We start from the raw sequence: 115343 nt of genomic DNA, 5'->3' as shown, positions 1-115343 counted from the left end.
CCCATGACAAGTCGATTGAGGAAGACCGAATGGAATTCGTTGTCGTCGCAGCGGTTGTCGCCGTCAGCTTTGGTGCCGCTGCGACCTGGCTGATCGCAACCCGGCTGCCCGAGCACTGGCTCGACAAGAGCGCGAGCGACGGCCGCTATGCCCATCTCGGGCTCGAAAACGAGCGGGCCGCCGAAACGGACCCGCGTCGTGATCAGGCCCGCATCGATACGCGGCGCGTTCGTCGCTCGCGCGTGCGCGCAAGACTACAGAGCGCGGCGCGGATGATGCGGGCGTTGCGCCCCGCAACCGCCCATAGCGATCACGACCGCACCGCCCGCCCGTAACGCCTCTGGAGCGTGCATCAAGCGCGCTCACTCATGTGAGCCGAGCGGCGAAGGGACGAACGCCGAATCGGCAATCCTCGCCTCCTCTCCCGACTGAAAGATCCAGCGCCGGCGCATGGGCTGCAAGATCACCTTTGCGCTCACCCCCGCCATCATCGCCACGCAGGCGACCATGTCGAACACCATGTTCCAGCCGCCTTGGATCGCCAGCAGCGTGGCGACAGGCACGAGCATCGCCGCGGTCCCCTTCGCGGTATAGAGCGTGCCCGCATTGCCGGCCGCATATTTCGCTCCGAACGTATCGGCGCAGGTTGCGGGAAAGTTCGAAAAGATATCGCCGTAGAACAGGAACACGAGCCCCGAGAACAGCATGAAGAGATACGGGTCGTGGCCGAATGCGCGCAAGCCTAGCAGCGCGAGCCCCTCGCCGAGAAACGTGATGAACATCGTATTCTCGCGGCCGATGCGATCCGAAATGAGTCCGCACAGCGGCCGCGTAAAGCCGTTGCAAAGATTGTTGATCGAGAGCGTCATGGTGAGCAGCGGCAGCGTCGCCGCGACGAGCGTGACCGGCATCGAAGCGAAGCCGTAGCTCTTCGCGATCGGGCCAATCTGCGCCGTGGCGATAATGCCGCCCGCCGCCACGCAGACAAACATCGCATACATCACCCAGAATACGGGCGCGCGAACCATTTGCCTCGTCGTGTAGTCGGTCTTCGTCGCCACGATGCGCTTCATGCCCGCCGCGTAAGCGGGAGGCTTCGGCCGAACCATCACCAGCGCGAGCAACATGATGCAGGCACCCTGCAGGAGTCCGAAGAATACGAATGCGCGCTCATAACCCGACTGCTGGATCATGTTCGAGATCGGGATGACCGTGAGCGCCGCCCCCGCGCCAAAGCCTGCCGCCGTCATGCCGGCGGCGAGACCGCGCCGGTCCGGAAACCATTTGAGCGCGGTGCCGACGCACGTGCCGTACACGCACCCCGCGCCGATACCCGAGATGACTGCCGCGACGTAAAGCACCGGCAGCGCGGGCGCCCACGCGTCGAGCACCCAGCCGAGCGCCACGCAGCACGCTCCGCCCATCACCACGGGGCGCGGGCCGAAGCGGTCTACGAGCCAGCCCTCTACGGGCACGAGCCAGGTTTCCGTCACGATGAAAATCGAAAAGGCGAGCTGGATCGCAGCCTGCCCCCAGTGATGCCGTGCGTCCATCGGCACGACGAAGAGCGTCCACGCGTACTGCAGGTTCGCGACGAGCCCCATGCAGAGAATGCCGGCAACGAGTTGCACCCAGCGGTTGTGCCGCCGGGCCGTGTAGCCGCCATCGATACGATCGGTATATGCCACGTTGTCTGTCTCCATCTGTTGTGATTGCGCGCGGGCTTGTCTTGCATCGCTTCGACGCCGGTGCGTCCGCCGTTTCCCGCGTTACAGCCAGCGCGGCAGACGTGAGCCCGCCGCGCCTTGCTCCAAACGTCAAGCCGCTTCGAGTTGCCGCAGCAGCGCATCGACGCTGCCCTTCGCATCGCCAAACAGCATTCGTGTGTTGTCCTTATAGAAAAGCGGATTGTCCACGCCCGCATAGCCCGTCGCCATGCTGCGCTTGGAGACGACCACGGTGCGCGCCTTCCACACCTCCAGCACCGGCATGCCGGCGATCGGGCTGCCCGCATCCTCCTGCGCACCCGGATTGACGATATCGTTCGCGCCGATCACGAGCACGACGTCGGTGCTCGTGAAGTCTTCGTTGATTTCATCCATTTCAAGCACGATGTCGTAGGGCACCTTCGCTTCCGCGAGCAGCACGTTCATGTGGCCAGGCAAGCGCCCCGCAACGGGGTGAATGCCGAACCGCACGCGAATGCCGAGCGCACGCAGCCGCCGCGTGATCTCGCTGATGGTGCCTTGCGCCTGCGCGACAGCCATGCCATAGCCCGGCACGATCACGACCTCCTGCGCATCGCGCAGCAGCGACCCCACTTCGTCCACGCTGGTCGCCACGACTTCGCCTTGCGGGGACGCGCTTGCCGTAGCACTCACCGCGCCGAAGCCGCCGAGGATCACCGAAACGAAGCTGCGATTCATCGCGCGGCACATGATGTAGCTGAGAATCGCGCCGCTCGATCCAACCAGCGCCCCTGTCGTAACGAGCAGATCGTTATCGAGCATGAAGCCCGTTGCCGCCGCAGCCCAGCCCGAATAGCTGTTGAGCATCGAGACCACCACGGGCATGTCCGCGCCGCCGATCGCCATCACGAGGTGCACGCCGAGCGCCGCCGCCAGCACGCACATCACGATGAGCGCGTAGAGCGCGTCGCCGCCATCAGGAGCACTGACGAAGCGATAGCCGAGCACGATACAGGCCCCCAGCACGACCGCGTTGAGCAGATGCCGCGCGGGCAGCACGAGCGGCTTGCCGCTCACCGTGCCCTGCAGCTTCAGGAACGCGACAATCGAACCGCTGAACGTGACGGTGCCGATAAAGGCGCCGACATAGATCTCGGTGTCGTGAATCGCTCGCTCGACGCCGCTCATTGCGACCTTTGGCGAGAGAAAGTTCGCAAAGGCGATGAGCGTGGCCGCAAGGCCGACGAAGCTGTGCAGCACCGCGACGAGCTGAGGCATCTGCGTCATTTCCACGCGGCGCGCGAGGATTGCGCCAAGGCCGCCGCCCACCAGCGCGGCGATGAGCGCGATCTGCAGGCCCTCACCGCCCGTGACGAGCAGCGTGGCGAGCACAGCGATCACCATGCCGGTCACGCCATACAGGTTGCCGCGCCGCGCACTGGCGGGATGACTCAGCCCGCGCAGGCTGAGGATGAAGAGCGTCGCCGCGCCGAGCCACGCCATGTTGCCGATTCCGTTGAGCATGACGTCTCCTCAGGTCCGTTGGAACATCTTCAACATGCGCTGGGTGACGAGAAAGCCGCCCGCGATGTTGATGGTCGCGACGACCAGGGCAATGCCCGCCAGCACGGTCACGATCGTGCTGGCGTTGCCCGGATGCAGCAACGCGCCGATCACGATGATCCCGCTGATCGCATTCGTCACGCTCATGAGCGGCGTATGCAACGAGGGCGTGACGTTCCAGACCACCTGATAGCCGACGAACACGGCCAGCACGAACACGGTGAAGTGCGCGACGAACGCCGGCGGCGCGACCGCGCCGAGCGCGAGCAGCAGCAACGCGGCAACGACGAGCACCGCGAGCGACCAGACGCCGTTGCGGCGAGCCGCTTGCGCGGTTTCCTCTTTCGCGTTGGCGTTCGCGACGGCAACGGGCTTCGCCGGTGCAGCCGCTCGCGGCGTTGCCGAGACCTGCACGGGCGGCGGCGGCCAGCAGACCTGGCCGCGCTGCATGACGGTGGTGCCGCGCTGCACGACGTCGTCCATGTCGAGCTTCAACTCGCCGTCTTTCGCGGGCGTGAGATCGGTCAACAGATGGCGGACGTTGGTCGCGTAGAGCTGGCTCGACTGGTTCGCCATGCGGCTCGGCAGATCCGTGTAACCAATGACGGTCACGCCGTTCGCATTCGCGACTTCACCCGGGCGTGTGAGTTCGCAGTTGCCGCCCTGCTCGGCCGCCATGTCGACGATCACGCTACCGGCTCGCATGCACGCCACCGTCTTCGCGTCGATGAGGCGCGGTGCCGGTTTGCCAGGAATGAGCGCCGTCGTGATGATGATGTCGACCTCGCGCGCCTGGGCCTCGAAAAGTGCCATCTCCGCTTCGATGAACTTCGCGCTCATCTGTTTGGCGTACCCGCCCGTGCCGCCCCCCTCCTCCTCGATGTCGATGCTCAAGAACTCCGCGCCCATGCTTTCGACCTGCTGGCCGACTTCGGGGCGCGTATCGAATGCGCGCACGATGGCGCCAAGACCGCGCGCGGCGCCGATCGCCGCGAGCCCGGCCACGCCCGCGCCGATCACGAGCACTTTGGCGGGCGGCATCTTGCCGGCCGCCGTGATCTGCCCCGTGAAAACGCGGCCAAAATGCTGGGCCGCCTCGACGACCGCGCGATAGCCGGCCATGTTCGCCATCGAACTCAATGCGTCGAGCTTCTGCGCGCGCGAGATGCGCGGTACGCAGTCCATCGCGAGCACCGTGACCTCGCGCGCCGCGAGTTGTTCGAGCAGCGCGGCGTTTTGCGCGGGCCAGATGAAACCGATTAGCGTCGCGCCGGGCTTGAGACGCTGCACTTCTTCGCTCGAAGGCGGACGCACCTTGATGACGATATCCGCGCCGCTCAAGAGCGCCTGCGCATCGTCCACGACGCGCGCGCCTGCCGCACGGTAAGCGTCGTCCGGGTAGGAGGCACTGGCGCCGGCCGTCGTTCCGACCTCGACGGCATAGCCCAGTTTGATTAGTTGTGCCACACTTTCTGGCGTCGCCGCAACGCGTCGTTCGCCTTCGTGTATCTCACGGGGGACCGCAATCGTCATCGCCATGATGCGCCTCCCTGCTGCACAAAAGTGCGCGCTGCGGCGAGAACAAACGGAATCGGCGGCGCGCCAATGCATCTGGCGCGCCGAAAGCGTAGCCACGACTTCATGAAACGTCTCCTGTGTCGGCCGGAGTTGGCGCTTTCGCGCCTTAGTCCGGCCCCATGTTGGAATTCTGTGTGCCGCGGCTCGATGAGGGCTGTGCCCTATGACGTGCCCAGGCTGGGCGAATTGCCGCTCTTGAGAAAAGCGAGCGCCGCCTGCCGTGCACCGGCAATCGCAGCCGCCTCGCTTTCGAATACGGTTTCATCGACCACCCATTGACGGGGCAATACGGCGGCCGCCGGTTCGTCGGCAGCGGGCTCGACCGCGTGGATCGCGGCGAACGCGGCCCAGCCGCCGTTGTGAATCATTTGCCGGGCCGAGAGTTCGACCTCGAAATGTCCGAGTCTTTCGGTGTGCATCGAAGTGCTCCCGAGGTTTCAGGATTGCTGTGCCTGTGCTTCGAGTTCGGTGATGCGTTTCTTGAGCGCGCGCTCCTCCTGGAAGCGCACCGTCTCGTCGCGAATCACGGCGACGATGCCGTCGAGTTCGCCCTGCGGCGAGTGCAGCAGCGCCACGGTGAAGGCAATGGAAAGTGCCTTACCCGCCTTGTCCACGGCCGGCACGCGCAGCACGTCGTTGCCATAGCGCGTCTGGCCGGTCGCCATCGTCTTGTGATAGCCCTCCCAGTGGCGGCCGCGCAGCCGCTCGGGAATGATCAGATCGAGCGTCTTGCCGAGCGCTTCTTCTTGGGTATAGCCAAACATGCGCGTGGCCGCCGGATTCCAGAATGTGATGTCGCCGGCTGCGTCCGAGATGACGATGGCGTCCCCGATGGCGTTTGCGAGCTGCTCGAAATCGATGGCGGATTGCATGGCGATGACTATGTGGGGGGATGTCGTTTATCGTCGCCGCGCGGCACGCATTGCACATGCCGCGCGGCGTCCTGCCTGCCAGTCTGGTATTGCGGTGCTGCGCGGGCGCGGCGTTGGCCGCGCCCGCTTCCTGCATTCAGCTCGTGGAACTCGATGCGGAACTCAAACCGCGCGCACCTCGTGCAGCGCCGCGATCTGTTGCGCCGTGTAGCCGAGGTCGGCCAGCACCTGGTCGGTGTGCTCGCCGAGCAGCGGCGAACCCGTGATCTCCGGCTGCAGGTCCGAGAACTTGATCGGGCTGCCCACCGTGAGGTACGAGCCGCGCTCCTTGTGCGGCACTTCGACGATAGTACCGCTAGCGCGCAGCGACGGGTCATTAGCAATTTCCTTCATGCTGAGCACCGGTGCGCACGGAATATCGAACTTGCGCAGGATGTCGACCGCTTCGAACTTGGTCTTGTCGGCGAGCCACGCTTCGATCGTTGCGAAGATGTCGAAGATATGCGGCTGACGCGCCTGCGCAGTAGCGTAGTTCGGGTCGTCGATCCATTCGGGTTTGCCCAGAGCACGGCAGATCGGCTCCCACGCGTGGCCCTGCACCGTGAAGTAGATGTACGCATTCGGGTCCGTTTCCCAGCCCTTGCACTTCAGAACCCAGCCCGGCTGGCCGCCACCGCCTGCGTTGCCACCGCGCGGCACCACGTCGCTGAACGTGCCGTGCGGGTACTGCGGGTATTCCTCGAGGAAGCCCACGCGGTCGAGACGCTGCTGGTCGCGCAGTTTCACACGGCACAAGTTGACCACGCTGTCCTGCATCGACACGGCCACCTTCTGGCCCTTGCCCGTCTTGTCCCGGCCGATCAGCGCCGTGAGAATGCCGATGGCGAGGTGCATGCCCGTATTGCTGTCGCCGAGCGCAGCGGCGCTCACCGTGGGCGGGCCGTCCCAGAAGCCCGTGGTCGAAGCCGCGCCACCCGCGCACTGTGCGACGTTCTCATAGACCTTGAGGTCGTCGTAGTGATGGCCTTCGCTGAAACCCTTCACCGAAGCAACGATCATCTTCGGGTTGAGTTCCTTGATGCGCTCCCACGTGAAGCCCATGCGGTCCAGCGCACCGGGGCCGAAGTTTTCGACCATCACGTCCGATTCGCGAATCAGCTTTTCCAGCACTTCCTTGCCTTCGGGCTTCTTCGTGTCGAGCGTGAGCGAGCGCTTGTTGCTGTTGAGCATGGTGAAGTACAGCGCATCGACTTCGGGAATGTCGCGCAGTTGCGAGCGCGTCACGTCGCCGGCGCCGGGGCGCTCCACCTTGATCACGTCCGCACCGAACCACGCGAGCATCTGCGTGCAGGCGGGACCGGCCTGTACGTGCGTGAAGTCGATGATCTTGATACCGTCGAGGGGTTTGCTCATTTCTCGTATCTCCTGGTCTACCTGATCGATCTGATCTACCTGATTTATGGGGGCTTATTTCTTCATGGCCGCGCTTTGCGGATTCAGATTCGTGAGCCGGCCGCTTTCGGTCCCGGCCGATTCGTCGATGACTGCGTTGATCAACGTGGGCTTGCCCGACGCGATCGCTTCGAGCAGCGCGCTCGTCAGTTCTTCTGGCGTCGTCGCCTGATGGCCGATGCCGCCGAAGGCCTCGATCATCTTGTCGTAGCGCGCGTTCTTCACGAACACCGTCGGCGCGACGTCACAGCCCCCGCTCGGGTTGACGTCCGTGCCGCGATACACGCCGTTGTTGTTGAACACGATGGTGCAGACCGGCAGGTTGTAGCGGCAGATCGTTTCGAGTTCCATTCCCGAGAAGCCGAACGCGCTGTCACCTTCGATCGCCACGACCTGCGTGCCGCTCGTCACCGCTGCGCCGATCGCGAAGCCCATGCCGATGCCCATGATCCCCCACGTGCCCGAGTCGAAACGCTTGCGCGGCTGGTACATGTCGATGATGCTGCGCGCGTAGTCGAGCGTGTTCGCGCCTTCGTTGACCACGTTGATGTCGGGGCGTGTCTTGAGCACGTCGCGGATGGCGCGCAGCGCGCTGTGGAAGTTCATCGGCGACGGGTTCTTCGCGAGCGTCGCGGCCATCTTTTCGAGGTTCTTGTTCTTGCGATCGGCCACGGCGTCGAGCCACTCTGCCGGTGGCTTCGGGAAGTCATTGCCGAGGGCTGCAACGAGCGCTTCCACGCATGAACCGATGTCGCCGATCACCGGTGCTTCGATGGCGACGTTGCTGTCGATTTCCGTCGGGGCGATGTCGACCTGTACGAACTTCTTCGGTCCGGCGGCCGCGCCCCAGGTCTTGCCCTTGCCATGCGAGAGCAGCCAGTTCAGGCGCGCACCGATCAGCACCACGGCGTCCGACTCGGCCAGCACGAACGAGCGCGCGGCCGATGCCGACTGCTCGTGCGTGTCGGGCAAGAGACCCTTGGCCATCGACATCGGCAGATACGGAATACCGCTCTTCTCGACCAGTTCGCGGATTTGCGCATCGGCCTGCGCGTAGGCCGCGCCCTTGCCGAGCAGGATCAGCGGACGCTTCGCATTCCTGAGCACGTCGATAGCGCGCTGCACCGCATCCGGTGCGGGAATCTGGCGCGGCGCCGCGTCGACGACCTTGATGAGCGACTGCTGAGCCTTCACCGCGTCGATGGTCTGTGCAAGCAGCTTGGCCGGCAAGTCGAGATACACGCCACCGGGGCGGCCGGAGACGGCCGCGCGAATCGCACGTGCCACGCCGACGCCGATGTCCTCGGCGTGCAGCACGCGATACGCCGCCTTGGCATAAGGCTTCGCGGCGTTGAGCTGGTCCATCTCTTCGTAGTCGCCCTGCTGCAAGTCGACGATCTCGCGCTCGCTCGAACCGCTGATGAGGATCATCGGGAAGCAGTTCGTGGTCGCGTTCGCCAGTGCCGTGAGGCCGTTGAGGAAGCCCGGCGCGGAAACGGTCAGGCAGATGCCCGGCTTCTTCGTCATGTAGCCCGCCACGGCCGCGGCGTTGCCGGCGTTCTGCTCATGCCGGAAGCCGATGAAGCGCATGCCCTCGGCCTGCGCGAGACGGGCGAGATCGGTAATCGGAATACCGACGAGACCGAAGATCGTGTCGATATCGTTGAGTTTCAGCGCGTCGATGACGAGATGAAAGCCATCGGTCGTTTGCTGCGCTTCCGGCACAGGGTTCTGCTGTGCCTCGTTGATGCCTGCTTCTGCCATGACGTCTCCTCTTTGGCGGGGCGTTGTGCGATTCGTGATATACAATATTCCACACACAATATTAGTCAAGACGTTTTTTTACCCATGCCGCGTTTGCTGCACTGCATCGCGCCGCGCTGCACCGCCGTTGTCTCATGCGATCGCTCACAAAGCGGCAAACTTTGGTGCAGCACACCATGGGCAAGTACCTACAATCGGCCCAAACGCCCCAACGAATTTGTTACGGACTCCATACTTATCTTTCAACATCGCGGCGCTTATTCAGACGATCCGCGCATCGATGCTGCTTACTCATGCGTCGAGCCGATATGAACCAGCGGATCGACGCGGCGCGCTCAGCGCTTCAGTCCAGGAAATCGCAGTTGGCTTCCACGAACAGCGCGAGTTCGATCGAGTGCTGCCGTACGAGCAGCTCGACGCGCTCGGTGTCGCGCGCCTCGAGCGCTTCGATAATGCGCATGTGCTCCACGATCGAGCGCGACGCGCGATCGCTCTGCGCGATCGTCATGCGCCGGATCGCGCGCACATGCATGAAGATGTTCTTGATGGTGTCGACGATGATGGGCGACTTCGAAAGCTCCACCAGCGACTGGTGAAACATGATGTTCGCTTCCGAGTACTCCTCTATATGGTCCGAGGGCGTCGAATCGCCGAAGGTCGCGAACATGCGCCGCAGGCCCGCGATGTCATCGTCCGAGGCGCGCTGCGTGGCGAGGCGCGCGGCGATGCTTTCGAGCGCGGCCCACATATAGATCATCTCGACGATTTCCTTGCGCGTCTTGCGCAAGATGTAAACACCGCGTCGCGGCACCGTACGCAGAAAACCTTCCTGTTCCAGCAGCGTCATTGCTTCGCGAACAGGCGTTCGGCTCACGCCGAGCTTCTCGGTCAATTCCTTCTCGTCTAGCCGGATCTCGTCTCGCGACCGGTAGATGTCGGTTTCGGCAATGGCCTGCTTGAGCTTCGCGTAAGCCTGATCGCGCAGCGAAGCGGTTGCGTTGATCGGCTCCAGCGTCAAGGTAACCGGGGGCATCCCGGTGACGAATTCTCTTTCGGCGGACATCGGTCGTTTGTCTCCAACGTTCTGTTTAGCCGGCGCTGCTGGGGAATTTCATATTTCCAATACAATATATCAGCAACGCGCTCGTGGCTAAGCGGGGTTTACGCGTACCGGGTGCATGTCTCACACGATTTGGTGGTCTACCCGCAATCCATTCATCTTTACTTATATTTTTCGAAAAAAACTTTAACTATCGTTTATTCATTGGCGCTTCTACTCTTGCTTCACGCCACTCGACATGAGGAGACAGCCATGAGCCACCTGGACACCCGCCACGATCATCAACTGGAATCGCAGCTGTGCGCATTCAATACGGCATTTGCCGAACTGGGTCTGCGTTTTCGCTGGGATGCGCGCACGCTCTACTCGCTCGCATCGATCGCCGGCGAACATGAACGCGTCGCTGCCTATATCGAGACGAATCACCCGCATCTGCTGAAGGCGTACAGCATGGAGTTCCTGTGCGAGGCGATCCTTGCCCGCAAGAACGCACAGGCGCCGGGCGAATGGCCGATGACCACGCCCGCTCAACGCGGTTCACAGGAATGGGGGATGGCAGCCGCCATGGAGCAGGATTGGCGCGAAGGCGGTTTACCCGCACTTGCAGGCGCCTGAGGCGTTCGCACGACAGTGCGGCCCAATAAAGACGCAACCCGTCTGGATTGGCGCGCACTAGCGCGCTATCCAGACGGGTTCGATATTGAAGGAAAACGAAGGAGTACTGTGTAAGCCTGCGCGCTCAGGCGTTGCCGCGCGCCTCGGCCTCTTCTTCCTGGAGCTTGCGCCACAGAATTTTGCCGCTGCCCGACTTCGGCAGCGCGTCGACGAACTGCACGATGCGCGGCGCCTTGTACGCGGCCATGTTGTCGTGCGCCCACGCGATGATGTCGTCTTCGTTCACACTGCCGACCTGTTTCGGATCGAGCACGACCACGGCCTTCACAGTCTCGCCGCGACGCGCGTCCTGAGTACCGATGATGCACACCTCGTTGATCGCCGGATGCCGGTACATCAGCGCTTCGACCTCGGCGGGCCAGACCTTGTAGCCCGACGCGTTGATCATGCGCTTGAGGCGATCGGTCATGAAGTAGTAGCCTTCTTCGTCGCGCCTCACGAGGTCGCCCGTCCGCAGGAAACGCTTGCCGTCGCGTTCGATGAACGCTTCGCTCGTTGCCTTGGGGTTGCGCCAGTAGCCCTGCATCACTTGCGGCGCATGCATGATCAGCTCGCCCGATTCGCCGGGCGTCACCTCCTCCAGTGTGATCGGATCGATCACACGCGAGTCGACGTCGAATACCGGAATGCCGAGACACTGTGGCTTGGGACGCTGCGGCGGATTGATATGCGTGCCCGCCATGGTTTCCGACATGCCGTAGCCCTCGACGAAGTCGAGCCCGGTGAGATCCTTGAGTTTCTTCACCACCGCGTCGGGCATCGTCGCGCCGCCGCCGCGCATCCAGGCGAGGCTCGACAGGTCGTACTCGTGAATGCGCGGGTTCGAGATGAAGTCCACCACCATCGTCGAAATCGCCTGCCAGCCGTTGATGCGGTAATGCTCGATCGCACGCGCCGCGGCGTCGCGATCCCAGCGCGGCAGCAGCACCACCGTCGAGCCGTTGTAGATCGGGCTGTTCATGCCGCCCTGCATGCCGGTTACGTGAAAAAGCGGCAGCACGGAAAGTTGTACGGCATCCTGATTACTTCCGAACCAGTTGCAGCCGCCCACGGCCGTCGCCATCACACTGCGATGCGTGTGCATGCAGCCTTTGGGCTTACCCGTCGTGCCCGAGGTGTACGGCATCACGCAGAGGTCGTCGGGGCCGGCGGTTAGCGCACCGGGTACGCGGCGCGCCTCGAGCACGTCGATCCAGTGCGCAACGCCCGGGCCGCTCACTGAGCGCGGCGCGCTCACGAACTCGGGCGGCGGCGCAAACGGCTCGCACTTCAGATAATCGCTATACGTCGCGACGAGCAGATGCTGCAGGCCCTCGCCTTCCTGCACGAGCGGCGCAATACGCGGGTAGAGGTCCTGCGCGACGAAGGCCGTGGTTGCGCCGCTGTCTTCCACGTAGTGCGCGAGTTCCTCGGTGAGGTTCATCGGATTGACCGGCACGACCACGGCGTTGGCGCGCAGGATGCCGTAGTAAGCGATGACCCACTGCGGGCTGTTCTGCATGTAGAGCAGCACGCGGTCGCCGGCCTTCACGCCACATTCCTGCTGCAGATAGCCGGCTACGCGCTCGGCCTCGTCCTTGAACTGCGCGAACGTGACGGGCGTGTCGTAAAAGACGATGAACGGCTTGTCGGGATAGCGTGCCGCCGAGACCTCTGCGTTATAGAAGAGGTTCGTTTGCGGAATGCTCAGATGCGGGGAAAGATGCGAGGGCCAATGCGGCGAGGCCGGCTGCGGCGATGACGGCGAATGGGCGGAAAGCGTCGGGGCGGACGTGGACATGGCAGGCTCCGTCGGGCAAGACTTGTGAAGAACGCAGGCACCAGCCGCTCGCTGAGGGCTGGCTGGCGCCGCGTACCGTGCGTAATCAGACGATGCTCGCGCCGCCATCCACGGCGAGATACTGGCCCGTCATATGCCGCGAGGCCTGACTCGCGAGAAACACCACGGCGCCCTTGAGATCGTCGTCGTCGCCGAGACGCTGCAGCGGCGTATGGTCGATCACCACCTGCCCCAGCTTGTCGAGCAGGCCCGCCGACATCTTCGAGGGAAAGAAGCCCGGGCAGATCGCATTCACGTTGATGTTGTACTTGCCCCATTCGGCAGCCAGCGCACGCGTGAAGTTGATGGCCGCCGCCTTCGAGGTGTTGTACGCGATGGTCTGCATGGGCCCGAGCGACCCCTTCAGGCCGGCAATGGAAGCCACGTTGATGATCTTGCCGCGCTGGCGCGGGATCATGCTGCGCTTGCCCACTTCGCGCGCGAGGAAGAACGGCGCGGTCACGTTCAGGTTCATGACCTTGTGCCACGCCTCGTCAGGATAGTCCTCCGCGGGGGCGCCCCATGTGGCGCCCGCATTGTTCACGAGAATGTCGATCTGACCGCCGGCCGCGAGCGTCTCGTCCACGAGCGGCTTCACGGCCTCGGCGCGCTGCAGGTCGCTCACGATCGTGGTCGCCTTGATGCCGAGCGCCTGCAAATGTGCCGCCGCCTCGGCCAGCTCGTCGGCCTTGCGCGCCGTGATCACCACGTGGCAGCCCATCTCACCGAGCGCCTGCGCCATCTGCAGACCCAGCCCGCGCGAGCCGCCGGTGATGAGTGCGACCTGACCGCCCAGCTCGAACATTTCCCTGACCCGCATGCTTTCGTCTCCTTGATGTCTGTCGACCGGCCGTCGTTCCGTATTACGGAACGCGATGAGATGCCAACGATTCTAGCGAGGTCCGTCACGCAGGCAAATAGGGAAAAGCACGACCGTTCATTAAACGGCATTTGTGCTTTTGCCGCCGGGCGTATGCGGGCTGGGTAGCCTGAAAAAGAATCACGCGAGGAGTTAATTGCGCGCGCAACCGTTGCAATCGCGCGACAGCAAGCGTTTTCACCCCTTCACCGAGCGTCTATCATCGGCCCCCCCGACCGGCATCCACCGGCTCGGCATAGAAAAATTCGGGCCCCGGCACCCCGGCGGCCCGACGCACTGATAACACGCAGCAGAAGAAAGGATTCCACCGTGAGACACACCCAGATCGCATCCGCCGTCGGCGGCCTCGCCCTTGCATTGGTTTGCCAGCACAGCTTCGCGCAAAGCTCGGTCACGCTGTACGGCATCGTCGACACCAGCATCCGCTACCTCACGAACGCCAACTCGCACAACGACAACGAGCTGCAGATGACGCAAGGTCCGATCACCGGCAGCCGCTGGGGCCTGAAGGGCTCCGAGGATCTGGGCGGCGGCCTCTCGGCCGTCTTCCGCCTCGAGAACGGGTTCAACCTCTGGAACGGCCAACTGGCCAGCTCGAATACGCTGTTCAACCGGATGGCGTACGTGGGGCTGTCGAGCAACAAGTACGGCACGGTCACGATGGGCCGTCAGAACACGCCCCTGTTCGATCAACTGGGTAACACCTTCGACCCGCTGACCGTAGGCAACTTCGACCAGGACGGCTGGCTGCCGGGCGCACTCGGTTACGGTCTGCGTGAGAACAACTCGGTCAAGTACGACGGCAAGTTCGGCGGCCTCGAAGTCGAAGGCATGTACAGCTTCGGCGGCGTGGCGGGCAGCGTCGGCGCGAGCAACATGTACGGCTTCACGGCCACCTACGCAGCCGGTCCGGTCTCGCTGCTCGCGGGCTACCAGCAAAATAGCGACGCACACAACAACAAGTACCGCGTGGCCAACCTCGGCGCAGTCTATGCGCTCGGTCCGGTCCACCTGTACGGCGGCTGGCTGTGGGGGCAGGACAATACGGGCGTGGTTGACCAGTACATGGCAGCCGCGAACTCGCCCGCGGCGATCAACTTCGTGACGCCCGTGACGAAAACCAACCGTATCGACAACGGTCTCTATGCCGGCGCGACGTGGCAGGTTAGCTCGCCGCTGCTGCTGACCGCAGCGTACTACTACGACCACGCAAAGAACGGCCTGAATGAAGATGGCGCGACGCTCAGCACCGGCGTGCGCTACTCGGCAGTCCTGCTGGCCGAGTACTCGCTGTCCAAGCGCACCGAAGTGTATGGCACGGTCGACTTCATGCGCGGCACCGGCTCGGCAACGGCCGATTTCCCGGGCCGCAACAACCAGACCGGCGTCGCTGTCGGCTTCCGCAACATCTTCTAATAGCGGATTGCATCGCCGGGTCTGATGACCGGCACAGCGGCGGCGCAGCGCTTCGAGCGCGGCGCCGCCGTTTTTCTTTGCGCCGCGACGACAGCGCCCGTCCACGCGATATCTCAGATGTGTCCGATTTGACGAGCACGGCGGTCGGCTTGCCCACACGATTGTCAACGCGTGAATTCTCAAAGCAAACGAGCGGACATATGCCCGCTCGTTTGCATTCGTTCGCGCACGTCGACTAACTCATGCGCCATTGAGTGACCTTCATTTTAATTACATTTAAATTACGAATAAAACAAAAAGCTTTCGCCTATAGCTTAATTCCCCAGGGATTACTACGGGTTCCAGTCGTGATGCATGCAAATGTTTAATGCCGGGCGTACACTGCTGGCGCGTGGCCCATTGCGGGGGGGCCGCTCGAAGTCACACAACCAAGCCACACAAGGCAATGCCGACACATGCATGCGATCGCGCGGGGCACACAAGCGCCCAATGCGATTGACAGGAGACATGGCATTGACCCAGTTTCACAGGAGAACAATCAACATGAGCTGGACGCGTGAACAGAAGAACGTCACGATCGCGGCGTACCTGGGATGGACGCTCGATGCATTCGATTTCTTTCTGATGGTTTTCGTTCTGAAAGACATCGCCACCGAATTCAACACCAAAATCCCGGCAGTGGCTTTTGCCATTACGCTGACACTCGCCATGCGCCCGCTCGGCGCGCTGATATTCGGCCGACTCGCCGACAAATACGGCCGCCGACCCACGCTGATGGTCAACATCGCGTGCTACTCGATACTCGAACTGCTCACGGGCTTCTCGCCCAACCTCGCAACCTTCATCGTCCTGCGTGCGCTCTTCGGCGTGGCGATGGGCGGCGAATGGGGCGTGGGCTCCGCGCTCACGATGGAAACCATTCCGCCCAAGTCGCGCGGCATCGTTTCCGGGCTGCTGCAGGCGGGCTATCCGAGCGGCTTCCTGCTCGCCTCGATCGTGTTCGGCGTGCTGTATCAGTACATCGGCTGGCGCGGCATGTTCTTCGTCGGCGTGCTGCCCGCGCTGCTCGTGGTCTATGTGCGTATGCACGTGCCTGAGTCGCCGGCCTTCAAGGAGATGGAAAAGCGTCCGCGTCCGAGCCTGCTCACCACGCTCAAGCACAACTGGAAGCTTTCCCTGTACGCCATCGTGCTGATGACGGCGTTCAACTTCTTTTCGCACGGCACGCAGGATCTCTATCCGACCTTCCTGCGCGAACAGCATCACTTCGACCCGCACACGGTTTCGATCATCACCATCGTGCTTAATATCGGCGCGATCGTGGGTGGCCTCTTCTTCGGTCGGGTTTCAGAAAGTATCGGCCGTCGCAAGGCAATCTTCATCGCCGCGCTGATCGCGCTGCCCGTGCTGCCGCTGTGGGCATTCTCGCAAGGGCCGGTGCTGCTCGCGCTCGGCGCGTTCCTCATGCAGATTTCGGTGCAGGGCGCCTGGGGCGTGATCCCGGTTCACCTCAACGAGATTTCGCCTGACGAAGTGCGTGCGACTTTCCCGGGCCTCGTTTATCAGCTCGGTAACCTGTTCGCTTCGGTGAACGCCACGCTGCAGGCGTCGCTTGCCGAAACGCACAACCAGGACTACTCGATGGCCATGGCGATCGTCGCCGGCACGGTCGCCATCGTGATCGCTGTGCTGATCCCGTTCAGCCGCGAACGTCGAGGCATCGACATGACGCAGACCGCGAAAGAGGTGTCGGGCGTCTGACGTGCCGCACGCGGCGGCCCCGTAACGCCGCGCCGCAGCAACACAATAAAAGGCCGTGCCGGGTTCGCCCGCACGGCCTTTTTGCTGGTTTTGACGATGGTCGAGCGCCCGCGCCCGTACACCGGGTAAGACCTCCTGGCTCCACGGCGCGCGGCGTTGCATGATGAAAGCGCACACGCGTTTGCAATCGGTTGCCCTACCGTCCGGAGACCCACTATGAGCGAAACGCCCCAGCCTGATCCGGCGAGTCCCGTGGCAGCTTCCGCACCTCAGGCGGTTCCACCTGAGGCGGCCCCACCTCAGGCAGCCCCACCGAACACCGACGGCATCTGGTACGCCTCGTACCCTCCCGGCGTGCCGCACGAAATCGAAGCCAGCCAGTACGCGTCGCTTACCCATTTCTTCGACGACTGCACGGCGCGCTTTGGCGAGCGCGTCGCCTACGTGAGCGCCGGCTCACCCATGACCTACGCCGCACTCGCCCGCAAGGCCACGGCGTTCGCGTCCTGGCTGCAAGGCGCGGGCGTGCAGCCAGGCGAGCGCGTCGCGATCATGCTGCCCAACACTCTGCAGTATCCGGTTGCCCTCTTCGGCACGCTCAAGGCCGGTGCCGTGGTCGTCAACGTCAACCCGCTCTATACCGTGCGCGAGCTTGCGCATCAGTTGCAGGACAGCGGCGCACAGACCATCGTCGTATTCGAGAATTTCGCGGCCACGCTCGAAGCGGCGCTGCCCGGCACGCAGGTGCAACGCATCGTCGTGACGGCGCTCGGCGATTTGCTGGGCGAAGGACTGAACCTCAAGGGCCGCTTCATCAACCTCATGCTGCGCCACGTGAAGAAGATGGTGCCGCCCTACCACCTCCCGCAGGCGGTGCGCCTTCTCGATGCACTCGCACAAGGCGCGCGCGCCCCGCACGCGCCGGTCGCGACCCACGCTGATGATCTCGCGTTCCTCCAGTACACGGGCGGCACCACGGGTGTCGCGAAGGGCGCGATGCTCACTCACGGCAATGTGCTCGCGAACGTGCATCAAGCGAAAGCCTGGGTCGGCAACCAGCTCGACGGCCGGGCCGAGACGGTGCTCACGCCCTTGCCGCTCTATCACATCTATTCGCTCACCATCAATGCGCTGATCTTCCTTGCGCTCGGCGGACGCAACATCCTGATCGCCAATCCGCGCGACATCAAACGTGTGATGAAGGTGCTGCAACACGAGACGTTCAGTTGCATGAGCGCGGTCAACACGCTCTATAGCGCGTTGCTCGATAACGCGGCGTTTCGCCAGCGTGACTTCTCGGGCCTCAAGCTCGCGATGGCGGGCGGCATGGCCATGCAGAAGGCCATCGCCGACCGGTTCCGGGCCGTAACGGGCAAGCCCATCGTGGAAGGCTACGGCCTCACCGAATGCTCGCCGATCGTTTCGATGAATCCGGTCGATCTCGCGCGCGCGGACGCGGGCCAGGCGCATCCGGAAGGCTCGATCGGGCTGCCCGCGCCTTCCACGCAGGTGCGCTTTCGCAAGGACGACGGCACGTGGGCCGGCATCGGCGAAGCCGGCGAACTCTGTGTCAAGGGCCCGCAAGTGATGAAGGGCTACTGGAGGCGCCCGGACGAAACGGCAAAGGTGTTTGCCGATGGATGGCTCACGACCGGCGACATCGGCGTGATGGATGCGCGCGGGTATATCCGCCTCGTCGATCGCAAGAAGGACATGATTCTCGTGTCGGGATTCAACGTGTATCCGAACGAGATCGAGGACGTGGTGGCGATGCACCCCGGCGTGCGCGAGGTGGCGGCGATCGGCGTGCCCGATCCGGTGCAGGGCGAGCGCGTGAAGGTATTCATCGTGAAGCGCGATCCCGCGCTCACGGAAGCCGCGCTGATCCAGTTCTGCCGCCAGCAGCTCACGGGCTACAAGGTGCCGCGCATCGTGGAGTTCCGTGAGTCGCTGCCGCAATCGACCATCGGCAAGATCCTGCGCCGCCAGCTGCGCGACGAAGAAATCGCAAAAGCGGCGAAGAAGTGACAGACGTGAGATGTCGATGCGATATTGCTAAGGTTGCCTAAGCGAAGTCGTGCAGCGTCACCCCGCGCGCGCTGGCGAGCCGCGTGAGCACGAAACGGTCCGAGGGACGCAACGCGCCAATCAAGGCCGCGCCGGGCTCGAGACGCCGCGCGATCCGCGCGTGCCACAGGGTGCCGATGTCGTTATCGGGCATGTCGGCATCACCATCACCGAGCGCCCACGCAACGCATCCCGCGCTCGCTGCTGCACGCGCGAGCACGCGGCCCTGTGCGAGCGCCGGGTCGTAAACCGCGGCGCCGCGCGCCTTCAACGCTGCACTCGCATGAGGCGCCCGTTCGCCAAACGCAATGCCGGGCGCATGCGCCTGCCATGCCACGCCTAGCACCACGGCACCGGCATCCCAGAGAAAAGCCCGCCTGTCCATCGAGTCCTCCGTACGCTTTGCTGCGATCGCTACGCCGCCTTAAGTCAATCGATCACGAATCGATCATGTATAGCCGCGCTCCGAACGCCACGCCTCGGGCCAGATGCCCTGCTTGCCCGGAGAGAGCACGCCCTGCGGATCGAGTGCGTCTTTCACGGTTTGCGCGAGACGCAACAGCGCGCCGTCGTTGAACGCGTATTGCGCCGCCGCGTAATCCATGTAGAGCAGATGCGAGCGGTAGACGCCGTAGCCGGCCGCGCCCGCATCGCTCATCAGCGCGCGTAGCAAGTCCCCCGCGCGCGCTGCATCGTCGCGGCGCTCACGCGCGAAAATCGCCGCGAATACGTGATGCAGATAGCGCCCCGCCGCGGTGAAACCGCCGTAGTAATCGAAACCGTACTCGGCCGCGCGCGCCTTGACGAGCGCGTACTGGCGCAGCGCGTCGCGGCCGTCGGCGGGACAAAGCGGCGAGAAGTCCACATGCGCGCCGTCGCCGCCGCGCCAGTCGAGCATGCGAAACGCGCTCATCGCCGGAATGCCGGCGAGATTGCGGTCAGCGCCGCCCTGCGGTTCGTCGCCTTCGGCATAGCGTCGCGCCGAGAAGCGCACACCCGGCACACCGGCAAACGCACGCTCGACGATTTGCCGCTCCAAGTCGATCACCTCTGGCGCGCCGTAGAGCGCGTAGTGCAAATTCCAGCGGCCCACGCCCAGATCGCGCTGCATCGCGGCGACGGCGGCCTCGGGCATTGCGCCCTCGCCTTCGTACCAGCGAGCGCGCGGCGCGAGGCTCGCGGCGCGGCGGATCGCACCTTCGATCGCCGCGTGCTGGCGTATCGTGCCGCCGAGCTGCAGCGCTCGAAGCGTATCGACGAGCACGCCGAGGTCGTCCTCGCGCGCGAACTGGATCTCGCCGATCACGAACGCCTGCGGCGCGGGCATGAGCCAAAGTCCCATCTTCGTGACGACGCCGTAGTTCGACTGTGTAAAGAGCGCATCGAACGAAGGCCCGTAGCCTGGCCGGTAGAGTTGCCACGCCGTGCCGTTTTCGATCGCGCCCATGCCGGTGCGCAGCACGTCGCCGTTCGCGAGCACGACCTCCATGCCGCACTGCGACGCGGCATGATCGCCGTAGGCGGTCGTACCGAAGCCGCGCTCGAGCGTATTACCGACCACGCTGCCCCAGCCCGCCGCGGGTGGATCGACCCAGAGGCGCAGATGCTGCTCGCGCAGATGCGCGTGCAAATCGAAGTAGCTCACGCCTGGCTCGACGCGCGCCCATGCGAGGCGCTCGTCCACCTCGAGGATGCGGTTCAGGCGCTGCAGGTCGAGCACGACCGAGCCTGCCAGACGCGGCGCGGCGCCGCCGTAGGCGAAATTGCGTCCCGTCGAAACGGTCCAGAGCGGCACGCGCGTTTCGTTCGCGACGCGCAGGATCGCGCGGATCTCTTCGACACTCGCCGGGAGGATCGCCGCCGAAGGCGCGAAAGCATGCGCATCCGCAAGCGGCACGAACGGATCGAAATACGGATCGAGCGATGCGCCGCCACGGCAGACGTTCGGCGCGCCCACGATGCCTTCGAACGCGGCGAGCGCACGCGCGAAACGGGCCTCGTCGATGCCGGGAGGCAAGGTGGGCCTGGCAGGGCGTGCGGCGTCGCTCATGGGTACGCTCTGCTGGCGTCGCGCATCACCACTGCCCAGGCTTGCCGCCCAGCGCGCCGCATACGTCGAGCGCGATCTCGCGCAGTTTCGGTTCGGTCTGCGGACCGGAGAGCGCGTAGCCCGTGCGCTCAGTGCTCCAGTAGAACGTGCGGCGGTTGCCGTCGCGCAAGAGGCGCACGGGGTCCCTATCCCTGGCCGAACTGCCCACGTAGAGCGTGAGGCGCTCGCCCGCATCGTTCTCATACATGAATTGCGCGGCCGGCCCCGTGTTGCCGGGCAAGAGACGCCCGCCCACGAGCGTATAGCCGTACTCGGCAAGCGACGGCACGGAGAGCGGCTTGCCCAGCCGCTTGGAGAGCCACGCGACGAGATGCGCCTCGTCGGCCGCGCCCACTTCCACAGGATGCCGCTGTTCCGGCGAATACACCGCGTAGGCGATGTCGGCACGGCGCGCGAACGCTTCGGGCGTTTCACCGCGCCCGGCCGCCGGCGCCGAACCGACCGTCAGTTCTGGGGCGAGGCGTGGCGCGAGCCGCGGCACGAGCGCCGTAGCTGCCACCGCGAGCCCTGCACCCACGGCCACCCACGCCGCCGCGATGCCCGCACGCCACCACCACGGCGCGCCCGGACGCAGGACGAGCACGGCGGGCGCGGCGCCTGCTGCTTCGACGGCGCCCGGTGCTGCCCCCTCGCCCGGCACGCGCGCGCCTTCGCACAACGCCCGTAGCGCGGCCTTCTGCGCGCGATACGCCGCGACGCGCGCCGCCGCGCGCGGATCGTCCGCGAGGTGCGCCTCCAGCGCCTCGCATTCGCCCGCAGGCAATTCGCCGTCGACGAAAGCGCCCAGCATCGCAAGATCCTCCTCATGGGAAGCAGGCGGCGCGTCTTCGCCTTCGCGTTCGTGGCCGAGATCGTTGTCGTTCATCGTATCGTCCCTACCACCCTGAGCGGCGCAGTGCGTTGCGCTGGATCGCGCCCCGGATCCTGCACCGGCCCCGTGTCGAGCAACGCTCGCAGATGCTCGCGCGCCCGCGAGAGGCGCGACATCACCGTGCCAGCCGGCACTCCGAGCACCGCCGACGCCTCGCTGTAGCTCAACTCCTCCACGCACACGAGCAGCAGCACCTCGCGCTGCGCCGCTGGCAACGCATAGAGCGCGCGCTGCAGATCGCGCAACACGAGCCCATCCACGTCGCCCTGCGGCGCTTCGAGCGTGCGCCACGGCGCGGCTTCGTCGTCGACCGCGATCTCGCGCCGGCCCCGCAACTGATCGATGTAGAGATGGCGCAGGATCGTGAGCAGCCACGCACGCAGATTGCTCTGCGGACGAAACGAAGCCCAGCGCGAGAGCGCACGCTCCGCGGCGTCCTGCACGAGATCGTCAGCCCAGGCGGCATCGCCGGTCAAGGCGCGCGCATAGCGGCGCATAGGCCCGAGCTGCGCCACGACCTGCGCTTCGAACTCCGGCGACGGATGACGCAACACGCCGCACGCCGCTTAGTAGCCGCCGCCCGACGAACCGCCCGAACTGGTCGACGAAGCCCCGCCTGTATTCATGTCGCTGCAAGCCGTGAGGCCTGCACCCGCAACGCCGGCCAACGCCACACAAACGAGACACGCGAGAACTTTGCGAAACCGCTCCATGATCACCTCCATTGAGGTTCGTCACCGATATCGCGTAAAACGTTGTAACCGGGGCGCTTATTCCGCGCAGGCGGCGATTTCGCCTTTCGTACGCCGCCGCACGGAACGAAGGCCGCGGGCGCCGCGAGAATCGTCGCAAGCGGATCGAAATACATCGTGTAAGCCGGCGATTCGGCTCGGTGCAGGCCTTACGCGGCCTCGAATCGGTCGAGCATGGCCCGCCGTCATGGACTACGCTATGTGTGAGCGCATGCGCGTCGAAAGGTCACGGGTCTGAGCACTCGCAGGCGTATCGTCAGCAGGCCGTTTTCCGAATACCGCTGTCGCTGCCCGTCACAACCTGTCCTCCGGACGCGCCCGCCTCCCGGCAGCCGACGACAAGGGACGCAGCGATGCATTTTTCGTCAATCTGCGGTTGCGGCCGCGAGCCGGTATAGTTCTGCAGTAAGCTTACTTCCCCGCACGCGCGCTTCGCCGACACAAGGTAGAATCGCGGCGAGCAAACGTTTCCAACTGATTGCGGCATTGCGCCGCCTGGTCAAATCTAGTCCATGCCTTCCGCAGAATCGCACCCGCAAAACGACTTCATGAACGCCGCGCGTAAGGAAAGAAAGCGCGTCGAAATCTATCTGGTCAACGGCATTCGCCTGACCGGATGCATCGAGTCGTTCGATCAGTACCTGGTGATGCTGCGCACGCCCGTCGGCCTGCAAGGCATCTACAAGCGCGCCATTTCGACCATCCAGCTCGACACCGGCACGCGTCCGGGTCCGCGCCCGGGCGGTGCTCGCAGCTCGCACGGCGAGCATACGAGCCGTGGCCCGCACGGCAGTCACGGCGGTCATGGCCCGCGTGAGCAACGAGAACCGCGTGAACCGCGTGAGCCGCGCGAGAGCTGGTCGGCGCCGTCCGGCGCGCCCTCGGGCGCATCGAGCGCCCCCGGCAACGACCGTGGCGCCCAGGACGGCCCAGTCGTCGTGACGCGTCGCCGTCGCCTCTACGGCGCGGTGAACAACGGCGGCAACGGCGGCGACGGCTCGGGCAACAGCTAAGCCGCTGTTGGCTGGCACACTCGCTGCACGGTAAGCCAGTCACGCCGATCTTAAGCAATTAGTACGGGCGCGCCTTGGCGCGCCCGCTCGTTTGCGCGCGCGTTTTTACAGTCGCGTTGAGTTTCGTTCCACGGTCTTCCGAGGCGGTCAGTCAGCCGTGGCTCGCAGTCATGATTCTGGCTTTGCGTTATTCTGAGCGTGATGCATATCGCCACGGAGACCGCCATGAGCGCATCCAAGCCGAAAGCCCCGCAACCCTCGCAGGAAGATCCGCTCGACGAAGCGCTCGACGAAACCTTCCCCGCGAGCGACCCGATCGCCGTGCCCCCCTCGCCCACCGGCTCTCAACCGAAGCACCATTCCGCAGATGAAACCCACAAGGGCCGCGACACGCATCGCCACGGCAAGCACTGAGCGCGGAACGATCGCGCCATGAAGAAAGGCGGAGCGTCCATGACGTTCCGCCTTTTGCGTGCCGCTTCTGCGTGTTCTGCAAAACCCGTTGCACAACCCGTGGCAAAACGGGTCGCACGGCCAGACGCCGGGTGAACGTTCTGGCCACACGGCGTGCCGGCGATTAGCGGATCGGCAGACCGCCTTCGACTTGTTGCTGCAGTTCGCGCACCTGACGCTGAACCGTGCGCAGTTGCGCCTGGGCAGCCGTCTTCTGCGCCTGCAATGCGTTCGCCTGATCGCGGCCCTGCTTCTGCTGGTCCGCAACGAGCGCCTGCTGCTCACGTGCGACGGCCAGGTCCGCCTGGAGCCGGTTCGCATGGTCCTGCGTGAGCGCGATCATGCGATCCGTGAACGCCTTCTGCGCTTCGAGGCGCGTGCGGCGGATTTCCACTTCGGCGAGCTGTCCCGACTTCATTGCGAAGTCGCGATAGATGGCCTCGGCACGCGTCTCGTCACTCGTCTTGATCACGCGCCAGAACGTCTTGTTCTGGAACAGCGTGACGTAGTACGTCATTTCCTTGCCGTAGAACAGCAGGCTCGCGCCATACGAGCCGTTGTAGGTTGTGCGCAGCTCGGCGAGATCCGAGCCTCGCAGCATCTGCTGCAGCTCGGCGACGTTGCCTGCGGCGTTCTGCTTCGCTTCATCCGGCGTGAGTACGCTCGGCTGGCTCGCTGCCAAAGGCAACGCAGGGGTTGCGGCCTGCTCGTCCTGCACTGCGGGTGCGGCGGTGGTCTGTGCTACGGGCGCCGCTGCTGCATTCGCTGCTGCTGAATTGTCAGGCGGCGTCTGTGCGCAGCCCGTACCGATTCCCCCGATTAATACCAGCGCCGCCAAGGCGGTGCGACGAACTCTCCACTTGTAGTCCATGTAGTACCTGCTTTGAACAGTTCTAATTTTTACAAATCGGCACAATTATTACTCACTTTCACGTGTTGCGGGCCCCTCGTAGAAAATTTGCCGATTACGTATCTTTTCCCACAACACTTGGCAAAAAATTCCTCGCAATTGCGCGGTGTCCTTGCATCGCCAGCCGTTTTGGTTCAGCGCGGCGAGGAGGCCCGATCAAACTAGAGTTCCTTCTCTCAAACGCGCGCGGTGCTTTCCAGTATCCTGCCCTGACCTTGCGGCGTGCCAGGCGCGACGCACGGTCAGCATCGACACGACAAACAACATCAGTGGAGGAACACATGAACCGAGTCATGGGACGCGCGGCGCGCCATGTCGCGCTTGCGAGTGCACTGCTGTGCGGCGCCCTCGCGGCGCACGCTCAAACCGAAACGCCAGTCGGCGTCTGGCAAACCATCGACGACCACACCGGCCAGCCGAAGGCGCTCGTGCAGATCAGCGCCGATGCGAACGGCGACCTGAGCGGTAAGGTCATCAAGGGACTCGGCGCGAATGACCAGCCCGACCGGCGCTGCTCGGCCTGCACCGACTCACGCAAGGACCAGCCGATCCTCGGCATGACGATCATCGACAGCATGAAGAAAACCGGCGACGGTTATGACGGCGGCCACATTCTCGACCCCGAGAACGGCAAGGTGTACCGCTGCAAGATGCATACGGAAGACGGCGGCCAGAAACTCGTCGTGCGCGGCTATATGGGCATTTCGCTGCTGGGCCGCTCGCAGACGTGGGTGCGTCAGCAGTAAGTGGACGTGTGAGCGGATCGACCTGAGGACCGGTGCGCAAACCGGCAAGGGAGCCTGAGAGACGACACCGGCCGACGCGGACGCATGAGCCGCTTCGGCCGGACTTCGCAAGCGCGATTACGCCGTGTGACGATACACGGAGCGATAGTTGAAAGGCTGCGACGGCGCGGATGCGGGCGCCACCGGTACGAACGGCGAATTGCGCCCCGTGTTGCGCGCCGTTTCCTGCCTGCGCGCCGCTTTTTCTGCACGACTTACGTGCCTGCGCATGCGCGATTCGATGGAGTCGCACAACCGCACGCCCGCTTCGCCGAACAACTCGCCCATCACGCGCTTGAGCGCGCCGTTGTAGTGCCAGGTCTTGAAGCGCCGATGGCACGTTTGATACGAAGGGTAGCGGCGCGGCATGGCCGACCAGTTCGCTCCGCTATACATGACCCACAGCACGCCGTTGAGCACCGAGCGCGTATTGGCGAGCGGCCGGCCGCGCAACTCGGTGCGCGGGCGCAGTTCGGGCAGGAGCAGCATCACGCGCTGCCATTCTTCGTCGGTAATATCGCGATGCGGGGTCATGGAGGGTCCTTTGTCAGAAGCTGTACTGACAAACGATATCCACTCGCCCCCGCCGCCCATATCAGACGAGTCCGAATCCTGAAAAAGGCGTCGTCGCGCTATTTTGAGACTGGGTTGACGCCCCGCTTGGCGCCCCAGGCCCGCACTCGCGATGCGAGCGCCATATGATCAAGTCAGAGCCGTATCGACGATGCGGCGCGGCGTTTCGAGATATTCCTTCGACTGCATCTCGACGATACGCGACACCGTGCGCGTGAACTCGTTGGCCATCGGGCCTTCCACATAGAGTTCTTCGGGCGGCACCGCGGCCGACATCAGCAGCTTGACCTTGTGGTCGTAGAACACGTCGATGAGCCAGGTGAAGCGGCGTGCTTCGGACTGCATACGAGGCGTCATCTGCGGCACGCCGGAGAGGATCACGGCGTGAAAGCGGCTCGCCAGCTCCAGATAGTCGTTCTGCGAGCGCGGACCGCCGCACAGCGTCGCGAAATCGAACCACACCACGCCGTCGGCCTTGCGCAGTGCCTTCAGTTCGCGCTTTTCGATGCGCAGCAGCGGGCTTTCGTCGGGAACGGCGGCAAGCTCCGCGAACGAGTGGCGCAACGCCTTGTCGGCGGCTGCGCCAAGCGGCGTGTGGTAGACCTCGACCTGCGCAAGCGTGCGCTGGCGATAGTCGACACCCGCATCGACGTTGAGCACGTCGAGTTTGCTCTTGATCAGCTCGATCGCAGGCAGCATGCGGTCGCGATGCAGACCGTCGGGATAGAGCAGATCGGGATCGTAGTTGGACGTCATCACGAACTGCACGCCGTTCTCGAAGAGACGGTCGAGCAGACGGTAGAGGATCATCGCGTCGGCGATGTCCGAGACGTGGAATTCGTCGAAGCAGATCAAGCGATAACGCTTCGCAATGCGGCGCGCGAGTTCGTCGAGCGGATCCGCCGTGCCCTTGAGCTCTTCGAGCTCGCGGTGCACCTCGCGCATGAATTCGTGAAAGTGCAGACGCGTCTTGCGCTGCAGCGGTACGACAGCATAGAAGCTGTCCATCAGGAAGCTCTTGCCGCGCCCGACACCACCCCACATGTACACGCCGCGCGGCAGGTCGGGGTGAATGAGAAACTTCTTGAGCGCGTTCGAGCGCCGCGACTTGTACGCGACCCACTCGTCGTAGCACCGCTGCAGCCGGTCGATCGCGGCGCGTTGCGCCGTATCGGGCTTGTAACCCCGCTTCTGCAGTTCGTTTTCGTAGTATTCGGTGACGTTCATTTTCTGGGCCGCAAATGAGGAAAGGCGGGAGAGCAAAAGCCCACCCGCCTCCGTACGTGATGCTGGGTACTGCGGGGCTGAGCGGCCAAAAAAGTCGGCCGCTCGGCCCTTGGCGCTTACATGTTGAGCGCGCGCTTGTCAGTGGCGAGTGCAGCTTCGCGCATGACTTCAGACAGCGACGGGTGCGGATGGCAGATGCGGCCGATATCTTCGGCGGCGGCCTTGAATTCCATCGCCACCACGGCTTCCGCGATCAGGTCCGATGCGTTGGCCGAGATGATGTGCACGCCGAGCAGTTCGTCGGTCTTGGCGTCGGCGATCATCTTCACAAAGCCGTCGGCCTTGTTGATGCCGAGCGCGCGGCCGTTCGCCATGAACGGGAACTGGCCCGTCTTGATGTCGCGGCCTTCTGCCTTGAGCTGCTGCTCCGTCTTGCCGACCCATGCGATTTCCGGCTCGGTGTAGATAACCCACGGAATGCAGTTGTAGTCGATGTGCGGCTTCTGGCCGTCAATGATTTCGGCCACCAGCACGCCTTCGTCTTCGGCCTTGTGCGCGAGCATCGGGCCACGCACCACGTCGCCGATCGCGTACACGTTCGGCACCGACGTTGCGCAGTGGTCGTTCACGTCGATGAAGCCGCGTTCGTTGGCCTTCAGGCCGATCGCTTCGAGACCGAGGTTGTCGGTGTTCGGCACACGGCCAACCGACACGATCAGGCGGTCGGCTTCGAGCTTCTGCGCGTTGCCATCCTTGTCCGTGTAGTTGATCGTGACGCTCTTGTCGGTCGTCGTCACTTCGCCGACCTTCACGCCAACGTGAATGTCGAGACCCTGCTTCTTGAAGAGCTTCGCTGCTTCCTTCGCGAGCGCCTGGTCAGTCGCGCCGAGGAATTCCGGCAGCGCTTCGAGGATCGTGACGTCGGCACCGAGACGGCGCCACACCGAGCCGAGCTCCAGACCGATCACGCCTGCGCCGATCACAGCGAGCTTCTTCGGCACGCTGTCGAACGTGAGCGCGCCTTCGTTGTCGGAGATGATCTTGTTGTCGACCGGAATGCCCGGCAGATGGCGTGCCTTCGAGCCCGTCGCGATGATCACGTTCTTCGCCGTGACGACTTCGGTTTCGCCCTCGCCGCTCACTTCGATCTGCACGCCGGCTTCGTTCTTGCCGGTGAACTTGCCGTGGCCCTTGAGCCACGTGATCTTGTTCTTGCGGAACAGGAACTCGATACCCTTCGTCATCTTCTCGACGATGCCTTCCTTGCGGGCGATCATCTTCGCGACGTCGATCTTCACGTCGCCCACGCTGATGCCGTGGTCGACGAGGTGATGCTGGGCGTTTTCGAACTCTTCCGACGAGGCGAGCAGCGCCTTCGACGGAATGCAGCCGACGTTCAGGCAGGTGCCGCCGAGCTTCAGCGCACCGGCCGGGTTCTTCCACTTTTCGATACACGCAACCGACTTGCCGAGCTGCGCGGCGCGGATCGCCGCGATATAGCCGCCGGGGCCGGCGCCGATCACGACGACGTCAAATTCTTTGGACATGACTATCCTTTGGATGGCGAGCCAGCGCGGCCGCGTTTCGCGGCGCGCGTGGCTTCAGTACTGCGGAAATGCGAGAGACTTGCTACGTATATCGCGACGGCGGCACCGGGTTTCAAGCCGCACGCAGCCGTCGCGCGTCATGCAATTACAGGTCGAGCAGCAGACGAGCCGGATCTTCCAGCGCATCCTTCATCGCGACCAGCGACAGGACGGCTTCGCGGCCGTCGATGATGCGGTGGTCGTACGACATCGCGAGGTAGTTCATCGGGCGGATCACGATCTGGCCGTTCTCCACCACAGCGCGCTCCTTCGTGGCGTGCACGCCGAGGATCGCCGACTGCGGCGGGTTGATGATCGGGGTCGAGAGCATCGAGCCGAACACACCGCCGTTCGAGATCGAGAACGTACCACCCGTCATTTCTTCGATCGAAAGCTTGCCGTCCTTGGCCTTCTGGCCGAATTCGGCGATCTTCTTCTCGATGTCGGCGAGGCTCATCTGGTCTGCGTTACGCAGGATGGGCACCACCAGACCGCGCGGCGAGCCGACAGCGATACCGATGTCGAAGTAGCCGTGGTAGACGATGTCGTTGCCGTCGATCGACGCGTTGACGAGCGGGAACTTCTTGAGGGCGTGAACCGCGGCCTTCACGAAGAACGACATGAAGCCGAGCTTCACGCCGTGTTCCTTCTCGAACTTGTCCTTGTACTTGTTGCGCAGATCCATGACCGGCGCCATGTTCACTTCGTTGAACGTCGTGAGGATGGCGTTGGTTTGCTGCGACTCGAGCAGACGCTCGGCGATACGCGCACGCAGACGCGACATCGGCACGCGCTGTTCCGGACGGTCGTTGAGCCAGTTCGCAGCCGATGCCGGTGCGCTGACTTGCGGCAGCGACGGCTTGGCGGCAGCCGTCTTCGCGGCCGGTGCGGCAGCCGGAGCGGCCTTCGGTGCGCCGGCGCCGAGCACGTCCTGCTTCGTGATGCGGCCGTCGCGGCCCGTGCCGGCGACGTCGCCGCCTGCGAGACCCTTCTCTGCCATCAGCTTCGTAGCTGCGGGCGAGGCAATCGTGCTGCTTGCCGTCGTTGCGGCGGCGGCAGCAGCCGGTGCAGCTGCGGGAGCAGCGGCAGCAGCCGGAGCGGCAGCGGCTGCGGGAGCCGCAACGGCGCCAGCCTTGGCTTCCGTGTCGATCTTTGCGATCACTTGTTCGCTCGTGACGGTTGCGCCGTCGCCCACGATGATCTCGGCCAGCACGCCGGCAGCCGGCGCGGGCACTTCGAGCACGACCTTATCGGTTTCGATCTCGATGACAACTTCGTCCTGGGCGATAGCTTCGCCCGGCTTCTTCTTCCACTGCAGCATCGTGCCTTCCGACACCGACTCCGAAAACTGCGGGACTTTGACTTCTACGATAGCCATGTGATTTTCCTGAATACGTATCTGGGTACGAACCGGGTCGCGCACGTGAGCGCGGGAAAGCGCGCGTAGTTCAGCGCGCCTTCCCGGTTCGATTTGCTCTAGTGCTTACTTCGCGACCTGCGCGCCCTTCAGGCGGCCGAATGCACCTTCGATCAGCGCCTTCTGCTGCTCGTAGTGCTTCGCGTAGTAGCCAACAGCCGGCGATGCGGAAGCAGGACGGCCGCTGTACGCGAGCTTCATGCCTTCCTTCATGCCTTCCTTCAGGTGGTGCTCGATGTAGAACCACGGGCCTTGATTCTGCGGCTCGTCCTGCACCCAGACCACTTCGGTCGCGTTGTCGTACTTCTTGAGCTCAGCTTCGAATTGCTTGTGAGCAAACGGATAGAGCTGTTCGATACGGATGATCGCGACGTCGTTCGCCTTCGCTTCGCGGCGATGCGCGACGAGGTCGAAGTACACGCGGCCCGAGCAGGCGACCACGCGCTTGACCTTCTTCGCGTCGATGGCTTCGTCCACTTCGCCGATAACCGGCTGGAACGTGCCCTTCGCGAGTTCGGACAGATCCGACACGGCTTCCTTGTGACGCAGCAGCGACTTCGGCGTGAAGATGATGAGCGGCTTGCGGAACAGGCGGATCATCTGACGGCGCAGCACGTGGAAGATCTGAGCCGGCGTGGTCGGCTGAACGACCTGCATGTTGTGCTCGGCGCACAGCTGCAGGAAGCGCTCGATACGCGCCGACGAGTGCTCCGGACCCTGGCCTTCGTAGCCGTGCGGCAGCAGCATCGTGAGACCCGAAACGCGGCCCCACTTCACTTCGCCCGACGAGATGAACTGGTCGATCACGACCTGCGCACCGTTGACGAAGTCGCCGAACTGGCCTTCCCACGCGACGAGCGTGTTCGGCTCGGCGGTCGAGTAGCCGTATTCGAAGCCCAGCACTGCCTCTTCCGAGAGCACCGAGTCGATCACCGTGAACTGCGCCTGGTTCTCGCCGATGTTCTGCAGCGGCACGTACGTGCCGTCGTCCCAACGCTCGCGGTTCTGGTCGTGCAGAACGGCGTGGCGGTGCGTGAACGTGCCGCGGCCCGAGTCCTGGCCCGTCAGGCGAACTGCGTAGCCCGAAGCGACCAGCGACGCGAACGCGAGGTGCTCACCCATACCCCAGTCGAGCTTCGCTTCGCCCTTGCCCATCGCGCGGCGGTCGTTGATGACGCGCTCGACCAGCGGGTGAACCTTGAAGTTCTCGGGGACCGTGGTGATGCGCTCAGCCAGACGCTTGAGTTCGGCGAGCGGCACGGCCGTGTCGGCAGCGTCGGTCCACTTGCGGTTCAGGAACGGCACCCAGTCCACCGCGTACTTGCTCTTGTAGTTCGAGAGCACGGGGTCGACCGTGTGGTGGCCTTCGTCCATCGCGGCGCGGTAGGCCTTGACGTAGTTGTCTGCGTCTTCGGCCGTGATCACGCCTTGCTGCACGAGCTTCTCGGCGTACAGCGCACGGGTGCCCGGGTGCTTCGCGATCGTCTTGTACATCAGCGGCTGCGTGACCGCCGGGGTGTCCTGCTCGTTGTGGCCGAGCTTACGGAAGCAGATGATGTCGACCACGACATCCTTGTGGAACTGCGTGCGGAAATCGACCGCGAGCTGGATCGCCAGCACGACCGCTTCCGGGTCGTCGCCGTTCACGTGCAGCACCGGCGCTTCGATCATCTTGACCACGTCGGTACAGTAGAGCGTCGAACGCGCGTCGCGCGGGTCCGAGGTCGTGAAGCCGATCTGGTTGTTGATGACGATGTGCAGCGTGCCGTGCGTGCCGTAGCCGCGCGTTTGCGCGAGGTTCAGCGTTTCCATCACGACGCCCTGGCCTGCGAAGGCCGCGTCGCCGTGGATCTGCACCGGCAGCACCTGCAGGCCGTCTGCATCGCCGCGGCGATCCATACGGGCCTTCGCCGAACCCTCGACCACCGGGTTGACGATTTCGAGGTGCGATGGGTTGAACGCGAGCGAGAGGTGGACCGGACCGCCTTCCGTTGCGACGTCCGACGAGAAGCCCTTGTGGTACTTCACGTCGCCTGCCGGCAGGTCGTCGACGTGCTTGCCTTCGAATTCGGCGAAGAGGTCAGCCGGCATCTTGCCGAGCGTATTGACCAGCACGTTCAGACGGCCGCGGTGAGCCATGCCGATGACGATTTCCTGCACGCCCTTCGCGCCCGCGTGACGAACGACTTCGTCCATCGCGGCGATGAAGGACTCGCCGCCTTCGAGCGAGAAGCGCTTCTGGCCGACGTACTTGGTGTGCAGGAAGCGCTCGAGGCCTTCGGAGGCCGTCAGGCGCTGCAGGATGTGCTTCTTCTTGTCGTTCGAGAAGTTGGGCGTCGAGCGGATCGACTCGAGACGCTCCTTCCACCAGCGCTTCTGTTCAGGATCGCTGATGTACATGTACTCGGCGCCGATCGTACCGCAGTACGTATCGCGCAGTGCCTTGACGATCTCGCGCAGCGTCGCGCGCTCGAAACCGAAGTACAGGTTCGTGGCGCTGAACGTCTGGTCCATGTCGGCTTCGGTGAAGTCGTAGAACGCAGGCTCGAGTTCGGGGATGTTCGGACGTTCGCGTCGCTTGAGCGGATCGAGGTTGGCCCATTGCGAGCCGAGGAATCGATAAGCGCCAATCAGGGACTGAACGTAGACTTGCTTGCGTGCCGTGGCGAGATCTTCGCCGCCGCCGCGCGGAACAAATGCATTGGCCTTCGCGCGTTGAGCGAAGGATTCGACGATCGGCCCGTGGGCGATGTCGTTGTCTGCCGTGCCACTCGACGACGGCACGTTTTGCAGTGCGTCGAAGTATTCACGCCAGGTGTCCGGAACGGACGCAGGGTTATCAAGATATGCTTCGTATAGCTCTTCGACATACGGAGCATTGCCGCCGAACAAATAGGAGTTCAGCTGGAACTGCTTCATCGTTTCCGACATTTACGCTCACCTTTCTTCGAGTTTCTCGAGAAATAGCGGGTTACTCAACCTTCCGCGCCACGGCCTGACCGTTTAGCGGATTGCGAATCAAGTCTGCTTGGAAGGACCTAAATCATGCATCCGCGGAGTATAGCGCATATGCGCATCTCGCCACAGGATGCAATGCGACCGAACACCACGCGGGAACCCTTTTTCCATGGGCCCTTGCGGCATTCGCAACGCTCTCTTCCTGCACCGCAATGCAATCCCCGCCAGACGCAAAAAAGCCGCCCGTAAAGCGGCGGCTTTTCTGTATTTCTGTTTGCATTGCAGTGCGGAAAAAAAGCGATAAGACTGCTTTTACTCGGCTTCGCGGCTTGCGCGGCGACGCTCGTGTTCCTTCAGATGACGCTTGCGCAGACGGATCGACTGCGGCGTGACTTCCACGAGTTCGTCGTCGTCGATGAATTCGACTGCGTATTCGAGCGACATCTGGATCGGCGGCACGAGGCGCACGGCTTCGTCGGTGCCCGAGGCGCGCACGTTGGTGAGCTGCTTGCCCTTGATCGGGTTCACGACGAGGTCGTTGTCGCGGCTGTGAATGCCGATGATCATGCCTTCGTACAGCGCGTCGCCCGGCTTCACGAACATGCGGCCGCGGTCCTGCAGCTTCCACAGTGCGTAGGCGACAGCGGCGCCGTCGTCCTGCGAGATCAGCACGCCGTTGCGGCGCTCGCCGAGTGTGCCTTCCTTGATCGGGCCATAGGCGTCGAACACGTGGCTCATGAGACCCGTGCCGCGCGTGAGCGTCATGAACTCGCCCTGGAAGCCGATCAGGCCACGGGCGGGAATGCGGTACTCAAGACGCGTGCGGCCGCGGCCGTCCGAAGCCATGTCGAGCATTTCGCCCTTGCGGCGGCCCAGTTCTTCCATCACGCCGCCCTGGTGGCCGTCTTCGACGTCCACGGTCAGCATTTCGTACGGCTCCTGCTTCACGCCGTCGACTTCGTGCAGCACCACGCGCGGACGCGACACGGCCAGCTCGTAGCCCTCGCGGCGCATGTTTTCGATCAGGATCGTGAGGTGCAGTTCGCCACGGCCCGACACTTCGAACGTGGTTTCGTCGCCGGTGTCCTTCACGCGCAGCGCCACGTTGTGGTTCAGTTCCTTCGTGAGACGGTCGCGGATCTGGCGGCTCGTCACGAACTTGCCTTCGCGGCCTGCGAGCGGCGACGAGTTCACGAGGAAGTTCATCGTCAGAGTGGGCTCGTCCACCGTGATCATCGGCAGCGCTTCGGGCGTGTCGACCGCGCAGATCGTCGCGCCGATGCCGATGTCTTCAATACCGTTGATCAGCACGATGTCGCCGGCTTCAGCCGATTCGACCTGCACGCGCTCGAGGCCGCTGAACGACAGCACCTGGTTGATCTTGCGGTTCATCACGTCGCCTTCCGGACCGAAGCGCAGCGCCACCGGTTGACCCGGCTTGATGCGGCCGCGCTTGATACGGCCCACGCCGATACGGCCGACGTAGGTCGAGTAGTCGAGCGACGTGATCTGCAGCTGGAGCGGACCTTCCGGATCGGCGTCACGCACCGGCACGTGTTCGAGGATCGCCTCGAACAGGGGACGCATGTCGCCTTCGCGCGCGTCGGCGGAGAGCGACGCGTAGCCGTTCAGGCCCGAGGCGTACACCACCGGGAAGTCGAGCTGCTCTTCGGTCGCGCCGAGCTTGTCGAACAGATCGAAGGTCTGGTTGATCACCCAGTCGATACGGGCGCCCGGACGGTCGATCTTGTTGACGACGACGATCGGCTTCAGGCCGAGCGCGAGCGCCTTCTTCGTGACGAAGCGCGTTTGCGGCATCGGGCCTTCCACGGCGTCGACGAGCAGCAGCACCGAGTCGACCATCGAGAGCACGCGCTCCACTTCGCCGCCGAAGTCGGCGTGGCCCGGGGTGTCGACGATGTTGATGTGGGTGCCTTCGTACTCGACCGCGCAGTTCTTCGCGAGAATCGTGATCCCGCGCTCTTTTTCGATGTCGTTCGAGTCCATGACGCGTTCGGCGACTTGCTGGTTGTCGCGGAAGGTGCCGGACTGGCGCAGCAGTTGGTCGACGAGCGTGGTCTTGCCGTGGTCGACGTGGGCAATGATGGCAATGTTGCGAAGAGCGCGGGACATAGGAACCTGGGTACAGTTGAGTGCGCCGCGCATGCCCTGCTGGCAGGCCCGGCGAGGGCACGCGGCAGCCGCTTCGATCCGCCCCTGACTACTGCCGGCGGGTCAATTCAGCATCGCTGCGATGACGCACTTTGGGAACCTGAAATTATAGCATGCGCGGATGAATTGATCTTGCGCATATAAGGGAGCACCCTGGATCGGGTGGCAGGCGTCGTAACCGCGCAACGCGGGCAAGGTGCGATAGCCGTCACGGCGCGCCGTTCACGCCGCATTCTCCCATGCCTGCGGGGCCGGATTAAGCCCCTACTCTGCAAAGGTTTCTCGGCAAAGGCAGAATAAACCTTGCCGCGTCAACTAACCGCCCCTATAATCCCTGCCTGGTCAACCATTGCAGTCGCAGCAGAATCATGACGGATCCGACTCCCACGCCCCCGCCCGAAGTCCGCGACTACGACCTCGGAGAGAGCGTCGGCTACCTGATCTCGCGGGTGAAATCGACGATGTCGAACATGGTCACCCAGCGCGCCGTTGCCGAACTCGGCGTGACGAGCCAGCAGGCCAGCATCCTCTTCATGGTGGCGACCGGCAAATGCACGCTCGCGGCCGAACTCGCGCGCGAGTACGGCATCGACGCAAGCGCCGTCACACGTCTCGTCGACCGGCTCGAGAAGCGCGGGCTCCTGAAACGCGTGCGCAGCTCCGAAGACCGCCGTGCCGTACGCCTCGCGCTCACGCCCGAGGGCCTTGCCATCGCGGCGCGCATGCCGGCGATTTTCCGCAGCGTCACGGAGCATCTTTCCGCCGGATTCACGCCTGAGGAAGTCGGCTTTCTGAAGAGCATGTTGCGGCGGATTCTTTCGAATAGCTGCGAAGCTAGCCAGAGTTCGAACCCGAATCCGCCCGAGAATTGATGACGGGGCAAGCAAATTTGAAATCGCCGAACAAGAAAATAGCTGCATCGTCCAGTATCACCACACACTCTCACGCATCGAGACGAGCAATGAAATCCCAAACCGAGTTTGCGCCAGTTCCGGCCGTGCGGGCATTGTCCTGCCGGGCGGCGGTCGCCGCCGCGGTCGCGGCGCTCGCCCTTTCGGGTTGCGCGAACTACATCGGCATCAAGAGCGACAAGACCATCGATCAGCCGCAGCAGTTCGAAAGCTCGCAGAGCATTCCGTCGCAAGGCGGCCAGTGGCCCACGCTCGACTGGGCGAACCAGTTCGGCGATCCGCAGCTGCCCAAGCTGATCGATGAGGCGCTCGAAGGCAGCCCGACCATCGCTCAGGCGCAGGCGCGCCTCGCGAAGGCCTCGTCGTATATCGAAACCTCGCGCTCGGCGCTCTTCCCGAAGGCCAACCTGAGCTATTCGTGGACCCGCGAACTGTACTCGGCCAACGCCCTGTTCCCGCCCCCGTACGGCGGCACCTGGTATAGCGAGAACAACGTACTCGCGAGCGCCTCGTGGGATCTGGACCTCTGGGGCAAGAACCGTCAGCGCCTCGCACAAGCCGTGTCCTCGCAGCGTGCCGCCGAGGCGGACATGCAGCAGGCGCGCATCACGCTCGCCTCTTCGGTTGCGCGCACGTATAACCAGCTCGCCCAGCTTTACGAGCTGCGCGACATCGCCGTGCACGAGATCGACAACCGCAAGACGATCGGCACGATCACGAACGGCCGCGTGGTGGCGGGCCTCGACACCAACGTCGAGAAACAGACCGCGAACGGCAACATCGCGACGAGCCAGGCGAACCTCTCGCAGATCGACGGCCAGATCGAATCCGTGCGCTATCAGCTCGGCGCGCTGCTCGGCAAGGGCCCCGACCGCGGCCTGCAGATCGCGAAACCGGTGCTCAACCCCGTCGCCAATGTCGCCCTGCCCGACAATCTGCCCGCCGACCTGCTCGCGCGCCGCCCCGACATCGTCGCCGCGCGCTGGCAGGTGGAAGCCGCGATGCACGACGTGAAGGAAGCCAAGGCCGAGTTCTATCCCGACGTGAACCTCGCGGCCGGCTTCGGCTTCGACGCGTTCGGCTGGGGCAAATTCCTGAACTTCACGAGCCGCCAGGCGAACATCGGCCCAGCCGTGCATTTGCCGCTCTTCGACGCGGGCGCGCTGCGCGCGCAACTGAAGGGCCGCTACGCCGACTTCGAGCTCGATGTGGCGAACTACAACCAGACGCTGATCGGCGCGTTCCAGGACGTGGCGACCAACGTGTCGACGATCCGCTCGGCCGACCGGCAACTGGTGGATGCCGATCGCGCGCTCGACGCATCGACGAAGGCCTGGCAGCTCGCCGTGATCCGCTACAAGGCGGGGCTCTCCGAGCAGCTCCAGGTGCTCACCGCCGACCAGAACCGCCTCGCCGCGGAGCAGACGGTGTCGAACCTGAAGGCGCAGCGCCGCGACCAGCAGATGGCGCTCATCAAGTCGCTTGGCGGCGGCTTCGAAGCGCAAGGCGCGGGGCTCACGCCGCCCGCCGAAGTCGGCAGCGAAGCGCGCGGCCAGAGCGACGTGAACGGCGCACCGTGGCGCGGTACGCGCTCGCCGCAGAACGCGGCAGCGGCGGCGAACGCGGCCAACGCAGCGCCCGTGTCGAACTGAGTGTCGAACCGAGCGCCGAGCAGCACACGAACATCAAAAACTGAACGAACAGCACGCAAGCATCCGGAGATCCTTCCATGAGCACCCCCCAGCAGCCGGCAGCCAATCCGCAGCCGAACGCGAACAGCGGCAAGCGCAAGCGCATGATGACGCTGCTTGTCCTCGTGATCGTGATTGCAGCCGTTGCCTACGGCCTCTACTACTTCCTCGTCGCGCGCTTCACCGAAAGCACGGACGACGCCTACGTGAACGGCAACGTCGTGCAGATCACGCCGCAGGTCACCGGCACGGTGATCGCACTGAAGGCGGACGACACGCAAACCGTGAACGTCGGTGACCCGCTCGTGCTGCTCGACCCGGCCGACGCGCGCGTCACGCTCGAGCAAACTGAAGCGCAACTCGCACAGACGGTGCGCCAGGTGCGCGGCCTCTTCGCCGACGACAGCCAGTACGAAGCGCAAGTCGCGCAGCGCCAGTCCGACCTCTCGCGCGCGCAAGACGACCTGCGCCGCCGCATGCAGGTCGCGCAGACGGGCGCGGTCTCGCAGGAAGAGATCTCGCACGCCCGCGACGCCGTGCGCAGTGCCGAAGCCGCGCTTGAAGCCGCACAGCAGCAGCTCGCCGCGAACCGCGCGCTGACCGCGAACACGACCATCGCCAATCACCCGAACGTGGAAGCCGCCGCGGCCAAGGTGCGCGACGCCTATCTCGCGAATGCGCGCAACACGCTGCCCGCGCCGGTTACCGGCTACGTGGCCAAGCGCTCGGTGCAGGTGGGCCAGCGCGTCTCGCCGGGCAATCCGCTCATGTCGGTGGTGCCGCTGAACTCGCTGTGGGTCGACGCCAACTTCAAGGAAGTGCAGCTCAAGCACATGCGTATCGGCCAGCCGGTCGAAATGACGGCCGACGTGTATGGCTCGTCGGTCGTCTATCACGGCAAGGTGGTGGGCTTCTCGGCGGGCACGGGTTCGGCCTTCTCGCTGCTGCCCGCGCAGAACGCGACGGGTAACTGGATCAAGGTGGTGCAGCGCCTGCCGGTGCGTATCTCGCTCGATCCGGAAGACCTGTTGAAACACCCGCTGCGTATCGGCCTCTCGATGCAGGTGGACGTGAACATCCGCAACGATTCGGGCACGCAGCTCGGCAATGCGCAGAACACTGTCTACGAGACCGATGTGTTCGCCAAGTACGGCGCGGAAGCCGACGCGGAAATCGCGCGCATCATCGCCGAAAACGCCGGTCCGAACGCGCACAAGGCGGCTAGCGCCGGCAACAACGCCAGCAGCGCGACCGGCAACGCAGCCGCGAAGGCGCAGGTCTCGTCCGCTCACGCGGCAAAGCCGGGCGCAAAAGGCTGATTGAAGCCCTGATAAAAGCACTCGCAAACGCCGGCGCGGGCTGATCCTCAGCCCGCGCCGCTTTGTTTCGCGCGGCCTCCAACAGGTCAACAAGAAAGGACGCAATGGCAGCAGCACAACAACCCGCCGCGCATCCGCCGCTACAGGGCGCGCAACTCGTGATCGGCACCATCGCGGTGTCGCTCGCGGTGTTCATGAACGTGCTCGACACCTCGATCGCGAACGTGTCGATCCCGTCGATCTCGGGCGACCTCGGCGTGTCGTCGGACCAGGGCACGTGGGTCATCACCTCGTTCGCGGTGGCGAATGCGATCTCCGTGCCGCTCACCGGCTGGCTCACGCAGCGTTTCGGCCAGGTGCGCCTGTTCATGGCGTCGATCATCCTGTTCGTGATCTCGTCGTGGATGTGCGGCCTTGCGCCCACGCTGCCCTTCCTGCTCGCCTCGCGCGTGCTGCAAGGCGCCGTGGCCGGCCCGATGATCCCCCTTTCGCAAACACTGCTGCTCGCGAGCTACCCGCGGGCGAAAGCGCCCATGGCGCTCTCGATGTGGTCGATGACCACGCTGATCGCGCCGGTGGCCGGCCCGATTCTCGGCGGCTGGATCTCCGACAACATCTCCTGGCCCTGGATCTTCTACGTGAACATTCCGGTGGGCATCGTCGCGGCGCTCGCCACGTGGGCGATCTTCCGCAATCGCGATTCGGAGGTCAGGAAGGCGCCGATCGACGGCGTGGGCCTCGCGCTCCTCATCATCTGGGTGGGCTCGCTGCAAGTGATGCTCGACAAGGGCAAGGACCTCGACTGGTTCTCGTCCACCACGGTCGTCGTGCTCGCGCTTACCGCCGTGATCGCATTCGCGTTCTTCGTGGTGTGGGAGCTGACCGCGGATCACCCTGTGGTGGACCTGTCGCTGTTCGCGCGCCGCAATTTCACGGGCGGCACGATCGCGCTTTCGGTGGGCTACGGGCTGTACTTCGGCAATCTCGTGCTGCTGCCGCTGTGGCTGCAAACCACGCTCGGCTACACCGCAACGGACGCGGGCCTCGTGATGGCGCCCGTGGGCTTCTTCGCCATCCTGCTGTCGCCGATCACGGGCAAGATCTTGCCGCGCACCGACCCGCGTTATATCGCGACGACAGCCTTCATCGTGTTCGCGCTGTGCTTCTGGATGCGCTCGCAATACACGACGGGCGTGGACACGTGGGCGCTTACGCTGCCTACGCTCATCCAGGGCATCGGCATGGCGGGTCTGTTCATTCCACTCGTGTCGATCACGCTGTCGGGGCTGCCGGGCCATCGCATTCCCGCGGCCTCGGGCCTGTCGAACTTCGTGCGGATCATGTGCGGCGGTATCGGCACCTCGATCTTCGAAACGGCGTGGGATCACCGGACGACGTTTCACCACGCGCGCCTGAACGAAGTGGCTACGCCGACCAACCCGGTCTTCAACCAGTCGATGCAGCAGTTCCAGGGCGCGGGTCTCGATCCTTCCCAGGCGCACGGGCTCTTCGACCGGATGCTCTCGCAGCAGGCCGCGCAACTCGGCGTGAACGACCTGTTCTGGATTTCCTCGATGATCTTCATCGTGCTGATCGCGCTCATCTGGATCACGCGGCCCGAACGTGCCGGCGGTGCGGACGCGGGTGCAGCGGCTTCGGCAGCGCATTGACGTCGATGCGCTAGCGCTTGCGGCTGTCCATAGCAAAACGGCACGTCCGGTTGTTCACCGGCGTGCCGTTTTTGTTTGTGCGCTCCAGGCGCGACGCAAGCGTACTCAGGCTGCGCCGCTGACCACCAGCCGCTCCGGCGCAAGCACGCCGTTCGCGGCCTTCGCGACGCCAAGCAGGCGCCCATCTTCTGCATAGACGCGCACGCGTTCAGCCGCTTCGCAAACCGCGCGATCGAGCACCAGTTCGTTGAGCGGCAAGCGCTGGCCATGCGTGAAGCGGCGCGCCGCTTCCGCGTTGAGCGTCACGGCGGGGAAGGTAGAGAGCAACGCATCGACGGGGCGCAGCCAGGTGTCGCGCTCGGGCTCGTCGGCCGCCGTGAGCGCATCGAGCGTCACTGCATGCTCGAGCGTGAGCGCGCCCACACCCGTACGCCGCAGCATCACGAGATGCGCGCCGCAGCCAAGCGCCTCGCCGATATCTTCGGCAAGCGTGCGGACGTACGTGCCCTTGCTGCACGTCACGCAAAACGTCACTTCGGGAACCTCGGGAAGTGCGCAGGCGATCATCTCCAGCGCAAGGATTTTCACCTCGCGCCCTTCGCGCTCGACCGTCTGCCCCGCACGTGCATACTCATAGAGCGGCTTGCCGTCGCGCTTGAGCGCCGAATACATCGGCGGCACCTGCACGATGTCGCCGAGAAAGCGCGTCATCGCTTCACGCACAGCGGCTTCGTCACAGGTGACCTCGCGCGTTTCTATCGCCTCGCCTTCTGCGTCTCCGGTGGCCGTGCGGATGCCGAGGCGCATGGTCGCCTCATAGGTCTTGTCGGCTTCGAGCAGATCCTGCGAAAACTTGGTCGCCTCGCCAAAGCACAGCGGCAGCAGACCCGACGCCAGCGGGTCGAGCGTGCCGGTATGGCCGGCCTTCTTCACGCGGTACAGACGCTTCGCGCGAATCAACGCGTCGTTGCTGGACAGGCCAACGGGCTTGTCCAGCAGCAGCACGCCGTCGAGCAGGCGGCGCGGGACCTTTGGCCGCGCGCCCTGATTCTGTTTCGATGATGCAGTCATTGCCCGCGTCAGTCGTCCTTCGCGCGCGTCGCGTTCGCCTCGTCGATCAGACGCGACATCTCGACACCCTTCTCCACCGACTGGTCGTAGTGGAAATGCAGCGTCGGCACCGTGTGAATGTGCAGGCGCTTGAAGAGCTGGTTATGCAGATGGCCCGCGGCGTGATTGAGCGCTTCCTGCGTGGTCTTCGGGTCGCCCGTGAGGGTCGTGAAGTAGACCTTGGCGTGCGCGTAGTCGGGCGTGAGTTCCACGCTCTGGATCGTCACGAGCCCAATTCGCGGGTCCTTCACTTCGCGCATCAGCTCCGACAGATCGCGCTGGATCTGATCCGCAATCTGCACGTTGCGATTCGGGGTAGTACGTTTTTTCGGCATGATGGTTCCACCTCTTTATCTACGAGGCATTCAGGCGGCGTTGCGTCCATGAAGGCGCACACGGCCGCGCAAAAACAAAACGGGCGGGGCTGGCCAGCGCCTGCCCCGCCCGTTATCGGCAAAACCGCGGCAAAGCCGCGGTCAGGCGGGCGACCTGACGGTCTGCCCGCAGGCGCCGCTGTATTACAGCGTACGCGCGACTTCGGTAATCTCGAACACTTCGAACTGGTCGCCTTCGACGATGTCGCTGAAGTTCTTGATCGACATACCGCACTCGAAGCCTTGCTTGACTTCCTTGACGTCGTCCTTGAAGCGCTTGAGCGAGTCGAGTTCGCCGGTATGGATGACCACGTTGTTGCGGATCACGCGCACCGACGACGAGCGCTTGACGAAACCGTCCGTGACCATACAGCCCGCGATCAGGCCGACCTTCGGCACGCGGATCACCTGACGCACCTCGGCCATACCCGTGACCGTCTCGCGCTTCTCCGGCGCCAGCATGCCCGACATCGCCGCCTTCACCTCATCCACTGCGTCATAGATGATGTTGTAGTAGCGGATGTCGATGCCATTCGCCTCGGCCACCTTACGCGCCTGCGCATCCGCACGCGTATTGAAGCCGATGATGACCGCCTTCGAAGCCGTTGCCAGGTTGACGTCCGACTCGCTGATCGCACCGACCGCGCTGTGCACGATCTGCACGCGCACTTCGTTGGTCGACAGTTTGAGCAGCGATTGCACCAGCGCTTCCTGCGAACCCTGTACGTCGGCCTTGACGATGAGCGGCAGGTTCTGCACTTCGCCTTCGCCCATCTGCTCGAGCATGTTTTCGAGCTTCGCGGCCTGCTGCTTCGCAAGCTTCACGTCGCGGAACTTGCCTTGACGGAACATCGCGATTTCACGCGCCTTGCGCTCGTCCGGCAGGACGATGACTTCTTCGCCCGCGCCCGGCACTTCCGACAGACCCTGGATTTCGACCGGGATCGACGGACCGGCTTCCTTCGTCGGCTTGCCGGTTTCGTCGAGCATGGCACGCACGCGGCCGTAGGCGCTGCCTGCCAGAACGACGTCGCCGCGATTGAGCGTACCCGACTGGACGAGGATCGTGGCAACCGGACCCTTACCCTTGTCGAGCTTCGCTTCGATCACGATGCCCTTGGCCGGCGCTTCGACCGGTGCCGTGAGTTCCAGCACTTCGGCTTGCAGCAGCACGTTTTCGAGCAGGTCGTCGATACCCGCGCCGGTCTTCGCCGACACCGGCACGAACGGCGAGTCGCCGCCGTACTCTTCCGGCACGACGCCTTCGGCGACGAGCTCCTGCTTCACGCGCTCGGGGTTCGCATCGGGCTTGTCGATCTTGTTGATCGCCACGACGAGCGGCACACCCGCAGCCTTGGCGTGCGAGATCGCTTCCTTCGTCTGCGGCATCACGCCGTCGTCGGCTGCGACCACCAGAATGACGATGTCGGTTGCCTTCGCACCGCGAGCACGCATGGCCGTGAAGGCCTCGTGACCCGGCGTGTCGAGGAACGTGATGACGCCACGCGGCGTTTCGACGTGGTAAGCGCCGATGTGCTGCGTAATGCCGCCCGCTTCGCCCGCGGCAACCTTGGCGCGGCGGATGTAGTCGAGCAGCGAGGTCTTGCCGTGGTCGACGTGACCCATGACCGTAACGACCGGCGGACGCGGCAGTTGCTCGGCGTCGGTGGTCGTCGCCTGGCCTTCGACCAGCAACGCTTCCGGATCGTCGAGCTTCGCGGCAACCGCACGGTGGCCGAGTTCCTCGACGATAATCATCGCCGTTTCCTGGTCGAGCATCTGGTTGATGGTGACCATCTGGCCCATCTTCATCATCACCTTGATGACTTCCGATGCCTTCACGGACATCTTGTGCGCGAGGTCGGCCACCGTGATGGTTTCCGGCACGTGCACTTCACGCACGATCGGCTCGGTCGGCGCCTGGAACGTCGAAGCGTCCTGGTGACGGCCACGGCCCTTCGGGCCACCGCGCCAGCCGCGATCCACGCCGCCCGACGAGTCGCCGCGCGTCTTGATGCCACGGCGCTTGGCCGCGTCGTCCTGCCAGCCGCCCTTGCCTGCGCCCGGCTTCTTGTTGCGGTCGCCCGCGCCTGCACCCGGCGCGCTCGTCGAAGGCGCGGCCGTCGTGGCCGGCTTCTTCGCCGCGGCGCCTGCACCGGCGGCCGGACGTGCCGGCGCACCTTCCGGACGGGCCGGCTTGTGCAGCGTGCCCTTGGCTTCGGCGGGCTTGGGCGGCTCGACGGGCTTGGGCGGCTCGGGCGCCTTCACCTGCGCCTTGCGCGGCGTGTTCATCATTTCGCGGATCGCGCGCGCTTCAGCTTCGGCAGCTGCGCGGCGGCGGGCGATCTCGTCCTGTTCCTTCTGCGCCTTATCGGCGGCTTCGCGTGCGGCGGCTTCGGCCTTCTGGGCCGCTTCGCGCTGCGCGGCGCGCTCGGCTGCGGCGCGCTGTTCTTCCTGCTGGTCCTGCTCTTGCTTCACTTCTTTCGCTTCCGCTTCGGCATTGCGCTGCGCAGCCACGGCCTGAGCGGCCAGCTCGCGAGCGGCGGCATCGGCCGCTGCCTTCTTCTTTGCAGCTTCTTCTTCGGCACGGCGGCGCTCGGCCTCGGCGGCCTCTTCACGCGCACGGCGCTCCGACTCTTCACGCGCGAGCAGTTCCTGGCGCTCCTTGAGCTCCTGGGCCTGACGCTCGAGCAGTTCTGCCTCGCGGCGCGCTTCTTCCTCACGGCGCTGCAGCTCCGCCTCTTCGGCGGCAGCGGCTGCGTCGGCTGCATGATTCGATGCATCCGCGTCACCGGCGGACTCGTCGCGGCGGACGAACGTGCGCTTCTTGCGCACCTCGACCTGAATGGTGCGTGCCTTACCCGTCGAATCGGACTGCTTGATCTCCGACGTATGCCGTTTCGTCAGCGTGATCTTGCGTTTGTCTGCATCAGTCGAGCCGTGAGACTTGCGCAAGTGATCGAGCAGACGCGCCTTGTCGGTCTCCGACAAGGCATCGCTCTCGCTCGCTTTCGTGACGCCCGCCGCCTGCAGCTGCTCGAGCAGCACGCCGGCAGGCATTTTCAGTTCCGCGGCAAATTGGGCTACGTTGTTACTCGCCATTCATTCCTCTTAATGCAAGGACCGATTCCTTGCGGTTGACATCGGGTCATGCGGCCTTCGGTGCCTCGCGTTCTGCAAGGCTCCGCCGCGTTCAGTTCAGTGGGTCATGGTCGCTTCCTGCTCGTCGCGCCCTGATGCAGTTTCCCGTTGGCGGGTTACTGGAACCAGTGCTCACGTGCCTTCATGATCAACGCCTTGGCGGCGTCCTCTTCCATTCCCGTCATTTCGACCAGCTCGTCCACGGCCAGCTCGGCGAGCTCGTCGCGGGTGTGAACTTCATGCTGCGCCAGTTTCGCGAGCAGGTCCGGGTCGATACCGTCCAGGCTCTTCAGGTCCAGGGCGGCGCTTTCCACCTTCTCCTCGTTCGCGATCGCCTGCGTGAGCAGCGCGTCGCGTGCACGGTTGCGCAGCTCGTGCACGGTGTCCTCGTCGAACGCCTCGATTTCCAGCATTTCGTTGAGCGGCACGTAGGCGATCTCTTCGAGGCTCGTGAAGCCTTCGTCGATCAGGATGTCGGCGACTTCTTCATCCACGTCGAGACGCGCCATGAACAGGTCGCGCAGCACCGTGCGCTCCTGATTCTGCTTTTGCGCGGATTCATCCGGCGTCATGATATTGATTTGCCAGCCGGTCAGTTCGCTGGCAAGACGCACGTTCTGGCCACTACGGCCGATCGCGACCGCGAGTTCGCTCTCGTCGACCACGACGTCCATCGAGTGCTTTTCCTCGTCGACGACGATCGACTGCACGGCAGCCGGCGCGAGCGCGCCGATCACGAACTGTGCGGGATCTTCCGACCATAGCACGATGTCGACGTTTTCGCCACCGAGCTCGTTGCGCACGGCCTGCACGCGCGAACCGCGGATGCCGACGCAGGTGCCGATCGGATCGATACGCTTGTCATAAGCCACCACGCCGATCTTGGCGCGGACGCCCGGATCGCGCGCCGCCGCCTTGATCTCGAGGAGGCCTTGTTCGATTTCGGGCACTTCCATCTCGAACAGCTTCATGAGGAACTCGGGCGCCGTGCGCGAGAGTTCGATCTGCGGGCCGCGCGCGGTGCGATCGACCTTGCCGATCCAGGCGCGCACGCGGTCGCCCACGCGCAGGTTTTCCTTCGGAATCAGCTGGTCGCGGCGCAGCAGTGCTTCCACACGGCCGGATTCGACGATGAAGTTGCCCTTGTCCATGCGCTTGACCGTACCGGTCATGATGCTTTCGCCGCGCTCGAGGAAGTCGTTCAGGATCTGCTCGCGCTCGGCGTCGCGCACCTTCTGCAGGATGACCTGCTTGGCGGCCTGCGCGCCGATACGTCCGAACTCGACCGAAGGCACCGGCTGCTCGACGAACCCGTCGATCTGCGCCTCCGGGTCTTGCTCGCGTGCTTCGAACAGCAGGATTTCCTGGTCCGGCTCCTGCAAACCAGCCTCGTCCGGCACGACGCGCCAACGGCGGAACGTTTCGTGTTCGCCGCTTTCGCGATCGATATGCACGCGGATATCCGCATCCTCGTCGAAGAGTTTCTTGGAGGCCGACGCAAGCGCCGCTTCAAGGGCGGCGAACACCACGTCCTTGTCGACATTCTTCTCGCGTGCCAGCGCATCCACCAGCATCAACACTTCGCGACTCATTGTTTGCGGCTCCTAAAGTCAACTTTGGGGACAAGGCGTGCTTTGTCGATGTCCGCGAGCGTGAAATCGAGCATCGCGGGACCCGCCTTCCCTTCGAATTCCAGACCGATGGATTCGCCTTCGGGAGCATGCACGATGCCCCGGTACGATTTCCGTCCGTCCAATGGCTTTTTCAACGTGATTACCGCTTCGCAGCCTGCGAAGCGTTCGAAGTCCGCCAGTTTCTTCAGCGGACGGTCGAGACCAGGCGACGAAACCTCGAGCCGCTCGTAGTCAATGTTCTCGACCGTCAGAACGTGCTGCAGCTGACGCGTGACCTTCTCGCAGTCCTCGATCGCGATCCCCGCGGGCTGATCGATGAAAATGGTCAGCATGCCGCGCCCGGTGCGCTCGAGGTCGACCAGCTCGTAGCCGAGCCCGGTGACCGTGGTTTCAATCAATTCCGTCAGTTGCACAATGCCCACTCCAGATGTTCTGCGCAGCGGGCCGGCAACTTCCCTCGCTCTAATTCTTGCTTCGCCAGGGATTCGCGGGCCGCGCGCCAGGTGAGCGCGCGCGCTTCTCACCTACCTGCCCCACGATGACGAACGACCTGGATGATTGGACGGCCCCCAAATTGACAATGCCGAACGTGAAACGTCGGCATCTGTTGGTATCCAATTTGGGGCGAACCAAAAAAAAATGGGCAAAACGCCCATCTTGCCCATCTTTCACTTAGCCAGGTGGTCGCACCTGGGGCGCAAATAACAGCCGCACGCCCAGCGACTTTGTGATTCTAGCCTTTTTTGCACATTAACGCAAACCACAGGTCAAGCCCGAGCCGCGTTTTGCCGTTATTTACGGGCTCGCAAGGGGGTTTTTCCGGTGTTTTGCGCGCGAACCACGCGCATCGCCGCCGTTGCATGGCCGCGACGCCTGCCGCATGGCGCGGCCGGGCGTCGCGCCTCACGGCTCAATGCCCGCGGGTGCGGTTGCGCGGCGTGCCACGCTGGCCGCCGCGGCTGTTGCCGCCCGCGCGGTTGCCATTGGGATTGGCATTGCCGCCGGTGCCGGGACCGCTGCGGCGATTGCCGTTGGCATTGCCGCCCGCACGCTTACCCTGCGCGCCCGGCGCACGGTTGCCGTCGACCTCGCGGCCGCCTGCACGGTTGCCGCCACGGCCGCCGAAACCGGAACCCGCGCCGAAATTGCCGTGACCGGCACCCGCGCCGCCGCCGAAACCGCCCGCTGCGCCGCGCCGTCCCTGGCCCTGACCCTGACGCGGCTGACCCATCGCACCGTGCGAGCTCAACACCGGCTCGCGGTTGATGAAGCCCATCGACGTCTGCATCGGATCGGGCTGGCGACGCTCCTGCTCCTTGCCGCCACGGCCAGCCTTCTCTTCGCTCGGCGCCTTCAGGCCGACCGCTGCCATCAGTGCGCGCACCTGGTTGTCTTCGAGCTCTTCCCAGCGGCCGCGCTTGAGGCCCTTGGGCAGCGCGATCGGGCCGTGGCGCGTGCGGATCAGGCGGCTCACCATCAGGCCCGCCGCCTCGAACATACGGCGCACTTCGCGGTTACGGCCTTCGGCCAGCGCGACGTGATACCAGTGGTTCGTGCCTTCGCCGCCACCGTCGCGGATGCGCAGGAAACTCGCAGGGCCGTCCTCGAGCTCGACGCCCTTGAGCAGCTTCTGGCGATTCCCTTCGCTCAGTTCGCCCACCACGCGCACGGCATATTCACGCTCCACGCTGTAGCGCGGATGCATGAAACGGTTGGCCAGATCGCCCGAGGTGGTCAGCATCAGCAGACCTTCGGTGTTGAAGTCCAGACGGCCGACGGCCAGCCACTTCGCCGTTTTCATCGGCGGCAGGCGATCGAACACCGAGGGACGGCCTTCCGGATCGGCGTGGCTCACGATTTCGCCGGTCGGCTTGTGATAGATCAGCACGCGCGGCGGCTTGTTCTGCAGCTTGCGCTTGATGGGCTTGCCATTGATGCGAACCTGGTCGGTCGGCAGGATGCGCTGGCCAATGTGCGCGGGCTCGCCGTTCACCGAGACGCGCCCGGCGATGATCAGCTCTTCCATGTCGCGGCGTGAGCCCATGCCCGCATCCGCCAGCACCTTGTGCAGCTTGGGCGCGTCGTCGTCCGGGCTCAGCACGCGCTTGGGCTGCTGGGCCTGGGCTCGGCCGCGGCGCAGCATCGGTGCGCGCACGCCCGAACCGGCGCCGTTGTCGGCGTCGAACGCCGGCGAAGTCACGTAGAGGAACAGGTCGTCCTGCGTGGACTCACCCGCGGCGGCGGCCTGCTGGCCCTCGCCCCGGCCTTGGCCCTTCTGGCGCTTGCCCGCGCCCTGCTGACGTTCGCCCTGGCGTTCGCCTTGACGCTCGCCCTGTGCGGCGGCGCCAGCGTTCTGGCGGCGGCCCGGCTTCTTCGCGCCTGCTTCCTTGCGCGGCGCACGGCCGGCGGGCGCGCGCTCTGCCGTCGCTTCCGGCGCGTCAGCGGGCGCTGCGGGCGCGTCAGCGCCCTCCGCGCCTTCGGCGGCCTTTGCCTTCGCACCCGCGCGGCGGCGCGCGATCAGGCTGCGCGGCCCGCGGCGCAGGCCGCGGCGCGGACGCTCTTCGCCCTCGCCGCCCTGTGCTTCGCCTTCGACCTGCGAAGCCCGCGTGTCGTCGTCGCGCGCGGAGGACGCGTCGGTCGAATCGGTGTCGTGGATATCAGTCAAAACAACCTCAAAATGTCAGGTTGCGCGCCCGCTTGCGGGGCGCGTCAAAAATGCTTGTTGCTTCAGATGCCGCGTCGTGCGGCTTCGTCGTCCGTCGTCGAGACGGGGTCGTCCTGCGCCGCGTCGCGGCGGTCTTCGTGTTCTTCTTCGCCCGCCGCATCTGCTGCGTGCGCGGCATCCTGCGCATGAGCGTCGGGAGCTGGCCCGTGCTGCGCGAGGCTTTTTTCGTCGTGTACTGCTTCGTCCGAGGCATCGGCTGCGTATGCAACGTTTGCGCCTGCCGCCTCGTGCGTTTGTTCCGTGTCCTGCGTGTCGTGCGCTTCGCTCCCGGACTGTGCCGACACGTCCGGCGCGTCGACATCCGACGCCTCGCCCTGGGCTACCGGCGCCAGCGCATCTTCCGCGCCTGCGACATCGGTGGCAGCCTCGGGCTGGCCTTCCGCGACGAACTGCGCCGCAGCGCTCTCGGGAAACTCGATCGCATGCTGGGCAAGCAGTTGCTCGCCGAACTGGCTCGACGGATCGTCGAGCGGCGGCAATTCGTCGAGCGACTTCAGGCCGAGATCGTCGAGAAACTCCCGAGTCGTTGCATAGAGCGCCGGGCGGCCCGGCACGTCACGATGACCAATGACTTCGATCCAGTTACGGTCCTCGAGCTGTTTGACGACCTGCGTGTTGACCGTGACGCCACGAATTTCCTCGATGTCGCCGCGCGTAACCGGCTGCCGGTACGCGATGATCGCGAGCGTTTCGAGGACCGCGCGCGAATAGCGCGGCGGCTTTTCGGGGTGCAACCGGTCAAGGTACGTCCGCATGGCCGGCTTGCTCTGAAAGCGCCAGCCCGACGCGAGCCCCACCAGCTCGACACCGCGCCCGGACCATTCATGCCGCAGGTCTTCGAGCAGGTTGCGGACCGTGTCGGCCGAAATGTCGTCGGCAAACAGTTTGCGCAGTTCGCCGATCTTCAACGGCTCCTGCGTGCAGATCAATGCAGTCTCGAGGACGATTTTCGCCTCTTGGGTATTCATGCAGCCAGGTCAGACCCTAAGTAAGGTAAATCAGGTTCAAGGAACCGGATCAGACAGACGAAAGACGATATGGAACTTGGAGACGCGCTCGCCCGATTCTGATCGGTCATATTGATGGGAGCACGCACCGGGGGGCCGAAATTCAGGCAATGAGCCAGACCCAGCCGGAGGGAGCCGCGAAATTCCCGCAGGGAATCGCTTGACTGAGCGCCATATTACGCAAAAACGCTGGGTGCGTAAAGACGCCATTCCGCATGAGCCGTTTCATTTTAACTCGGGCCTCACCATCGCTTTATGCCCGCTTGCGCCACGCCGGTGCATGGCGCGGCGCGTGACGGCTCAATGCGCGCCCACCGTCTCCAGATAGCGCGCCAGCCGCTCGACGCCCGCGTCGAGGCGCGCCGGATCGCACGCATAGCACCAGCGCACGAAGCCTTCCCCTTGCGGCCCGAACGCACTGCCCGGCGCGAGGCCAAGGCCCGCGTCGCGCACCAGCGCCTTGCACAGCTCGAGGCTGTTCTGCGCGCCCGCCAGCCGGAAAAAGAGGTACATCGCGCCGTGCGGCACTTTCACATCGACGCCGGGCAGCTTCGCCAGCGCGGCGGCGAGGTGGTCGCGCGAGGCGCGCAGATCGGCCCCCAGCGCGCGCGTGAACGGCTCGCCGTGCTCGACTGCCGCAATGCCCGCCTGCTGCACGAACGAGGGCGCGCACGAGGTGTTGTACTCGACCAGCTTGCTGAGATCGTCGGTCAAGGTGCGCGGCACGACCATCCAGCCAAGGCGCCAGCCGGTCATGAGCCAGGCCTTCGAAAACGAGTTGACGCAGATCAGGCGCTCTTCGCGCGACGCAAGGTCGAGGAACGAGGGCGCCGTGCGCTCACTCGCGTCGCCGTAGTAGAGGCGCTCGTAGACCTCGTCGGCGACGATCCAGATGCCGAGGCGCCGGCAATGCTCGAGCACCGCGCGCTGCTGGTCGCGCGTCATCACCCAGCCGGTCGGATTGTTCGGCGAGTTGATCATGAGCAGGCGCGTCTCGGGGGTGAGCGCCGCCAGCAGCCGGTCGAGATCGAGCGTCCAGCCGCGCTCGCCGTAGCTGAGCGAGACGGTCTCGACCGTGGCGCCGAGGATCTTCGGGATTTCGACGAGGTTCGGCCACAGCGGGGTCACCGCCACCACCCGGTCGCCCGCGCCAACGACGAGCTGCGCCGCCAGCATCAGCGCGTTGACGCCTGCGCTCGTGACCGCCACGTTGTCGACCGACGTCGCGCCGTGTAGCTCGCTCACGTAGCGCGCGAGCGATTCGCGCAGCGGCGCGATGCCGAGGTTGTGCGTATAGAACGTGTCGCCGCGCCCCAGCGCCTCGGCGGCCGCCTCGCGGATGAACGGCGGCGTCACGCGGTCGGACTCGCCGAACCAGAACGGCAGCACATCGGGAACGCCGAACCCGGCATTCGCCACTTCGCGGATCTGCGACGAGCGCAATGCACGCACCGCTTCGCGCGGCAGGCTGACGGAGGACGACGGTTCGAAATCGCTCATCGGGGTTCCAGATGACACAGAATGTGGGAAAACATGGAGTGTAGCGCGCGGCCCGGCGCAACGAGGTCCGCGTCTGCAAGGGTCTGCACAGCGGCTTCAGCGCTGCGCTTCGGGCTGGCCGGCAAGTTGCCGGATCAGCGACCAGACCGCCTCGGCAGCCGGCGAAAGCGAGCGGTCGCGCCGCCGCACGAGTTCGACGGTGCGCTCCGCGCGCGGCACGAGCGGCCGCGCAAGCAAGGGCGCGCCCGCCGGCACCGGCAGCGCGAGCCAGGGCAACACGCTGATGCCCACGCCCGCCTCGACGAGACCGAAGACCGTGGCCGGATGGCCCAGCTCCTGGACCACACGTGCGCGCACACCCTGCTCACTCATCACGGCGTCGATGAGCGGGCGGCTGCCCGAGGCGTAGTCCAGCATCACCAGACGCTCGCCGTCCAGCTCCTTCCACGAGACTTCCTGGCTCAGCGCGAGCGCGTGATCGCCGCGCACGACCACGCAGAACGAGTCCGTGGTCAGGCATTCGGTTTCGAGATCCTCAGCAGCAAAGGGCCCGATGATGACGCCGAAGTCCACCTCGCCCGAGCGGATCTTGCGTACGACGTCGCTCTGCACGTCGTCGCGCAAACCAAGCGTGATGTAGGGAAACTGCCGCCCGCACGCGGCGACGACCTGGGGCATCAAGCGGCACGCGACCGTCGGACTGGCCGCCACGACGACGCGGCCGCGCCGCTGTTCGCCGATCTCGCGAATCTCGCGCAAGGCGTCGTCGAGATCGCCCAGCAGGCGCGGAATGCTCGCGATCAGGTTCGCGCCGACGTCGGTGAGCTGCACCTCGCGCGTGGTCCGGTCGACGAGCTTCACGCCAATCTCGGCCTCGAGCTCGCGCACACAGCGGCTCACCGCCGACTGCGTGAGCCCGATTTCGTCCCCTGCCCGGCTAAAGCTCTGCAGCCGGGCGACCTCGATGAACACCCGCAACTGCCGCAGCGTCACATTCATCTGCTTGCCTCATGAATTGTCCGTTTTCATGCAATTTTATGCCGGACACCCACCGTTACGGGTAGATGAACCTCACTGACCATTGTTCGCCGCAATGCAGCAATACGGCGCAAACGCACGTCGGACGGGCTTGCCTGCACAAGATTGGTGATTCTCCCGATTTTCTCGATAAGTGTTTTCGAGTCTTATACGCCCCTGGCAATCTCCCGCGCGGGCTTGGCGCCACGCGGCTTCAAGACGAGAACGTACGTGCTGGCACGGTTTTCGCTTTAAGGCACGCACAGGTTCGATGGATGTACCGGAAGCATGCAGTCCGGGACGATCCAGCCGGGCCCGCCTGGTACTGCGGCATCCGGCCGGGAGTACATGAAGAGTGCGCAGCGCGGGGCAGCGCACCGGAGATAGCTTCGCTGAGGTGAAACATGATGCTGTTCGACGATTTGAGAGACAACGAATGGGCGCTGGTCGAGGCGTTGTTCTGTGCTGAACCGGCACGGAGCGAACGGCGCGGACGGCCTCGCGTCGAAGCGCGTGCTGTGGTCAACGCGGTGCTCTGGGTGCTTTCGACGGGTGAAGGCTGGTCCAAGCTGCCGGGCCGCTACCCCTCGCCGCCGACTTGCCGCCGTCGTTTCGACGAGTGGCAGGCGGACGGCACGCTTGCGGAGATCGTCAAGCGACTGAGCACGAACGGGCGTGAAATTTCGCTGCGCGGCCGTATCGGCGCCACGGCGACCAAGCCGCCGGCGCCGCCCAGCCGTGATCGCCTGCGTGGCGCGTTCTGGACCAATCCGGAATCGTGGCGCGCGCCGGTCAAGATGGCCTGAGCCACGCTTCATCTGCTTTTCCGCCGGGCGCCGCGTGCGCCCGGCGTGTTTTTCTCCCACCTCTTCCGCACTTCGCGGCCGCTAAAGACCGTTTTGCGGTCCTGAGCCAATTCCGCCGCCCCTCTCCAGCGTATGCAGACTGCATAGCTATCGCTGCGCCCGCAACCAGGCGATCGGCACCGCGCGATACATCTCTTTACTAATATTTACAGCGTGCTTTCGCGCCCGACGTTAGCTTAGAAGCATGTCCATTAACGTCAAGAAACTGGATTGACGGGGAACCACCATGAAATCCATGAACCTGCACATTCGGGGCATCATGGTTTCGCTGTTTGCCCTCGCCCTCTTCGCGCCGACCGCCTCGTTCGTGTCGTTCAGCGCCGCGGCCCAGCCGCCGCATGCCTCCGTACCGACATGGTCGATCTCGCGTACCGGCGCGCGCGCGATGCCGCCCGTAGCGCCTGGCCCGAACGCGAGCAAACCGCCAGTGCCGCGCGGCGACTTGCGCGGCGACATTGCGGACAATGCCCGCCGCAGTGCGCCGCAGAGGCAGGAACCGACGCAGCGGCGGTAAGCCGGCCAGCGAAACACCATCGAGGGGACTGCCGGAACCAACGAAAGAGCAACGATGATGGAAGCCGGCAAGGCTATCGGCACGTCGCGGCTCAGCATATACCCTGCCCCAGGGAACCACCGCGCTTCATGTGCGGTCTACCCTTACGCCATCAAGCACAGCGTGGCAGCAGTAATTCCGGTAAGCCCGTATCTTTCGATGCGGGCTTTTTTTTGGCGGGACGAAGAGAACGGGGTACTACTGGCTGGCCTCGAGGCCGGATTGAGGCACGCGCTCCGCGACGTAGTCGGCCACACGGTGCGCGCTCCACTGCACCGTGCGCTCGTCGCGTGCGAGCCGGGCGAATTCGGCGCGACCGCGATCGGTCAGCACCGCGATATCGACCGGCGCATGGAAACCCGGCGCCGGCGCAACCGTGCGCTGCCGGACGATATCCATCATGCCGAGATCGCGCAAATACTGGAACACTTCAGGACGACGCGCCCACGGGACCTGCCGATACTGCACCCGCCTCAGCGCTTCGAGTACTGCTTCGTTGGAATACGTGGTCATCTCACTTCTTTCTTAAAATGCAGTCCTGCGATCATTGAGCCTCGCGCGAGCCGGCTGCGGCGCAATGCGGACCTGAGAACGGCGCAGTCTGTGCCCTGGCGGGCCCACGCGCCCTATCCGTGCGCTGTGCAGCGGCAGGGACTGCAGGTTATCCGGGCCCCCGTGAAAGCGGCTTCACCGCTTCCCGCACGGCCAACGCCGCGCCACGCTCGCGGCGCAAAGGTCGGTTGGACGCGCATTTTCCCGAAAACAATACGTTACCTCATCCAAATTGATTCTAATCGTTTTGTTTGCGCTATTTATTGCGCTCGGCTTGCTGTGGCGCAGCGCGCGCTGGCGTGTCGCAGCCTGTGCGGCCGCGGTCTTCTGGCTGCTCGCCACCGGATGGCTCACCGGGGTACTGCTCGATTTCGCCCAGCCGGAGTTGTATCGCACTCCCTACGATCAGGCGAAAATCGGCCCGGCGCACTTCGGTGCGCGCACCGCCATCATCATGCTGGGTGGCGGCACCAAGTTCCGCGATGGCCGACTGGTCCCCGCGCGCGACGTCTATGCACGCATTGTCCTCGCTGCCGAGCTTTACGCGCAGTGCACACGCGCGGGCGGCACGTGCCGCGTGATCGTGAGTGGCGGCAACCCGGAACACCATGCGAGCGCCGAGGCCGACAACTACGCGCCCTATCTGCTGCGCGCCGGCGTGCCGAGCACCGATCTCGTGCTCGAAAACCAGAGCCTCACGACGTATCAGAACGCGCGCAACGTCGCGCCCATCGTGCGTGCGGGCAACGATGAAACGCTCCTGCTCGTGACGTCCTCGTACCAGATGCGCCGTGCGATGCTCGATTTCCGGCGCTTCGAGATGAATCCGCTGCCCGCGGTTTCCAACGTGCGCCGCGTCGAGCGCGGCCTGCTCCCGCGCATAGCGAATCTCAAGTCCGCCGAAACCGCGCTTCACGAATCGATTGGGGTTGCCCAGTTTTATGTGTATCGGATGATCGGCTGGTTCTAGTATGACGGTATGGCGAAGCTAGATGTAACGAGATGTAACTCCTGCGCGAACGGCAGACGTGATGTCATCTGGCGCGAGTATTTGATCGTTAGAATGGGGTGTCCATCCTGCTTGGACAGGTCACGGCTGGGTCCATAAACCGCTCCTTCGGAGGTAAAGATGAAAAAAGTGTCCCTCGCAGTCCTGATTTCACTTTCCGCACTGGCGGGCGCTGCGCATGCGCAGTCGGATAACGGCATCACGATGAGCACCGACCCGGCCAAGGCCGACGACGTCCTGCAACGCGCGCAGGCTCTGCAGCAGCAACAGGAAGCCGCGCCTGCGCCGGCGCCCATGATGCATCACAAGTCGGGGCATCCGCATCACAAGAAGGCCCCTGCCCAGTAAGAACGGGCGAAGCCTGGCCGCGCGCAGCCCAGCGCACGCGGACAACGTCTCCCGGGAATGAAGCCGATGCCGGTATTGCCGCCATCGGCTTTTTTATTCGCCGCGCCACGCCGCCGCGTTTGCGGTCTCGCGCGCATCGGCGTCGCGCTGGCGCGTCGGCGCGGTATGCTAAAGTCGCGCACCTCGAAAACGCCCCTGTCGGCATAGACCCAACCTTTTGTGCGCGCCACGCGCGGAGAAACACAATGAGCAACATCCAGCTCGACATCGAATGGACCGAAGCGGCCTCACGCAAGATCGAAAAACTGATGCCGCGCGGCGGCAACCAGGACGCGTATCTCGCGCTGCCCCCCATCGAATGCCTGCCGATGGAAGGCGACGTGCTGTTTCTCGGCCCGGCCGGCAAGCAGCAGCCGTTCATCGTGGCAGAGCGCCAATACCATCATGAAGGCGACGCGGACTGGACCATCATTCTGATTCTCGACGTGCCCGACACGGCGCACTGAACGGTAAATCAGGCCGCCGGCAGGCGGCATGCAAGGCGCTCGCACCCAACGCGAGCGCCCTCTCCCGGCATCACCTCTTCCCGACCCTCCTCGCCTCGCTCGCCATTCATCGGCACACGTCGGGCACACATCGCCGCGCCAGGCACGGCGCATGCGCGCAGCATTTACCCATCGTCCCTACACCTGACGACAGGCCCTGGCGGTTACCGCCATCGGGCGAGCGCCTGCTATAGCCGGCAGTTGCGCGGCCCGCGCCGGTACAGGCGCCTACGAACCGCCCGCGCCGTCGCGCGTCCCGAGCCATGCCGAACGATCCGTCGAACGCAACGGCGACTGCCACCGCCAGCCTGCTCGCCCAACTGCAGCCGCGTGCCGACGGCTGGGGCGCGCAATGGCATGGTTGCGCGCTCGCCAGCGCGTTCCAGCCGGTGCTCTCCATCACGCATCAGCGCGTGGTCGGCTATGAGGCGTTGTTGCGCGTCACCGACGAAGCGGGCCAGGCGCTCGCGCCCGCGGATCTGTTCGCCACGGTGCAAGGCGCCGAAGCGCAGCAGCTCGACGAACTGGCTTGCTGCCTGCACCTCGCGAATTTCATCCGGCAAGGCGTGGAGAGCGGCTGGATCTTCCTGAACACGCTGCCGCGCAGCGCACGCGCCGGCTACCCCGCGCAGGGCGCCATCGACGGCCTGTGCCGGCACTTCGACTTCCCGCACGAACGTGTGGTGATCGAGGTGCTCGAGCAGCGCGGCGGCGACGAGCCCAGCTCGTTCGTCGACGAAAGGCCGCCTGCCGGCGGCCGCGATTTTCTCGTCGCGCTCGACGACTTCGGCGCGGGCTTCTCCAATTTCGACCGCGTCTGGCGCTACCGGCCCGACATCGTCAAGCTCGACCGCTCGCTCGTCACGCGCGCGGCCAGCAGCGAGAGTCACGTGGCATTCATCTCGGAACTCGTCTCGATTCTTCACCATGCCGGCACGATGGTGCTGGCAGAAGGCGTCGAGACCGAGCCGCAGCTCATGGTGCTGATGCAGGCCGACGTCGATCTCGTGCAGGGCTTCTGGTTCGGCGAGCCGCAAGCTTCGGTACGACAAGCGAGCGCCGCCGCGCCCGCGCTCGCGCAGTCGATGTGGCGGCGCTTCGCCGACTATCAGCGCAGCACCGAGATCATCGAGCAGGTCAATTTCGGCGCGCTCTCGCACGCCATGCTGCGCGGCGCGCGCGTGCTCACGGGCGGCGGAACGCTCGAAGCGGCGGCCGAGGCAATCTTCGGCGACGGCGGCAGCCACGCGCAGCGCGTATTCGCCGCGGATGAACACGGCGAGCAGCACGAGCCTTCGATTGCCATGCCAGGCGTCGGACCGCCCGCGCGCCTGGCACCTTTCTATCCCGACACTGACAGCAACTGGTCGCGCCGCGGGTATTTCCGGCGTGCGCTCGCCGCGCCCGGCCGGGTTGCGGTGATGGGTCCGCACTATTCGCTCAACGACGGCGAGCTCTGCTACACCGCCGCCATCGCGCTCGACTACGGCGGCGCGACGCACGTGTTGTGCGCGGACTTTCCGCCCGAGCACGGGCCGCGAGAACGCCCCTGGCGCGAGCCGGGTTAGGCCGCATCGCAAACCGGCAATCCGCCCGCCGCGCGGTCCGGGTCGCTAGTCGGTCACGCGCCGACGCCCCGCCTTCAGCTCGCCGGTGCGCGCCTTGCTGTCGAGCCGGCGCAGCTTCGAGGCGCGCGTGGGGCGCGTCGCCACACGCGCCTTGCGCGTCACGCTCACGCTGTCGACCAGCTCCTCGAGGCGCGCCAGCGCGGCCACGCGGTTCTGTTCCTGGGTGCGGTATTCCTGCGACTTGATCACGACGACGCCCTCGCTCGTAATCCGGCGGTCGGCGAGCGCGAGCAGGCGCATCTTGAGCACCTCGGGCAACGACGAGGCGCGGATATCGAAGCGCAGATGAATCGCGCTCGACACCTTGTTCACGTTCTGGCCGCCCGCACCCTGTGCGCGAACGGCGACGAGTTCGATTTCCTGCAACGGGATGGGCGCGCGTGCGGTCATGGGCAAATAGAAGAAAGCAGGCCGCATCGGGCCGGGCACGCGGCAGTGTCGCACAGCGCGGCTGAATCGGCACAGGCGTGACTCAAGCGCGATACCCCCAGCCCAAGCGGCAAGCCGGTCCCTGCGGGCATGCGAAATGCCGCCGCACAGCCTACCGGGTGCGCAGCCAGTTTGCTGCCGCGCGGCGCATGAACCATACTGCCGTCATTGCCTTGGGCGAACCCTCAGGAGCACGCACCCCATGAAGCTGCGTCCAGCATTCGTTGCCGAACTGGCGGTCAACCTGCTGCTTCCCTGGGTCGCCTACCGCCTCGCCGAGCCGTACTGGGGCGAAGTCGGCGGCCTCATTGCCTCGGCCGCGCCGCCGCTTGCCTGGAGCATCGTCGAACTGGCGCGCTTTCGGCGCGTCGACGCGCTCTCCGCCGTCATTCTGCTCGGCATCGTGCTTTCGCTGCTCGCGGTGGCGTTCGGAGGCAGCCCGCGCGTGCTGTTGATGCGCGAATGCCTCGCCTCGGGCGCGATCGGCGCCGCGTTCCTGATCTCGCTTCTCGCGAAGCGCCCGCTCGTGTTCTATCTCACGCGAGCGACGGTCGCGCGCGAGACTCGCGAGGGCGTCGCGCGGCTCGAACTGCTCTGGAAGGAAAACGCGAGCTTCGCAGGGGCGATGCGGCTGCTCACGTTCATCTGGGGCTTCGGGCTTTGTCTCGATTCCGCGCTGCGCACTTATCTGGCCGCGACCTGGCCGATCGAGCGCTTTCTCGTCGTCTCGCCGATCATCGGCTATGGCGTGTTCGGCGGCCTGATGGCCTGGACCTTCTGGTATCGCACGCGCATGCGGCGCATTCACGGCACGCACGGCCTGCTCGGCGACGCGGCCGCCGCGACGAACACGAGCACGCTCAGCGTGGACTGAGGGATCGGCGTCGGCTTCGGCCCGGTTCTGCACGCATCGACGGTCAGATCGCGCCCGAAATACGTTAGACTCAGCGCCACAGTCCGCGGCGTACCGTCCGCTCTCGAACTTCCCCGGCAGTCGATGCGCTACTCCGTAGAAATCAGGAAATTCCTCTATAGCCAGTACTTTTACGGCGGCCTGCGCATCGCGATCGGCATCTCGCTTCCGGCTGTCCTGTGCCTGTTCGTCTTTCACAAGAGCGAGCTGGGTTTCACCATCTCGACCGGCGCGCTCGGCGCCTGCGTGGTCGACATGCCGGGGCCGCTCAAGTACAAGCGCAACGAAATGCTCGCGTGCAGCGTGATCGGGTTTCTCTCCGCTTACGCCACCGGCCTCGCCACCTTCAGTCCCATCGCGCTCTGGGCCACCGTGGTGCCGCTCACCTTCGTGCTCTCGCTGATCGTGGTCTACGGCAACCGCTGGCCGCAGATCAGCTTCGCCACCCTCTTCATGATGGTGATGACGCTCGAGGAGCATTTCACGCCGCACCTCGCCCTCGTCAATGCATTGTGGATTCTGCTGGGCGGCCTCTGGTACACGGCGTGGTCGACCTTGATCAGCCAGCTCATGCTCGATCGCATCGAGCAGCAGGCGCTCGCCGAAAGCGTGTTCGCCTGCGCCGACTATCTGCTCGCGCGCGCCCAGTTCTTCGACCTCGACAACGATCTCGACGAGTGCTATCGCAACCTCGTCGCGAAGCAGATCGCCGCCGTCGAGCGCCAGGACGCGGCGCGCGATATCGTGCTGCGCAACCTGCCCAAACTCAGGGCCGGCAAGATCGATGCGCGGCGCGCGATGCACTTCAACCTGTTCATCAACACGGTCGATCTGCATGAGCTGTTCGTGGGCGCGCACACCGACTACCCGCTCGTGCGCAACACCTTCGGCGGCTCCGACCTGCTCGTGTTCTACCGCGACCTGATCCGCAAGGCCGCCGCCGATCTCGAAGACATCGGCCTCGCGGTGCTGCAAAACGAGGCGCCGCGCGCGAGCGTGAACGTGAAGGCCGAATTGCGCGCCATCGAATACGAACTCGAGCAACTGAAAAAGCGCGACCTGGCCGCGACCGACCCGGAAGCCTATGCGGCGATCTCGGCATCGTTCCGGCGTATCTGGAGCGCGACGCGCCTGATCGACCGCATGCGCCGCAGCCTCGCGAGCGAAGTGCCGACGACCGAAACCGAGCTGCGCATCGACGAGGCCCTCACGCGCTTCGTGACGAACCGCCGCGTGTCCTGGCTGCAGATTTTCTCGAATCTCACGATGGCCTCGCCGAGCTTTCGCCACGCGCTGCGCGTGACGATCGCCGTCGCGGTGGGCTTCTGGCTCGGGCGGCTTCTGCCGCTCACCAACGCCTACTGGATCGTGATGACGAGCATCATCATCCTGAAGCCGGGCTACTCGCTCACGCGCCAGCGCAACGCGCAGCGTATCGTCGGCACGCTGATCGGCTGTATCGCGAGCATTGCGTTGATCCTGCTCGTGAAGCAGCCGCTCGTGCTGCTCGTCTCGATGTTCGCGGCGATGGTGATGAGCTACAGCCTCCTGCTCTTCAACTACACGGCGAGCGTGGTGTTCACGTCGGCCTACGTGCTCCTGATGTTCCATCTGCTCGCGCCGGGCAGCATGCGCATCATCGGCGAGCGCGCGATCGACACGGTGGTGGGTTGCATGATCGCCATCGGCGCGAGCCATCTGTTCCCGTACTGGGAATACCGCCTGATGGGCAAGCTCGTGCACGACATGATCGGCGCGACGCGCAGCTATCTCGAGGCCAGCTGGTGGTGGAGCGGTCGCACGAGCGCGCCGCAGCCGGCGTTCGCGGGGGCCGCGGTGAGCGAGGCCGGCGCACGCGTGGCCGCCCATGCAGCGCCCACGGCGACGCTCGCAGCCGATGTGGTCGCTGTGACAAATTCGGTGACGAATACGGTGACGAGCAACGTGAGCGCAATGGCGAGCGCTTCGGCGAACGCGGCGAGCGTCATCGATGAACCCGTTGCCGCCGCGACGGCGACCCTCGACGACTCGCCTACGGCCGGCGCACCCGGCTCGCCCGTGTCAGCCGTGGGCGCAAAAGCCGCTGCGCAAACCGCGCAGGCGACGGCAAATGCAGCAGCAGCCGCGCCCTCGCTTGCGCGCGACTTCCGTTACCGGCTTGCACGCAAGAACGTGCACGTGGCGTTTGCGAATCTCGGCCAGGCGTTCCAGCGCATGATGCTCGAACCGAAGGCCGCGCAGAAGTTCGTGCCCGAACTCAACGACCTGCTCGTGCGCAGCCACGTGCTCGCCTCGCAGATCACGGCTACCGCCCCGCTCCTGCGCAGCACGGCGCGGCCCGATCAGCCAGAGGTCAAGCTCGACGCGCTCGAGCGCGCGCTTTCGTGCGTGCGCGAGAACCTCGTCGCGGCCGAAGCGGGCACGCCTGCGCCCGCCGAGCAGACCGACATCACGAAGCAGCTCACGCGCGAACTCGATGCGATGGTGGTGGAAGCGGAGCGCGCGCTCGGCGCCTCCGCGGAACTGCCCCAGGAACTCAAGCTGCTCGCACACCAGTGCAAGCAAATGATCACGGCGTCCTGGCTCATTCGCCGGGACGCGAGCATCATCCGGCTACCGGAGGAATAAGCAGGAGAAGGCCCGGCGCGTCACTGCGTCGAGCCGCTCGCTTGCGAGGCCGCCGTGCTCGCGGATGCATGCGCCGAGCCGGCGCCCATAGTCTCTTCGTATTCGCGCTTGCTTTTCAGCGCGTTGAACAGCACGGTGCCGATCACGAACAGCACCACCACGACGATGAGCACGGCCACGCCAACGGTGGGGTTCTTCTTGCGCGGTTCATTCATCGGTCGTGCCCAGCCTCGGATTGGATGACAGGAACGGGCATTCTACGCCGCCATGCCTTGCAGACGGCTTGCGCCGCAGGCCACTAAGTGCCGCTAGGCGCCGCTGCGTACCGGCAGCGCCGTCGAATATTTGAGCTGCTCCATCGCGAAGCTCGAACTGACGTCGAACAGCGGCACGGCGCGAATGAGCTGCTTGTAGACGCGATCGAAGTCGTCGATATCGGAGACCACGATGCGCAGCAGATAGTCGGTCTCGCCGCTCATGCGATACGCCTCGACGATCTCGGGAATCTCCTGCACGGCGCGCGTGAAGGTCTGCGCCCATGCCTCGGTGTGCTGGTTCGTGCGCACGGCGACGAACACTGTCGTCCCGACGCCGAGCTTGCGCGGGTCGCACAGCGCGACTTGAGCGCGGATCACGCCCGTTTCCTTCAGGCGCTGCACGCGCTTCCAGCAAGGCGTTTGCGAAAGATTGACGCGCTGCGCCAATTCCGCGACGGGCATGGTCGCGTCCTGCTGCAGCAGCTCAACCAGCTTTCTGTCGATGAGATCCATTTCCGCACTCCCCGAAGCGTAGAAATTTATTCTACACGATGGGCAAACGAGGAAAGAATAGGAAAACTCTTTCTAGGCGCGAACGGCTATAAATCTTCTTGTAGAAACCGGAAGAAGAACACGCCATGAACGCCCCTGCCGAACTCGCCCTGCTGAGCGCCGTCCACACCGCGGAGCAACACGCCGCCGCCGTTGCGCGCTTCACTGCCGCACTCGACGCCGCCTTCGATGCCTGCGCGACGCCCGGCGACCCCTCGCGCTGCGCACGCTTCGCGCGCGGTATGCGCGCGGCGCTCACGCGTGCGCTCGCCGACCCGGCGCTCGTCACGCGCGCGCAGCGCGAAGGCAGCGCCGACACGTATCGGCGTCATGTCATCGCAGCCGACAGCCGCGGCCGCTACACGGTCGCCGCACTCGTCTGGCAGCCGGGCCACGCGAGCCCGATCCATGCGCATCACACCTGGTGCGGTTACGCCGTGCTCGACGGCACGCTGACCGAAACGCTCTACGCGTGGGACGACGCGCGCCAGGGCGTCGACGTGGTTCGCTCGCATCCGCGCGCGAGCGGCGCGGTGTCGTTCGGCGGACGCGGGCGCGCCAGCATTCACCGGCTTTCGAACGGCGGCGACACGCAGGCCGTCTCGCTGCATGTCTACGGCGTCGCCGCCGAGCACATCTCAACGCAGGTCAACGACGTGTTGCCGCTCGTACGCAAGACAGCGCTTGCGACTTAACGCGACTGACGCATATCCATCGAGGGCGTCATAGTGCGTTGTTGTGCGCCCTCATTGATCGGGGAGCGCGCCGCGCTGCCTGACCGACACGATATTGCCAATCATCAGCATACCGAACGGAAACGCAAGCTGACTGAGCCAGGCCGCCACGCAGCGGCCGGGCGCTCGCGCAATTGCGGCGCGACAAAGTGATTTGACCTGGCCTAAGCGGCCGTAGCCCTTCAGCCGCGGCTGCCCGCCGTGGGAATCTGCGGCGGTGCGCCCTCGGGGCCCGCCGTCGGCGGCGGCGCGGGCCGCGGCTCGTGCGAGGCATCGCGCGCAACGCCGCCGCCCACGTGCACGCCATGCGGATGCGGATGACCATGCGCCGCGCCGTGCGGCTCCTCGACATCGCCGCCGCGCGAGGACATGTGCACCTGCATCTGCGGCACCGGCATCTCGATGCCGGCTTCGTCCATGTGGCGCTTCAGGCGCGCGTTGAACGCGCGCGCCACGCTCCACTGCTGCAGCGGCCGCGTCTTGATCTGCCCTTTCACGACCATCCAGTTCGGATCGAACCGGTCGAGCCCCCACACTTCCACGGGCCCGAGTATCTCGCGGCGATAGCGGAAGTCGGCCACGAGTTCCGCGCCGGTCTCGCGAATCATCCGCGTGACCGTATCGAGATCGACCGAGAATGGCACGCGCACTTCGAACACGGCAAACGCGAAATCGCGCGAGAGGTTCTTCACGATCTTGATCTGCGAGAACGGAATGGCGTGGATCGCGCCCTGCCCGTCGCGCAGCCGCACGGTGCGGATCGACAGATGCTCGACCGTGCCCGCATGGCCGTTGTCGATGTCGATCCAGTCGCCCACCGAAATCGTCTCCTCGATGATGATGAAAAGACCGGTGATGAGATCCGCCACGAGCGACTGCGCGCCAAAGCCGATGGCAAGACCGATTACGCCCGCGCCGGCGAGCAGCGGCGTGACGTTGATGCCGAGATTCGCCGCGGTGACGATGCCGGTGATGGTGAGGATCGTCACGAGCACCGCGTTGCGCACGAGCGGCAGCATGGTGCGCGCACGCGTGCTGGGCGCGCGGCCCTTGGTGCGCGGACCGCTCGGATTGAGCGCTTCGAGTATCGCGGTATCGACCGTGATCCAGACGAGCCACGCGAGAAACACCGTCGACACGATCGCGAAAATGGCGTGCGCGATGCCGCGCGCGGCGACACTCGCCTCGATGATCGCGGCGAGCGAAATGTCCCAGAGACGCGCACACGATTCGAAATACGCGAACCAGATGAACACCACGAGCAGCGTGCCGGCAAAGCGCAAGAGGCGCCGCAGATACGGCGAGCGCCGCCGCACGCGCGCGGGGTTCGGGCGCGTGATGCGCAGCACGACCGCCGAGAGGAAGAACGCGAGCACGAGCAGAAGCGCGGAGACCACGGAGATCTGCAGCACGTCGTCGCGGCTGCCGATGCCGCCGAACGTGGCGACGATCGAAGCGCCGGCGAGCAGCAGCATCGGCAGCTGCCAGAGCGAGGCGAGCACGTCGAGGACTTCGGTGAGCGCCTTGTGGCCGTGGCGCAGCGAATAGCTGCGGTTGCGGATGAGATGCGCGACCGGCCGCCGGAAACCAAAGGCGAACACCACCGTCAGCACGGCGGCCGCCATGTTCGCCGCGGTGCTCACCAGTGCGGCCAGGTTCGCGCCCAGCTGACGCGCAACTTCGAAATTGGTCGCGGCGTCGCCGAGCGCGGCCAGCACGCCGATCGCAAAGAGCAGCCGGCGCGAGCGCGCGATCAGAAGGCGCACGGCCGCGCGCCGGTGCCCCGAGCCGAACAGCGAAAACATGATCAGGCAGATCGACGAGAACACTGCGCCCGCGACGATCGCGTAGGCGATCACGAGGGCGAGCGTGCGCCCGAGCGCGTCCGGCAGCGAGCGCTCGACCACGAGCGCGCCGAGGAACGCCACGATCCACGGCGCCGCGCGATGCACGACGAAAATGAGCAGATCGATGGTGCGCGGATCGGGCCGCAGGCCGGTCTCGACATCGAAACGCCTGAGCAGGCGCCGTTCAATCCAGCGCAGCACCGCCGCGCACGCGCCCCAGCCGGCCAGCATGGCGAACAGATCGAACACGATGCGGCCGAGGCTTTCGCCCTGCCCGCCGGAGGCGATGTCGTAAAGCTCGATGCCGGCTGCCCTGAAGCGCCCCGCCCAGTAATGAAACGGACTGCGGCCGCGGCGAGCGTCCTCCTCGACCGAGGCGAGCCCGGATGCGATCGCGCCAAGCAGCCCTGCCGAGTTCGCCGCCGCGCCCGATGCGGGCGCGGGCGCCACATTTTGCGATGCGCTGCGCAGCTTCTTGAGCTGATTCAGGAGCGCGGTGCGCTGGCGCTCGTTGTCGAGCGTGGTGATGACGCTGTCGAGCGAGCGCGTGAACTCAGCCTGGCTCGCGGGTGACGGCGCCGAGGCTGCCTCGGCCGCCGAAGCCCCCGAGGCGGCCGCCGGCGCCCCGGTGATGATGCTCTTGAGCACGGGCAGCACGGGCGCCGGCGCGGCTTGCGCGGCGGCCCGCAGCGGCATGGCAAGGCAAGCCGCGAGGCATGCGAGGAGCATGAGCGCGCGAATAAGTGCGCGAACACACGAGCGCGCCGGCGCGGCGCGCGAAAGAAGTGCACGATCCGCCGGACCGAAGCGCATGCGCGACGGCCCGGCGCCCGCGCCATCGCGTCCGATGCTGGAATTCATGGCGGAGGGGCAAAAACAGGACGTTCCAGTTTAGCCGCACTCCGCCTCGCCGCGCCTCGCGGTTGCGTAACAGTTTGTCAGCGCACAGGGCGCGCCGCGTCGCGCCTCAGTAGGCCACCGTTGCGATCTGACGAATGAAGCGGCCCTGCTCCAGCTCGTCGACGAAGGCGATTGCGTAGTCCTCGGCCGAGATGCGGCTCTCGCCCTTCACATCGGCGATCAGCGTATTAGCGCCGGTGCGGAACGTGCCCGTGCGCTCGCCTGGAGCGATGATCGCGGCCGGCGCGAAGAAGGTCCAGTCGATGTCGCTGACCGTGCGGAAATAGTCGAACGCCTCGCGATGGGCGAGTGCGATCGCTTTGTAGGCGTCGGGGAAGCCATCGGTGTCGACGAGCTGCTTGCCGGGCGCCACCTCCAGCGAGCCGGCGCCGCCCACCACCACGAGACGCTTGAGCCCCGCAGCGCGCGCGCCTTCCACGAGCGCGCGGCTCGCGACCAGCAGGTCGTCGAGCTGATCCTTGGGCGGCGCGTAGGCGCTCGCCACTACATCATGGCCGCGCACCGCAGTGGCGACGCTCGCTGCGTCGAGCAGATCGGCCTTCGCCGCGTGGATGTTCGGTGCAGCCGCCACACGCTCGGGCTGGCGCACCAGCGCGCTCACCTGGTGGCCGCGGCGAGCCGCTTCGGCGGCGATGCGCGAGCCGACCATACCCGTTGCGCCAAAGAGGGCGATTTTCAGCGTCTTGCTCATGAACTGACTCCTGTTTTCCGTATTTATGTAACTAACGAAGTTACATTTCAGGGGTGAAAAAACGGGGCAATGCCCCGCTGATGATTCTGGCCGCACGCCTTCCGCTCATGCTCGCCGCGCCCGTGCGCGTTCGAGCTTGCGCTCGCTGCGCGTCATGTCGTCGACGACATCCGCGAGCGTGCGGGTGGCGAGCGACGCCTCCATCGCGCGCTGTGCGTCGTCGATCACGCCGCGCAGCGTCTGCTGGATATGGCGCCCGACGAGGCAAGCCGGGTTCGGCTCCTCGCGGTGCATGGCGAACAACTGCGCGTCGTCGACCGCATGGTAGACGTCGAGCAGCGTGATCGCCTGCGGTTCGCGCGCCAACAGCGCGCCGCCGCCCGCGCCCAGTTGTGACGCCGTGAGGCCCGCGCCGGCAAGCATCGACAGAAGCCTGCGAATGAGCGCGGGATTCGTGTTCACACTGCCCGCGATGATCTCCGACGACAGCGGCACGCCCTCCTGCTGCGCCAGCAGCGCGAGCACGTGAACGGCAAAGGCGAAACGGCTACTCGTATTCACGGCGAACCTGCCACTGCTGAGCGGCGCGCGAATGGATCGAACCACACGCGCCAAAAAGTGTAACCATCATAATTACATTAATCCGTAGCGTCAACCCGACCTTTCTGCCGCAGCTCGCACGGCTGCGGCATTACTTCGCGGCATCCGATGCCTGCCCCGGCGCCGATGCGGTCCCGGCGGCATTGCTCGCCCAGCGTTGCAACGAGTGCCCCGCGTTGGTCAAGCCGGTGCCGGTCGCCGCGGCGGCCTGCCCGAGCAAGGCTTGCGCCGTGCTTGCCGCGCCGCGCAACTGGCCCTGCGCCGCCGAAGCCAGTTGGGCCGTGGATGCGCTCGCCTGCTGACCTTGCGACGCTGCCGAATCGAGCTTCTGCTGCGCCGCACCGAGTTGCTGGTTCACGAAGCTCGCAGCCTTGTCGAGCGTTTGCGCCGCCTGCTGCGCGGCCTGGTTGGCGGCGTCCTGCGTGGCCTGCTTCACGGCGTCGGCAGACTGCTTGCTCAGATCCGGCGTGGAAGCGTCCTGCTTGTTACAGCCGGCGGCGAGCGCCGCACAGACGAGCAGGGAGGCAAGCGTCAGCCTTTGCGTGGAAACCTTCGAAAACATGGTCATCCTGAAAAATTCGCCGCATGTAGCGGCTTGCATAGATGAAAACGCGGCAATGATACGCCGTCGCGAAACACCAATTCTGACGAAATCAGCGAAAAGCCCGCGCGCTCGAAAACCGGCCGCGACACCGCGCTCGCGTCGGCGGTCAATACCGTCGAGCGCGCCTCGCGCGCGCGCGCTTCGAGCCGCACCAGCAACGCCGTCGCGACGCCGCGGCGCGACCATGCCGGCGCGACGTAAAGCATCTCGACGTGATCGCGCGGAAAGAGCTGCCCGAACGCGGCGAACTCACCGTCGCACCGCGCCACCAGCGTCACACCGCGCGCGAGGCGCGCGTCGAAGTCCGCGAGATCGTCGGCGGCCGCGGCCCAGGCGGCGCGCTGCGCCGCGTCGTAGAACGAGGCCGCGAGTGTGCTCACGGACGCACGAAACAACGCGGCGAGCGCGCTCGCGTCCTGGCCCGGCACGTAGCGCCGCCAGTCGATGGATTGCCGCGGTTGTCGCGCATCGCCCGCGACACCATCCTTTGCGAAATCGTCAAACATGATGGAGTAGACTGCCCACGCGCACGATCTGTTCCACCGTCCACCTCTGGAGACAAACGATGGCCGTCAAGAAGATCCTGTTCCTCACCGGCGATTTCGCCGAAGACTACGAAACGATGGTGCCGTTTCAGGCGCTGCAGGCCGTCGGCCACCGCGTCGACGCCGTGTGCCCCGGCAAGAAGGCTGGCGAGCGCGTGAAGACCGCCATCCACGACTTCGAGGGCGACCAGACCTACACCGAAAAGCCGGGGCACCAGTTCGCGCTCAACGCGACCTTCGACGAAATCGACGCCGCCAGCTACGACGCGCTCGCCATCGCGGGCGGGCGCGCGCCCGAATATCTGCGCCTCGACCCGAAGGTCATCGAGATGGTGCGTCACTTCGCCCAGGCGAACAAGCCCATCGCGGCGATCTGCCATGCAGCCCAACTGCTCGCCGCGGCCGAGGTGATCCGTGGCAAGCGCATTTCGGCCTATCCGGCCTGCGCGCCCGAGGTGCGGCTCGCGGGCGGCGAATACGCCGACATCGCCATCGACAGCGCCGTGACGGACGCCCCCTTCGTCACCGCACCGGCGTGGCCCGCGCATCCAGAATGGCTGCGCCAGTTCCTCGCGCTCCTCGGAACGCGCATCGAGCCGTGAGCGAGCGCTGATCCTGTCGCGCGTCGCACCTGTTTCGCAGGGCGCGGCGCGCGCCGAGCACCAATTGCTCTGGAGTACGGAGTGCGTGCCCAGGATCTAACCAGCTGGCTGGTCATACTCACGATCGCGTTTCGCGCGAGCCGCCTGCTCGAGCCGCGGAGCATCTTCAGTACGTCCCGAACTCGCTTGTTTCGAGGTCTAAGCGCCAGCCGGTGGTCGCAACGCCGTTGCGGGTGCCGCCCGTAACTCGCTTTGAACGCTGCCCTTCACGTTCGCGCCGCCCGTGCCATCGCCCGCACCATATCCTGCAACGCCACCCGGCGATGCTTCCGTGCGCTCCGCGCGTTCGAGCGCGCTGATGATCTGCTCCGCGTCGCCGGGCAAAGGCGGCGCGACCGCAAGTGCATCGGGCAGCGTCAGATAGAACGTCGTCCCCTCGCCTTCCGTCGACTCCACCCATACGCGCCCGCCGTGCCGCTCCACCACGCGGCGCACGAGCGCGAGCCCGATGCCCTCGCCCGGCGCGACATTGCCGTGCATGCGCTGGAACGCCTGAAAGAGCCGCGGCAAGCCCACCTCGGGAATGCCGAGCCCGTTGTCGCGCACATAGAAAATCTGCAGCGACTCCACGCCCGGCGGCGCATGCGCGGTGCCGATCTCGACACGCCCGTCGCGCGCCGGATCGAGATAGTTGAGCGCGTTGCCGATCAGGTTTGCAAAGACCTGCTCGAGCGCCGTCGGGTCGCCCCAAACGTCGGGCAGCGTTTGCACGCTTACCTGCGCGCCGCGTGCGCGGATCGAGGCGTGCATCGCGTCGACCACGCGCTGCACCAGCTCCTGCACGCTCACGCGCTGCCGCCGGTACTCCACGCGCCCCACGCGTGCGAGCCGCAGCAGCGCGTCGATGATGTGCGATGCGCGCAGCACGGCCGTTTGCAGATAGCGCAGCGCCTCGCCGATATCCTCGTTGATGGTCCGCTCGATGCGCGCACGCGCCTCTAGCGAAAGTGAAGATTTCGCGATGCGCTCGCGCAGGTCGATGCACGCGTGATTGAGTTCGCGCGAGAAGCCCTGCAGGTTCACGAGCGGCGCGCGCAAATCGTGCGACACGCCGTGGATGAACATCTCGTTTTCCTGAGTCTGCTGGCGCAGGTTTTCGTTGATGTGCGCGAGCTGGTCCGCGCGCCGCGCGAGGTCGGCCTGGAAACCGAGGCGCAGCCGCTCGGCTTCGATCAGCCGCTGGCTGATCTGGTGCAGCGTGAGGTCGAGTTCCGCGATTTCGTCGTTGCCCGCCGTGAGCGGCGCGAGCGGTTCGTTTGCGGCCAGCCGGTTCGCGTTGTCGGAGAGCGCGTCGAGCCGCCCGCGCACACCGCGCGTAAAGACCCAGACCGCGAGCGCGACCAGCACGATCGAGCCGAGCACGGCCGTCATCACGAGCGTCTGCTGCTGGGCGCGCGCGGCTTCGGCGGCGGACACCCGCAATACGTCGAGGCGGCGCTCCTCGGTCTGTAACGAGACGATCTGCGTGCGCACGCGGTCGAGCACGTCGGCGGCCATGAGCGCGCGAAAGCGCTCGGCGAGGTCGGCGCGGCGGCCCGAGCGCAAGAGATCCTGCACGCGGTCCGACCATTGGCGATAGTTCTGCACGGCGTGGCGAATCTGCACGGCGCGCTCGACCTGCGAGGGGTTATCGGCGACGAGATCGACGAGCCGGTCGATGCGGCGGTCGACATCCATCCACATCGATACCGGTGTGGAGTAGCTCGTGTCGTTGGCCGCCACCGCACCGCGCAGCTTCACCGACTCGACCAGCACCGGTTCGAGCACGCGTGAAGCCTGCGCCAGCACCGCCTGGCTGTGCTGGCCCCAGCGCTCCGCGGCGGCGGCGTCGGTCTCGGCCTTCACGATGGCCGACAGCAAGCTCAGTTCGAAGACGGCGGGAATCGCGATCAGCAGAAGCCCTTTGGTCGTGAGGCGCATTGCGTGGCGACGGACGTGCGTGAGGTGGCAATCTGGCCATTATGTCGGCGTTTGCGCCCTATGTGCGCCCGAAGTTGATTCCCAACGAAAACGCGAGATGATTTCGAATAGCCGACAATTCATTGATATGGAAAGGAAAATCGAATTAATCGCCCTATCTTGGCGCGCTATTTCCCCACCTTTGCGCGCAGGCCCCGAGATTGTGCCGAAACGTGGTGCATGCGCCCCAGATATCAGCACGAGCACCGGCGACGCGGTGCCTGCTATTTTTCCGCATCGGTGCACGCCGCACCGGCTTGACGCCTGGTGTGGCGACGAATTCACCAGTTTGGCGCTGAAGCTGGCCCGCATCTTGCTGACTATGCGCCCATTTTGGGCAAACTGGGTACGCCAGATGGACAATCTAAAAACCGGCACCGACACGCTATTCCTGCTGCTGGGCGCCGCCATGGTGCTCGCCATGCATGCGGGGTTCGCGTTTCTCGAACTCGGCACCGTGCGCAAGAAGAATCAGGTCAATGCGCTCGTGAAGATCCTCGTCGATTTTTCGATTTCGACGATCGCCTACTTCTTCATCGGCTATACGCTCGCCTACGGCGTGCAGTTCTTCTCGCACGCCGACGTGCTCGCCGAGCACAACGGCTACGCGCTCGTGCGCTTCTTCTTCCTGCTCACCTTCGCGGCGGCCATTCCGGCCATCGTGTCGGGCGGCATTGCCGAGCGCTCGAAGTTCAATCCGCAGCTGTTCGCGACCTTCGTCATCGTCGGCTTCATCTACCCGTTCTTCGAGGGGATGGTGTGGAACAACCGCCTCGGTTTCGAGGATGCGATGACGCACGTGTTCGGCGTGCCGTTCCATGACTTCGCAGGCTCGGTGGTCGTCCACGCGTTCGGCGGCTGGATCGCGCTGCCGGCCGTGCTGCTGCTCGGGCCGCGCCACGGCCGCTATACGCGCGACGGCCGCATCGCCGCGCATCCGCCTTCGAACATCCCGTTTCTCGCGCTCGGCGCATGGGTGCTCGCGGTGGGCTGGTTCGGCTTCAACGTGATGAGCGCGCAGACGATCGACAAGATCAGCGGTCTTGTTGCCGTCAACTCGCTCATGGCGATGGTGGGCGGCACGCTCGCCGCGTGGTTCGCGGGCCGCAACGATCCGGGCTTCACGTACAACGGGCCGCTCGCGGGGCTCGTGGCCGTGTGCGCGGGCTCGGACATCATGCATCCGCTCGGCGCGCTCGTGACGGGGGCGGTTGCCGGCGCGCTGTTCGTCTATATGTTCACCTGCGTGCAGAACCGCTGGCGCATCGACGACGTGCTCGGCGTGTGGCCGCTGCACGGCCTGTGCGGCGCGTGGGGTGGCATCGCCGCGGGTATTTTCGGCCAGCGCTGGCTCGGCGGGCTGGGCGGCGTCTCGCTCGGCGCGCAGATCGTCGGCACGATTGCGGGCATCGTGATCGCCTTCCTTGGCGGGCTCGTGGTGTACGGCCTGCTGCGCAAATTCGTTGGGCTGCGCATCGATCGCGAACAGGAATTCAACGGCACCGACCTGTCGATCCACAAGATCACGGCCACGCCGGAACGCGAAACGGTTTCCTGACCGGCACGCAATCCGACCATGCGGGCGGCGCCCTGCCGCCCGCATGCCGTACGCATCACTAACGGACCATCAAAGCTGGCCCATGCCGCCGGCGACGATCACCTCGGTGCCGATCATGAAAGCCGATTCGGCCGCGCTCAGATGCAGCACGGTCGAGGCGATCTCCTCCACCGTCGCAAAGCGCTTGAGCGGCACCATCCCGCGAATCGACTCCTCGGCTGCCGCGAGCGCGGCGGCGTCCATGCCGAACTTGTTGTAGAGCGGCGTCTTCACGGGCCCGGGGCTCACCACATTCACGCGAATGCCGCGCGGCAGCAGTTCGGCGGAGAGCGTCTTGGCGAGCGAGATCAGCGCAGCCTTGCTCGCCGCATACACCGACGAAGTGGGCATGCCGATATGCGCGTTGATCGAGCCGTTGAGCACGATGGCCGCACCGTCGTTGAGCACCGGCAGGAGCGCCTGAATCTGGAAGTACGCGCCCTTCACGTTGGTGTCGAAGGTGACGTCCCAGAGCGCTTCGTCCACTTGCTCGAACGGCGCGAGCTTCGCCACGCCCGCGTTGATGAACACGGCGTCGAGGCGCAGGCCGGCGTCGCGCACCGCGGCGGCCAGCTCGCGCGCGCCGGTGATCGAGGCTGCGTCGTTGCGCCAGGCGTGCGCGTTCGGGCCGAGCGCGAGCCGCGCGGCTTCGAGGCCGGCTTCGTCGCGGCCCGTGACGATGACGTGCGCGCCTTCCGCGGCATAGGCATGGGCGGCTGCGAGGCCGATGCCGCTGGTTCCGCCGGTGACGAGGACAGTTTTGTTTGCAAAGCGGTTCATGACGTTCTCCTTGAAGGGGATGGTCTCGATCTGAGACTGTGATGCCATATTGCCGGGCGGCGCGCTGCCTGCCGTACGACGGTCCTGGCGTAAACGTTCGAAGCCATCGAACGTCTGCACGATGTGCGGGCAGCCGGCTTCAGCCCGTGACCTCGATTCCCTCCACGAGGCGCCTGGCAAGACGCGGCTCGCGCAACCTGTCGATCCACCATTGCAGTGCGCGCCCCACGTGTTCGCCGCGCCACGCCACGTAAAGCATGTTCGGCTCGCGCGGATTCGCCGTGACCTTCTCGACCAGCTCGCCGCGCTCGATGAGCTTCGCCGCGCGCCGACGCGGCACCCAGCCGACACCGAGGCCCTCGCGCTGCGCGAGGATCTTCGCGTGCATCGACGGCACCGCCAGCACCTCCTGCCCCCCAAGCAGTCCGTAGCCGCGGCCCGGCGCGTGCCGCGCCGAATCGCCGACCGCCACGCCGCGCTCGGCCAGCATGCGCTCGCGCGTGAGCGGCGCCTTCTCGCGCGCGAGCCGATGGCGCGGCGCCACCGCGAACACCCACTCCACCACGCCGAGTTCGAACCAGTGCAGGCCGTCGACGGCGGGCGGCTCGTTGGTCGCGCCGACGATCAGATCGGCGCGGCCGTCGCGCAGCGCCTCCCAGGTGCCGGAGAGCACCTCGTGCGTGAAACGCAGCTTGACGCCCGACTGCAGCGCGTCGAAGTCGCGGATCACGGGCATCAACAATTCGAATTCGAGGATCTCGTCCGTGACGATCCACAAACGGTCTTCCCAGCCATTCGCGACCTGCCGCACGCGCTGTGTCATGCGCGCGACGTCTTGCATCAGGCGGCTCGCCTCCTCGGCGAGCAGGTGCCCGGCCGGGGTGAGCTGCAGCCGGTAGCGCCGGCGATCGAAGAGCAGCGCGTCGAAGCGCGCCTCGAGTTGGCGCGCGGCGTGCGAAATGGTGGAAGGCGCCTTGTTCAGGCGTGCCGCCGCGCGCGAGAGACTGCCGGTTTCGCGAATGGCGTCGAGCAACGCCAGTTCCTCTTCGGAGAGCACGTGCGACTCCATCGAACGGGTGATCAGGCGATGGTATGGCAGAAACGGGGCGTGGCTCTGGTTTCTGGTTATGTACCGCCGCTTTGCAGGCAGACTGTCAAAGGCGCCTTGACGGTCTGTCCAGGTAATTTGTCGTTGTCTAGCGTATTTACCGGGTCGAGAATCGAACGCACGTTCACAAACCGTGAAGCTTGGCCGCGCGCTCATCAGAACGGAGATCATTGCGCATGCGCACCGTATCACTCCATCGCCAAACCAACTTATCAGTGAGGTATGAGGCCATGTCCGTGCAGTCCCCGTCACCCGACTCACCGTTCGTCGACTTGACCGCCATGATTCGCCAACGCGCGGCGGAACACGGCGCGCGTGCGGCGGTTATATGCGAAGGCGAGACGGTCACGTTCGCCGCGCTCGATGCGCTGATCGACCGCTGTGCTGCCGCGCTGCAGCGTGACGGACTGGTACCCGAAGACGTCGTTGCCATCTGTGCGTCGAGTTCCATTCACTATGGCGCCGTCTTCTTCGGCGCGCTCAGGGCAGGACTCGCGGTCGCCCCGCTGTCGCCCTCCACGCATCCGGACAGCCTCGTCGGCATGCTGGAGAACTCCGAGGCGCAAATCCTCTTCGCGGACGACGCGGTTTGCCGGTTGCTTGCGGGCGTCACGTTGCCGCCTGCGCTGCGCGTCATCGACATCAGTGCGGCCGGGCAATACGACGCCTGGCTCGCGCCCGTGGGCGCCGCGCCCTCACACGTGCAAATTCGGCCGGAGTGGGCGTTCAACATCATCTACTCGTCGGGCACGACGGGCGCGCCCAAAGGGATCGTCCAGTCGCACGCGATGCGCTACGCCTATACGCTGCGAAGCCTCGAACGCGGGTACGGGCCGGACGCCGTCACCTTGATCGCAACGCCGCTCTATTCGAACACCACGCTCGTGAGCTTTTTCCCGACGCTGGCGCTCGGCGGAACGGTCGTCCTCATGCCGAAGTTCGATGCGAAGCAGTATCTCGAGCTTGCCGAGCGCAAGCGCGTCACGCACACCATGCTGGTGCCGGTGCAATACCAACGCATCCTCGGCCATCCGGACTTCGATCGCTACGACCTGTCCAGTTTCCGCGCGAAGTTCTGCACGAGCGCGCCGTTCGCGGCCAACCTCAAGGCGGACGCCGTGCGCAGATGGCCAGGCAAGCTCACCGAATTCTATGGCATGACCGAAGGCGGCGCCTCATGCGAGCTTTGCGCGGATGAGTTCCCTGACAAGCTGCACACCGTCGGCCGCCCGCTGAACGGCCATGAAATGCGCCTGATCGACGCCGACGGACGCGAAGTCGCCGCGGGAGAAGCGGGTGAAATCGTCGGGCGCTCGCCCGCCATGATGACCGGCTACTACCGGCAACCGGACAAGACGGCGCAAGCCGAGTGGTACGACGGCGATGGCCGGCGCTTCATCCGGACCGGGGATGTCGGCCGCTTCGACGAAGACGGCTTCCTCGTGCTGATGGACCGCAAGAAGGACATGATCATCTCGGGCGGCTTCAACATTTACCCAAGCGATCTGGAACAGGTGCTCGCCCGGCACCCCGAAGTCGTTGAATCCGCGGTGGTTGGCGTGCCATCGCCACGCTGGGGCGAAACGCCGGTGGCATTCGTCACGCTCCGGCGAGGCTCGGCATTGACCGCCGACGCGCTCGCCGACTGGACCAACGGGCAATTGGGGAAGATGCAGCGACTTGCGGACGTGGTGATCGTCGACGCGCTACCGCGTAGCCCGATCGGCAAGGTGCTCAAACGTGAGTTGCGGGAGCGCTTTAGCGGCGAGGTCGCCTGATCGGCCGCAAATCGCTTGTTTGCAGCCGCACGGAAAAAAAAGCGCCACGTTTGCACGTGGCGCCTTGAAAAGTTCTAGCCATTCCGAGGGCCGTGCTAGAACCTGAGAGACGGTATTCGGGCTACGCCGTGCCATCGGTAATTCATGCGCAATTATGCGAATTGCATAGCATGAGGCACATTAAAACCCCGCAATTTTGCGGGGTTGGGGCGTATTGCCGAAATGAGGTTCCATTTTTTACCTACATGCTGGCTAAGTCAAGCAAAATCTCGCCAAAATGCGCCAATCGTCGAGCATCTGGCATCCTTTACAATCATCTGAGAATTTGTGCCCTAATTTAGGGAGCACAACGTTGATCCAACGCAAACGGCTATACCTTGCGGCAAGCCCGCGTTGACTTTGTAACGCCTCGCGCGAAATCTCAAATCTGAAATCCTGTTTCGGAAAATCGTCCCGCCAATGACTTCCGCACCCGATTCGCGCAATCCTGACGAAACTCCTCGAGATAAAGACAGCGGTGCCGACGAAGTGACCGCGCTCGCGCGCGGTCTTGCCGTCCTGCGCTGCGTCGCGGCCGCCGACGCGCCGCTCAGCAACCGCGAACTGACCGAACTGACCGGCATTCCCAAGCCCACGCTGTCGCGGCTCACCGGCACGCTCGTGAGCACGGGCTTTCTGGCCCGGCTGCCCGACAGCGAACGCTTCGTGCTCACGTCCTCGGTGCTGGAGCTGTCCAACGGCTTCCTGCGCAACTCCGACATCCGCAGCCGCGCGCGGCCTTTTCTCACGCGGCTTGCCGAGCGCACCGCGCTCTCGGTGCACCTCACCGTGCGCGACCGTCTGGACATGGTCGTGATCGACGCGATCCGCCCGCGCACCGCCGTGCTCGTCACGCGCCTCGAGGTCGGCTCGCGCATCGACATGGGCCGCACCGCCGTCGGGCGCGCCTACCTCGCCGCGCTCGACCCGCACGCACGCGCGGAACTCACCGCCGCGCTGCAGACCTCGACCGGCAATGACTGGGGCGTCTTCGGCAGCCGGCTCGACGCCGCGCTCGCCGAGACCGCCGCCCACGGCTACGGGCTCGCGATCGGCGAATGGTACGAGGGGCTCAATGCCATCGCCACGGCGTTCGCGGGTCCCAACGGCGAGATCTACGCCATCAACTGCGGCGGCGCCGCGCAGCAATGCCCGCGCGAGTGGCTCGTCAGCCACGTCGTGCCGCTGATGCGCGAATGCGTCGCGCGCGTCGTCGACGAAATCGGCGGCGCCCTGCGCCTGCCCCACGCGACCTGACAATGCGAGCGCCTTCGCCTTACAAAAAACACACGAAGGGTGTAACGCTCGTAACGTCTCGAAAGAAACGGCACTGGACTGTAACGAAGCGGGCAACGTAGCATCATGCTTTTTGGCGGCAAGGCCCTGCTGCGCCGCCGCCCTTCGCGCGCAACACCAGCCAGCCACCCGTGAAGCCGTCGATACCCGTGAACGCATGGCGCGGCATCCGGGCCAGCGTGCGGCGCACCCTGACATCCTGCTTGCGCACGACATGCGTAGCATCGGCGCGGTCGCTGCGCCGGCTGCGTGCGCCTTGCGCGTGAACTTCGCGGCCGGCACCCGGCTGGCACCCAATAGTCCGCTCAGCCAAGAGCCTTCGAGAACCTCGCTTCGAGAACCTGTTACCGACCTGACCGATGGATCAACAAGAAAAGCGCCCGGATTCCCCCCGTAAAGACACGACGCCGCAGTCCCCCGCTCCGGCCGCCGCGAGGCGCGGCAAGGGCAAGTTCATCGCGCTGGGTGTGGTCATCGTGATCGCCGGCATCGTGCTCGCGCGCTGGCAGCCGTGGAACAAGGCGGTCTCGGGCGGCAACGCGGAACCGGCGGCCGGCGCGCGCATGCGTCACGGCGGCCCGGGCGCCATGGCCAACATGCCGCAGCCCGTGAGCGTGGCCACGGCGAAGGCCGGCGACATGCCCATCGTCATCACCGCGCTCGGCACGGTCACGCCGCTCGCCGACATCACGGTGCGCACGCAACTATCCGGCACGCTTCAGGACGTCTACTTCCAGGAAGGCCAGATGGTGAAAAAGGGCGACGTGCTCGCGCAGATCGACCCGCGTCCCTACCAGATCTCGCTCTCCAACGCCGAAGGCCAGCTCGCCCGCGACCAGGCGCTGCTCGCCACGGCACGCCTCGACCTCAAACGCTACCAGACGCTGCTCTCGCAAGACTCGATCGCGAGCCAGCAGGTCGACACGCAGGCCTCGCTCGTCAAGCAATATGAGGGCACCGTCAAGTCCGATCAGGCCAGCGTCGATACCTACAAGCTCGACCTCACCTACGCGCGCATCACGGCGCCCGTCTCGGGCCGCGTGGGCCTGCGTCAGGTCGATCCGGGCAACTACGTGACGCCCAGCGACACCAACGGCATCGTCGTGCTCACGCAGCTCGAGCCGATCAGCGTGATCTTCACGACTTCGGAGGACAACCTGCCCCCCATCATGAAGCAGCTGCGCGCGGGCACGAAAATGTCGGTCACGGCCTACGACCGCAGCAACACGACGATGCTCGAAGCCGGGTCGCTGCAGACCATCGACAACCAGATCGACACCACCACGGGCACCGTCAAGCTGCGCGCGAGCTTCACGAACCACGAGCAAGGGCTCTTTCCGAACCAGTTCGTGAACGCGCGCCTGCTCGTCGATACGATCCACGACGCCGTGATCGTGCCCACTTCGGCCGTGCTCAACGGCTCGCAGGGGCAGTACGTCTATGTCGCGAAGCCCGACAACACGGTGACGGTGCGGCTCGTGAAGGTCGGCCCCGTCGATGCCGAGCGCACCAGCATCGCCTCGGGCCTCACCGTGGGCGAGCGCGTGGTGACCGACGGCTCCGACCGTCTGCGCGAAGGCGCGAAGATCACGATTCCCGCCGAGCATCCGCAACACGCGAAGGGGGCTTCGGGAGCCGCGGAAGCGAAAGGCGCCTCGGGGGCCCGCGCGGCCTCGGGCGCGCGTCATGGCCACCGCCACGCCTCGCAGACGCAAGCCCAGTAAGCCAGCATGAATCCATCCCGCGCCTTTATCCTGCGGCCGGTCGGCACGGCGCTGCTCATGGCGGCGATCATGCTGGTCGGCCTCGTCGCGCTGCGCTTTCTGCCGCTTTCCGCGCTGCCCGAAGTCGATTACCCGACCATCCAGGTGCAGACCTTCTACCCAGGGGCGAGCCCGGACGTGATGACGTCCTCCGTCACCGCGCCGCTCGAACGTCAGTTCGGGCAGATGCCGTCGCTCAACCAGATGTCGTCGCAGAGTTCGGCGGGCTCCTCGGTCATCACGCTGCAGTTCAGCCTCGACCTGCCGCTCGACGTGGCCGAACAGGAAGTGCAGGCCGCCATCAACGCGGCCGGCAACCTGCTGCCCTCCGACCTGCCCGCGCCGCCGATCTACGCCAAGGTCAACCCCGCCGACGCGCCGATCCTCACGCTCGCGATCACCTCGAAAACGCTGCCGCTCACGCAGATCCAGGATCTCGCCGACACGCGCCTCGCGCAGAAAATTTCGCAGGTGGCCGGTGTGGGCCTCGTGAGCCTCTCGGGCGGCCAGCGCCCGGCCGTGCGCATCCAGGCGAATCCGCGCGCGCTCGCGGCCTACGGCCTGAACCTCGACGACCTGCGCACGAGCATTTCGAACCTGAACGTCAACACGCCCAAGGGCAACTTCGACGGCCCCACGCGCGCCTACACGATCAACGCGAACGACCAGTTGACCGACGCCGACGCCTACAAGGACGCGGTAATCGCGTACCGCAACGGCCGCCCCGTCATGCTCACCGACGTCGCGAACATCGTGCAGGGCGCGGAAAACACCAAGCTCGGCGCGTGGGCCGACGGCACGCCCGCGATCATCCTGAACGTGCAGCGCCAGCCGGGCGCGAACGTGATCCAGGTGGTGGACAGCATCAAGGCGCTCTTGCCGCAGTTGCAGGAATCGCTGCCCTCTTCGCTCGACGTGCAGATCGTCACCGACCGCACCACCACGATCCGCGCCTCGGTGCGCGACGTGCAGTTCGAGCTGCTGATGTCGGTGGTGCTCGTCGTGCTGGTGATGTACCTGTTCCTCGCGAACATCTACGCCACGATCATTCCGAGCCTTTCGGTGCCGCTCTCGCTGATCGGCACGCTCGCGGTCATGTACCTGTGCGGCTTCTCGCTCGACAACCTGTCGTTGATGGCGCTCACCATCGCGACCGGTTTCGTGGTCGACGACGCCATCGTCATGATCGAGAACATCGCGCGTTACGTCGAGGCGGGCGACACGCCGCTCGAAGCGGCGCTGAAGGGTTCGAAGCAGATCGGCTTCACCATCATCTCGCTGACGGTGTCGCTCATCGCCGTGCTGATTCCGCTGCTCTTCATGGGCGACGTGGTGGGCCGCCTCTTCCACGAATTCGCCATCACGCTCGCGGTGACGATCGTGATCTCGGCCGTGGTCTCGCTCACGCTCGTGCCGATGATGTGCGCGAAGATGCTGCGCCACACGCCGCCGCCCGAAAGCCACCGCTTCGAAGCGCGCGTGCATGCGTTCTTCGACTATGTGATCGACCGCTATGGCGTGGCGCTCGAATGGGTGCTCGCGCGGCAGCGCCTCACGATGATCGTGTTCCTGATCACGCTCGTGCTCACCGGCATTCTCTACGTGATCGTGCCCAAGGGCTTCTTCCCCGTGCAGGACACGGGCGTGATCCAGGCCATCACGCAGATGCCGCAATCGGTGTCGTATGCGTCGATGGCCGAGCGCCAGCAGGCGCTCGCCGCGGAAATTCTCAAGAACGAGAACGTCGAGAGTCTCACCTCGTTCATCGGCGTGGACGGTACCAACATCACGCTCAACAGCGGCCGCATGCTCATCAACCTGAAGCCGCGCGACGACCGCAGCGAAACGGCGAGCGAGATCATCCGCGACCTGCAAAAGAGCGTGGCCCACGTGCCGGGCGCGACGCTCTATATGCAGCCGGTGCAGGACCTCACGATCGACTCGACCGTGAGCCCCACGCAGTACCAGTTCATGCTGACCACGCCGAACATCCAGGACTTCACGACCTGGGTGCCGAAGCTCGTGCAGCGTCTGAAGCAACTGCCCGAACTCGCGGATGTCGCGACCGACCTGCAGGACCAGGGCAGCTCCGTGTTCATCGAGATCGACCGCGCGAGCGCCGCGCGCTATGGCATCACGCCCGCGACGGTGGACAACGCGCTCTACGACGCCTACGGCCAGCGCATCATCTCGACGATCTTCACGCAGTCGAACCAGTACCGCGTGATTCTCGAAGCCGATCCGGTTCTTCAGCACTACACCGACGCGCTGAATTCGATCTACCTGCCCTCTTCCACCTCGACCACGGGCCAGGTGCCGCTCTCGGCCATCGCGAAGTTCCATGAGCGGCCCGCGCCGCTGCTCGTCTCGCATCTCTCGCAGTTCCCGGCGACAACGGTCTCGTTCAACCTGGCTCAGGGCTCCTCGCTCGGCGCGGCGGTGAAAGCGATCCAGCAGGCGGAAAAAGACATCGGCCTGCCGGGCTCGTTCCAGACGCGCTTCCAGGGCGCCGCGCTCGCGTTCCAGGCGTCGCTCTCCAACGAGCTGTTCCTGATCCTCGCGGCCATCGTCACGATGTACATCGTGCTCGGCGTGCTGTACGAGAGCTTCGTGCATCCCATCACGATTCTCTCGACGCTGCCGTCGGCCGGGATCGGTGCGCTGCTCGCGCTGATCCTGACCGGGCACGATCTCGACATCATCGGCATCATCGGCATCGTGCTGTTGATCGGCATCGTGAAGAAGAACGCCATCATGATGATCGACTTCGCGCTCGAGGCCGAGCGCCAGGAAGGCAAGCCGCCGCGCGAGGCGATCTACCAGGCATGTCTGCTGCGCTTCCGGCCGATCATGATGACGACGATGGCGGCACTGCTCGGCGCCGTGCCGCTGATCCTCGGCTACGGCGCGGGTAGCGAGCTGCGCCGGCCGCTCGGCATCGCGATTGCGGGCGGCCTGATCGTGAGCCAGGCGCTCACGCTCTTTACGACGCCGGTGATCTACCTCGCGTTCGACCGGATCGCGCAGCGTCTGCGCCAGCGCTTCGGCAGCGGTTCGCACGGCGCGGCGTCGTCTTCGTCGGAGAGCTGACGCGATGAATCTCTCGCGCCCGTTCATCTCGCGCCCCGTCGCGACCACGCTGCTCGCCATCGGCATCGCGCTGGCCGGCCTCTTCGCGTTCACGAAGCTGCCGGTCGCGCCCCTGCCGCAGGTGGACTTTCCGACCATCTCCGTGCAGGCCACCTTGCCGGGCGCGAGCCCCGAAACGGTGGCAACCAGCGTGGCGAGCCCGCTCGAGCGTCACCTCGGCTCGATCGCCGACGTCACGGAGATGACCTCGCAAAGCTCGGTGGGCAGCACGCGCATCACGCTGCAATTCGGCCTGAACCGCGACATCGACGGCGCGGCGCGCGACGTCCAGGCGGCGATCAACGCCGCGCGCGCGGACCTGCCCACGAGCCTGCGGCAGAACCCGACCTACCACAAGGTCAACCCCGCCGACGCACCCATTCTGATTCTCGCGCTCACCTCGCCCACGCTGAGCGCGGGCCAGCTCTACGACTCGGCGGCCACGGTGCTGCAGCAGTCGCTCTCGCAGGTGGATGGCGTGGGCGAAGTCGACGTGAGCGGCTCGGCGAATCCGGCCGTGCGCGTGGAGCTGGAGCCGCACGCGCTCTTTCACTACGGCATCGGCCTCGAAGACGTGCGCGCGGCGCTCGCCTCGGCCAACGCGAACAGCCCGAAGGGCGATATCGAATTCGGCCCGCAGCGCTTTCAGCTCTACACCAACGACCAGGCGAGTAAGGCGAGCCAGTACAAGGACCTCGTGATCGCTTACCGCAACGGCGCGGGCGTGAAGCTCTCGGACGTGGGCGAAGTGGTCGATTCGGTGGAAGACCTGCGCAACATTGGTCTGGCCAACGGCAAGCGCTCGGTGCTCGTGATCCTCTACCGCCAGCCCGGCGCGAACATCATCGAGACTGTGGACCGCGTGATCGCCATGCTGCCGCAGCTCAAGGCGTCGCTGCCCGCCGATGTCGAGGTGATCCCGACGTCCGACCGCTCGGTCACGATCCGCTCCTCGCTCAAGGACACCGAGCACACGCTCATCATCGCCGTGGCACTCGTCGTGATGGTGGTGTTCCTGTTCCTGCGCAACTGGCGCGCGACGCTCATTCCAAGCGTGGCCGTGCCCATCTCGATCATCGGCACCTTCGCGGCCATGTACCTGATGGGCTTCTCGCTCGACAATCTCTCGCTGATGGCGCTCACCATCGCGACAGGCTTCGTCGTCGACGACGCCATCGTCGTGCTGGAGAACATCTCGCGGCATATCGAAAACGGCGTGCCGCGCATGAAGGCGGCGCTGCTCGGCGCGCGCGAAGTGGGCTTCACGGTGCTCTCGATCAGCGTGTCGCTCGTCGCCGTGTTCCTGCCTATTTTGCTGATGGGCGGCATTGTGGGGCGGCTGTTCCGCGAGTTCGCGCTGACGCTTTCGCTCGCCATTGCGGTGTCGTTGGCCGTCTCGCTGACGCTCACGCCGATGATGTGTTCGCGCCTGCTCGAAGAGGCCCACGAGAAGAAGGAAGAAGGCCGCTTCGCGCAGTGGCTCGAGCGCGGCTTCCTGCGCATGCAGGGCGGCTACGAGCGCACGCTCGGCTGGGCGCTCGCGCATCCGTTCGTCATCCTGCTCACGCTCATCGCGACCATCGCGCTGAACGTTGCGCTCTACGTGGTCGTGCCCAAGGGCTTCTTCCCGCAGCAGGACACGGGGCGCCTGATCGGGGGCATCCAGGCCGACCAGGCCACCTCGTTCCAGGCGATGAAGGTGAAGTTCGCCGAGATGATGCGCATCGTGCAGGCGAACCCGGCGGTGGAATCGGTCGCGGGATTCTCGGGCGGACGCGCGACCAACTCGGGCTTCATGTTCGTCTCGCTCAAGCCCAAGAGCGAGCGCAAGATTTCCGCCGACGAGGTGATCGCGCAACTGCGCGGACCGCTCTCGAACGTGGCGGGCGCGCGCACCTTCCTGCAAGCGGTGCAGGACATCCGCGTGGGCGGCCGGCAGTCGAACGCGCAGTACCAGTTCACGCTGCTCGCGGACAACACCGCCGACCTCTACAAGTGGGGGCCGAAGCTTACCGAAGCGCTGCAGGCGCGCCCCGAACTCGCCGACGTGAATTCGGACCAGCAGCAAGGCGGCCTCGAGTCGATGATCAACATCGACCGGCAGAGTGCCGCGCGGCTGAACATCACGCCCTCGCAGATCGACAACACGCTCTACGACGCGTTCGGCCAGCGCCAGGTCTCGACGATCTACAACCCGCTCAACCAGTATCACGTGGTGATGGAAGTCGCGCCGAAGTACTGGCAGAGCCCGACGATGCTCAACGAGATCTGGATCAGCACCTCGGGCGCCACGGCGAGCGGCGCGCAGAGCACCAACGCGACGGCGGGCACCGTGACAGGCCCCACCACCGCCTCCACGGGCGGCACGGCCGCCACCACCGCGACGAGCGCCGCAGCCATCGCCGCCGATTCGGCGCGCAACCTCGCAACCAATTCGCTCGCCGCGAGCGGCAAGTCGAGCGCGTCGTCGGGCGCGGCTGTGTCCACGTCGAAGGAAACCATGGTGCCGCTCTCGTCGATCGCCTCGTTCGGCCCCGGCACGACGCCGCTTTCGGTGAACCACCAGAGCCAGTTCGTGGCCTCGACGATCTCGTTCAACCTGCCGCCCGGCAAATCGCTCTCCGACGCCACCCAGGCGATCTACGACACGATGGGCGAGATCGGCATGCCCGCAACGATACACGGCAGCTTCCAGGGCACGGCGCAGGCATTCCAGCAGTCGCTCGACAACCAGCCGCTGCTGATTCTCGCGGCGCTCGCGGCCGTGTATATCGTGCTGGGCATCTTGTACGAGAGCTATATCCACCCGCTCACGATTCTCTCCACCCTGCCCTCGGCGGGCGTGGGCGCGCTGCTCGCGCTGCTGCTCTTCAAGACGGAGTTCAGCATCATCGCGCTGATCGGCGTGATTCTGCTGATCGGCATCGTGAAGAAGAACGCGATCATGATGGTGGACTTCGCGATCCAGGCGTCGCGTGAGGGGCTGAGTTCGCGCGACGCGATTCACCAGGCCTGCCTGCTGCGCTTCCGGCCGATCATGATGACCACTTGCGCGGCACTGCTGGGCGCGCTGCCGCTCGCGTTCGGGCACGGCGAAGGCGCGGAACTGCGCGCGCCGCTCGGCATCTCGATCGTGGGCGGCCTGATCGTGAGCCAGATGCTCACGCTCTATACGACGCCGGTGGTGTACCTGTACATGGACCGGCTGCGCGTGTGGTGGGATGCGAAGCGCGGGCGCGCGGCGCCCGCAGCGCAGGTGGAGTGAGCGAGCGCTCCCGCAGTTGAAGACGGCTGAAGCGTGGCCTCAGCCGTTTTTTTATGCGCGTGCCTGGCGAGGCCGAGGCTGGCGCAAATGCGCAGGCAGGCAACGCACGATCAGATGCAGCACCAGCGGCACGATGATGCCGTCGTCCACGACACCGGCAACCGGCATCGCGATATTGAACGGGTCGAGCGCATAGAGCGCGAGCAGCGCCGTGGCGGGCACGAGCCACATGGGACGCCCCGGCTGGCGCAGCGCGTGCCACAGCACGCGCGCATCGCCCTTCACCACATGCCATAGCAACGCGATACGTTTCATCTGCTTCCTCCTTGCGGCGGGCGCGATCGATGCGATCGGTGCGCTCGCCGCCTCAATGCTGCTCGTGGCCCGGTGCATCCGAGCGCGACGTCCTGACCACGAGCCCATCCGGCACGAAATGGGCATTGAACATGCCGTCCCCCGCCACGCCGCCTTCGGCCCAGTGCCAGCTCCACACTTCCTCGTGGCTCAGCGCATATTTTGCGACCGTGGCCGGCTTGCCGAGCAGGCGCCGCACTTCGTCCTGCGTCATGCCCGGCACGACCTGCCCGATATTCTGCGCCGTGAGCGCCTGGGTCATCGCCACCAGCTTGCCGTTTGCGTCGAAGTCGAGCATCCACGTGGTGAGGCCGTTGGGCCCGCGCGGGTATTCGAGGCGCTGCGCGCCGTCGTCGTCCTCCCACACCATTTCGGGCTTGCCTGCCTGCCGGCGTACGTCCTCGACCGTCGACACGCCGATGCGCAAGCCACCGAACGCCATCGAATCGGGCTTGATCGCATTGACGGCGTCGGCGACCTTTTGCTGGTCGCACGCGGCGAGCAGCGTGGCGCAGACAGCGATCAACGCCGCCGCGATCCAGGGTTTTCGTGACATATCCAGTTTGCGTTGCCGGGAAGTAGTTGGGACAGCGCTGCGCCCGGAACGTTCGACGCGGTTGCCGCGCTCAGAGTTTCTGCGCAATCGCCAGCGTGAAAATACGCGCCCAGCGCTTCGCTTCGCGCTCGTCTGGCATCGGCAATTGCCAGAGCGGGTGCTTCGGATCGGCCACACGTAGCGCCACGTGCCAGCCATTGGCATCGCGCGCCGGTTGCGCGCCTTGCAGGTCGGCGAAGATATACGCGCCGTGCGCTTCGCCCTGCGTCAGCTCGCAAAAGCGCTTGCCCGCCGCGAGACGGGCTTCGCCCCAGGCGCCGGCTACGCGGTGTGTCCAGTCGCCTTCGTCGCGCACATTGGGCGCCACGTCGCGCATCCGGCGCCACACCCAGGCGATGAGCGCGACGAACAACGCCGCAGCAACCACAGCTGCGCCCACGGCAACGCCCGTGCCAAAGTGCGCCGCGATGGCGTTGAAGGACCAATACGCGCCGTAGACGAGCGCGGCAAAGGCAAGTAGAACGACGACGATCGGCATGCGAGGAATCCGTGCGGCGGGAGAGAAAAACCAGGGCGAAACGCGGAGGGATGTCTGGGATAGATCGCCACAAGGCCCGCGCGCGTGGCGGGCCTCATGGCTTACTGCGGTTTGCGATGACTCGCGATCACTACTACTGCTGCGGATGCTGCGCAGACCACTCCTTCAGGGCGCGCAACGTGTTCGCCACGTGCTGGTCCGGCGACAGGCTCGTGTATTCGTAGATGATCTTGCCGTCCGGCGCGATCACATACGAAACGCGATTGGCCATCGACTCGTGCATCGGCATCGACGCGTCGTACGACTTGATGATCTTCGAGTCTTCGTCGGCGGCCACCGGGAACTTGCTGCGGCACTCGCTCACCGAGAACTTCGTGAGCGTGTCGATGTTGTCGTGCGAAACGCCGATGACGGTCGCACCGTACTGCTTGTACTGGTCGACCGCTTCAGCGAACTCGTGCGCCTCGATCGTGCAGCCCTTCGTGAACGCGGCCGGATAGAAGTACACCACCACCGGGCCCTTCTTCAGTTCCGAAGCGAGCGAATAGGTGTAGGTCTTGCCGCCCAGCGATGCCTGGGTCGTGAAGTCGGGTGCGGAATCGCCCGGCTTGAGTGTCGCCTGTGCAGACAGCGTAAAGAACGCGAGCCCGGCGCAGACGAGCGCCGCGGCTCCCGCCGCAAAGAACCTCGGTTTCATGTCAAATGCCCTCGAGTTGAATCGCCACGCCGGCGCGCGTTTGGCCCGCGGGTCTTACCCATCATGCAAATGAGACGCATGACGCCGCGGCGATACCAATATTGGATCACACAATTGCGGCACTCGCAGCGCGCCCCTCGACACCAACCTTACAATCTTATTTCAACCCTCGGCGTAAGCCGTGAACCACGCGCCGGCCCACAGGTTCAGTTCGCCGAGCAGCGGCGGCGTGAGCGCGTTGAACATGCCGCCCTCCTCGCGAGCGAGGCGCTGCGCGCCATCGTGATCGCCGCGCTCGGCCGCCGTCGCGATGCGCAGCAGCGTGCCGAGCGCGCCGCGATGGCCGTCCACGGCATCGACGATCTCGCGAGAAAGGCCGAGCCGATCGAGCGTGTGCTCAGGCGTCGAGCCCACCAGCACGTGCACGAGCGAGAAGATGCCGGTCATGAAGGCGGCATCGGCGAATTCGGGGTCCTGCGGGCTCAGGCTGCGCGCGGCAAGCTCCATGAAGTGCGAGCGCGTGCCCGCGAGCTGCACGAGCGGGTCCGAGCCCCACGGCAAATCACGTCCGCTCGCGTAGAGCAGCAGTTGCGCCCAGCGCGCGATCTGGCGCGTGCCCGCTGCGAGCACGGCTTCGCGCAGCGACGAAATCGGCCGCCCCGGCGAGTACGCGCTCGAATTGACGAGACGCAGCAGTTGCACCACTACGCCCGGGTGGCTGCGCAATTCGCGCTCGAGTTCGGCCGTGCCGACGTCGTTGGCCACCAGCGCGAGCAGGCGCACGAGCGCAAGGCGCGAAGCGCGCACGCGCGGCGCGCGCAGCACCTGCGGGCGCGCGAAGAAGTAGCCCTGAAAAAGCTCGAAGCCGAGCGACGAGGCCAGTTCGAAGTCCTCGCCCGTCTCGACCTTCTCGGCGATCAGCGTCTTGCCGTGCGCGGCGAGGCTTGCCACGAGCCCGGGCAGTGCCGCGCGCTCGGTCTGCAACAGGTCGACCTTGACGATGTCCGCGTAGGGCAAGGCGCGCAGCAGGTTCTCCGTGATCTCGCTCACGTCGTCGAAAGCAATGCGGTAGCCGGCGCGGCGCAACTGCGCGAGACGCTCCAGAACCGCGGCGTCGAAGCGCACGTGTTCGAGCACCTCCAGCACGAAGCGGCCCGGCGGCAGCAGATGCACGATGTCATCGAACAGCAGCTCGCGGCTGATGTTGACGTAGCCATAGTGACGGCCGAGCACCGCGGGCACGCCGAGCTGGCCGATCGTGCGCGTCATCACCTGGGCCGTGGCGAGCGCGTCGTCGTCGACGTCCGCGCGGTTCTGCGCGCCGCCGCGGAACAGCAGCTCATAGGCGTTGAGCGCGCCATTGCGATCGAGAATAGGCTGCCGCCCGAGATAGACGAACGGCTGCGGACCGGTTGATGACCCGGCAGCAAGGCCCGGTTGTGAAGCTGACGGCATAGAAGGCGCGGAACCAGGGGTGCCCCTGCCCGCATCGTCTCGCGCAGCCTCGCTTGCCGGCGCGGCAAACGCTGACGATGAATCGGACATGGCGGATGACTCGTACGGATGGAATGGCCGGTAATGGCCGCCGACGCGCCGGGCCGCCCCTGCGGCCCGCAAGACGGGCGCTTTACGCGCGCCGACCCATCGCGCATGGCGAACGGCGTCTCGACCGGCGCCACTTTAACCGAATCTGGACGCCACCGCACCGATCTCCCGTCACGTTTATGCGTTAGGTGTTTTTTCGGGCGCGGCGGCTAAAGATTTCTCGTCCGGGGTCGATAACTTGCTCTGATGGGCGGCTTCAGCCGGACATGGAAACCGGCCGGGACGCCACAGACAAACAAAGGGTTGCCAGCGACAGACATGGAAGCGAACAGGATCTCCGCGCCCCGCCAGGGCTGGTTGCGCACGGTCGTCGACCGGTTTTACGCGCTTGCCGGCCTCAAGGGCATTGCCGGCGACCCGTCCATGCCTGGCGACGCAAACGCGCCAATCGCCGCGCACGCACGCAACGCCGCGGTTTCAGCGGACGCAGACGACGACAAAGCCGCTGCGCCGCTCGTGCCCCCCTCGCCTCCCGCCGCCGAACCCGACTACGCCGACGCCGTTTCGCTCTCGTTCGAGAACACGGCAGCCGCGGTCGACTTCCTCGTGCACGTGGACGCCAGGCTGCACTTTCTGTACGTCTCCGACGCGAGCCTGCGCTTTGCCGGTTATCACCGCGAGTTCCTGCTCGGCGCCACGCTCGCCGACATCGTCACGCCCGAGCATCACGAGCGCCTCGAGGCGCTGATCGCACGCGCCGCGCACAGCGGCGCCGTGGAAAAAGACACGATCGACCTCGTCAAGGCGCTCACCTACCCGCTTCCCGTGGAGCTGCGCGTGCAGCGCGCCCAGTATGGCGAGACGGCCGGCTTCGCTGTCGCGGGCTTCGACGTCTCCGGCTGGCAAGGCACCGAAGCCGCGCTCACCCATGCGCTCCACCACGATCCGCTGACCGGCCTGCCCAACCAGACCGCGCTCGCGCCCGCACTGCAGCGAGCCCAGGCCGACGCGGACCATTTCGGTGTGCCGGTGGCGCTCCTGCTGCTCGACCTCGACGACTATCAGCGCGTGAACCGCGCGCTCGGCTACGACGCAGGCGACGAACTACTGCGCGAGACCGCGCGGCGCTTGACCCACCTCGCGCTGCAGGGCGAGATGATTGCGCGCATCGGCAGCGACGAGTTCGCCATTCTGATCACGCCGCAACGCCACGCCGCGCCCGACGAAGTGCGCGCCGCCGCCGAAGCGCTCGGTCGGCGTCTGCTCACCTCCATCCTGCAGCCGTACTCGTTTCGCAACCAGCCCGTGCACCTTTCGGCGAGCATCGGCATTGCGTTCCACCCGGACCAGCGGCCGGACGCCTCCAGCGCGGGCGAAGCCGAAACCGGCGCCGACACCACGCCGCTCATCCGCCGCGCGGACCAGGCGCTCCAGCAGGCCAAGGCGATCGGCGGCAACACGCTGACGTTGCACGTGCCCGTCGACGATCCCACCGACGCCATGCGCCTGAAGCTGGAGTCGGACCTCTACGACGGTGTGCGCAACGGCGAATTCTCGCTACACTTCCAGCCCATCACGAGCAGCGCGTCGCGCGGCGTGGTCGGCGTGGAGGCATTGATCCGCTGGCAACATCCATTGCACGGTCTCGTGCCGCCTTCAACATTTATTCCGCTTGCGGAATCCGTCGGCCTGATTAATTATCTCGGCAATTGGGTTTTGAAGGCTGCCTGTATGCAACTGACCCAATGGGACGAACAAGGCATCGAGCTGCAATACGTTGCGGTCAATGTCTCGCCCCAGCAGTTCCGCAATCCGCGGTTCAGGGAAAGTGTCGAGGAGGCAATCGAGCTGACCGGCGTCGATCCGCGCCGGCTCGTGTTCGAGATCACCGAAAGCCTGCTCATGCACGATCCGCAGCATGCGAAAACGCTGCTCGAAGAGCTCACCTCGCTTGGCATTCGCTTCGCGGTGGACGACTTCGGCACGGGGTATTCGAGTCTTGCGTACCTGCAGCGCTTCCCGCTTTCGAAGCTGAAGATCGATCGAAGCTTCGTCGAGAACCTCATCACTTCGCGCAACGATCAGGCGATCGTGAACGCGGTGGTGGGGCTCGCGCGTACGCTCGATCTCGAACTCGTGGCTGAGGGCGTGGAAACGGAGGCGCAGCGCGAGCTGCTGACGAACATGGGTTGCGAGCATATCCAGGGATGGCTCGTCTGCAAGGCGCTGCCTTCAGAAGAATTGCAGCAGCGCTTCGTGTCGGGTGCGTTGCACGTGCACGAGGTGCAATGATGCGGGCATCGCAAACAGCAGGGCTTTCGCGAAATTGACATGGTTCAGATGGTAAAGGCCGTCCTGCTAGACCGCTTGTGGGCCCGCATGAATGAACGCGGGGACTTCCCCTTGCTGTCGCAATCGCTGCGCACCACGGTCGCCGCGATGACGAACGACGACTACGATTTCAGCGCGCTCGTGAAGGTCGTGCTCTCGGATTTTGCGCTCACGCAGAAGGTGCTGCGTCTCGCGAATTCGGCCATGTACATGGCGTTCGGCGGCAACATCACGACCGTCACGCGCGCGCTGATGGTGCTCGGCATGGACGCGGTCGGCCATCTCGTCGTCGGCCTGAAGATCGTCGATCACTTTCACCACAGCGCACCGCGCCGCATCGACGCCAAGCTCGAACTGAACCGCACCATGCTCTCGGGCTGCGTCGCCCGCAAGCTCACCGAGCACGGCGACCTGCGCGCGGGCGAAGAGGCCGTGGTCTGCACGCTCATGCGTCAGGTGGGCAAGCTGCTCGTGGTGTTCTATCTCGAACCCGAGTGGGACCAGATCCGCCGCGAAATCGACGAAGGCTCGAGCGACGACGAGGCCTGCCTCGAAGTGCTCGGCGTGACCTTCGAAGAACTCGGCCTCGAAGCCGCCACGCGCTGGCGCCTGCCCGACACGATCCGTGCGGGCATGCGCCAGTACGATCCGGCCGACAAGGAACCGCGCGACGTGCAGTGGCTGCGCGCCATTACCAACTATTCGACGGAAGTCGCGCGCGTGCTGACCACGCAGGGGCTCTCCGAAGAGATGCGTGAGACGCATATCGCCGAGCTGGCGCAGCACTACGGCCGCGCGCTCTCGACTGATGCCGATGTACTCGTGCAGATGAGCCTTGCGCTCGCGCGCGAGGAAGCCGAAGACGGCGTCATGCGCGAGATCGTCGAATTGCGCGCCAACGCCGACGCCATCGCACGCGAAGCGCTCGATCCCGAGGCGCGTATTGCGGCCGGCGTCGAAGACCTGCGTGCGCTACCGGCGGACAGCGCGCTCAGCACCGCCCTTACGCTCGCCACCGAAACTGTGCTCGCGGGCCTGGGTTTCGCACGCAGCGTGGTGTTCGTGCGACGCGGGGCAAACATGTTCGAGGCGCAGCACGGCTTCGGCCCGCACATGGGCGATGTGCTGCCCAAGCTCTCGTTTTCCGCCGCGTTCCAGCCCGACGTGTTTCACCTCGCCATCGCGAACAAGGTCGGCATCTTCATCGAGAATGCGCGCGATGCGAAGATTCTCGCGCGCCTGCCCGGCTGGTATCGCGCAAGCTTCGACGACGCGCGCGCGTTCGTCCTGCTGCCCGTGGGCGTGCCTGGCGTCGAACCCGTTGCGCTGATGTACGGCGACTGGCTCGTGAACCAGGAGCCGCGCCGCATTTCACAGAAAGAGATGAGCGCGTTGAACGACCTCGCTCAGCAACTCGCGCGCTTCTTCACGCACGTACCGCAAACCGCCTGACTCCCGACTGAGTCTCAACTGAGCGCGGCGCCGCATCACTTCGCGGCACCGCCCCGCCCGCTCAATCCTCGATCCGTTCCAGCCCCTCGTCTTCCGCGTCGCGGCCGGACGTACCCGCCCATTCCGCGGACGTGAGCGAGATAGCCGCGGCCGTCGCGGCGTCGAGCGGCTCCAGTTCCACGCACAGCGCATCCACGCGGGCCCAGTCTGCGCGCTCCAGTGCCTCGGAAAGTTCGAGCAGCCGTCCAAGCGCACCCTCGCGCTTCACGATCGCAGTGCGGATCGGCTTGGCCAGCGTGAGCACTTCGAGCGTGCTTTCGAGCGGGCCGCCGAACACCGCCTCGACGAACGAGAACACACCCACGAGAAACGCCGCGTCTTCTTCTTCGAGGTGCGCCTTGGCAAGCTGCGTCACCGCGATTTCCATGAAGCGCGCGCGCGTGGCCACGAGTTGCAGCAGCGGGTCGTCTTCGGCGGCGATCTTGCGGCCGTCCGCGTAGAGCAGCAACTGGGTCCAGCGCGCGATGGCGTTCGTGCCGGTCGCGTTGATCGCCTCGCGCAGCGTCGTCACCTTGCGGCCGATGTTCATGCTGCCCGAGTTGGCAAGCCGCATCAGATGCATCACGAGCACGGGGTTGAGCTTCAGTTCCGCTTCGAGCTGCGCAACGGTAGGCTCGGCCGCTAGCAGATGCAGCAGGTTCAGCAGCGCCTGGCGCGGCGCGCTCGAACGGCGCGCGCCGCCGTGCGGCTTCGCGAAGAAGTAGCCCTGGAAGCGGTCGAAGCCGAGCTCGTGCGCGCGCTGATAGTCTTCCTGGGTTTCGACGCCCATCGCCACGAGAAGCTTGCCCGCCGACTTCATCACGCTCGCGAATTTCGGCAGCACTGCGGGCGCGATCTCGCGGATATCGATCTTGATGGCATCCACATACGGCAGCAGCTTCGCGAGCGACTCATCCGCCTTCGACACATGGTCGAGCGCGAAGCGGTAGCGGCGACGGTGCAGCTCGACGAGCCGCGCGATCAGATCCGCGTCCGCGCCGATATTCACGGGCAATTCGAGTATGACGCGCTCGGGGCTCACACGCTGCAGGCTGTCGTGGAAAAGCGCTTCGCGCGTCATGTCGAGCCAGGCGGGATGGCCCGCAAGCGCGGCGCGCAAGCCGGGCGCGGCGAAGCTTTTGAGGAGAGCGGTGCTTGTGGCGAAAGGCTTGGGCGTCAGGCCGGAGGCCTGGTCTTTGGCGGCCGCTTCCGCCTCTTGCTCGATTTCGGCGCTTTCACGCCGGTCCACGAGACGCGGCAAGGTCTCGAACGCGCAGAGGAGGCCCTCCCGGTCGAGCATCGGCTGGCGCGCGAAATACACGTCGATGGGCGGGCCGGCGTGTTCCGGCGACTGCGTGCTGCCCGCGACTCCTGACATCTGCGGCCGGTCTGCGGCGTTGAAGCTCATGAGGTCCCCCGCGCGGCGCCGCGCGCATGGCGGCGCCCTGGTCTTGTTTCTTGGCATGCCGCAACCGTTTGCGCTTCGCACACATTGCGCGCCGGACGCGGCACTTTCTTGTCTCGATTTTATCCTGGCAAGTAAGGCGCGGAAATGAAGTTCTTCGAGATTAGCTGGATTTTTTTTGCGGTTTTTGCATTGCAACGCCCCTTAGCGGCGCTGCGTTGCTGCTCGACCCGCGGACGATTTGATATGCAATCCGAAGCAAAGACGTAAAAAAACCGACCGGCTGGATTTCGCCCAGCCGGTCGGTCTATCGGCAGTACTGGCCGATTACTTGAGCACGACCTTCACGTCGAAATACTTCGCCGCGATGCGGTCGATCGTGCCGTCCGCTTTCAGATCCTTGAGCGCACCGTTCAGCGCGGCCTTGAGCGCCGGGTCGTTCTTGCGCACGCCGTAGCCCACGCCCTCGCCGAGCAGCTTCGCGTCGACGACCTGCGGGCCCGCGAACGCGAAAGCCGCGCCCTGCGGCTTGTTCAGGAAGCCCTTGGAAGCGGCTTCGGCGTCCAGAAACGAGGCGTCGAGGCGGCCCGAAACGAGGTCCGCGTAGATCTGGTCCTGCGTCGGGTACGGCACGACGTCGACGCCCGCGGGCGCCCACTTCGCTTTCGCGTAGGTTTCCTGGATCGTGCCCTGGAGCACGCCCACGTGCTTGCCCTTGAGCGACTCGGGCGTGGGCTGCAGCGTGCTGCCCTTCTTCGCGATCATCTGGTTCGGAATCGCGTAGATGGGGTCGGTGAAGTCGATGGCCTGGCGGCGCTGGTCCGTGATCGACATGTCGGAATTGATCGCGGCGAACTTGCGCGCCTGCAGTGCCGGAATCAGGCCGTCGAACGAGTTTTCCACCCACACGCACTTTGCCTTGAGCTTCGCGCAGACGGCATTGCCCACGTCGATATCGAAGCCCTGCAGTTCGCCCGCGGGCGACTTCGATTCGAACGGCGCGTACGACGCTTCCACGCCAAAGCGGATTTCCTTGATATCGGCGGCGTGTGCGGCCCCTGCCGCGCCTGCCGTCATGGCGGCCGCGCAGAATGCGAGCGTTGCCAGCTTGTTCCAGTTCGTCTTCATCAGTGTCTCTTTCCAGTCAGATTGGGTGCGTCGGCGAAATGCGTTCTTGCAGCTTCATGGTTCGATTCGCGGCTAAAAAACGGCTTCCCGGCGCCGGCACAGGATCGCTGCGCCAAAAACACGGCTCAATCGCGCGCACCGCGTGTGGTGCGCCGCAGCAACCGCGAGGGCGCGATTGTACCGCGACAGCGCCGGCGCCCCGCCGCACGGGCCGCAAGCGGCGCATGGCGCACCCGCGCGCAGCCGCGAGCGGGTGCGCTGAGTTCGAACATGCAAGTGGGTGTCGTGGATGCGCAAGCGCGTGACAGCGCGTGCCCTTGCGGCTAGCGCTCAGGCGAGCGCGGCGAGCGTCTCGCGGGTCGTATCGACGACGAGCAGACCCGCGCGCAAGCCCGGCTTCACGCCCGGATTCGGAAACACGATGCGCTCCTCGTCATGCTGCACGATGTAGCGGTAGGCACCGTCTTCCGCCAGCACCTCGCCGCGCGGGAACGGCGTGAAGTTGGGCACGTCGGCGGCCACGTTGAGCTTGAGCGCCGCGCTCTGCTTCGTGATCTGGCCGATCACCGTGAAAATGCGCGGCATCTGCGCGCCTTTCGGCAAGGCCATTTCCCCCGCCACGAGACGGCGCACGGCGGCATCGGCGCCCGCGAAGCGAGCGAGATCGTTCTGGCCGAACGGACGCACCTTGCCGAGTTCGAGCGTGCAGGCAAGCGCCCCGCACGTTTCGGCCGTAAACGACGACAAGGTCGCGCCCTTCTCGGTGTGGATCAGTACGGCCGCGATGCGCGCGTCGGCGAGCCATTCGAGCATCGCGCGCGCGGGCGGCTCGCCCGTATGCGGCAACAGCGCGAACTGCTCGAATGCCGAAGCGCGGATCGCCGTATGCATGTCGAGGTGCCAGCGCGCGAATGGCGCATCGGCAGAACTCGCGGCCTTCGCGAAGAAACGCTGCGCCGCCGTTTCGAGCGCCACGGCGCGCGGCGCCTCGCGGCTCGCCGGCACACGCGCATGGCGGCCGCCGAACAGGCGGTTGAGATCGTCGTCGAGATAACGCTCGCCCGCGCGCATTGCGCCTGCATTGCCGAGCACTGCGAGCACGCGGCAGGCGAGCGGCGCGCCGCCCGCCGCGATGTCGGCCACGAGCTGCGAGAGCAACTCGATCGGCGCCGTCTCGTCGCCGTGCACGCCTGCCGAAAGCAGCACGCTGCGCGTCGTTTCGTCGATGTGTGCCGGTTCCAGCTCCAGCACGCCCTCGTCGAGCCATTGCCAGCGCACGCCGCCCGCGCATTCGCCACGCGCCGCTTCGGGCGTGGCCGGACGTGCGCCCGAAAGCGTGTACGCGAGAAAGTCCGCGAGCGGGGTATCAGCGCTGGAAGTCATAGAGCGATCCGAGGCCGAGAATCTGCGTGAGTTCGTCGAGCGCCGTACGCGACTCGACGAGCAGCGCCGGATCGGTCAGATCCTGCGGCGCGAGCCGGTCGCGATAATGCCGCTCGATCCACCCGTCGAGACGCGTGAAGAGCGCGTCGTTCATCCACACGCCGGGCGCCGTCGCCGCGCGCTCTTCCGCGGTGAGCACCACGCGCAGACGCAGGCAGGCCGGACCGCCGCCGTTCTTCATGCTCTCGCGCAGATCGAACACGAGCACTTCGTCCACGGGCCCGCTGCTCGCAACCAGTTCGTCGAGGTAGATCGCCACGTGCGGATTCTCGCGGCATTCCTGCGGCACGACGAGAATTTGCGTGCCGTCCGCGCGGCTCAGCAACTGGCTGTTGAAGAGATACGACGACACCGCGTCGGCCACGCTCACGCGCGCTTCTGGCACTTCGATCACGTGGAACGGCGCATCGTAGGCCGTGAGCTTCGTGCGCAGTTCGTCATAGACCGCCTTCTGGTCGACGAACGCGCGCTCGTGGCAAAACAGCGTGCTGCGGTTGCCCACGGCGATCACGTCGTTATGGAACACGCCCGCGTCGATCACGTCCGGATTCTGCTGAGCGAACACGGTGCCGGCATCGGTCAGACCGTGGCGCTGCGCGATGGCGCGGCTCGCCTCGAACGTCTGCCGCGCGGGGTAACGTTTGGGCTCCGGTCCACGGCGGTATTCGCTGCGCCCGTACACGAAGAACTCCACGCCGCGCTCGCCGTACTGTGCGCTAAAACGCGTATGGTTGGCCGCGCCTTCGTCGCCGAGCGCGGGCGTGCCGGGCAGCGCCTCGTGCACGACGAAGTGCGACGGGTCCGCGAACACCGTGGAAAGCGTACGGCGCGTGGCCTCGTGCTCGATCGCGCGATGCAGCTTGCTGCACAGGTTCGCGGGCGTGAAATGCACGCGCCGGTTGGGCGTATCGGCCGAAGGGCTCACCGTGGCCGCATTCGCGGTCCACATGGCCGACGCGGAACTTGCCGCCGCGAGCAGTTCTGGGGCGTCTTTCGCAGCGCGCGCAATCGCTTCGGCATCCTTACCGCCAAAGCCCAGTTCGCGCAGCAGCCGCATGGACGGCCGCTCCTGCGGCGGCAGCACGCCTTGCGCGAAGCCGAGGTCGGCGAGCCGCTTCATCTTGCGCAAGCCCTGCTGCGCCGCGGCGCGCGGGTTCGCGACGGACTTCTCGTTGCTCTGCGAGGCGACGTTGCCGAACGACAGCCCGGCGTAGTTGTGCGTGGGGCCGACGAGTCCGTCGAAGTTGGCTTCAAGGGTTTGCATCGTCGTTCCTTAGAAGTGAAGACCCGGAGATACGCTCGCGGGCATCTGCAGTTGCGCGCTTTCTACCGAGGCCATCGGGTAGGCGCAGTAGTCGGCGGCGTAGTACGCGCTCGGCCGGTGGTTGCCCGAGCGGCCCGCACCGCCGAACGGCGCGCCGCTCGACGCACCGTTGGTCGGCCGGTTCCAGTTCACCACGCCCGCGCGAATTTCGCGCGTGAAACGCTGCCACAGCGCTTCGTCGTCGGCGAGCAGACCCGCCGAGAGGCCGTACGCCGTATTGTTGGCCTGCGCGATGGCGTCGTCGAAACCCGCGTAGCGGATGATCTGCGCGAGCGGCCCGAAGTGCTCCTCGTCGGGCAGATCGGCCACGCCTGTCACGTCGAGAATCGCCGGCGTCACGAAGCCGAGCGCCGGGTCGCGCTGCGTCATCGGCAGCAAGGCGCGTGCGCCGCGCTCGAGCAACTGTGCCTGCGCACTCATCAGCTTGCCCGCCGCGCGCGCCGAAATCACGGCGCCCATGAAGGGCTGCGGATCGGCGTCGTACTCGCCTACCGTAATGCGCGAACTCACTTCGACGAAGCGCGCAAGGAAGCGCTCGCCGAATGCGTCGGCAGGCACGAGAATGCGGCGCGCGCACGTGCAGCGCTGCCCTGCCGAAAGAAACGCCGACTGGATCGTGTGATGCACGGCGGCGTCGATATCGTCGACCGGCGCGACGACGAGCGGATTGTTGCCGCCCATTTCCAGTGCGAGCACGATCTCGGGCCGTCCGCCGAACTGGCGATGCAGTAGCGTGCCTGTATCAGAGCTGCCCGTGAAGAAGAGCCCGTCGATCTGTTTGTGATTCGCAAGCGCAATGCCTGTGTCGCGCTCGCCCTGCACGAGGTTGAGCACGCCTGCGGGCAGGCCGGCTTCGCGCCAGAGTTCGACCGTGACGCGCGCCACTTCCGGAGCGAGTTCCGAAGGCTTGAACACCACGGCATTGCCCGCGATCAGCGCCGGCACGATATGGCCGTTGGGCAGATGGCCCGGGAAGTTGTACGGACCGAACACGGCGACGACGCCATGCGGGCGATGGCGCAGCACCGCCACGCCGTCGGCCATCGCCGCGCGTTTCTCGCCGGTGCGCTCGCCATAAGCGGTGATCGAAATCGCGACCTTCGCGGCCATCGACGCCGCTTCGGTGCGCGCTTCCCAGAGCGGTTTGCCGGTCTCGCGGCCGATGGCCTGGGCAAGCGTTTCCTTCTTTTCGGTGACGAGCGCGGCGAAGCGCTTCACGATCTCGCAGCGCGCTTCGAGCGGCGTTTGCGCCCACGCGGCGAATGCGCGGCGCGCGGCGTTCACGGCGCGATCGACATCGTCGGCGCTCGCGGCATTGCCGCTCCACACGGCCTCGCCCGTGCCGGGGTTGCGCGAAGCGAACGCGGGGCCCGAGGCCGCGCACCATTGCCCATCGATGTAAAGCTCGTTCATGTTCATCCCTGTTTTTGCTTCGCTGCGGGGCCGAGCACGCGCACCGTATCGCCCGCCGCGACGTTCAGCGCCGCCGCTTCCTTCGCGCTCAGCGTGAATACGCCGTCGTGCACGACGCCCGGCGCGAAACCCACGCGAAAATCGCCAAGCGACGTATTGGATACGAGTGAGCGCACACCCTCTTCGGCACGCGCCTCACCGATCTCGACCGGCACGACCACGCTGTCACGCACCGTACGCAGGTCGCCGATATGGCATTCGAGCACCGGGCCCGCATCGAAGATATCGACGTGATTCTCGTAACGCAGCCCCTCGGCTTCGAGCATGCGGCGCGCGGGTATCGTGTCGGCATGCGTGAGGCCCACGCATGCCTGCGCTTCCTCGGGCAGCAGCTCGACGTACACCGGGTAACGCGGCATCAGCTCTGCGAGGAACGACTTGCGTCCGTGCGAGCTCAGGTAGTCGGCAGCGTTGAAATCGATTTGATAGAAGTGCGAACCGACTGCGCGCCAGAACGGCGACGTGCCTTCCGCGTCGAAATGGCCGCGCAACTCCGCGCATAGGCGCTCGGGAAAGCGCTCGCGAAACTGTGCGATGAACATGAAGCGCGAACGCGACAGCAGGCTGCCCACCCCGCCGGTGCGATAGCGCGGCGAAAGAAAGAGCGAGCACACTTCGGCATAGCCCGTGAGATCGTGCGAGATATTGAGCGCGCGCATGCGCGTCCAGATGCCGAGCTCCTGACTTGCGTGCACCACCGTGCTCACGCGGTAGTTGTAGAACGGCTGCTCCAGTCCCACAGCCGTTTCGATACCGCAAACGCCGGCCACGTCACCCGTGGCCGTGTCTTCCATCACGAAGAAGTAGCCGGCTTCGCGCGGCGCGGCTTCGCCTGCGAGCGTGCGCCGCGCGCGCTCGATGCGCGCCTTGAGCGCCTCGCGGTCGGGCTTGAAGGTGGTGAGGCCGGGGCCCGTTTCCTGGGCGAGCGCGACGAGCGCGTCCACGTCGCCCGTTTGCACGACGCGTACCACGATCATTGTGCGTCTCCCATATAAGCATCCTCTGTTTGCGGGGTGGCGCGATAGAGCGGCGCACAACGCACCGGCTCGCCGTCCTGCACGCCGAGCGCGGCGCGTGCGCTCGCATCGAGCGGCGCGATGATGCCCGCGCCCTTCTCGCTTTCGGGCAGCGTCGCGAGCACGCAGCGGAACTCGCCCGCGCGCTGGCTCGCAACGAGATACGCCGCGCCTTCCATGTTCGTTGCGCCCGCGACTTCACGCACCGTGCGCGTCTCGTTGCCGGCGACCGAGGCCGTGCGGTCCACCTGCGCGGTCAGCACCGGGCCCGCGTCGAAAATATCGACGTAACGATCCGGCTCGAAGCCTTCTTCCAGATGGATCTCGTAAGCGAGCAAGGCGCTCGGATCGGGCTCGCCGAGCACGCGCTGCGCCGGTTCCGGCAGCAGCGGCACATAAAGCGGATAAGCCGGCATGACCTCCGCGATGAAGGTGCGGCTGCGTCCGCCCGAGGCGAGTTCGATGTCCTTGAAATCGCGCCCGAAGAACTTGCGCCCCACGGCTTCCCAGAAGGGCGAGGCACCCGTCTCGTCGGTCACGCCGAGCAGCAGCGAGAACACTTCGGGCGTGAAGCGCCGGCGGTTCATCGCGACGTACATCATGCGCGCGCGCGACATGAGATGTGCAGCGGCGTCGCCACGCAAAGTTGGCTCGATGTAGAAGCCCGCGAGTCGGCTCTTGCCCGTGAGTTCGTGCGACATCGTGAGCGCGTGAATCTTGCGATTGACGTGCAACTCGCGCGACGCATGAATGAGCGCGTCGTTGCGAAACGCGTAGAACGGCTCGGCGTAGCCGGCCGCCGCCACGATGCTCGAAGTGCCGACGAGCCGCCCCGTGGCGGAATCTTCGAGCACGAACAGATAGAACTCCTCACCGGGGAAGTCCACGTCCGCGCGAAACGAATCTTCAGAAAGCGCGATGCGCGCTTCCAGCGCCGCGCGGTCGTGCGGCAGCGAGTGGAGCACCGGCTGCGCGGTGCGCGCCATGTGGGCGATCGCGTCGAGATCGGAAAGCCTGGCGGGGCGAACGAATAGCATCGTCGATCCTGTGTGTGCGCTGGGTTGCGGCTGGGTTGCGACTTAGCGTGCGCCGATTACATCTGCGCAGGCCTGCTCGAAGCGCGCAAAGCCTTCGTTGAGATCCGCTTCGGGGATGATGAGCGAAGGCGCGAAGCGCAGCACATCCGGCCCGGCAATCAGCATCATCACGCCGCGATTCGCGGCCGCCGCGTTGAAGTCCTTGGCGCGGCCCGCAAAGCGTGCATTCAGTTCGGCGCCGATCAGAAGCCCCTTGCCGCGCACTTCCTTGAACATGTCGAAACGCTCGTTGAGCTTCGCGAGCTTGTCGCGAATCGCTTCGCCGCGCGCACGCACGCCCGCCAGCACCGCCGGATCGCTCACCAGCTCGACCACCTTGCCCGCAAGCGCGGCGCCCAGCGGATTGCCGCCATAGGTCGTGCCGTGCACGCCCACCTTGAAGTGCGCGGCGATGGCCTCGGTCGTGAGCATCGCGCCGATCGGGAAGCCGTTGCCGAGCGCCTTGGCGGTCGTGAGGATGTCGGGCGTGATGCCCGTATCTTCGTACGCGTAGAAGTGGCCCGTGCGACCCACGCCCGTTTGCACTTCGTCGAAAATCAGCAGCGCGCCGTGCGCATCGCACGCTTCGCGCAGCGCGTGCAGGAACGCGGGATCGGCGGGAATCACGCCGCCCTCGCCCTGCACCGGCTCGACGATCACGGCGCAGGTCTGCGCGCCGATGGCGCGCTTCGCCGCCTCGATGTCGTTGTATGGCAGATGCGTGATGCCGCCCGGCACGGGTCCGAAGCCTTCCGAGTACTTGGGCTGGCCGCCCACGCTCACGGTGAAGAACGTGCGGCCGTGGAACGACTGTGTGAACGAGACGATCTCGAACTTGTCGGCGCCGTGTCGATCGAACGCGACGCGGCGCGCGAGCTTGAGCGCCGCCTCGTTGGCCTCCGCGCCCGAGTTGGCGAAGAACGCGCGGTCGGCGAACGTCAGCGCTTCGAGCTGGCGCGCGAGGCGCAGCACCGGCTCGTTGGTGTAGCCGTTGCCGATGTGCCAGAGCTTGCTGCCCTGCTCCTGCAGCACGCGCAGCAGCTCCGGATGCGCGTGGCCGAGCGAGGTCACCGCGATGCCGCAGGCGAAGTCGATGTAATCGCGGCCTTCGGTGTCCCACACGCGCGAGCCGACACCGCGATCCGGCACGAACGGCGCGGGCGAGAAACACGGCACCATCACTTCGTCGAAGGTCTTGCGGCTCACAGTCTGGTCGTTCATGGTGATTCCTCTTTTACTCAGTGCGTGTCGAATTCGGGGTCGGTGTGCGTTGGGGCCGTGCCCTTTCGCTCAGGTGGCTTTGCATGGGACGGGACTAAGCGCTCGAGCGCCAAGTCCCGTCGACACTTGTGCAGTGTAGGCAAGCTCGCGGCAAACGTCTTGCGCAGGCGCGACGCGTTTTTTCGTACGGAACCTGCAAGGTCCCGGCGTGTACTGCGCCGCGGCTACGCTCACTGAACTTCCGGCGGCTCCACGAGCGCGCCCGCGCGCGGCTCGGCAGTAGCCCCGCCGTGCTGGCGCTCGATCCAGTTGCGGCGATCCTCGCGCGGCGTCACGCCGAAGCGCTCGCGATACGCATTCGAAAAATGCGCGGCCGACGAAAAACCGCACGCGAGGCTGATCTGCACCACCGACTTGCTGGTGCGCTGCAACTGCGAGCGCGCCTTGGCAAGGCGCAGGCCCAGGTAATACTTCGACGGCATTGCGCCGAGGTACTGGCGAAAGAGCCGCTCGAGCTGCCGCCGCGATACGCCCACGAGATTCGCGATCTCGTCGGTCGTGAGCGGGTCCTCGATATTCGCCTCCATCAGCTTGAGCGCGTCGTTCAGGCGCGGGTGCCGCTCACCGGGCGCGGTCACGAACGGAATGCGCTGGCGCTCGTCGCCGCTGCGCAGTGTGCTTGCGCCCAGCGCGTCGGCGATGCGCTCGGCGAGTTCCGGGCCGTGGTCGCGGCCGATCATCGCAAGCATGAAGTCGAGCGTGGCCTGACCGCCCGAGCAGGTCGCGCGGTCACGGTCGATTTCGTAGATGTGCTGCGTGACGATGGTGCGCTCGAACTGCTCGGCGAACTGCTGGAAGGTTTCCCAGTTCGCGGCCACGCGGTAGCCCTGCAACTGCCCCGCCATCGCGAGCCACCAGATGCCATGGTGAATGCCCGTGACGAGCGGCGTGCGCTGCCCTACGCGCGCGAGGCTCGCGAGAAAGAGGCGGTAGTCGGCGAACTGCTGGTAGCGCTCGGTGACGACGATGAGCCAGTCAGCTGCAACGGCGTCGCCGAATGCGCAGTCGGCGGGCCATTGCGCACCGCCCGCGAGCGGCACGGGGCGGCCGTTCCACGAGCACATCTGCCAGCGGTACAGCGCGCGGCCGTCGATCTCGTTGGCGAGATTGAGCGCGTCGACGATGGGGCCAACGCCCGACATCGAAACGGGCGGCAGCGCGACGATCGCCACCTGGGTCGTGCGGCCGGCGCGCGCGAGCGGCGCCTGGCCGCCTGGCGCGGCGGCCGGAACGGAAGCAGAAGGGGGAACGGCTTGACGAACCATCGAAGGCAATAAAACGAAAGCGCGATTCGAACCGCGCCGCTTACTTGAGACTGCCCGAGAGGAACTGGCGCAGACGATCGCTCTTCGGCGCACCGAGCACATCGGCGGGCGCGCCCTCTTCCTCCGTGCGCCCCTGGTGCAGGAACATCACATGATTCGAGACGTTGCGCGCGAAGCCCATTTCGTGGGTGACGACGATCATCGTGCGGCCTTCTTCGGCAAGCTTTTGCATCACCTTGAGCACTTCGCCCACGAGTTCGGGGTCGAGCGCCGAAGTCGGCTCGTCGAACAACATCACATCGGGATGCATGGCGAGCGCACGCGCAATCGCCACGCGCTGCTGCTGGCCACCCGAAAGATGCGAAGGATATTGCTTCTCCACGCGAGGTGCCAGGCCCACTTTCTCCAGATACTGCCGCGCGCGCTCCTCGGCTTCCTTGCGCGGCACGCCCAGCACGTGGATAGGCGCTTCCATCACGTTCTCGAGCACGTTCATGTGCGACCAGAGATTGAAGTGCTGGAACACCATCGCGAGCTTCGTGCGGATGCGCTGCAATTGCTTGTGATCGGCCACGTCGAGGTCGCCGTTGCGGCCCGCCTTCGTGCGCACGGCCTCGCCGTCCACGACGATCTCGCCCGCGTTCGGCTTCTCGAGGAAATTGATGCAGCGCAGGAACGTGCTCTTGCCCGAGCCGCTCGCGCCGATGATGCTGATCACGTCGCCCTTCTTCGCGTCGAGCGAGACGCCCTTGAGCACCTCGTTGTCGCCGTAGCGCTTGTGGATGTCGCGCGCGACGAGCTTGCTATCTGAGGATTGCGTCTGAGCCAAGATGGTCTCCAGTTTCCGGTGAATCAGCGGGTGCGCACGGCGAGATGGCCGAGCCAGCGTTTTTCGGCGCGGCGGAACGCGGCCACCAGCACGAACGATACCGCACAGTAGATCAGCGCCGCGAGGCCGAACGACTCGAACGAGCGGTAGGTGGCCGAGTTGGCGTCGCGTGCGACCTTGAGGATGTCGGGCACTGTCGCGGTGAAGGCCACCGTGGTCGCGTGCAGCATCAGGATCACTTCGTTACTGTACAGCGGCAGTGCGCGGCGCAGCGCCGAAGGCAGGATCACGCGCCAGTACATCGTGAACGGGCTCATGCCGTAGGCACGCGCCGCTTCCACTTCGCCGTGGGTGGTCGCGCGAATCGCGCCCGCGAAAATCTCCGTCGTGTACGCACAGGTGTTGAGCGCGAACGCGAGCACCGCGCAGTTCAGGCCGCTGCGAAAGAACGCGTCGAGCAGCGGTTCCGAACGGATGAACGCGAGACTGTACACGCCCGTGTAGATGAGCAGCAACTGCACGTAGAGCGGCGTGCCGCGAAACACGTAGGTGTAGAAGCGCACCGGCAGCGAGACCCAGCGGCGGCTCGAGACGCGCGCCACGGCGAGCGGCACCGCGCACACGAAGCCGAAGGCGACGGAGATCACGAGCAGCCACAGCGTCATCGCGAGACCCGAGACATGCTCGCCGTCCCAGTAGAGGAACGCGCGCCCGAATTGCTGAATGATTTCGTTCATGACGGCCTTTTCCTCAGAGTTGCGCGTGACGCACGCCCACCGAATAGCGGCGTTCGAGCCACACGAGCGCGAAGTTCGAGAGCGTGGTGATCGCGAGATAGATGAGCGCCGCGATCACGAGGAAGAAGAACAGGTTGAAGGTGCTGCGGCCCGCGTCCTGGGCTGCCTTCACGACATCGGCGAGACCGATGATCGAGACGAGCGCCGTCGCCTTGACGAGCACCTGCCAGTTGTTGCCGATGCCGGGCAGCGCGAAACGCATCATCTGCGGAAAGAGGATGCGGGCGAACACGCGCGCGCCGCTCATGCCGTAGGCGTGGCCCGCTTCGAGCTGGCCGCGCGGCACCGCGAGAAACGCGCCGCGGAAGGTTTCGGTGAAGTACGCGCCGTAAATGAAGCCGAGCGTGACGACGCCGGCGACGAACGGATCGATATCGATCTGCGCCATGCCGAGCGCGTCGGTGGCCTCGTTCACGCCGATCTGGATGCTGTAGAAGAGCAGCAGCATCAGCACGAGGTCGGGCACCGAGCGGATCAGCGTCGTGTAGGCGGTCGCCACGGCCGCGAGCGGCCGGTTGAACGAGAGCTTGGCCGCCGCGCCCGCGAGACCGAGCAGTACGGCCACGGCGAGCGAGAGGAGCGAAAGTTCGATGGTCTGGATCGTGCCGGCGAGCAGCACCGGGCCAAAGCCGTAAAGGATCACGCGCGTCTCCGGAACAAAGTTGTTTTGTCGTTTCGGGCGGCCTCGCGCGGCACGTGGGCGCCGCTGAAACCGATGAACTGGCGCGGATCGTCTCAGTGCAAAATGGATTGCTCAAACTAGCGCGGCGCGGATATTGCAGTGCAGCATTGCGGTGCGGCGCATGGACGCGTGCGAATCAGGCCCACGCAGCCGCGGGCGCGATGCTTTTGAAAGGCGAAAAAAAATGCCCCGGCACGCGAGGCGCGCGGGGCATTTACGCAAGTTTGGGGTCGCTTTTTCGATAGGCGCGCGGCGTGCGCGCCGGCGACCCCAGCGGGGGCTTAAGCGGCGCGCGTTTGCGTGCCGCGTGCGCTGCCCGCACGGGCGTTCGCGCCGAGCAGCTTTTCGGCGAGCGCGCCGAACAGCAGGCCGATCGTGGTCCAGAGGATGAGCTGCATGCCGATCGACACCGTGCGGAACTTCCACAGCAGCACGGCCGGGAAGGCAGCGGGCACCTCGTTGATCGTCGGCAGCGCGAGCTGAACCGCGCCGATCACGACGACGAACAGCACGAGCGCCACGATCGACGCGTTCCAGACGCCAAGACGCGGCACGAACGCGGCGCGCACCTTGAGCGAGAACACCGACACGGCGATCGAGATCGCGATCATCAGGAAGAAGAGTCCGGTTCGATAGCCGATCGTCTCCGGGTCGCCGACCGAGGGCGGATTCGCCGGATATTTGATGTTCGGCACCATGTAGATCGCGACGAATGCGGCGAGCGCGAGCCAGACCGAGAGCGCGCGCGGCGAAAGACGCCCCACGCGGCCATTGGCATACGCGAAGACGAGCGCAAAGAGGCCGCCGATCGACGCGCCATAGACCATCACGCCCGTAAAGAGACCAATGCTCGCCTGGGTCTTGCGGCTCACGATTTCGGGATCGGGTGCCTCACCCTTTGCGGCGTCGAGCTTTTCCTCGAAGGAAATCGCCTGATCGACCTGGGGCTCGCCCGCGATCTTCGCGAAGCCGAACGTGAGGAGTCCCGCGGCGATGCCTGCGAGCATGCCGCGTACCAGCAACTTGCCAACCATATTCAGCTCCCGGTCAGTGGCAGGGGAAGCCGAGCAGATGGCGGCCGTCGTGAACGAATTCGTGGACGTACATGCCCGGAACGATCGAGGTTGCGCCTTCCTCGGCGCCCACGAAGTACAGGGCCAGCAGCAGCATCAGGCCGCCGAAAATCGCCCAGGGCAGGATCTCCCGCAACGGAATCGGCGCCGGCGCGGCCGGAGCGTGCTGCAAGGGGAAAGTGGTTTCGGACATGCTGACTTCTCCTGGGGTTACGCGCCCCGCTAGTCGTTGAAAGAGTGGTTCACGACGCACAGGTCTGACTTCCGTTGCTTCGATGTTTTCGACGGCAACCAGTTACAGTGGCGCGACCGCGCCGGACTTGCACCGGCTTCCGCGTGTCGTGGAGCCTGTATTCTACGCGCTGCCGCGGCCGGCCGCGGCCCGGATGTCAGCCAAAGAGTAGTGACGAGAAAGGAAACACATGTCGACGACAGTCTGGCTGGTGTGCCATGCGGCGAATGCCGCGTTGCGCTCGGGCACATTCCCGCAAGTGCCTGAAGTGCCTGTACCGGGCGATGACGCCGAAGAAGCGCTCGACGCGCGCGCACTCGAGGCGCTTGCCGCATGGCGCGAGCGCTGGCACGCGCGGCTGGCCGGCGGTCATCGTCATGGCGAGGCGCCGCGCGCACTCACGAGTCCCGCGTCGATCGCCCGCGCGAGCGCACGCGCTGCAGGCTTCGCGGGGGCGACAACGGGTGACGCGCTCGCGGAAACCGCCTTCGGCGCGTGGCAAGGCCGGCGCCTGACGGATCTCGCGCGTGAAGCGCCCGAAGCCCTTGCGGCCTGGACGCGCGATCCGGGCTTCAGGCCCCCAGGCGGCGGCGAATCGTTCGACGATGTCCGCGCGCGCGTCGGCGGCTGGCTCGATACGGTGCCCGAAGCGGGCCACAACCTGATCGCCTTCACGCACGCGAGCGTGATTCGGGCGGCGATCCTTCACGCGCTGGGCGCGCCGTCATCGAGCTTTCGCTCGATCGAAATCGCACCGCTTTCCGTGACGGCGCTACGCCGCTCGCAGCACGGCTGGGTGTGGGTCGCGGCGATGGACTGAGGACGGGGACGGCATTCCTTGATCTGCGTACATGCGCCGCGAAACTACGCGTATCAACGCGTTGACACATACATATTCGAAGCCTAGCATCGGGACTGTATCAACCACGTAGATACACCGCGATCAGGTATGGACATCAAGCTCAATACGTTATTGGCCAGACGGCTAATTCAGTACGAGGACGAAATGGCGATACAAACCCTGAAGCGTTGGGGAAACAGCCTTGCGGTGCGCATTCCGGCCAGCCTTGCCAGCAAGTTGTCGCTGACGGAGGGGCAGGAAGTTGAGGTGGAAGTCGAAGATGGGTCGCTCACGGTTCGCCCGCATACGGCGATCCGGCGCTTCTCGCGTGAGCGCTATTTGCAGCAATTGCGCGAGAGGAAGCTCGAGCCACACCCGCTCATCGACTTCGGCCAGCCGCAAGGGACCGAAATCGGCGGACCCGATGACCCCACGCGTTTCGACCCATGGTAAGGAACGCATGAAGAACGGAACACCAGACGCAGGCGACATCCTCTGGCTCAACGTCGGGCCGGGCGCGGGCAGCGAACAGGACGGCTATCGCCCTGCCCTCGTCCTCACCGACGCCGAGTTCAACGAACTCACGGGCCGCTTCGTCGGGCTGCCCATCAGCAGCACCATTCACGGGTGGGAGTCGGAAATCCCGATCAGCGGCCTTGCCAGGCCCTGCGTCGCGATGGCCGACCAGATCACCACGCTTTCGCTAGCAGGCAGAGTCTGGCGGCACAAAGGCGAAACGGCGACAGCCGAGGAACTCGAGGCGGCGAAATTCGCCGTCGCCGGCATTCTGGAGCTGTAGCTAGAAGCGCGTATTAGAACCGCCCTAGTCCAGCCCCAGCTGCGCCTTGATGGCCGGCATCATGTACTGCACTGCCGCGCGCCCTTCCTCGATGGCGGGCGCGGCGCGATGAAAGTCGAAGATTCCCATGCCGCCCAGGCGCGGCTGGATCAGCACGTCGGCGGGCTCGCCTGCAAGGCGGCTGCGCGTAATGCGCACCTGCATGATGTCGATGCTCTGGGCCACCGAGCTCAACACGGAAGGCACGCGCGTGCTGGGCGGCGGCGCGACGCGCACGTCCGGGCCGCCCGCCGCGCCGGGGCCGGCAGGCTGCAGCCAGCGCGGGAAGCGCTTGCCGTTGCGGCGCAGGAGCGGTTCAGGCGCCGCCTCGCTGGTTTCGGCGCCATTGGCGCCACCGCTGGCCGCCACGGCAGCCGATGCCGCCGTTGCCGCGTCGCTCGCCTCCACGGGTAGTTCGCGCGGCATCGTGTCGATCGCGCCACCCAGGTCGCGGCCGTTGAGAATGTCGTGATTGAGGTCGATGGCGATCACGGTGTCGGCGCGCATCGCACGCGCGGCGGACACCGGCACCGGGTTGCTCAGCCCGCCATCGACGAGCCACACGCCGTCATGCCAGATTGGCGTGAAGATGCCGGGAATCGCGATCGAAGCGCGCACGGCGTCCACCACGCCGCCTTCGCGCAGCCAGACTTCGCGCCCCGTGTCGAGTTCGGTGGCGACCGCCGTGAACGGCAGCCTCAGGTCATCGATCGAGCGGCCGTTGAACTGGTGGGCAAAAAGTTCGATCACCTTGCGCCCGCCGAGCAGCCCGCCCGAAAAACGCAAGTCGAGCAGGCGCACCACGGTCTGCCAGGTCAGCTTGCCGACCCAGTCCTCGAGCCAGTCGAGATCGCCGTTCGCGTACACGGCGCCGACCAGCGCGCCAATCGACGTGCCGCACACCACGTCGGGCTTGATGCCCGCTTCCTCGAGCGCACGAATCGCCCCGATATGCGCCCAGCCGCGCGCAGCGCCGCCGCCGAGCACGAGTCCCACACGCTTGGGCCGTCGCCGGTTCATCATGCGCGCCTCCTTGCGTGGCCCCGGGTCAACTGGGTCAACCGAATCAGCGACCGCGGATCACGTCCGAGCGCGAGGTCGTCGTGACCCGCCCGTCCGGTCCGAAATGCACATTGAAATACGCTTCGGGCGTCACGCCCCCTTCCAGCCACTTCCAGCTCCACACCGTCTCCTTCTTCAAGCGGTAGCCGGCCACTTGCCCAGGTTTACCGAGCAATCGCCGGACCTCGTCCTCACTCATGCCCGCGCGGATCTTCGCGAAGTTTTCCGCAGTAAGCGCCTGAGTAATGGCGACGAGCCGCCCGTTCGGACCGATGTCGACCATCCAGGTCTTGAGGCCCTGCGGGCCGCGCGGATATTCGAGGCGGCGCGAGCCGTCGTCGAACACGCGCTCGGTCTCGGGCTTGCCCATTTGCTCGCGCACCTGCTCGAGCGTGGAAACGCCGGGCGTGAGGCCCTTGAGCAGCAGCGCGTCGGGCTTCACGGAATCGAAGAACGCCTTGAATCCCTGCCGGATGGTGTCGAGCATGGCATCGAACTGGCGATCGTCGCAGCCGGAAAGCGTGAACGCCGCCGTGGCGGCGCACGCGAGCGCGAGCGAACGCGTGAGTGAAAACACGGGCTTCATGTCCTTGCTAACGCATCAACATGGGCTTGCGTCGACGCGCGACGAACCGGCGCGCATCGACATGTCCACAATGTACCGTCAATGGACCTGATCGTGCTGAGAGTCCCGCTTCGAGGTGGGCGCGCGTGCGGACACGCTCGCCGCGGCGGGCAGCGCGTCTCCAGACTGCGCGGCGGGTTGCAGAGCGGCCTGCGCGCCATGGCGCAATGTGCGCCGCGTGCGAACGATTTCCGCGGCCTGCCACGAGAGCAGCGCGAGCACGCCGAACACCACTTCGCGCATGCGCTTGACGAGCGCGAGCGAGAACGCCACGTCCTGGCTCACGCCGAAGAGTTGCGCGAGCAGCACCACAGCGACTTCCTGGACGCCGAGACCGGCGGGCACCATGAAGGCGGCATGGCGCACGGCCTGGGTGATGGCCTCGATGGCGAGCGCGTCGCCGACCGTCACCGGATGGCCGAGCAGCGAGAGCGCCCACCACGTCTCGAACGCGCCGAGCATGTAGCCGCCGAGCTGCCAGAAGAAAGCGCGAAACATGAGGCCCGTGCGCGACATCAGCGCGTCCAGATCGGCATCGAGCTGCTTGCCGTCGATGCCGAGCATGAGCGGATTGTCGGCGCCGAGCAGCTTCGCGGCCCAGCGTTCGATCGCATGGAAAACGCCGCCGCGACGCACCAGAAACACGGCGAGCATCGGCAGCGGCGCCGAAAGCACGAGCGCCAGTGAGATCGTGACGATGGTGCGCAGCGAACCGCCGTCGCCGGTCGCCGCAACGATCAGCACGACGCCGAGCGCCGAGAACGCGTATTGCACGGCGATCGTCACGAACACCTCGACGATCACCGAAGCCGTGACCTGGCTCGCATTGCGCACCTTCCAGCGCGCGAGACGAATACCGACGAGTTCGCCGCCCACACCGACCACGGGCAGCAGCCGGTTCACGGCCTCGCGCACGGTCGCGGTCCACAAAAGGAAGCTGAGCGATGCGCGCTTGTCGAGCAGGAGGCGCCACGCTTGGGCGTCGAGAAGGAGCGGCAGCGCGTGGAACGGCACGAGCCAGAGCAGCATCGGGCCTGCCGTGCCAATGACGCGCAGCACGTCGTGCGCGCCGTTATGGACGACGAGACCGATCAGGATGGCGATCCCGACCGGCAAGCCCAGCCATTGCAGCCACTTCATGACACCTGCACCTCGGGGCCGCGCGACCCAGCGGGATCGGAGCCCGAAGCCGCGCCGAAGAACACGTCGGTGAAGCCGCCCCGGCGCACGCCCGCTTGCGCGAGCGCTGCAGCCACGCGAGGCGAGATCAACGCGCCGAATTCGTCGGCATGGCGATACGTCTGCATCGACGGCGTGATGGGCCCTTCGTGCGCATCATCGGCAAGCGCCGGGTGGCAGTAGATCTCGCCCACGCCCTGGGCGGGCAGATGCGCGAGCGCGTCGAGCACGGCGGCCTCGTCCATTGCGCCCGTCTTCGCGATGCCGACCACGTAGTCGTTGTGCGCGACGCCCGCGCGCGCGAGCCGCGCGCGCACGAGCGCGAGCCAAGGCTTGAGCGCGAACGGCGCGCCTGCTTCGAGCGGCAGACGCATCGCGCGCAAACCATAGTCGCGGCCGATCTCGAGGATCAGCGCGAGCACCGTGGGATGCAGATGAAAATGCTTATGCGTGTTCACGTGATCGAGCGTGAGCCCGGTCGCCGCGAACGCTTCGAACTGCGCGCGGATTTCCTTCGCGAGCTGCCTGCGCACGTGCGGCAGGAAGAAGAAACGCACGCCGTCGCGGACCATGTTGTCGCCGAAACGCCCTTGCGCGTCGACGAGCGCGGGAATCTGCGCGCGCGGCAGCATGGCCGCGCCGTCCGCCAGCACCAGATGCAGCCCGACGCGCAAACCCGGCGTGCGGCGCGCCCGCGCCACGGCGTCTGCCGCGGCGGGCGCGGCGACCATCAGGCTCGCGCAGTCGAGCACGCCCTCGCGATGCGCGCGCTCTACCGCCGCATTGACCCGCTCGTGCAGGCCAAAGTCGTCGGCGGTGAAGATGAGCGCGCGCGCATCGTGAGACGAGCGGTCCATCATGCCTCGTGTGCGCGCAGGAAGCGGAAGAACTCCACGCCTTCGCGCAGACGCCGCTTCATCATGTCCCAGCTCGTGAGCATCTCGCGCACGATCTCCCAGATCTTCGACGGCCGGAAATAGAACTGGCGATAGAACTGCTCCAGGTGGTGATAGATCTCGTCACGCGACAGATGCGCATAACCGATCGCCGCGAGCTGCACGCCTTCCTTGCTCACCAGGTTGATGGTCTTGTTCTCTTCCATCCAGCCGTTTTCCACGGCCTGCTTGTACAGCGTCGTGCCCG

General features: G+C 65.5%; 99 protein-coding genes and 2 pseudogenes. 32 read left to right on the top strand and 69 right to left on the bottom strand.

Annotation, left to right across the window (positions count from 1 at the left end; all coding sequences use genetic code 11):
• Window positions 1-29 precede the first annotated feature (29 nt).
• The gene (locus E1N52_RS18650) at window positions 30-335 is read left to right on the top strand and encodes a hypothetical protein (RefSeq protein ID WP_133184229.1); all 306 of its coding nucleotides are present in this window, start codon (window positions 30-32) and stop codon (window positions 333-335) included.
• Between the two features lie 27 nt (window positions 336-362).
• Here the strand turns inward: E1N52_RS18650 and oxlT are convergent, their stop codons facing one another.
• The 8 genes from oxlT to E1N52_RS18610 all read right to left on the bottom strand — a co-directional run bounded on the left by oxlT (window position 363) and on the right by E1N52_RS18610 (window position 9980).
• Window positions 363-1703 (bottom strand): oxalate/formate MFS antiporter, encoded by a 1341-nt coding sequence (oxlT, locus tag E1N52_RS18645; RefSeq protein ID WP_133184228.1) that lies wholly within the window; start codon window positions 1701-1703, stop codon window positions 363-365.
• Between the two features lie 114 nt (window positions 1704-1817).
• Window positions 1818-3212: an NAD(P)(+) transhydrogenase (Re/Si-specific) subunit beta gene (locus tag E1N52_RS18640; RefSeq protein WP_133184227.1), complete on the bottom strand. Its 1395-nt coding sequence runs from the start codon at window positions 3210-3212 to the stop codon at window positions 1818-1820.
• Window positions 3213-3221: 9 nt separating this feature from the next.
• Entirely contained in the window at window positions 3222-4790 is a 1569-nt protein-coding gene (locus E1N52_RS18635) for a Re/Si-specific NAD(P)(+) transhydrogenase subunit alpha (RefSeq protein WP_133184226.1), read from the bottom strand.
• Between the two features lie 200 nt (window positions 4791-4990).
• A complete protein-coding gene (locus tag E1N52_RS18630; protein ID WP_069267849.1) occupies window positions 4991-5248 on the bottom strand; it encodes a hypothetical protein in 258 nt (85 codons plus the stop codon).
• A gap of 18 nt (window positions 5249-5266) precedes the next feature.
• The gene (locus E1N52_RS18625) at window positions 5267-5701 is read right to left on the bottom strand and encodes a PAS domain-containing protein (RefSeq protein WP_133184225.1); all 435 of its coding nucleotides are present in this window, start codon (window positions 5699-5701) and stop codon (window positions 5267-5269) included.
• A gap of 162 nt (window positions 5702-5863) precedes the next feature.
• Window positions 5864-7114, bottom strand: a complete 1251-nt coding sequence (frc, locus tag E1N52_RS18620) for a formyl-CoA transferase (RefSeq protein ID WP_133184224.1) — start codon at window positions 7112-7114, stop codon at window positions 5864-5866.
• A 54-nt stretch (window positions 7115-7168) separates the two neighbouring features.
• Window positions 7169-8917, bottom strand: a complete 1749-nt coding sequence (oxc, locus tag E1N52_RS18615; protein ID WP_133184223.1) for an oxalyl-CoA decarboxylase — start codon at window positions 8915-8917, stop codon at window positions 7169-7171.
• A gap of 343 nt (window positions 8918-9260) precedes the next feature.
• Window positions 9261-9980: a GntR family transcriptional regulator gene (locus E1N52_RS18610; protein ID WP_133184222.1), complete on the bottom strand. Its 720-nt coding sequence runs from the start codon at window positions 9978-9980 to the stop codon at window positions 9261-9263.
• Between the two features lie 249 nt (window positions 9981-10229).
• On the opposite strand from E1N52_RS18610, the gene E1N52_RS18605 reads away from it, so the two are divergent.
• The gene (locus tag E1N52_RS18605) at window positions 10230-10592 is read left to right on the top strand and encodes an HAD family hydrolase (protein WP_133184221.1); all 363 of its coding nucleotides are present in this window, start codon (window positions 10230-10232) and stop codon (window positions 10590-10592) included.
• 124 nt (window positions 10593-10716) lie between these two features.
• On the opposite strand, the gene E1N52_RS18600 is transcribed toward E1N52_RS18605, so the two are convergent.
• Both E1N52_RS18600 and E1N52_RS18595 read right to left on the bottom strand, forming a co-directional pair.
• On the bottom strand, window positions 10717-12432 hold the full coding sequence (locus E1N52_RS18600; RefSeq protein WP_133184220.1) for a long-chain fatty acid--CoA ligase: 1716 nt from the start codon (window positions 12430-12432) through the stop codon (window positions 10717-10719).
• An 85-nt stretch (window positions 12433-12517) separates the two neighbouring features.
• Window positions 12518-13291, bottom strand: a complete 774-nt coding sequence (locus E1N52_RS18595) for an SDR family oxidoreductase (protein ID WP_133184219.1) — start codon at window positions 13289-13291, stop codon at window positions 12518-12520.
• A gap of 369 nt (window positions 13292-13660) precedes the next feature.
• Between E1N52_RS18595 and E1N52_RS18590 the strand changes: the two genes are divergently transcribed.
• The 3 genes from E1N52_RS18590 to E1N52_RS18580 all read left to right on the top strand — a co-directional run bounded on the left by E1N52_RS18590 (window position 13661) and on the right by E1N52_RS18580 (window position 18556).
• The gene (locus E1N52_RS18590; RefSeq protein ID WP_133184218.1) at window positions 13661-14767 is read left to right on the top strand and encodes a porin; all 1107 of its coding nucleotides are present in this window, start codon (window positions 13661-13663) and stop codon (window positions 14765-14767) included.
• 543 nt (window positions 14768-15310) lie between these two features.
• Window positions 15311-16528 carry an MFS transporter gene (locus E1N52_RS18585; protein WP_133184217.1) on the top strand — a complete coding sequence of 406 codons (1218 nt, stop codon included), beginning with the start codon at window positions 15311-15313 and terminating at the stop codon, window positions 16526-16528.
• A gap of 216 nt (window positions 16529-16744) precedes the next feature.
• Window positions 16745-18556, top strand: a complete 1812-nt coding sequence (locus E1N52_RS18580) for an AMP-binding protein (protein WP_133184216.1) — start codon at window positions 16745-16747, stop codon at window positions 18554-18556.
• 37 nt (window positions 18557-18593) lie between these two features.
• Here the strand turns inward: E1N52_RS18580 and E1N52_RS18575 are convergent, their stop codons facing one another.
• From E1N52_RS18575 to E1N52_RS44120, 5 genes are all read right to left on the bottom strand, one after another.
• Window positions 18594-18980: a hypothetical protein gene (locus E1N52_RS18575; protein WP_133184215.1), complete on the bottom strand. Its 387-nt coding sequence runs from the start codon at window positions 18978-18980 to the stop codon at window positions 18594-18596.
• A gap of 63 nt (window positions 18981-19043) precedes the next feature.
• A complete protein-coding gene (locus tag E1N52_RS18570; RefSeq protein ID WP_133184214.1) occupies window positions 19044-20645 on the bottom strand; it encodes an FAD-binding oxidoreductase in 1602 nt (533 codons plus the stop codon).
• A 25-nt stretch (window positions 20646-20670) separates the two neighbouring features.
• Complete coding sequence (locus tag E1N52_RS18565) at window positions 20671-21495, bottom strand: anti-sigma factor family protein (protein ID WP_246089131.1); 825 nt, start codon at window positions 21493-21495, stop codon at window positions 20671-20673.
• A 71-nt stretch (window positions 21496-21566) separates the two neighbouring features.
• Window positions 21567-22130, bottom strand: coding sequence for a sigma-70 family RNA polymerase sigma factor (locus E1N52_RS18560; RefSeq protein ID WP_425468085.1), 564 nt, complete (start codon window positions 22128-22130; stop codon window positions 21567-21569).
• Between the two features lie 12 nt (window positions 22131-22142).
• Complete coding sequence (locus tag E1N52_RS44120) at window positions 22143-22289, bottom strand: hypothetical protein (RefSeq protein ID WP_165979414.1); 147 nt, start codon at window positions 22287-22289, stop codon at window positions 22143-22145.
• Window positions 22290-22840: 551 nt separating this feature from the next.
• Between E1N52_RS44120 and hfq the strand changes: the two genes are divergently transcribed.
• Window positions 22841-23341, top strand: a complete 501-nt coding sequence (hfq, locus tag E1N52_RS18555; RefSeq protein ID WP_133184212.1) for an RNA chaperone Hfq — start codon at window positions 22841-22843, stop codon at window positions 23339-23341.
• A 225-nt stretch (window positions 23342-23566) separates the two neighbouring features.
• A complete protein-coding gene (locus E1N52_RS18550; protein WP_133184211.1) occupies window positions 23567-23755 on the top strand; it encodes a hypothetical protein in 189 nt (62 codons plus the stop codon).
• Between the two features lie 163 nt (window positions 23756-23918).
• On the opposite strand, the gene E1N52_RS18545 is transcribed toward E1N52_RS18550, so the two are convergent.
• Window positions 23919-24665 carry a DUF2968 domain-containing protein gene (locus E1N52_RS18545; protein ID WP_133184210.1) on the bottom strand — a complete coding sequence of 249 codons (747 nt, stop codon included), beginning with the start codon at window positions 24663-24665 and terminating at the stop codon, window positions 23919-23921.
• Between the two features lie 320 nt (window positions 24666-24985).
• Between E1N52_RS18545 and E1N52_RS18540 the strand changes: the two genes are divergently transcribed.
• Window positions 24986-25450 (top strand): DUF2147 domain-containing protein, encoded by a 465-nt coding sequence (locus E1N52_RS18540; RefSeq protein ID WP_133184209.1) that lies wholly within the window; start codon window positions 24986-24988, stop codon window positions 25448-25450.
• 117 nt (window positions 25451-25567) lie between these two features.
• On the opposite strand, the gene E1N52_RS18535 is transcribed toward E1N52_RS18540, so the two are convergent.
• From E1N52_RS18535 to typA, 6 genes are all read right to left on the bottom strand, one after another.
• Window positions 25568-26023, bottom strand: coding sequence for a transposase (locus E1N52_RS18535; RefSeq protein WP_165979413.1), 456 nt, complete (start codon window positions 26021-26023; stop codon window positions 25568-25570).
• A gap of 168 nt (window positions 26024-26191) precedes the next feature.
• On the bottom strand, window positions 26192-27289 hold the full coding sequence (gene zapE / locus E1N52_RS18530; RefSeq protein WP_133184207.1) for a cell division protein ZapE: 1098 nt from the start codon (window positions 27287-27289) through the stop codon (window positions 26192-26194).
• A 116-nt stretch (window positions 27290-27405) separates the two neighbouring features.
• Complete coding sequence (gene lpdA, locus E1N52_RS18525) at window positions 27406-28836, bottom strand: dihydrolipoyl dehydrogenase (protein WP_133184206.1); 1431 nt, start codon at window positions 28834-28836, stop codon at window positions 27406-27408.
• A 145-nt stretch (window positions 28837-28981) separates the two neighbouring features.
• Entirely contained in the window at window positions 28982-30253 is a 1272-nt protein-coding gene (odhB, locus tag E1N52_RS18520; protein ID WP_133184205.1) for a 2-oxoglutarate dehydrogenase complex dihydrolipoyllysine-residue succinyltransferase, read from the bottom strand.
• Window positions 30254-30358: 105 nt separating this feature from the next.
• A complete protein-coding gene (locus E1N52_RS18515; RefSeq protein ID WP_133184204.1) occupies window positions 30359-33223 on the bottom strand; it encodes a 2-oxoglutarate dehydrogenase E1 component in 2865 nt (954 codons plus the stop codon).
• A 339-nt stretch (window positions 33224-33562) separates the two neighbouring features.
• Complete coding sequence (gene typA / locus E1N52_RS18510; protein WP_133184203.1) at window positions 33563-35383, bottom strand: translational GTPase TypA; 1821 nt, start codon at window positions 35381-35383, stop codon at window positions 33563-33565.
• Between the two features lie 407 nt (window positions 35384-35790).
• On the opposite strand from typA, the gene E1N52_RS18505 reads away from it, so the two are divergent.
• The 4 genes from E1N52_RS18505 to E1N52_RS18490 all read left to right on the top strand — a co-directional run bounded on the left by E1N52_RS18505 (window position 35791) and on the right by E1N52_RS18490 (window position 41013).
• Complete coding sequence (locus tag E1N52_RS18505) at window positions 35791-36294, top strand: MarR family winged helix-turn-helix transcriptional regulator (RefSeq protein ID WP_133184202.1); 504 nt, start codon at window positions 35791-35793, stop codon at window positions 36292-36294.
• Window positions 36295-36383: 89 nt separating this feature from the next.
• Window positions 36384-37985: an efflux transporter outer membrane subunit gene (locus E1N52_RS18500; protein ID WP_133184201.1), complete on the top strand. Its 1602-nt coding sequence runs from the start codon at window positions 36384-36386 to the stop codon at window positions 37983-37985.
• A 77-nt stretch (window positions 37986-38062) separates the two neighbouring features.
• The gene (locus tag E1N52_RS18495) at window positions 38063-39343 is read left to right on the top strand and encodes an EmrA/EmrK family multidrug efflux transporter periplasmic adaptor subunit (protein ID WP_133184200.1); all 1281 of its coding nucleotides are present in this window, start codon (window positions 38063-38065) and stop codon (window positions 39341-39343) included.
• 104 nt (window positions 39344-39447) lie between these two features.
• On the top strand, window positions 39448-41013 hold the full coding sequence (locus E1N52_RS18490; RefSeq protein ID WP_133184199.1) for a DHA2 family efflux MFS transporter permease subunit: 1566 nt from the start codon (window positions 39448-39450) through the stop codon (window positions 41011-41013).
• Window positions 41014-41118: 105 nt separating this feature from the next.
• Here E1N52_RS18490 and truB read toward each other — a convergent pair whose 3' ends face one another.
• The 9 genes from truB to E1N52_RS18445 all read right to left on the bottom strand — a co-directional run bounded on the left by truB (window position 41119) and on the right by E1N52_RS18445 (window position 53503).
• Entirely contained in the window at window positions 41119-42084 is a 966-nt protein-coding gene (gene truB / locus E1N52_RS18485) for a tRNA pseudouridine(55) synthase TruB (protein WP_133184198.1), read from the bottom strand.
• An 8-nt stretch (window positions 42085-42092) separates the two neighbouring features.
• Window positions 42093-42458, bottom strand: a complete 366-nt coding sequence (gene rbfA, locus E1N52_RS18480) for a 30S ribosome-binding factor RbfA (protein WP_133184197.1) — start codon at window positions 42456-42458, stop codon at window positions 42093-42095.
• Between the two features lie 183 nt (window positions 42459-42641).
• A complete protein-coding gene (gene infB / locus E1N52_RS18475; protein ID WP_133184196.1) occupies window positions 42642-45599 on the bottom strand; it encodes a translation initiation factor IF-2 in 2958 nt (985 codons plus the stop codon).
• A gap of 155 nt (window positions 45600-45754) precedes the next feature.
• Entirely contained in the window at window positions 45755-47230 is a 1476-nt protein-coding gene (gene nusA / locus E1N52_RS18470) for a transcription termination factor NusA (protein ID WP_069267875.1), read from the bottom strand.
• Window positions 47227-47685 (bottom strand): ribosome maturation factor RimP, encoded by a 459-nt coding sequence (gene rimP, locus E1N52_RS18465; RefSeq protein ID WP_028204813.1) that lies wholly within the window; start codon window positions 47683-47685, stop codon window positions 47227-47229. Before rimP ends, nusA begins: the two co-directional genes overlap by 4 nt.
• 497 nt (window positions 47686-48182) lie before the next feature.
• A complete protein-coding gene (gene rluB, locus E1N52_RS18460; RefSeq protein ID WP_133184195.1) occupies window positions 48183-49937 on the bottom strand; it encodes a 23S rRNA pseudouridine(2605) synthase RluB in 1755 nt (584 codons plus the stop codon).
• A 62-nt stretch (window positions 49938-49999) separates the two neighbouring features.
• On the bottom strand, window positions 50000-50965 hold the full coding sequence (gene scpB / locus E1N52_RS18455; RefSeq protein ID WP_133184194.1) for an SMC-Scp complex subunit ScpB: 966 nt from the start codon (window positions 50963-50965) through the stop codon (window positions 50000-50002).
• 339 nt (window positions 50966-51304) lie between these two features.
• Window positions 51305-52504 (bottom strand): pyridoxal phosphate-dependent aminotransferase, encoded by a 1200-nt coding sequence (locus E1N52_RS18450; RefSeq protein ID WP_133184193.1) that lies wholly within the window; start codon window positions 52502-52504, stop codon window positions 51305-51307.
• Between the two features lie 96 nt (window positions 52505-52600).
• Entirely contained in the window at window positions 52601-53503 is a 903-nt protein-coding gene (locus E1N52_RS18445) for a LysR family transcriptional regulator (RefSeq protein WP_133184192.1), read from the bottom strand.
• A gap of 425 nt (window positions 53504-53928) precedes the next feature.
• Here E1N52_RS18445 and E1N52_RS18440 point away from each other — a divergent pair.
• Window positions 53929-54324 (top strand): annotated as a pseudogene (locus E1N52_RS18440) (transposase); the annotation flags it as partial.
• A gap of 234 nt (window positions 54325-54558) precedes the next feature.
• Here the strand turns inward: E1N52_RS18440 and E1N52_RS44115 are convergent.
• Window positions 54559-54999 (bottom strand): hypothetical protein, encoded by a 441-nt coding sequence (locus tag E1N52_RS44115; RefSeq protein ID WP_165979412.1) that lies wholly within the window; start codon window positions 54997-54999, stop codon window positions 54559-54561.
• Window positions 55000-55138: 139 nt separating this feature from the next.
• On the bottom strand, window positions 55139-55453 hold the full coding sequence (locus tag E1N52_RS18430; protein WP_069267881.1) for a hypothetical protein: 315 nt from the start codon (window positions 55451-55453) through the stop codon (window positions 55139-55141).
• 286 nt (window positions 55454-55739) lie between these two features.
• Here E1N52_RS18430 and E1N52_RS18425 point away from each other — a divergent pair, with 286 nt between their 5' ends.
• The 4 genes from E1N52_RS18425 to E1N52_RS18410 all read left to right on the top strand — a co-directional run bounded on the left by E1N52_RS18425 (window position 55740) and on the right by E1N52_RS18410 (window position 58962).
• The gene (locus E1N52_RS18425; protein ID WP_246089122.1) at window positions 55740-56462 is read left to right on the top strand and encodes a YdcF family protein; all 723 of its coding nucleotides are present in this window, start codon (window positions 55740-55742) and stop codon (window positions 56460-56462) included.
• Window positions 56463-56621: 159 nt separating this feature from the next.
• Complete coding sequence (locus tag E1N52_RS18420) at window positions 56622-56849, top strand: hypothetical protein (RefSeq protein WP_028204804.1); 228 nt, start codon at window positions 56622-56624, stop codon at window positions 56847-56849.
• A 245-nt stretch (window positions 56850-57094) separates the two neighbouring features.
• Window positions 57095-57355: a DNA-binding protein gene (locus E1N52_RS18415; protein WP_133184189.1), complete on the top strand. Its 261-nt coding sequence runs from the start codon at window positions 57095-57097 to the stop codon at window positions 57353-57355.
• Between the two features lie 302 nt (window positions 57356-57657).
• Entirely contained in the window at window positions 57658-58962 is a 1305-nt protein-coding gene (locus E1N52_RS18410; RefSeq protein WP_133184188.1) for an EAL domain-containing protein, read from the top strand.
• Between the two features lie 45 nt (window positions 58963-59007).
• Here E1N52_RS18410 and arfB read toward each other — a convergent pair whose 3' ends face one another.
• Window positions 59008-59412, bottom strand: a complete 405-nt coding sequence (gene arfB / locus E1N52_RS18405) for an alternative ribosome rescue aminoacyl-tRNA hydrolase ArfB (RefSeq protein WP_069267882.1) — start codon at window positions 59410-59412, stop codon at window positions 59008-59010.
• Between the two features lie 241 nt (window positions 59413-59653).
• On the opposite strand from arfB, the gene E1N52_RS18400 reads away from it, so the two are divergent.
• Together E1N52_RS18400 and E1N52_RS18395 are read left to right on the top strand one after the other, a co-directional pair.
• Window positions 59654-60325: a VC0807 family protein gene (locus E1N52_RS18400; protein WP_246089121.1), complete on the top strand. Its 672-nt coding sequence runs from the start codon at window positions 59654-59656 to the stop codon at window positions 60323-60325.
• Window positions 60326-60448: 123 nt separating this feature from the next.
• Complete coding sequence (locus tag E1N52_RS18395; protein WP_133184187.1) at window positions 60449-62992, top strand: FUSC family protein; 2544 nt, start codon at window positions 60449-60451, stop codon at window positions 62990-62992.
• A gap of 20 nt (window positions 62993-63012) precedes the next feature.
• Here the strand turns inward: E1N52_RS18395 and E1N52_RS18390 are convergent, their stop codons facing one another.
• Together E1N52_RS18390 and E1N52_RS18385 are read right to left on the bottom strand one after the other, a co-directional pair.
• Window positions 63013-63207: a hypothetical protein gene (locus E1N52_RS18390; protein WP_133184186.1), complete on the bottom strand. Its 195-nt coding sequence runs from the start codon at window positions 63205-63207 to the stop codon at window positions 63013-63015.
• A 93-nt stretch (window positions 63208-63300) separates the two neighbouring features.
• Window positions 63301-63762 carry an Lrp/AsnC family transcriptional regulator gene (locus E1N52_RS18385; protein ID WP_133184185.1) on the bottom strand — a complete coding sequence of 154 codons (462 nt, stop codon included), beginning with the start codon at window positions 63760-63762 and terminating at the stop codon, window positions 63301-63303.
• A 125-nt stretch (window positions 63763-63887) separates the two neighbouring features.
• On the opposite strand from E1N52_RS18385, the gene E1N52_RS18380 reads away from it, so the two are divergent.
• On the top strand, window positions 63888-64496 hold the full coding sequence (locus E1N52_RS18380) for a cysteine dioxygenase family protein (RefSeq protein ID WP_133184184.1): 609 nt from the start codon (window positions 63888-63890) through the stop codon (window positions 64494-64496).
• Window positions 64497-64717: 221 nt separating this feature from the next.
• Here E1N52_RS18380 and E1N52_RS18375 read toward each other — a convergent pair whose 3' ends face one another.
• The 5 genes from E1N52_RS18375 to E1N52_RS18355 all read right to left on the bottom strand — a co-directional run bounded on the left by E1N52_RS18375 (window position 64718) and on the right by E1N52_RS18355 (window position 69704).
• Complete coding sequence (locus E1N52_RS18375; RefSeq protein WP_133184183.1) at window positions 64718-67243, bottom strand: mechanosensitive ion channel family protein; 2526 nt, start codon at window positions 67241-67243, stop codon at window positions 64718-64720.
• 106 nt (window positions 67244-67349) lie between these two features.
• Entirely contained in the window at window positions 67350-67994 is a 645-nt protein-coding gene (locus E1N52_RS18370; protein ID WP_133184182.1) for an NAD(P)-dependent oxidoreductase, read from the bottom strand.
• A 105-nt stretch (window positions 67995-68099) separates the two neighbouring features.
• Window positions 68100-68555, bottom strand: a complete 456-nt coding sequence (locus E1N52_RS18365; RefSeq protein WP_133184181.1) for an Rrf2 family transcriptional regulator — start codon at window positions 68553-68555, stop codon at window positions 68100-68102.
• Window positions 68556-68685: 130 nt separating this feature from the next.
• A complete protein-coding gene (locus tag E1N52_RS18360; RefSeq protein WP_246089120.1) occupies window positions 68686-69156 on the bottom strand; it encodes a BCAL1086 family glycoprotein in 471 nt (156 codons plus the stop codon).
• 2 nt (window positions 69157-69158) lie between these two features.
• Window positions 69159-69704 (bottom strand): GNAT family N-acetyltransferase, encoded by a 546-nt coding sequence (locus E1N52_RS18355; protein ID WP_133184179.1) that lies wholly within the window; start codon window positions 69702-69704, stop codon window positions 69159-69161.
• A 59-nt stretch (window positions 69705-69763) separates the two neighbouring features.
• Here E1N52_RS18355 and E1N52_RS18350 point away from each other — a divergent pair, with 59 nt between their 5' ends.
• A complete protein-coding gene (locus E1N52_RS18350) occupies window positions 69764-70345 on the top strand; it encodes a DJ-1/PfpI family protein (RefSeq protein ID WP_028204790.1) in 582 nt (193 codons plus the stop codon).
• Between the two features lie 198 nt (window positions 70346-70543).
• On the opposite strand, the gene E1N52_RS18345 is transcribed toward E1N52_RS18350, so the two are convergent.
• Window positions 70544-72325, bottom strand: coding sequence for a sensor histidine kinase (locus tag E1N52_RS18345; protein WP_133184178.1), 1782 nt, complete (start codon window positions 72323-72325; stop codon window positions 70544-70546).
• A gap of 394 nt (window positions 72326-72719) precedes the next feature.
• Between E1N52_RS18345 and E1N52_RS18340 the strand changes: the two genes are divergently transcribed.
• Window positions 72720-73922 carry an ammonium transporter gene (locus E1N52_RS18340; protein ID WP_133184177.1) on the top strand — a complete coding sequence of 401 codons (1203 nt, stop codon included), beginning with the start codon at window positions 72720-72722 and terminating at the stop codon, window positions 73920-73922.
• Between the two features lie 69 nt (window positions 73923-73991).
• On the opposite strand, the gene E1N52_RS18335 is transcribed toward E1N52_RS18340, so the two are convergent.
• Both E1N52_RS18335 and E1N52_RS18330 read right to left on the bottom strand, forming a co-directional pair.
• Entirely contained in the window at window positions 73992-74741 is a 750-nt protein-coding gene (locus tag E1N52_RS18335) for an SDR family oxidoreductase (protein WP_133184176.1), read from the bottom strand.
• Window positions 74742-74880: 139 nt separating this feature from the next.
• Entirely contained in the window at window positions 74881-75798 is a 918-nt protein-coding gene (locus tag E1N52_RS18330; protein ID WP_133184175.1) for a LysR family transcriptional regulator, read from the bottom strand.
• Between the two features lie 281 nt (window positions 75799-76079).
• On the opposite strand from E1N52_RS18330, the gene E1N52_RS18325 reads away from it, so the two are divergent.
• The gene (locus E1N52_RS18325; RefSeq protein ID WP_133184174.1) at window positions 76080-77627 is read left to right on the top strand and encodes a class I adenylate-forming enzyme family protein; all 1548 of its coding nucleotides are present in this window, start codon (window positions 76080-76082) and stop codon (window positions 77625-77627) included.
• A 459-nt stretch (window positions 77628-78086) separates the two neighbouring features.
• The gene (locus E1N52_RS18320) at window positions 78087-78923 is read left to right on the top strand and encodes an IclR family transcriptional regulator (protein ID WP_133184173.1); all 837 of its coding nucleotides are present in this window, start codon (window positions 78087-78089) and stop codon (window positions 78921-78923) included.
• Window positions 78924-79026: 103 nt separating this feature from the next.
• Here E1N52_RS18320 and E1N52_RS18315 read toward each other — a convergent pair whose 3' ends face one another.
• Window positions 79027-79275, bottom strand: a complete 249-nt coding sequence (locus tag E1N52_RS18315; protein ID WP_133184172.1) for a hypothetical protein — start codon at window positions 79273-79275, stop codon at window positions 79027-79029.
• 46 nt (window positions 79276-79321) lie between these two features.
• Here E1N52_RS18315 and E1N52_RS18310 point away from each other — a divergent pair, with 46 nt between their 5' ends.
• The 3 genes from E1N52_RS18310 to E1N52_RS18300 are packed head-to-tail and all read left to right on the top strand — an operon-like array spanning window position 79322 to window position 87119.
• Window positions 79322-80686: an MdtA/MuxA family multidrug efflux RND transporter periplasmic adaptor subunit gene (locus E1N52_RS18310; RefSeq protein WP_133184171.1), complete on the top strand. Its 1365-nt coding sequence runs from the start codon at window positions 79322-79324 to the stop codon at window positions 80684-80686.
• A 6-nt stretch (window positions 80687-80692) separates the two neighbouring features.
• On the top strand, window positions 80693-83815 hold the full coding sequence (locus E1N52_RS18305) for an MdtB/MuxB family multidrug efflux RND transporter permease subunit (RefSeq protein ID WP_133184170.1): 3123 nt from the start codon (window positions 80693-80695) through the stop codon (window positions 83813-83815).
• Between the two features lie 4 nt (window positions 83816-83819).
• Window positions 83820-87119, top strand: coding sequence for an efflux RND transporter permease subunit (locus tag E1N52_RS18300; protein ID WP_133184169.1), 3300 nt, complete (start codon window positions 83820-83822; stop codon window positions 87117-87119).
• Between the two features lie 51 nt (window positions 87120-87170).
• Here the strand turns inward: E1N52_RS18300 and E1N52_RS18295 are convergent, their stop codons facing one another.
• The 5 genes from E1N52_RS18295 to E1N52_RS18275 form a co-directional block, all read right to left on the bottom strand.
• Window positions 87171-87434, bottom strand: a complete 264-nt coding sequence (locus tag E1N52_RS18295; protein ID WP_133184168.1) for a hypothetical protein — start codon at window positions 87432-87434, stop codon at window positions 87171-87173.
• 52 nt (window positions 87435-87486) lie between these two features.
• The gene (gene bamE / locus E1N52_RS18290) at window positions 87487-88029 is read right to left on the bottom strand and encodes an outer membrane protein assembly factor BamE domain-containing protein (RefSeq protein ID WP_133184167.1); all 543 of its coding nucleotides are present in this window, start codon (window positions 88027-88029) and stop codon (window positions 87487-87489) included.
• 70 nt (window positions 88030-88099) lie between these two features.
• Window positions 88100-88567: a hypothetical protein gene (locus E1N52_RS18285; protein ID WP_133184166.1), complete on the bottom strand. Its 468-nt coding sequence runs from the start codon at window positions 88565-88567 to the stop codon at window positions 88100-88102.
• 133 nt (window positions 88568-88700) lie between these two features.
• A complete protein-coding gene (locus E1N52_RS18280; RefSeq protein WP_133184165.1) occupies window positions 88701-89264 on the bottom strand; it encodes a peroxiredoxin in 564 nt (187 codons plus the stop codon).
• Window positions 89265-89426: 162 nt separating this feature from the next.
• The gene (locus E1N52_RS18275) at window positions 89427-90719 is read right to left on the bottom strand and encodes an EAL and HDOD domain-containing protein (protein ID WP_133184164.1); all 1293 of its coding nucleotides are present in this window, start codon (window positions 90717-90719) and stop codon (window positions 89427-89429) included.
• A gap of 408 nt (window positions 90720-91127) precedes the next feature.
• Between E1N52_RS18275 and E1N52_RS18270 the strand changes: the two genes are divergently transcribed.
• Together E1N52_RS18270 and E1N52_RS18265 are read left to right on the top strand one after the other, a co-directional pair.
• On the top strand, window positions 91128-93101 hold the full coding sequence (locus E1N52_RS18270) for a putative bifunctional diguanylate cyclase/phosphodiesterase (protein WP_133184163.1): 1974 nt from the start codon (window positions 91128-91130) through the stop codon (window positions 93099-93101).
• Window positions 93102-93149: 48 nt separating this feature from the next.
• Window positions 93150-94592, top strand: coding sequence for an HDOD domain-containing protein (locus E1N52_RS18265; RefSeq protein ID WP_133184325.1), 1443 nt, complete (start codon window positions 93150-93152; stop codon window positions 94590-94592).
• A 61-nt stretch (window positions 94593-94653) separates the two neighbouring features.
• Here E1N52_RS18265 and E1N52_RS18260 read toward each other — a convergent pair whose 3' ends face one another.
• The 14 genes from E1N52_RS18260 to E1N52_RS18195 form a co-directional block, all read right to left on the bottom strand.
• Window positions 94654-96039, bottom strand: a complete 1386-nt coding sequence (locus E1N52_RS18260; RefSeq protein WP_133184162.1) for an EAL and HDOD domain-containing protein — start codon at window positions 96037-96039, stop codon at window positions 94654-94656.
• 324 nt (window positions 96040-96363) lie between these two features.
• On the bottom strand, window positions 96364-97164 hold the full coding sequence (locus tag E1N52_RS18255) for an ABC transporter substrate-binding protein (RefSeq protein ID WP_133184161.1): 801 nt from the start codon (window positions 97162-97164) through the stop codon (window positions 96364-96366).
• Window positions 97165-97494: 330 nt separating this feature from the next.
• Window positions 97495-98547 (bottom strand): succinylglutamate desuccinylase, encoded by a 1053-nt coding sequence (gene astE / locus E1N52_RS18250; RefSeq protein WP_133184160.1) that lies wholly within the window; start codon window positions 98545-98547, stop codon window positions 97495-97497.
• Window positions 98531-99871, bottom strand: coding sequence for an N-succinylarginine dihydrolase (gene astB, locus E1N52_RS18245; protein WP_133184159.1), 1341 nt, complete (start codon window positions 99869-99871; stop codon window positions 98531-98533). Before astB ends, astE begins: the two co-directional genes overlap by 17 nt.
• A gap of 9 nt (window positions 99872-99880) precedes the next feature.
• Entirely contained in the window at window positions 99881-101344 is a 1464-nt protein-coding gene (gene astD, locus E1N52_RS18240) for a succinylglutamate-semialdehyde dehydrogenase (protein WP_133184158.1), read from the bottom strand.
• Between the two features lie 2 nt (window positions 101345-101346).
• Window positions 101347-102381: an arginine N-succinyltransferase gene (astA, locus tag E1N52_RS18235; RefSeq protein WP_133184157.1), complete on the bottom strand. Its 1035-nt coding sequence runs from the start codon at window positions 102379-102381 to the stop codon at window positions 101347-101349.
• On the bottom strand, window positions 102378-103457 hold the full coding sequence (aruF, locus tag E1N52_RS18230; protein WP_133184156.1) for an arginine/ornithine succinyltransferase subunit alpha: 1080 nt from the start codon (window positions 103455-103457) through the stop codon (window positions 102378-102380). The genes astA and aruF overlap by 4 nt, the downstream gene beginning before the upstream one ends.
• A gap of 42 nt (window positions 103458-103499) precedes the next feature.
• Entirely contained in the window at window positions 103500-104717 is a 1218-nt protein-coding gene (locus tag E1N52_RS18225; protein ID WP_133184155.1) for an aspartate aminotransferase family protein, read from the bottom strand.
• Between the two features lie 230 nt (window positions 104718-104947).
• Window positions 104948-105919 carry a GlxA family transcriptional regulator gene (locus E1N52_RS18220; RefSeq protein ID WP_246089128.1) on the bottom strand — a complete coding sequence of 324 codons (972 nt, stop codon included), beginning with the start codon at window positions 105917-105919 and terminating at the stop codon, window positions 104948-104950.
• Window positions 105920-106082: 163 nt separating this feature from the next.
• Complete coding sequence (locus E1N52_RS18215; RefSeq protein ID WP_425468087.1) at window positions 106083-106874, bottom strand: ABC transporter ATP-binding protein; 792 nt, start codon at window positions 106872-106874, stop codon at window positions 106083-106085.
• Window positions 106875-106894: 20 nt separating this feature from the next.
• Entirely contained in the window at window positions 106895-107608 is a 714-nt protein-coding gene (locus E1N52_RS18210; protein ID WP_133184152.1) for an ABC transporter permease, read from the bottom strand.
• Window positions 107609-107621: 13 nt separating this feature from the next.
• Window positions 107622-108311: an ABC transporter permease gene (locus tag E1N52_RS18205; RefSeq protein ID WP_133184151.1), complete on the bottom strand. Its 690-nt coding sequence runs from the start codon at window positions 108309-108311 to the stop codon at window positions 107622-107624.
• Between the two features lie 320 nt (window positions 108312-108631).
• Complete coding sequence (locus tag E1N52_RS18200) at window positions 108632-109384, bottom strand: CbtA family protein (protein ID WP_133184150.1); 753 nt, start codon at window positions 109382-109384, stop codon at window positions 108632-108634.
• A 13-nt stretch (window positions 109385-109397) separates the two neighbouring features.
• Entirely contained in the window at window positions 109398-109616 is a 219-nt protein-coding gene (locus E1N52_RS18195; protein WP_133184149.1) for a CbtB domain-containing protein, read from the bottom strand.
• 229 nt (window positions 109617-109845) lie between these two features.
• Here E1N52_RS18195 and E1N52_RS18190 point away from each other — a divergent pair, with 229 nt between their 5' ends.
• The 3 genes from E1N52_RS18190 (at window position 109846) to E1N52_RS18180 (ending at window position 111295) form a co-directional block, all read left to right on the top strand.
• Window positions 109846-110475 (top strand): histidine phosphatase family protein, encoded by a 630-nt coding sequence (locus E1N52_RS18190; protein ID WP_133184148.1) that lies wholly within the window; start codon window positions 109846-109848, stop codon window positions 110473-110475.
• A gap of 129 nt (window positions 110476-110604) precedes the next feature.
• Complete coding sequence (locus E1N52_RS18185; RefSeq protein WP_246089119.1) at window positions 110605-110949, top strand: AbrB/MazE/SpoVT family DNA-binding domain-containing protein; 345 nt, start codon at window positions 110605-110607, stop codon at window positions 110947-110949.
• Window positions 110950-110956: 7 nt separating this feature from the next.
• Window positions 110957-111295, top strand: a complete 339-nt coding sequence (locus tag E1N52_RS18180; protein ID WP_133184147.1) for a type II toxin-antitoxin system PemK/MazF family toxin — start codon at window positions 110957-110959, stop codon at window positions 111293-111295.
• Between the two features lie 24 nt (window positions 111296-111319).
• On the opposite strand, the gene E1N52_RS18175 is transcribed toward E1N52_RS18180, so the two are convergent.
• From E1N52_RS18175 to E1N52_RS18155, 5 genes and pseudogenes are all read right to left on the bottom strand, one after another.
• Window positions 111320-112357, bottom strand: coding sequence for a patatin-like phospholipase family protein (locus E1N52_RS18175; RefSeq protein ID WP_133184146.1), 1038 nt, complete (start codon window positions 112355-112357; stop codon window positions 111320-111322).
• Between the two features lie 43 nt (window positions 112358-112400).
• Entirely contained in the window at window positions 112401-112883 is a 483-nt protein-coding gene (locus E1N52_RS18170; RefSeq protein ID WP_246089127.1) for a hypothetical protein, read from the bottom strand.
• Window positions 112884-113060: 177 nt separating this feature from the next.
• Window positions 113061-114161, bottom strand: coding sequence for a lysylphosphatidylglycerol synthase domain-containing protein (locus tag E1N52_RS18165; protein ID WP_133184144.1), 1101 nt, complete (start codon window positions 114159-114161; stop codon window positions 113061-113063).
• Window positions 114158-115057: a hopanoid biosynthesis-associated protein HpnK gene (gene hpnK, locus E1N52_RS18160; RefSeq protein ID WP_133184143.1), complete on the bottom strand. Its 900-nt coding sequence runs from the start codon at window positions 115055-115057 to the stop codon at window positions 114158-114160. Before hpnK ends, E1N52_RS18165 begins: the two co-directional genes overlap by 4 nt.
• Window positions 115057-115343: pseudogene (locus E1N52_RS18155) on the bottom strand (hopanoid biosynthesis associated radical SAM protein HpnJ); the annotation flags it as partial. The gene hpnK and the pseudogene E1N52_RS18155, both read right to left, overlap by 1 nt.

The sequence above is a fragment of the Paraburkholderia guartelaensis genome, from assembly GCF_004353905.1.
GTDB lineage: Bacteria > Pseudomonadota > Gammaproteobacteria > Burkholderiales > Burkholderiaceae > Paraburkholderia > Paraburkholderia guartelaensis.
This window is presented reverse-complemented; position numbering and strand designations above follow the sequence as displayed.

What these genes read in the sequence shown, in the direction of transcription:
- hpnK (WP_133184143.1), bottom strand. Translation starts at nt 115,057, where the DNA reads ATGGACCGCTCGTCTCACGATGCGCGCGCGCTCATCTTCACCGCCGAC.
- E1N52_RS18200 (WP_133184150.1), bottom strand. Translation starts at nt 109,384, where the DNA reads ATGGTTGGCAAGTTGCTGGTACGCGGCATGCTCGCAGGCATCGCCGCG.
- E1N52_RS18270 (WP_133184163.1), top strand. Translation starts at nt 91,128, where the DNA reads ATGGAAGCGAACAGGATCTCCGCGCCCCGCCAGGGCTGGTTGCGCACG.
- nusA (WP_069267875.1), bottom strand. Translation starts at nt 47,230, where the DNA reads ATGAGTCGCGAAGTGTTGATGCTGGTGGATGCGCTGGCACGCGAGAAG.
- E1N52_RS18610 (WP_133184222.1), bottom strand. Translation starts at nt 9,980, where the DNA reads ATGTCCGCCGAAAGAGAATTCGTCACCGGGATGCCCCCGGTTACCTTG.
- astD (WP_133184158.1), bottom strand. Translation starts at nt 101,344, where the DNA reads ATGAACGAGCTTTACATCGATGGGCAATGGTGCGCGGCCTCGGGCCCC.
- zapE (WP_133184207.1), bottom strand. Translation starts at nt 27,289, where the DNA reads ATGAACGTCACCGAATACTACGAAAACGAACTGCAGAAGCGGGGTTAC.
- oxlT (WP_133184228.1), bottom strand. Translation starts at nt 1,703, where the DNA reads ATGGAGACAGACAACGTGGCATATACCGATCGTATCGATGGCGGCTAC.
- E1N52_RS18340 (WP_133184177.1), top strand. Translation starts at nt 72,720, where the DNA reads ATGGACAATCTAAAAACCGGCACCGACACGCTATTCCTGCTGCTGGGC.
- E1N52_RS18260 (WP_133184162.1), bottom strand. Translation starts at nt 96,039, where the DNA reads ATGAGCTTCAACGCCGCAGACCGGCCGCAGATGTCAGGAGTCGCGGGC.
- E1N52_RS18430 (WP_069267881.1), bottom strand. Translation starts at nt 55,453, where the DNA reads ATGACCACGTATTCCAACGAAGCAGTACTCGAAGCGCTGAGGCGGGTG.
- E1N52_RS18350 (WP_028204790.1), top strand. Translation starts at nt 69,764, where the DNA reads ATGGCCGTCAAGAAGATCCTGTTCCTCACCGGCGATTTCGCCGAAGAC.
- E1N52_RS18170 (WP_246089127.1), bottom strand. Translation starts at nt 112,883, where the DNA reads ATGCTCGACACCATCCGGCAGGGATTCAAGGCGTTCTTCGATTCCGTG.
- E1N52_RS18595 (WP_133184219.1), bottom strand. Translation starts at nt 13,291, where the DNA reads ATGCGGGTCAGGGAAATGTTCGAGCTGGGCGGTCAGGTCGCACTCATC.
- E1N52_RS18550 (WP_133184211.1), top strand. Translation starts at nt 23,567, where the DNA reads ATGAGCGCATCCAAGCCGAAAGCCCCGCAACCCTCGCAGGAAGATCCG.
- E1N52_RS18180 (WP_133184147.1), top strand. Translation starts at nt 110,957, where the DNA reads ATGAAGAACGGAACACCAGACGCAGGCGACATCCTCTGGCTCAACGTC.
- rbfA (WP_133184197.1), bottom strand. Translation starts at nt 42,458, where the DNA reads ATGCCGAAAAAACGTACTACCCCGAATCGCAACGTGCAGATTGCGGAT.
- E1N52_RS18570 (WP_133184214.1), bottom strand. Translation starts at nt 20,645, where the DNA reads ATGAGCGACGCCGCACGCCCTGCCAGGCCCACCTTGCCTCCCGGCATC.
- aruF (WP_133184156.1), bottom strand. Translation starts at nt 103,457, where the DNA reads ATGCTATTCGTTCGCCCCGCCAGGCTTTCCGATCTCGACGCGATCGCC.
- hfq (WP_133184212.1), top strand. Translation starts at nt 22,841, where the DNA reads ATGCCTTCCGCAGAATCGCACCCGCAAAACGACTTCATGAACGCCGCG.
- astB (WP_133184159.1), bottom strand. Translation starts at nt 99,871, where the DNA reads ATGCAAACCCTTGAAGCCAACTTCGACGGACTCGTCGGCCCCACGCAC.
- frc (WP_133184224.1), bottom strand. Translation starts at nt 7,114, where the DNA reads ATGAGCAAACCCCTCGACGGTATCAAGATCATCGACTTCACGCACGTA.
- E1N52_RS18385 (WP_133184185.1), bottom strand. Translation starts at nt 63,762, where the DNA reads ATGGATCTCATCGACAGAAAGCTGGTTGAGCTGCTGCAGCAGGACGCG.
- E1N52_RS18505 (WP_133184202.1), top strand. Translation starts at nt 35,791, where the DNA reads ATGACGGATCCGACTCCCACGCCCCCGCCCGAAGTCCGCGACTACGAC.
- E1N52_RS18650 (WP_133184229.1), top strand. Translation starts at nt 30, where the DNA reads ATGGAATTCGTTGTCGTCGCAGCGGTTGTCGCCGTCAGCTTTGGTGCC.
- lpdA (WP_133184206.1), bottom strand. Translation starts at nt 28,836, where the DNA reads ATGTCCAAAGAATTTGACGTCGTCGTGATCGGCGCCGGCCCCGGCGGC.
- E1N52_RS18325 (WP_133184174.1), top strand. Translation starts at nt 76,080, where the DNA reads ATGTCCGTGCAGTCCCCGTCACCCGACTCACCGTTCGTCGACTTGACC.
- infB (WP_133184196.1), bottom strand. Translation starts at nt 45,599, where the DNA reads ATGGCGAGTAACAACGTAGCCCAATTTGCCGCGGAACTGAAAATGCCT.
- typA (WP_133184203.1), bottom strand. Translation starts at nt 35,383, where the DNA reads ATGTCCCGCGCTCTTCGCAACATTGCCATCATTGCCCACGTCGACCAC.
- E1N52_RS18515 (WP_133184204.1), bottom strand. Translation starts at nt 33,223, where the DNA reads ATGTCGGAAACGATGAAGCAGTTCCAGCTGAACTCCTATTTGTTCGGC.
- E1N52_RS18305 (WP_133184170.1), top strand. Translation starts at nt 80,693, where the DNA reads ATGAATCCATCCCGCGCCTTTATCCTGCGGCCGGTCGGCACGGCGCTG.
- E1N52_RS18495 (WP_133184200.1), top strand. Translation starts at nt 38,063, where the DNA reads ATGAGCACCCCCCAGCAGCCGGCAGCCAATCCGCAGCCGAACGCGAAC.
- E1N52_RS18640 (WP_133184227.1), bottom strand. Translation starts at nt 3,212, where the DNA reads ATGCTCAACGGAATCGGCAACATGGCGTGGCTCGGCGCGGCGACGCTC.
- astE (WP_133184160.1), bottom strand. Translation starts at nt 98,547, where the DNA reads ATGACTTCCAGCGCTGATACCCCGCTCGCGGACTTTCTCGCGTACACG.
- E1N52_RS18545 (WP_133184210.1), bottom strand. Translation starts at nt 24,665, where the DNA reads ATGGACTACAAGTGGAGAGTTCGTCGCACCGCCTTGGCGGCGCTGGTA.
- E1N52_RS44120 (WP_165979414.1), bottom strand. Translation starts at nt 22,289, where the DNA reads ATGGAGCGGTTTCGCAAAGTTCTCGCGTGTCTCGTTTGTGTGGCGTTG.
- E1N52_RS18400 (WP_246089121.1), top strand. Translation starts at nt 59,654, where the DNA reads ATGAAGCTGCGTCCAGCATTCGTTGCCGAACTGGCGGTCAACCTGCTG.
- E1N52_RS18380 (WP_133184184.1), top strand. Translation starts at nt 63,888, where the DNA reads ATGAACGCCCCTGCCGAACTCGCCCTGCTGAGCGCCGTCCACACCGCG.
- E1N52_RS18220 (WP_246089128.1), bottom strand. Translation starts at nt 105,919, where the DNA reads ATGTCGGGCGTTGGCCCCATCGTCGACGCGCTCAATCTCGCCAACGAG.
- E1N52_RS18415 (WP_133184189.1), top strand. Translation starts at nt 57,095, where the DNA reads ATGAGCAACATCCAGCTCGACATCGAATGGACCGAAGCGGCCTCACGC.
- E1N52_RS18280 (WP_133184165.1), bottom strand. Translation starts at nt 89,264, where the DNA reads ATGAAACCGAGGTTCTTTGCGGCGGGAGCCGCGGCGCTCGTCTGCGCC.
- E1N52_RS18390 (WP_133184186.1), bottom strand. Translation starts at nt 63,207, where the DNA reads ATGAATGAACCGCGCAAGAAGAACCCCACCGTTGGCGTGGCCGTGCTC.
- E1N52_RS18395 (WP_133184187.1), top strand. Translation starts at nt 60,449, where the DNA reads ATGCGCTACTCCGTAGAAATCAGGAAATTCCTCTATAGCCAGTACTTT.
- E1N52_RS18565 (WP_246089131.1), bottom strand. Translation starts at nt 21,495, where the DNA reads ATGCTGGGCGCTTTCGTCGACGGCGAATTGCCTGCGGGCGAATGCGAG.
- E1N52_RS18285 (WP_133184166.1), bottom strand. Translation starts at nt 88,567, where the DNA reads ATGCCGATCGTCGTCGTTCTACTTGCCTTTGCCGCGCTCGTCTACGGC.
- E1N52_RS18165 (WP_133184144.1), bottom strand. Translation starts at nt 114,161, where the DNA reads ATGAAGTGGCTGCAATGGCTGGGCTTGCCGGTCGGGATCGCCATCCTG.
- E1N52_RS18410 (WP_133184188.1), top strand. Translation starts at nt 57,658, where the DNA reads ATGCCGAACGATCCGTCGAACGCAACGGCGACTGCCACCGCCAGCCTG.
- E1N52_RS18210 (WP_133184152.1), bottom strand. Translation starts at nt 107,608, where the DNA reads ATGAACGAAATCATTCAGCAATTCGGGCGCGCGTTCCTCTACTGGGAC.
- E1N52_RS18190 (WP_133184148.1), top strand. Translation starts at nt 109,846, where the DNA reads ATGTCGACGACAGTCTGGCTGGTGTGCCATGCGGCGAATGCCGCGTTG.
- E1N52_RS18420 (WP_028204804.1), top strand. Translation starts at nt 56,622, where the DNA reads ATGAAAAAAGTGTCCCTCGCAGTCCTGATTTCACTTTCCGCACTGGCG.
- E1N52_RS18450 (WP_133184193.1), bottom strand. Translation starts at nt 52,504, where the DNA reads ATGAGCGATTTCGAACCGTCGTCCTCCGTCAGCCTGCCGCGCGAAGCG.
- E1N52_RS18500 (WP_133184201.1), top strand. Translation starts at nt 36,384, where the DNA reads ATGAAATCCCAAACCGAGTTTGCGCCAGTTCCGGCCGTGCGGGCATTG.
- scpB (WP_133184194.1), bottom strand. Translation starts at nt 50,965, where the DNA reads ATGAATACCCAAGAGGCGAAAATCGTCCTCGAGACTGCATTGATCTGC.
- E1N52_RS18300 (WP_133184169.1), top strand. Translation starts at nt 83,820, where the DNA reads ATGAATCTCTCGCGCCCGTTCATCTCGCGCCCCGTCGCGACCACGCTG.
- E1N52_RS18265 (WP_133184325.1), top strand. Translation starts at nt 93,150, where the DNA reads ATGGTAAAGGCCGTCCTGCTAGACCGCTTGTGGGCCCGCATGAATGAA.
- E1N52_RS18310 (WP_133184171.1), top strand. Translation starts at nt 79,322, where the DNA reads ATGGATCAACAAGAAAAGCGCCCGGATTCCCCCCGTAAAGACACGACG.
- E1N52_RS18255 (WP_133184161.1), bottom strand. Translation starts at nt 97,164, where the DNA reads ATGAAGACGAACTGGAACAAGCTGGCAACGCTCGCATTCTGCGCGGCC.
- E1N52_RS18345 (WP_133184178.1), bottom strand. Translation starts at nt 72,325, where the DNA reads ATGCGCCTCACGACCAAAGGGCTTCTGCTGATCGCGATTCCCGCCGTC.
- E1N52_RS18225 (WP_133184155.1), bottom strand. Translation starts at nt 104,717, where the DNA reads ATGAACGACCAGACTGTGAGCCGCAAGACCTTCGACGAAGTGATGGTG.
- E1N52_RS18445 (WP_133184192.1), bottom strand. Translation starts at nt 53,503, where the DNA reads ATGAATGTGACGCTGCGGCAGTTGCGGGTGTTCATCGAGGTCGCCCGG.
- E1N52_RS18635 (WP_133184226.1), bottom strand. Translation starts at nt 4,790, where the DNA reads ATGGCGATGACGATTGCGGTCCCCCGTGAGATACACGAAGGCGAACGA.
- E1N52_RS18580 (WP_133184216.1), top strand. Translation starts at nt 16,745, where the DNA reads ATGAGCGAAACGCCCCAGCCTGATCCGGCGAGTCCCGTGGCAGCTTCC.
- E1N52_RS44115 (WP_165979412.1), bottom strand. Translation starts at nt 54,999, where the DNA reads ATGCTGAGCCGCGACGTGCCGATAGCCTTGCCGGCTTCCATCATCGTT.
- E1N52_RS18535 (WP_165979413.1), bottom strand. Translation starts at nt 26,023, where the DNA reads ATGACCCCGCATCGCGATATTACCGACGAAGAATGGCAGCGCGTGATG.
- bamE (WP_133184167.1), bottom strand. Translation starts at nt 88,029, where the DNA reads ATGTCACGAAAACCCTGGATCGCGGCGGCGTTGATCGCTGTCTGCGCC.
- E1N52_RS18360 (WP_246089120.1), bottom strand. Translation starts at nt 69,156, where the DNA reads ATGTTTTCGAAGGTTTCCACGCAAAGGCTGACGCTTGCCTCCCTGCTC.
- E1N52_RS18600 (WP_133184220.1), bottom strand. Translation starts at nt 12,432, where the DNA reads ATGTCCACGTCCGCCCCGACGCTTTCCGCCCATTCGCCGTCATCGCCG.
- E1N52_RS18275 (WP_133184164.1), bottom strand. Translation starts at nt 90,719, where the DNA reads ATGCCGTCAGCTTCACAACCGGGCCTTGCTGCCGGGTCATCAACCGGT.
- truB (WP_133184198.1), bottom strand. Translation starts at nt 42,084, where the DNA reads ATGACTGCATCATCGAAACAGAATCAGGGCGCGCGGCCAAAGGTCCCG.
- E1N52_RS18375 (WP_133184183.1), bottom strand. Translation starts at nt 67,243, where the DNA reads ATGAATTCCAGCATCGGACGCGATGGCGCGGGCGCCGGGCCGTCGCGC.
- E1N52_RS18195 (WP_133184149.1), bottom strand. Translation starts at nt 109,616, where the DNA reads ATGTCCGAAACCACTTTCCCCTTGCAGCACGCTCCGGCCGCGCCGGCG.
- E1N52_RS18355 (WP_133184179.1), bottom strand. Translation starts at nt 69,704, where the DNA reads ATGTTTGACGATTTCGCAAAGGATGGTGTCGCGGGCGATGCGCGACAA.
- E1N52_RS18295 (WP_133184168.1), bottom strand. Translation starts at nt 87,434, where the DNA reads ATGAAACGTATCGCGTTGCTATGGCATGTGGTGAAGGGCGATGCGCGC.
- E1N52_RS18370 (WP_133184182.1), bottom strand. Translation starts at nt 67,994, where the DNA reads ATGAGCAAGACGCTGAAAATCGCCCTCTTTGGCGCAACGGGTATGGTC.
- oxc (WP_133184223.1), bottom strand. Translation starts at nt 8,917, where the DNA reads ATGGCAGAAGCAGGCATCAACGAGGCACAGCAGAACCCTGTGCCGGAA.
- E1N52_RS18185 (WP_246089119.1), top strand. Translation starts at nt 110,605, where the DNA reads ATGGACATCAAGCTCAATACGTTATTGGCCAGACGGCTAATTCAGTAC.
- E1N52_RS18585 (WP_133184217.1), top strand. Translation starts at nt 15,311, where the DNA reads ATGAGCTGGACGCGTGAACAGAAGAACGTCACGATCGCGGCGTACCTG.
- E1N52_RS18630 (WP_069267849.1), bottom strand. Translation starts at nt 5,248, where the DNA reads ATGCACACCGAAAGACTCGGACATTTCGAGGTCGAACTCTCGGCCCGG.
- E1N52_RS18625 (WP_133184225.1), bottom strand. Translation starts at nt 5,701, where the DNA reads ATGCAATCCGCCATCGATTTCGAGCAGCTCGCAAACGCCATCGGGGAC.
- E1N52_RS18605 (WP_133184221.1), top strand. Translation starts at nt 10,230, where the DNA reads ATGAGCCACCTGGACACCCGCCACGATCATCAACTGGAATCGCAGCTG.
- arfB (WP_069267882.1), bottom strand. Translation starts at nt 59,412, where the DNA reads ATGACCGCACGCGCGCCCATCCCGTTGCAGGAAATCGAACTCGTCGCC.
- odhB (WP_133184205.1), bottom strand. Translation starts at nt 30,253, where the DNA reads ATGGCTATCGTAGAAGTCAAAGTCCCGCAGTTTTCGGAGTCGGTGTCG.
- E1N52_RS18575 (WP_133184215.1), bottom strand. Translation starts at nt 18,980, where the DNA reads ATGGACAGGCGGGCTTTTCTCTGGGATGCCGGTGCCGTGGTGCTAGGC.
- E1N52_RS18320 (WP_133184173.1), top strand. Translation starts at nt 78,087, where the DNA reads ATGACTTCCGCACCCGATTCGCGCAATCCTGACGAAACTCCTCGAGAT.
- E1N52_RS18335 (WP_133184176.1), bottom strand. Translation starts at nt 74,741, where the DNA reads ATGAACCGCTTTGCAAACAAAACTGTCCTCGTCACCGGCGGAACCAGC.
- E1N52_RS18490 (WP_133184199.1), top strand. Translation starts at nt 39,448, where the DNA reads ATGGCAGCAGCACAACAACCCGCCGCGCATCCGCCGCTACAGGGCGCG.
- E1N52_RS18175 (WP_133184146.1), bottom strand. Translation starts at nt 112,357, where the DNA reads ATGATGAACCGGCGACGGCCCAAGCGTGTGGGACTCGTGCTCGGCGGC.
- astA (WP_133184157.1), bottom strand. Translation starts at nt 102,381, where the DNA reads ATGATCGTGGTACGCGTCGTGCAAACGGGCGACGTGGACGCGCTCGTC.
- E1N52_RS18540 (WP_133184209.1), top strand. Translation starts at nt 24,986, where the DNA reads ATGAACCGAGTCATGGGACGCGCGGCGCGCCATGTCGCGCTTGCGAGT.